60 protein-coding genes and 1 tRNA gene (1 of these 61 cut by a window edge) are annotated in these 84,750 nt (G+C 31.7%); 37 read left to right on the forward strand and 24 right to left on the reverse strand.

The window, feature by feature from the left end:
• The 3 genes from tamL to accD all read left to right on the forward strand — a co-directional run.
• Window positions 1–1,932 carry the 3' portion of a translocation and assembly module lipoprotein TamL gene (gene tamL, locus ABD766_RS03185; protein WP_344815333.1) on the forward strand. It extends 615 nt beyond the left edge of the window, so 1,932 of the gene's 2,547 nt are visible here — the last part of the coding sequence; the start codon falls outside the window, past its left edge; the stop codon is at window positions 1,930–1,932.
• A 50-nt stretch (window positions 1,933–1,982) separates the two neighbouring features.
• Complete coding sequence (gene fbaA / locus ABD766_RS03190) at window positions 1,983–3,050, forward strand: class II fructose-bisphosphate aldolase (protein WP_344815334.1); 1,068 nt, start codon at window positions 1,983–1,985, stop codon at window positions 3,048–3,050.
• A gap of 74 nt (window positions 3,051–3,124) precedes the next feature.
• Complete coding sequence (gene accD / locus ABD766_RS03195) at window positions 3,125–3,979, forward strand: acetyl-CoA carboxylase, carboxyltransferase subunit beta (protein ID WP_298302955.1); 855 nt, start codon at window positions 3,125–3,127, stop codon at window positions 3,977–3,979.
• A gap of 89 nt (window positions 3,980–4,068) precedes the next feature.
• Here the strand turns inward: accD and ABD766_RS03200 are convergent, their stop codons facing one another.
• The gene (locus tag ABD766_RS03200) at window positions 4,069–5,316 is read right to left on the reverse strand and encodes an ABC transporter permease (protein WP_344815336.1); all 1,248 of its coding nucleotides are present in this window, start codon (window positions 5,314–5,316) and stop codon (window positions 4,069–4,071) included.
• A 613-nt stretch (window positions 5,317–5,929) separates the two neighbouring features.
• On the opposite strand from ABD766_RS03200, the gene ABD766_RS03205 reads away from it, so the two are divergent.
• The 9 genes from ABD766_RS03205 (at window position 5,930) to rodA (ending at window position 16,884) form a co-directional block, all read left to right on the forward strand.
• Entirely contained in the window at window positions 5,930–7,003 is a 1,074-nt protein-coding gene (locus ABD766_RS03205) for an LPP20 family lipoprotein (protein ID WP_344815337.1), read from the forward strand.
• A gap of 107 nt (window positions 7,004–7,110) precedes the next feature.
• Complete coding sequence (locus ABD766_RS03210; protein ID WP_344815338.1) at window positions 7,111–8,256, forward strand: DUF6175 family protein; 1,146 nt, start codon at window positions 7,111–7,113, stop codon at window positions 8,254–8,256.
• A gap of 12 nt (window positions 8,257–8,268) precedes the next feature.
• Complete coding sequence (locus ABD766_RS03215; RefSeq protein WP_344815339.1) at window positions 8,269–9,303, forward strand: proline and serine-rich protein 1 family protein; 1,035 nt, start codon at window positions 8,269–8,271, stop codon at window positions 9,301–9,303.
• A 307-nt stretch (window positions 9,304–9,610) separates the two neighbouring features.
• Entirely contained in the window at window positions 9,611–11,137 is a 1,527-nt protein-coding gene (gene purH, locus ABD766_RS03220; RefSeq protein ID WP_344815340.1) for a bifunctional phosphoribosylaminoimidazolecarboxamide formyltransferase/IMP cyclohydrolase, read from the forward strand.
• A 57-nt stretch (window positions 11,138–11,194) separates the two neighbouring features.
• A complete protein-coding gene (locus tag ABD766_RS03225; RefSeq protein ID WP_298302974.1) occupies window positions 11,195–12,223 on the forward strand; it encodes a rod shape-determining protein in 1,029 nt (342 codons plus the stop codon).
• A gap of 89 nt (window positions 12,224–12,312) precedes the next feature.
• Complete coding sequence (gene mreC, locus ABD766_RS03230) at window positions 12,313–13,140, forward strand: rod shape-determining protein MreC (RefSeq protein WP_298302977.1); 828 nt, start codon at window positions 12,313–12,315, stop codon at window positions 13,138–13,140.
• Window positions 13,133–13,639: a rod shape-determining protein MreD gene (locus ABD766_RS03235; RefSeq protein ID WP_344815341.1), complete on the forward strand. Its 507-nt coding sequence runs from the start codon at window positions 13,133–13,135 to the stop codon at window positions 13,637–13,639. Before mreC ends, ABD766_RS03235 begins: the two co-directional genes overlap by 8 nt.
• Window positions 13,636–15,606, forward strand: coding sequence for a penicillin-binding protein 2 (gene mrdA / locus ABD766_RS03240; protein ID WP_344815342.1), 1,971 nt, complete (start codon window positions 13,636–13,638; stop codon window positions 15,604–15,606). The genes ABD766_RS03235 and mrdA overlap by 4 nt, the downstream gene beginning before the upstream one ends.
• Before the next feature lie 12 nt (window positions 15,607–15,618).
• Entirely contained in the window at window positions 15,619–16,884 is a 1,266-nt protein-coding gene (gene rodA / locus ABD766_RS03245; protein ID WP_344815343.1) for a rod shape-determining protein RodA, read from the forward strand.
• Window position 16,885: 1 nt separating this feature from the next.
• Here the strand turns inward: rodA and ABD766_RS03250 are convergent, their stop codons facing one another.
• Window positions 16,886–17,713 (reverse strand): DNA/RNA non-specific endonuclease, encoded by an 828-nt coding sequence (locus ABD766_RS03250; protein WP_344815344.1) that lies wholly within the window; start codon window positions 17,711–17,713, stop codon window positions 16,886–16,888.
• 75 nt (window positions 17,714–17,788) lie between these two features.
• On the opposite strand from ABD766_RS03250, the gene ABD766_RS03255 reads away from it, so the two are divergent.
• Window positions 17,789–18,331, forward strand: coding sequence for a hypothetical protein (locus tag ABD766_RS03255; RefSeq protein ID WP_344815345.1), 543 nt, complete (start codon window positions 17,789–17,791; stop codon window positions 18,329–18,331).
• Between the two features lie 48 nt (window positions 18,332–18,379).
• On the opposite strand, the gene ABD766_RS03260 is transcribed toward ABD766_RS03255, so the two are convergent.
• Window positions 18,380–20,653 carry a carboxy terminal-processing peptidase gene (locus ABD766_RS03260; protein ID WP_344815346.1) on the reverse strand — a complete coding sequence of 758 codons (2,274 nt, stop codon included), beginning with the start codon at window positions 20,651–20,653 and terminating at the stop codon, window positions 18,380–18,382.
• Between the two features lie 152 nt (window positions 20,654–20,805).
• Here ABD766_RS03260 and surE point away from each other — a divergent pair, with 152 nt between their 5' ends.
• The 5 genes from surE (at window position 20,806) to ABD766_RS03285 (ending at window position 25,671) form a co-directional block, all read left to right on the forward strand.
• Window positions 20,806–21,576, forward strand: coding sequence for a 5'/3'-nucleotidase SurE (gene surE, locus ABD766_RS03265; RefSeq protein ID WP_344815347.1), 771 nt, complete (start codon window positions 20,806–20,808; stop codon window positions 21,574–21,576).
• A 24-nt stretch (window positions 21,577–21,600) separates the two neighbouring features.
• The gene (locus tag ABD766_RS03270; protein WP_298302993.1) at window positions 21,601–21,873 is read left to right on the forward strand and encodes a hypothetical protein; all 273 of its coding nucleotides are present in this window, start codon (window positions 21,601–21,603) and stop codon (window positions 21,871–21,873) included.
• A 93-nt stretch (window positions 21,874–21,966) separates the two neighbouring features.
• A complete protein-coding gene (gene lpxB, locus ABD766_RS03275; RefSeq protein WP_344815348.1) occupies window positions 21,967–23,079 on the forward strand; it encodes a lipid-A-disaccharide synthase in 1,113 nt (370 codons plus the stop codon).
• 45 nt (window positions 23,080–23,124) lie between these two features.
• On the forward strand, window positions 23,125–23,592 hold the full coding sequence (locus ABD766_RS03280) for a C40 family peptidase (protein WP_344815349.1): 468 nt from the start codon (window positions 23,125–23,127) through the stop codon (window positions 23,590–23,592).
• A 45-nt stretch (window positions 23,593–23,637) separates the two neighbouring features.
• The gene (locus ABD766_RS03285) at window positions 23,638–25,671 is read left to right on the forward strand and encodes a ComEC/Rec2 family competence protein (RefSeq protein WP_344815350.1); all 2,034 of its coding nucleotides are present in this window, start codon (window positions 23,638–23,640) and stop codon (window positions 25,669–25,671) included.
• Here ABD766_RS03285 and ABD766_RS03290 read toward each other — a convergent pair whose 3' ends face one another.
• The 5 genes from ABD766_RS03290 to ABD766_RS03310 form a co-directional block, all read right to left on the reverse strand.
• Entirely contained in the window at window positions 25,672–26,214 is a 543-nt protein-coding gene (locus tag ABD766_RS03290) for a thioredoxin family protein (protein WP_344815351.1), read from the reverse strand.
• A 48-nt stretch (window positions 26,215–26,262) separates the two neighbouring features.
• A complete protein-coding gene (locus tag ABD766_RS03295) occupies window positions 26,263–27,774 on the reverse strand; it encodes a peptide MFS transporter (RefSeq protein WP_344815352.1) in 1,512 nt (503 codons plus the stop codon).
• A gap of 4 nt (window positions 27,775–27,778) precedes the next feature.
• Window positions 27,779–29,437 (reverse strand): peptide MFS transporter, encoded by a 1,659-nt coding sequence (locus tag ABD766_RS03300; RefSeq protein ID WP_344815353.1) that lies wholly within the window; start codon window positions 29,435–29,437, stop codon window positions 27,779–27,781.
• 75 nt (window positions 29,438–29,512) lie between these two features.
• Window positions 29,513–31,027: a peptide MFS transporter gene (locus ABD766_RS03305; protein WP_344815354.1), complete on the reverse strand. Its 1,515-nt coding sequence runs from the start codon at window positions 31,025–31,027 to the stop codon at window positions 29,513–29,515.
• Window positions 31,028–31,058: 31 nt separating this feature from the next.
• A complete protein-coding gene (locus ABD766_RS03310) occupies window positions 31,059–33,230 on the reverse strand; it encodes a S9 family peptidase (protein WP_344815355.1) in 2,172 nt (723 codons plus the stop codon).
• Window positions 33,231–33,398: 168 nt separating this feature from the next.
• Between ABD766_RS03310 and ABD766_RS03315 the strand changes: the two genes are divergently transcribed.
• Together ABD766_RS03315 and ABD766_RS03320 are read left to right on the forward strand one after the other, a co-directional pair.
• Window positions 33,399–34,715: a hydroxymethylglutaryl-CoA reductase, degradative gene (locus ABD766_RS03315; RefSeq protein WP_344815356.1), complete on the forward strand. Its 1,317-nt coding sequence runs from the start codon at window positions 33,399–33,401 to the stop codon at window positions 34,713–34,715.
• Window positions 34,716–34,719: 4 nt separating this feature from the next.
• Window positions 34,720–35,634 carry a GYDIA family GHMP kinase gene (locus tag ABD766_RS03320; RefSeq protein WP_344815357.1) on the forward strand — a complete coding sequence of 305 codons (915 nt, stop codon included), beginning with the start codon at window positions 34,720–34,722 and terminating at the stop codon, window positions 35,632–35,634.
• A 57-nt stretch (window positions 35,635–35,691) separates the two neighbouring features.
• Here ABD766_RS03320 and ABD766_RS03325 read toward each other — a convergent pair whose 3' ends face one another.
• The 7 genes from ABD766_RS03325 to ABD766_RS03355 all read right to left on the reverse strand — a co-directional run bounded on the left by ABD766_RS03325 (window position 35,692) and on the right by ABD766_RS03355 (window position 43,225).
• Window positions 35,692–37,797, reverse strand: a complete 2,106-nt coding sequence (locus ABD766_RS03325) for a peptidylprolyl isomerase (RefSeq protein ID WP_344815358.1) — start codon at window positions 37,795–37,797, stop codon at window positions 35,692–35,694.
• Between the two features lie 108 nt (window positions 37,798–37,905).
• A complete protein-coding gene (locus ABD766_RS03330; protein ID WP_344815359.1) occupies window positions 37,906–39,165 on the reverse strand; it encodes a hemolysin family protein in 1,260 nt (419 codons plus the stop codon).
• A complete protein-coding gene (locus tag ABD766_RS03335; RefSeq protein WP_298303020.1) occupies window positions 39,165–39,380 on the reverse strand; it encodes a hypothetical protein in 216 nt (71 codons plus the stop codon). The genes ABD766_RS03330 and ABD766_RS03335 overlap by 1 nt, the downstream gene beginning before the upstream one ends.
• Window positions 39,381–39,382: 2 nt before the next feature.
• Window positions 39,383–39,937 (reverse strand): LPS export ABC transporter periplasmic protein LptC, encoded by a 555-nt coding sequence (gene lptC, locus ABD766_RS03340; RefSeq protein ID WP_425556550.1) that lies wholly within the window; start codon window positions 39,935–39,937, stop codon window positions 39,383–39,385.
• A complete protein-coding gene (locus ABD766_RS03345; protein ID WP_344815361.1) occupies window positions 39,937–41,184 on the reverse strand; it encodes a hypothetical protein in 1,248 nt (415 codons plus the stop codon). Before ABD766_RS03345 ends, lptC begins: the two co-directional genes overlap by 1 nt.
• Before the next feature lie 18 nt (window positions 41,185–41,202).
• Complete coding sequence (gene bamG / locus ABD766_RS03350) at window positions 41,203–42,501, reverse strand: BamG family beta-barrel-assembly machinery protein (protein WP_344815362.1); 1,299 nt, start codon at window positions 42,499–42,501, stop codon at window positions 41,203–41,205.
• The gene (locus ABD766_RS03355; RefSeq protein ID WP_344815363.1) at window positions 42,494–43,225 is read right to left on the reverse strand and encodes a type III pantothenate kinase; all 732 of its coding nucleotides are present in this window, start codon (window positions 43,223–43,225) and stop codon (window positions 42,494–42,496) included. The genes bamG and ABD766_RS03355 overlap by 8 nt, the downstream gene beginning before the upstream one ends.
• 122 nt (window positions 43,226–43,347) lie before the next feature.
• On the opposite strand from ABD766_RS03355, the gene ABD766_RS03360 reads away from it, so the two are divergent.
• Window positions 43,348–43,420: transfer RNA gene (locus ABD766_RS03360), tRNA-Phe, on the forward strand.
• Window positions 43,421–43,510: 90 nt separating this feature from the next.
• Here ABD766_RS03360 and ABD766_RS03365 read toward each other — a convergent pair.
• The 5 genes from ABD766_RS03365 to ABD766_RS03385 all read right to left on the reverse strand — a co-directional run bounded on the left by ABD766_RS03365 (window position 43,511) and on the right by ABD766_RS03385 (window position 55,086).
• Window positions 43,511–46,246, reverse strand: coding sequence for an AsmA family protein (locus ABD766_RS03365; RefSeq protein ID WP_344815364.1), 2,736 nt, complete (start codon window positions 46,244–46,246; stop codon window positions 43,511–43,513).
• 103 nt (window positions 46,247–46,349) lie between these two features.
• The gene (locus ABD766_RS03370) at window positions 46,350–49,244 is read right to left on the reverse strand and encodes an alpha-amylase family glycosyl hydrolase (RefSeq protein ID WP_344815365.1); all 2,895 of its coding nucleotides are present in this window, start codon (window positions 49,242–49,244) and stop codon (window positions 46,350–46,352) included.
• Between the two features lie 72 nt (window positions 49,245–49,316).
• A complete protein-coding gene (locus tag ABD766_RS03375) occupies window positions 49,317–50,477 on the reverse strand; it encodes a SusE domain-containing protein (RefSeq protein ID WP_344815366.1) in 1,161 nt (386 codons plus the stop codon).
• A gap of 60 nt (window positions 50,478–50,537) precedes the next feature.
• Window positions 50,538–52,127: a RagB/SusD family nutrient uptake outer membrane protein gene (locus ABD766_RS03380; RefSeq protein WP_344815367.1), complete on the reverse strand. Its 1,590-nt coding sequence runs from the start codon at window positions 52,125–52,127 to the stop codon at window positions 50,538–50,540.
• Between the two features lie 10 nt (window positions 52,128–52,137).
• On the reverse strand, window positions 52,138–55,086 hold the full coding sequence (locus tag ABD766_RS03385) for a SusC/RagA family TonB-linked outer membrane protein (RefSeq protein WP_344815368.1): 2,949 nt from the start codon (window positions 55,084–55,086) through the stop codon (window positions 52,138–52,140).
• Window positions 55,087–55,312: 226 nt separating this feature from the next.
• On the opposite strand from ABD766_RS03385, the gene ABD766_RS03390 reads away from it, so the two are divergent.
• The 13 genes from ABD766_RS03390 to ABD766_RS03450 all read left to right on the forward strand — a co-directional run bounded on the left by ABD766_RS03390 (window position 55,313) and on the right by ABD766_RS03450 (window position 79,271).
• Complete coding sequence (locus ABD766_RS03390; RefSeq protein WP_344815369.1) at window positions 55,313–56,335, forward strand: LacI family DNA-binding transcriptional regulator; 1,023 nt, start codon at window positions 55,313–55,315, stop codon at window positions 56,333–56,335.
• A 190-nt stretch (window positions 56,336–56,525) separates the two neighbouring features.
• Window positions 56,526–57,932 carry an MFS transporter gene (locus ABD766_RS03395; RefSeq protein ID WP_344815370.1) on the forward strand — a complete coding sequence of 469 codons (1,407 nt, stop codon included), beginning with the start codon at window positions 56,526–56,528 and terminating at the stop codon, window positions 57,930–57,932.
• Window positions 57,933–57,942: 10 nt separating this feature from the next.
• Entirely contained in the window at window positions 57,943–58,599 is a 657-nt protein-coding gene (gene pgmB / locus ABD766_RS03400) for a beta-phosphoglucomutase (protein WP_344815371.1), read from the forward strand.
• Window positions 58,600–58,701: 102 nt separating this feature from the next.
• A complete protein-coding gene (locus ABD766_RS03405) occupies window positions 58,702–61,005 on the forward strand; it encodes a glycoside hydrolase family 65 protein (protein ID WP_344815372.1) in 2,304 nt (767 codons plus the stop codon).
• Window positions 61,006–61,070: 65 nt separating this feature from the next.
• Window positions 61,071–62,900 carry a glycoside hydrolase family 13 protein gene (locus ABD766_RS03410; RefSeq protein WP_344815373.1) on the forward strand — a complete coding sequence of 610 codons (1,830 nt, stop codon included), beginning with the start codon at window positions 61,071–61,073 and terminating at the stop codon, window positions 62,898–62,900.
• 1 nt (window position 62,901) lies between these two features.
• Complete coding sequence (locus ABD766_RS03415) at window positions 62,902–63,840, forward strand: alpha/beta hydrolase (protein WP_344815374.1); 939 nt, start codon at window positions 62,902–62,904, stop codon at window positions 63,838–63,840.
• A 9-nt stretch (window positions 63,841–63,849) separates the two neighbouring features.
• Complete coding sequence (locus ABD766_RS03420; RefSeq protein WP_344815375.1) at window positions 63,850–66,273, forward strand: glycoside hydrolase family 31 protein; 2,424 nt, start codon at window positions 63,850–63,852, stop codon at window positions 66,271–66,273.
• Window positions 66,274–67,929, forward strand: coding sequence for an alpha-amylase family glycosyl hydrolase (locus ABD766_RS03425; RefSeq protein WP_344815376.1), 1,656 nt, complete (start codon window positions 66,274–66,276; stop codon window positions 67,927–67,929).
• 154 nt (window positions 67,930–68,083) lie between these two features.
• Complete coding sequence (locus ABD766_RS03430) at window positions 68,084–68,947, forward strand: cupin-like domain-containing protein (protein ID WP_425556553.1); 864 nt, start codon at window positions 68,084–68,086, stop codon at window positions 68,945–68,947.
• Window positions 68,948–68,951: 4 nt separating this feature from the next.
• Window positions 68,952–69,611: a glycerophosphodiester phosphodiesterase gene (locus tag ABD766_RS03435; protein WP_344815377.1), complete on the forward strand. Its 660-nt coding sequence runs from the start codon at window positions 68,952–68,954 to the stop codon at window positions 69,609–69,611.
• A gap of 114 nt (window positions 69,612–69,725) precedes the next feature.
• Window positions 69,726–70,940, forward strand: a complete 1,215-nt coding sequence (locus ABD766_RS03440; protein ID WP_344815378.1) for a BaiN/RdsA family NAD(P)/FAD-dependent oxidoreductase — start codon at window positions 69,726–69,728, stop codon at window positions 70,938–70,940.
• A 122-nt stretch (window positions 70,941–71,062) separates the two neighbouring features.
• Window positions 71,063–74,728: a DUF7619 domain-containing protein gene (locus ABD766_RS03445; protein ID WP_344815379.1), complete on the forward strand. Its 3,666-nt coding sequence runs from the start codon at window positions 71,063–71,065 to the stop codon at window positions 74,726–74,728.
• A 190-nt stretch (window positions 74,729–74,918) separates the two neighbouring features.
• Window positions 74,919–79,271 carry a DUF7619 domain-containing protein gene (locus tag ABD766_RS03450; protein WP_344815380.1) on the forward strand — a complete coding sequence of 1,451 codons (4,353 nt, stop codon included), beginning with the start codon at window positions 74,919–74,921 and terminating at the stop codon, window positions 79,269–79,271.
• Between the two features lie 40 nt (window positions 79,272–79,311).
• Here the strand turns inward: ABD766_RS03450 and ABD766_RS03455 are convergent, their stop codons facing one another.
• Entirely contained in the window at window positions 79,312–79,785 is a 474-nt protein-coding gene (locus ABD766_RS03455) for a TspO/MBR family protein (RefSeq protein ID WP_344815381.1), read from the reverse strand.
• 84 nt (window positions 79,786–79,869) lie between these two features.
• Between ABD766_RS03455 and ABD766_RS03460 the strand changes: the two genes are divergently transcribed.
• Genes ABD766_RS03460 through ABD766_RS03470 form a run of 3 tightly spaced genes read left to right on the forward strand, consistent with a single transcriptional unit; the run spans window position 79,870 to window position 82,864 of the window.
• Window positions 79,870–80,973, forward strand: coding sequence for a diphosphomevalonate decarboxylase (locus tag ABD766_RS03460; protein WP_344815382.1), 1,104 nt, complete (start codon window positions 79,870–79,872; stop codon window positions 80,971–80,973).
• A gap of 24 nt (window positions 80,974–80,997) precedes the next feature.
• Window positions 80,998–81,936 (forward strand): mevalonate kinase family protein, encoded by a 939-nt coding sequence (locus ABD766_RS03465; protein WP_344815383.1) that lies wholly within the window; start codon window positions 80,998–81,000, stop codon window positions 81,934–81,936.
• Window positions 81,937–81,946: 10 nt separating this feature from the next.
• Window positions 81,947–82,864, forward strand: coding sequence for a geranylgeranylglycerol-phosphate geranylgeranyltransferase (locus tag ABD766_RS03470; protein WP_344815384.1), 918 nt, complete (start codon window positions 81,947–81,949; stop codon window positions 82,862–82,864).
• A gap of 117 nt (window positions 82,865–82,981) precedes the next feature.
• On the opposite strand, the gene ABD766_RS03475 is transcribed toward ABD766_RS03470, so the two are convergent.
• From ABD766_RS03475 to ABD766_RS03485, 3 genes are all read right to left on the reverse strand, one after another.
• Window positions 82,982–83,500, reverse strand: coding sequence for a gamma carbonic anhydrase family protein (locus ABD766_RS03475; RefSeq protein ID WP_344815385.1), 519 nt, complete (start codon window positions 83,498–83,500; stop codon window positions 82,982–82,984).
• A 53-nt stretch (window positions 83,501–83,553) separates the two neighbouring features.
• Entirely contained in the window at window positions 83,554–84,555 is a 1,002-nt protein-coding gene (locus tag ABD766_RS03480) for a PorP/SprF family type IX secretion system membrane protein (RefSeq protein ID WP_298303076.1), read from the reverse strand.
• Window positions 84,556–84,562: 7 nt separating this feature from the next.
• A partial coding sequence (locus ABD766_RS03485; RefSeq protein ID WP_344815386.1) for a T9SS type B sorting domain-containing protein occupies window positions 84,563–84,750 on the reverse strand: 188 nt, incomplete at its 5' end.

The raw sequence follows: 84,750 nt of genomic DNA on the forward strand, positions 1-84,750 counted from the left end.
AGCAATTCGATTATTAAATCAAATGTACAATACAATACAGAAGATTTCAATAATGAAAGAAATAGAATCACAACCCATTTTAGAAATAACGGCGCTTTCCTTTTTCAACAAAATTACATTACTTACAAGTTAGACACTATTGATACAAACAAAAAAGTAAATGTGAAATTACTCATAAAAGATTATTCTTACAGAGAAGATGATTCTTCTAAAACTGCTCCTTTTAAATTATATAAAATAAGTAAAGTTGCCATTTATACAGACCATACAACCAACAAAAACGATACAAAAATAAAAGACAGTCTAGAATATAAAGACTTTTTCTTGTACAGTGAAAACAAATTAAAATACCGTCCAAAAGCAATTACAGATGCTGTTTTCATTACCAAAGGAAGTTTGTATTCTGACAATTCTAATGTGCTTACCACTCGCTACTTGAGTAATCTAAAAGTATTTAACTATCCAACAATTCAATATAAAGTTGACCCTAAAGATGAAAATGCTTTGATTGCAAATATTTTCTTAACTCCAAGAAAGAAATATACTTTCGGTGCTTCAGTAGATTTCACGCATTCTAATATTCAAGATTTTGGTATTTCTGGAAACACTTCTATGGGAATTAGAAATGTATTTAACGGAGCAGAAACTTTTGAACTTGGATTTAGAGGAAACGTTGGCGCATCAAGAGATAATGCTAATCCGAACAATACTTTTTTTAATATTTCAGAAATTGGTATTGATGCCAAATTGAATTTTCCTAGAATTTTCTTCCCATTTAATACCGAAAAAATTATTGCAAAAAGTATGATTCCATCTACTTCTATAAGTGTGGGTTTTGCAAAACAAAGAAACATTGGATTAGACAAACAAAACTTTACAAGTAGCTTTACGTACAATTGGACACCTACAAGAGATACTGCCTTCCGATTTGATATTTTAAATATTCAATTTGTTAAAAATGTAAACATTGGAAATTATTTCAATATTTATCAATCTTCCTATAATGTTTTGAATCTTCTAGCAAACAATTATTCTAATAATCCAGACTATTTTGACAATAATAAATTAATTATTGGAACTGGAACAGATGGTTTTGTAAACGATGCTTTATTTGGTTCTTTATCAAGTTCTATAAGCGCAAGTGATTTAAAAACCATCAGAAGTATCGAAGAAAGAAGAAAAAGATTAACAGAAAACAACTTGATTTTTGCGACTAGTTTGAGCTATTCTAAAACAACTAGCAAAGGGTTAAACGACAATAGTTTCTATTCGTATAAAACCAAAATTGAATCAGCAGGAAACCTACTTTCACTTTTGGCAAGAGCTTCTAAACAGCTTGAAAATCAATCTGGCGCCAACACTTTTTTTGAAGTAGAATATTCTCAATACATAAAAGGAGAATTTGAATTTATTAAACACTGGAATTTTGGAGGCAAAAAGGTAGTAGCTATAAGAAGTTTTGCTGGTATCGCAGTTCCTTATGGTAATTCTAATAGTATTCCGTTTTCTCGAAGTTATTTTTCTGGAGGTTCAAATGATAACCGCTCTTGGCAACCCTACAGCTTAGGTCCAGGAAGTAGTGGTGCTATCAACGACTTTAATGAAGCCAATATGAAACTAGCTTTTAGTGCGGAACTTCGATATAACTTATTCGGAAAATTCAATAGTGCGATTTTTACTGATATCGGAAACATTTGGAATGTTTTTGACAACGTTACCGATGAAGCAAATAAATTCAAAGGATTTGAATCCATGAAAGAACTTGCTGTAGGAACTGGAGTAGGTTTACGATACGATCAAGGTCTGTTTGTAGTGCGATTTGACCTCGGATTTAAAACCTATAATCCCTCAAAAATTGAAAATGAAAGATGGTTTAGAGAATTGAATTTTTCTAAATCAGTATTAAATATTGGAATAAATTATCCTTTCTAATTTTAGAAATTATTACTTTTGTAAACTTAACTAAAAAACATAACTACAAGATGTCACACAATATCAAACCTGGAGTTGCCACTGGAGATGAAGTTCAAGCAATTTTTGCTTATGCAAAAGAAAAAGGATTCGCGCTTCCTGCGGTTAACGTAACTGGTTCAAGTACCATCAATGGTGTTTTAGAAACAGCAGCCAAATTAAATGCACCGGTAATCATTCAATTTTCAAATGGTGGAGCACAATTTAACGCTGGAAAAGGACTTTCTAACGCTGGCGAAAAATCGGCTATTGCTGGTGGAATTGCTGGAGCAAAACACGTTCATACTTTAGCAGAAGCTTATGGAGCAACTGTTATTCTTCATACAGATCACTGTGCAAAAAAATTATTACCTTGGATTGATGGTTTATTAGATGCTTCTGAAAAACATTTTGCAGAAACAGGAAAACCTTTGTATTCATCACACATGATTGACTTGTCTGAAGAACCAATTGAAGAAAACATCGAAATCTGTAAAACTTATTTAGCTCGTATGAGTAAAATTGGAATGACTTTAGAAATTGAATTAGGAATTACTGGTGGTGAAGAAGACGGAGTGGATAATTCTGATGTTGATAGTTCTAAATTATACACACAACCTTCAGAAGTTGCTTATGCTTATGAAGAACTTTTAAAAGTTAGCCCAAGATTCACAATCGCAGCTTCTTTCGGAAATGTTCATGGTGTTTACAAACCAGGAAATGTAAAATTAACTCCAAAAATCTTGAAAAACTCTCAAGAGTATGTTCAAGAAAAATTCAATACTGGAGCAAATCCTGTTGATTTTGTATTCCACGGTGGTTCAGGTTCTACATTAGAAGAAATTAGAGAAGCTATTTCTTATGGTGTAATCAAGATGAATATTGATACTGACTTACAATTTGCTTTCACAGAAGGAATTCGTGATTATATGGTAAACAATATTGAGTATTTAAAAACTCAAATCGGTAATCCAGAAGGTGCTGATTCACCAAATAAAAAACATTATGACCCAAGAAAATGGGTTCGTGAAGGAGAAGTTACTTTCAACAAAAGATTAGAGCAAGCATTTGCTGATTTAAACAACGTGAATACTTTATAATGTAAGATTAAGGATTTGGGATTAAGGATTTTAAAATCCTAATTCTCAGATTCCTAATTCCAAAATACAAAATTATGGCTTGGTTTAAAAGAAAAGAAAAAGGAATTACTACTGCAACTGAGGACAAAAAAGATGTTCCTAAAGGATTGTGGTACAAATCGCCAACAGGAAAAATTATTGATACTGACGAATTAGCTAGAAATCTTTGGGTAAGTCCAGAAGACGATTTTCATGTTAGAATCGGAAGTAAAGAATATTTCGAAATTTTGTTCGATAACAACGAATTCAAAGAGTTGGATGCTAAAATGACATCTAAAGATCCTTTAAACTTTACAGATACTAAAAAATATTCTGAACGATTGAAAGACGTTATGGACAAAACCAAATTGAAAGATGCGGTTAGAACAGGCGTTGGAAAATCTAAAGGTAAAGATTTAGTGGTTTGTTGTATGGATTTTGCCTTTATTGGTGGATCAATGGGAGCTGTTGTTGGAGAAAAAATTGCTCGTGGAATTGATTATTCTATCAAACACAACGTACCGTTTTTAATGATTTCAAAATCAGGTGGTGCTCGTATGATGGAAGCGGCTTTTTCATTGATGCAATTAGCTAAAACCTCAGCAAAATTAGCGCAATTAGCCGAAGCAAAAATTCCTTACATTTCATTATGTACAGACCCAACGACTGGCGGAACTACAGCATCTTACGCTATGTTAGGTGATATTAATATCGCTGAACCAGGAGCATTAATTGGATTTGCTGGGCCTAGAGTAGTTCGTGATACCACAGGTAAAGATTTACCAGAAGGTTTTCAAACATCAGAATTTTTGTTAGAACACGGTTTCTTAGATTTTATAACTCCAAGAAAGGAACTAAAAGACAAAATCAATCTATATATCGATTTAATTTTGAATCAAGAAATTAGATAGATTTTAAAAGATATTTAAAAACAAAAAACACAAAGTAATTGCTTTGTGTTTTTTTTATGATGTAAAGCCTAAAACCTAAAACCTATACATTACATTCCACTACGAATGGCTTCAACTGGATCAAGTTTTGAAGCTGAGATAGCCGGTAAAATTCCTGCAATTAATCCTATTATAATGGCTAAACCTGAGCCTAACATAATATTGCTTAAACTCAATACAAACTCAAAGTCGAGTAGTTTTGTTAAGGTAATTGCAATAATCCAAACAAGAAAAATTCCTATCAATCCTCCAATTAAACACAAGATTACAGCTTCAAATAAAAACTGAAATAAGATGAATCTATTTTTAGCACCGAGAGATTTCTGAATTCCGATTAAGTTGGTTCGTTCTTTTACAGAAACAAACATAATGTTGGCTACACCAAAACCTCCAACCAAAAGAGAAAATCCTGCAATAACCCATCCGCCAAGATTCATAAAACCAATTACGCCATCAATCAAATCTGTAAAACCTGAAAAAACGTTCACAAAAAAGTTATCAATTTCACCAGTTTTAACTCCACGAAACGTACGCAGTTTTTGCTTTAAATCGGCTTTGAAGGCTTCCATATCGATGCCTTTTTTGGGTTTGATAACAATTACTGGCGTCATCGAATCGTTATTATCGCCGTACATTCTTCTAATGAAATTCACAGGAATAAATGCTGAAGTATCATCGTCACCAAACATTCCGGCACCTTGTTTTTTCAACACGCCAATCACAGTAAAACGTTGTCCGTAAAGTCTGATTTCCTTTCCGATGGGATCTATATTTTCAAAAAGACTGTTGGCTAACTCGTGTCCAATAACAGTTACAGCAGCACCAGAATTTGATTCCGATTCGTTGTAAAATCGTCCATCGGTAAATTCTAAACCTTGAATATCAATAAACTCATAAGAAACCGGAACCACATTTACATTACTTACCGATTTCTCTTCATATTTTACGGTTTCCCAACTCAAGAAAATCTGAAAAGCTAATTCTTGTGCGTCTGGAAGTGATGTTTTAAGATACTCATATTCGGTGTAAGTCACATCTGGAAATTGCTCTCGCTTCCATCTTGGCACTTCAGAAGGACCAAAACTACCTTTGAATAAATAAATAGTATTTTTATCTAAACTGCTTAACTCCTTTTTGATTTTTTGATCTAAAGAATCTACTGCAGCTAAAACCGCAATGATGGAAAATATTCCAATCGTTACTCCAAGCAGCGAAAGAAGTGTACGCAACTTATTGTTTCGCAACGCATTCATTGCAAAACTGAAACTTTCACTCAATAATCGAAGGTAAACAAGCATATCGGTTTTATTTTCTAGGTCAAATTTAAGATATTAGTAAATAAAATGATGGAATTGTTACAGAAATTAAAGTGAAATTGTGATTTTAACATCTATTCTGTAGTAATTGATATCTATATCTAACAACTACCAGGCTTCATTTACTTCAGAAAAGTCATGATGAAATTGCAGAAGATTTTATAAAAAGTAAATTGTTAGAGCTAACATTATAAACCACTCAAAATTTTGCTTGCAATCTCTGGAAATAAATCGTAGTCAATCCTTATTAAAATCATGAGTAAAACCAGCTAATTTTACAATAGTATAATAATTGTAATCTTTGGTTGTGTGACAAGTCACCTTAATTTTTGTTTGATAGCGTTTGACTTAGTCCTAGACATTCTATCATTAATAAGTAAACGTTATTTATAGAGATTTAAAATCCCTCTTTTTGACTTTAATAGTCTTCAAACAGAATAAATTGTTGTTTAATTTATAAATTAATATCTTTGTACATTATGTTACTTTAAAATCTATTTTTGATTAAATGTACAATATAAAATATCAATTAAATCTGATAACTAATTAGTTATTCAAAATACTATAACCAATTTAAAAATTAAAAACTTAACATATGACCAAGAAATACTCCGTTATTGCAATAGCGCTTGTGTTTTCGTTCTTTTCTGCAATAGAATCGACTTATGCACAGACAAAATCTACTAAAAAAGCACAAAAAAGAGCAGCAAAAGCTTCAAAAAAAGCTCCAAAGAAAGAAGACGCTCTTGTTTTACAACAGGTTGAAGTTGTTCAACAACCACAAACTACCACTACCACTACCATTCCCTCTACTCCGGTTCCTTCTCTAGCTACAACTCCAATAAAAACAATCCAATATTCAGACATCGCTGCAAATAGTCAAGATCTAGTTATTACAAAACCTAATGGTAATGTAAATTGGACACAACAATATATTGAAGCCAATGGTCAATCGGTTATAGACAACGAACGCTTTAAAAACAGTGCTCAAGCTAAATTAATGGCTACAAGAGGCGCAGTAGTTGTCGCTCAGCGTAATTTACTAGAAATTGTAAAAGGTGTTCAAATTGTTGGCGAAACTACCGTTCAAGATATGATTACTACTAGTGATTATGTTTATTCTAGAGTTGAAGGTGTCGTTAAAGGTGCGCAACAAATTGGTGAGGCTAAAGAAAAAGATGGCTTTATTGAAGTGCGATTAAGAATGCCTATTTATGGTAAAGAAAGTTTGGCAGGAACTCTAGATGATCAATTGTTAGCAAGAGCCAGAAAAGAAAATGGATTTGAAAAATCACCATTACTTGACCAAGAAGGTTCAGATGGTAATGAAGGTATTGATGGATCTAATCCAATTGTATTTAATGTCGAAAACCAAGGTCAAATTGACCCATCCATGTATCCTATAGTTGTCGATGATAACGGAAAAGTCTTGTTTGATTTTTCGCAACATTTTAGACTAAAAGAAGGCAAGTTTCCGCAGTACTTGCAGATGGGAAAAGATATTCTTCAAGCTTTAGGAAACACAAAAGGTGTTGATATTATTAATATGATTCAAACAGGAAAAGGTCAATTTCAAATTCCACAAAAATCATCAAAAAAAGTTTTTTGGAATAAAGTAGCACGAATTGCACAAGATGTGGGCGCTGCACTATTTAAACTGGTTTTCTAAGAAATAGGTTGCAATTACAAATTCAATTATATTTTAAAACAAACGATAAATAAAAATGCATTTGTAAAGATGTGTTTTACTTTAATCAAAATTAGATTTTATAAAAAATGAACCGCAGAATTATACTAGTACTACTCTTTTTTATTACAACTATAAGCTTTTCTCAACAAGCAATTGAGTCTAAAGGAACTGGATTAAATAGAGCTGATGCCTTGCAAGATGCTCTAAGAAATGCTGTTTCTCAAGCTGTAGGTGTTAGCTTGCGCTCAGAAACACGAGTTGAAAATTATATGATTATTTCTGATGCCATTGCCTCTAATACATCAGGATATATTAAAAAATACAACATCTTGAAAGAAATTCCATTTCCAGATCGATTTGAAATTACCATTCAAGCCGAAGTTACGACCAACAGTTTAGAAGCCGATTTTAAATTATTAAGTAAAACTATCGGTGGCGTGAGATTTCTTGTAACAGTAGATCCATCAGTTCAAAATGAAAATGAGAAAAAAGAACTACAACTCGCTGTAGATAAAATTAATGGATTCTTAGCAGAACGCTCCTACCGCTATGTAGACCAATCTAGACTAAAAACATTGCAAAACGAAAGAAGTAATTTAATGCAAGATAGTAATGCGTCATTAAGCTATGCACAACAATTGGCAGTTTTATCTAACGCCCAGTTTATTATCTTGGTAAGTCAGCTAACAACATCAGAAGTTAAAGGAGCCTTTGATATTGTGCAAGGGAAAAAAGTAGGTTTTCAAGCGAGAGCATTTGATAATTGTACTGGTGAAGGTTTGGGCACCATAACATTGGAAAGTTTACCAAAAAGTGGTACAACAACAAATACTACACAAGCTATAAATCAAGCCGTAGATTTAAACTTTTCAAAACTTATAGGTATGTTTACAAGTTACATGGGCAATTGGGTTAATTCGGGTACACCTTACGAACTTCGATTTTATAATTCTGGAAGCTTTAGAGATTTAAGAACTTTAAGAACGAAACTAAAAGCAGATAAAAGTTTTGGCGGAGATCTTGAAATAGTATCAGCTAATAATTATACTAAACTAATTTGCACATACAAAGATAAAGCTGATGAACTTGCAGATAAAATATTAGATTACGCCGACGAAATTCCGACGCTTAAAAAACAACTTATTGATGTAAAAATGATTTATGGTCGTCAAATAAATTTTGCACCACAATCCTACATCATTCCAAATTTAGTGAAACCAATTCAACAATAAAAACAAAAACAGATGAAGACAAAATTACTACTTCTTTTTTTATTCACATCACAGTTAATTTTTGCACAAACCAGCTCAATAACAGTATTCTCGCAAGAAGGCGAACGTTTTTATGTAATTGTAAATGGAGTTAGACAAAATGACGCACCTACTACAAATGTAAAAGTTACCGATTTAGAAAAACCAAATTATCTAGTTAAAATCATTTTTGAAGATCAAAGTATTGCATCACTTAACCAAAATGTCAATTTGTTAGATTATGATGAAAAAAGAACTAATGTTACTTTCAATCTCAAAAGAGATAAAAAAGGAAAAATGAAAATGACAATAAATAGTTTTGATTATGATGTAAATTCATCCAAAGGAACCGATGTTGTAAAATATCATGAAGTAGAAAATCCAATTTCCATACCAACTAAAAACACTACATCAACACCAACTACAACTTCATCTACAACTAAAAACACATCTACAACTACAAATACAAATACAACACCAACAACAACTACTAAAACCGAAACAACGACCGTTGAAATGAATATGCTCGGTATTGGAGTGAATACAAAAATTGAAGAATCTGAAGACAATGTTAATGTAAACTTAAATATAGGTGGAATAAACACATCCGTTACCACCAAAACAGATACTCCTGTAAAACCTGGACGACCAAAAGTTTTGAAAGATGAAATAGTTACAGAAAAACCAATAGCCACTACTACTGTCGAAAATACTGCAAAAAACTGCACTACTAAGATGTCGACTGCCGATTTTCAAAGAGCAAAATCTTCTGTTGAAAAACAGTCTTTTGCCGAAACTAAAATGAAAGTTGCTAAGCAATTTACAACTTCCAATTGTTTGTCGACAGATCAAATTATAGAAATTGTAAATTTATTTTCATTTGAAGAAAACAAGTTAGATTACGCCAAATTTGCGTATTCAAAATGTGTTGACAAAAACAATTACTTTATGGTAAATGATGCTTTTAGCTTTTCATCTTCAACAGACGAATTAACCGAATACATTGAAAGTATTTCTAAAAATAAATAAAATTCTACTATGTTATTTCAATAAATAAACTGAACACTGTTTTAGCAAAACTAACTAATAACTTTGAAGCTTTTTTGTAGTAGAACAGTAGTTAGACCGATAAAAAAACCATAGCAATCTTAATTTTGTTATGGTTTTTTGTTTTATTAGAGATTAATTTTAATAGTTAATTTTCAAAGTGGTTGTCATAAAACTACAAAAGACAATTAGCTGACTTTTTTGAAACAAATTGTTAAATAAAACTACTTTTTTCTGAAAAAAAATAAGATTAATTATACTACTTTTGCGTGCTTAACAACACAACACAATGAACACTACAAAAACAATTCAATCTGCTCTCATTTCGGTATTTGATAAAACCGGATTAGAGCCTATTGTGAGACAACTTCACAAACAAAACGCAACCATTTATTCTACAGGAGGAACCGAAGAATTCATTAAAAATCTTGGTATTCCTGTAGTTCCTGTAGAAGATATTACTGCTTTTCCAGAGATTCTTGGTGGTAGAGTAAAAACATTACATCCTAAAATTTTTGGCGGTATTTTAAACCGTCAAGACAACCCAACCGATGTGGAACAAATGAAGCAGTTTGAGATTCCGCAAATCGACTTGGTTATTGTTGATTTATATCCTTTTGAAAAAACAGTGGCTTCAGGTGCAAATGAAACCGATGTTATTGAAAAAATTGACATTGGAGGAATTTCATTAATACGTGCTGCTGCAAAAAACTTTAAAGACACCGTAATTGTTCCCTCAGTTGCAGAATACGAATTGTTCTTAGGAATGATTACTGAAGGAAACGGCGCAACTACATTAGAACAAAGAAAATACTTGGCTACAAGAGCTTTTCACGTTTCATCAAATTACGACACCGCGATTTTCAATTATTTTAATACAGAAGACACGTATTACAAAGAAAGTATTGCTAATGGTCAAGTGTTGCGTTATGGAGAAAATCCACACCAAAAAGGATTCTTCTTTGGCGATTTTGAAGCTATGTTCACCAAATTGCACGGAAAAGAATTATCGTACAACAACTTGCTAGATGTTGACGCTGCTGTAAATTTGATTGAAGAATTTAAAAACAACGAACCGACTTTTGCTATTCTAAAACACAATAATGCATGCGGATTAGCAACAAGACCAACAATGAAAGAAGCTTATCTTGCTGCTTTGGCTTGTGATCCAACCTCTGCTTTTGGCGGAGTTTTAATGGCAAATGGTCATATTGATACTGACACTGCTAATGAAATCAATTCTTTATTTTGCGAAGTAGTAATTGCACCAAGTTATGATGACGAAGCGTTAAATATTCTACAAGAAAAAAAGAACCGAATTGTATTGACAATAAATGATGTACCTTTACCTCAACGCCAAGTAAGAACTTGTTTAAACGGATTGTTGGTACAAGATAAAAACAACGTTACAGATACTAAACAAGACTTAAAAAACGTTACTATAACAACACCTACAGAGCAAGAAGTAGAAGATTTATTGTTTGCGTCTAAAATATGTAAAAACACCAAGTCAAATACTATAGTTTTTGCCAAAAATAATACTTTGATTTCATCAGGAACTGGTCAAACTTCAAGAGTAGATGCTTTAAAACAAGCCATTGAAAAAGCAAACACTTTCGGATTTGATTTACATGGAGCTGTGATGGCAAGCGATGCTTTCTTCCCTTTTCCTGATTGTGTAGAGATTGCAAATCATGCAGGAATTACGGCTGTTATTCAACCTGGTGGTTCTATAAAAGACGAATTGAGCATCAATTATTGTAACGAAAATAAAGTTGCAATGGTATTTACAGGAACACGTCATTTTAAACATTAATTTTATTATTTTTGTAGGCTGATAAAAATTTAACAAACTAAACACCCTTTTTTGAATATGGGATTTTTTGATTTCATGACCGAGGATATAGCAATTGACCTTGGTACCGCTAATACACTAATCATTCACAACGACAAAGTTGTTATTGATAGTCCTTCTATTGTTGCAAGAGATAGAATCACTGGAAAAATCATCGCAGTTGGTAAAGAAGCCAACATGATGCAAGGTAAAACCCATGAAAACATCAAAACCATTCGACCATTAAAAGACGGAGTTATTGCCGATTTTGATGCATCAGAAAAGATGATTAGCATGTTTATCAAAAGTATTCCTGCTTTAAAGAAAAAAATGTTTACTCCTGCTTTGCGTATGGTGGTTTGTATTCCATCAGGAATTACTGAAGTAGAAATGCGTGCGGTAAAAGAATCGTGTGAGCGTGTAAACGGAAAAGAAGTTTACTTAATTCATGAGCCAATGGCTGCAGCAATCGGTATAGGTATCGATATTATGCAACCAAAAGGAAACATGATTGTTGATATTGGTGGTGGAACAACAGAAATTGCTGTAATTGCTCTTGGTGGAATTGTTTGTGACAAATCGGTAAAAATTGCCGGTGACGTTTTCACAAATGATATTATCTACTACATGAGAACACAACACAATTTATTTGTTGGAGAAACTACTGCAGAGAAAATCAAAATTCAAATCGGTGCCGCTACAGACACTTTAGATTCTCCACCAGATGATATGTCAGTTCAAGGTAGAGATTTACTTACTGGTAAACCAAAACAAGTAGAAGTTTCTTTTAGAGAAATTGCTAAAGCGCTAGACAAATCAATTCAACGTATTGAAGATGCTGTGATGGAGACTTTATCTCAAACTCCGCCAGAATTAGCTGCCGATATTTATAATACTGGTATTTATTTAGCTGGTGGTGGTTCGATGTTGAGAGGATTAGATAAACGTATTTCTCTTAAAACAGATTTACCAGTTTACATCGCTGAAGATCCTTTGAAAGCAGTTGTAAGAGGAACAGGTATGGCGTTGAAAAACATCCCAAAATTTAGAAGCATATTAATTAAATAAAATTCCAATTTTTTTAAATCCCAAATTCCAAATAGCGTTTTAAAATCTATATTGGAATTTGGAATTTGAAGTTTTATAACTTTTAAAAGATGCAGCAAATATTTAATTTCATATTTAAAAACAGCTATCGTATGCTGTTTTTGCTGCTTATGATAATAGCTGTTTCTTTAACCATTCAATCACATTCCTATCACAAAAGTAAAGTTATTAGTTCTGCCAATTTCTTCACTGGAGGTGTTTATGAAATGACTAGCAATGTAGAAGGTTATTTTAATTTAAAAGTACAAAACGAAGAACTTGCCAAAGAAAATGCTCGTTTGAAAGGATTACTTTTTAATATTAAAGACTCTACAAAAGTTCCGAATTTAGATTCTATCAAAGGTGTTAATAAAACCGACATCATTATTTCGAAAGTTATCAAAAACTCATATAGCAATCAGGTAAACTTCTTGACGCTGAACTCTGGTTCTAATCAAGGTGTTAAACCAGAAATGGGTGTAATCAATAGTTTAGGAATTGTAGGAGTTGTGGAAAATACCTCAGCAAATTACAGTACTGTATTGAGTATTTTAAATACTGAATCTCCTTTAAATGCTAAAGTTAAAAAATCTAATCATATTGGTTCATTAACTTGGAATGGTAAAAATACTGGTTTTGTTCAACTAACAGACGTTCCAAGATTGGCAACAGTTAGAAAAGGTGATACTATTGTTACTGGAGCGCAATCTACTATCTTTCCAGAAAACATCGGAATTGGAACCATTGAAAAAATTTACATCGATAATGAAACTAATTTGTACATGATAGACGTAAGACTTTTCAATGATATGACAAGTTTAGGTCACGTATACATCATCAGAAATAAAGATAGAGAAGAAATCATTAACTTAGAAAAGAAGACTCAAAAAAATGAATAGTGCTATGTTGTTCAATATGGCCCGTTTTATTTTACTGCTTGCGGTACAAGTTGTTATTTTTAATAACTTCAATTTCTTAGGTTATATCAATCCGTTTCCTTACATCCTTTTTATTATTCTTTATCCAGTTAATGGAAATAAATATGCTTTACTAATGTCAAGTTTTTTTCTAGGTATTACAATGGATTTATTTTGTAATTCTGGAGGAGTCCATGCTGCAGCTTGTCTACTATTAGCATTTGTAAGGCCATCTATTTTTAAATTTTCATTTGGTTTAAGTTATGAATATCAAACTGTTAGATTGAATGACACTTTAACGCCAGAGCGTTTTTCATTTATCCTATTAGCAGTAATAATACATCATTTAACACTTTTTGTTCTTGAAGTTTTTACTTTTGAATACCTTTGGGATATTGTTCTTAGAACTATTATTAGCACCATTTTTACTATTATAATTTGTATCTTAATTATTTACTTAATCAAGCCAAGTAAACGATGAGAAAAGCATTATTACCTTCTATAGTAATTATCACAGCATCTTTGTTGTTGATACGTATTTTTTATTTGCAAGTTATAGACGACTCTTTCAAACTAAAGTCCGAGAATAACGCCATTAAAATCAAATATGATTATCCGGAAAGAGGTTATGTATATGATAGAAATGGAAAATTATTAATTGCCAATCAACCATCCTATGATATTATGGTTGTGCCAAAAGATGTAAAAAACATAGATACTTTAGAGTTTTGTTCACTACTTGATATTAGCAAAGAATTTTTTATCAAAAAAATTAATAAAGCTAAAGTCTATAGTCCAATGCTTCCCTCTGTTTTTTTACCTCAATTAAACAAATTAGAATACGCTGCATTTCAGGAAAAAATTAGAAAATTTAGTGGTTTTTATATTCAAAAACGTTCGTTAAGAGATTATCAAGTTGATTATGGAGCCAATGTTTTTGGATTCATCACTCAAGTAAATGAAAATATCGTTAAAAAAAATCCATACTACATTGGAGGAGATTTAATTGGAAAACAAGGTATTGAGCAAAGCTACGAAGAATTTCTTAGAGGACAAAAAGGTGTAAAATACATTTTAAGAGACAAATTCAATAGAGAAATTGGTTCCTATAAAGAAGGAAAATACGATACGATTTCCAAACAAGGAAGTGATTTAACTTTAACTATTGATGGAGAACTTCAAAAATATGGTGAAGAATTAATGATTAATAAATGGGGTGGAATTGTGGCAATCGAACCAAAAACCGGTGAAATTTTAGCATTGGTTAGTGCTCCAAGTTATAATCCAGCTTTGTTAGTAGGTAGACAACGTTCAAAAAATTATACTTTACTTCATAATGATTCTATTGCAAAACCATTATATGATAGAGGTCTTTTGGCAGAATATACACCAGGTTCTCCTTTCAAAATCTTAACTGGATTAATTGCCTTACAAGAAGGAGTTGTCACTGATAGTACACGATTTTCATGTCATCGAGGCTTTAGTTATGCAAGAGGTCGATTTATGAAATGTCACTGTTCTGGTGGAGCTGTTGCTTTACATCGAGGAATTTATCAATCATGCAACACTTATTTTTCCAATTGTTATATCAAATTGATTAACAAATATAAAGACCACAGTTATGCAGTTGACAGATGGGCAGACCATTTAAAAAGTTTTGGCTTAGGCGCTTTTATGGGTTATGATTTGCCAATTGGAAAAAAAGGAAACATACCAACCTCTAAAACCTATAATAGAGTTTATAATGGTTGGAATTGGGATGGTAAAACCATTGTTTCAAATGCGATCGGTCAAGGAGAAGTGTTGATGACTCCTATTCAACTCGCCAATTTTATGGCTACTGTTGCTAATAGAGGTTATTATTATACACCTCACATTGTTAAGAGAATTAAAGGCAATATTATTGATAAAAAATACAGAACCAAACATACTACTACGATTGACAGAAAGTATTTTGAGCCTATAATCACAGGTATGAATGCAGTTTATGGTCCAGGCGGAACAGCTTCAGGGCTTGGAGTTGCAGGAATTGAAATCTGCGGAAAAACAGGTACAGCAGAGAATTATTTGAAAGTTAATGGTAAGCGCGTCAAACTTCAAGATCACTCGATATTTGTTGCTTTCGCTCCTAGAGACAATCCAAAAATTGCAATTGCAGTATTTGTTGAAAATGGATATTGGGGTAAACGTTGGGCTGGACCAATTACAACTTTAATGATTGAGAAATATTTAAACAAAAAAATCACTAAAGTTGATTTCGAAAAAAGAATGCTAACTGGAAGTTTGAAAGCACAATACGACAAGTTATATCCTAGAAAACATCAGGATAGTATTTCATTAATTAATAATAGAATTAAAGATAGTTTAGCAAAAATTAAAAGAACAAGAGATTCAATAAACGGAGTTTTGAAAAAGGAAATAAAAATTGATACTTTACAAAATCCCTAGTTTAAGTTAAAAATGAGAAACCAAAGTGTAACCAATAATATCGACTGGATTAGTATTGTCATTTACATTGCATTAGTTGTAATGGGATGGCTCAATATCTATTCGTCATCATTGTCTACCGTTTCAGAAGATGCTTCTATTTTTGATTTTACTCAAATTTATGGAAAGCAGTTTCTTTTTATCATTTTCTCTATTCCAATCATTTTTGTGGTTTTATCTGTAGAAGCTAAATTTTATGAAAAGTATTCTATAATTATTTTCGCCGTAGCTCTTTTATCATTAATTGGATTATTCCTTTTCGGAAAAACTATTGCTGGCCAGCGTTGTTGGTATGCCATAGGAAGTTTTACCTTACAACCTTCAGAGTTTGCAAAAGCTGCGACTTCACTAGCTTTGGCTAAATACTTAAGTGATGTTCAGGTTAACTTAAAAGACGTTAATAGGCAAATTCAAGTTTTAATTATCATTTTCCTTCCTGTAATGTTGATTCTTCCACAACCCGATCCTGGAAGTGCCTTAATTTACAGTGTATTCTTCATAGTACTTTACAGAGAAGGTTTGCCAGGTTGGTATTTACTTACTGGTTTTATAGCTATAATTTTATTCGTTTTAACTTTAGCAACCAACAACCCATACATTGTAATAGGAATTACTGCTTTAGTATTAATTATAAACTATTTTAGAAGTAGATTAGTTGACAGAAACATTATTGCAAGTGCTATTCTTTTGATTGTTATTACTGCTTTTTCATTTTCTGTAAATTTTGTTTTTAACAATGTGTTCAAACAACACCATAGAGATCGTTTCAATATTTTACTTGGTAAAGAAGTTGATATGAAAGGTGTTGGTTATAACACAAATCAATCTGAAATTGCTATTGGTTCGGGAGGATTTTTTGGGAAAGGTTACCTTGAAGGAACACAAACCAAAGGAGGTTTTGTACCAGAACAGCACACCGATTATATTTTTACAACCGTTGGTGAAGAATGGGGTTTCTTGGGTTCAATCTTTGTAATAGGTTTGTTTGTTGGATTAATACTAAGAGTGATTTATTTAGCCGAACGACAAAAAACAAAATTCAGTCGAGTCTATGGCTATTGCGTCGCCGGAATTCTTTTTATTCACTTTTTTGTAAATATAGCAATGGTTGTGGGTATTTTCCCAACGATTGGAGTTCCGTTACCTTTCTTTTCGTATGGAGGTTCCGGACTTTGGGGTTTCACAATATTGTTATTTATTTTCTTAAAAATGGATGCCAATAAAGTGAATGAATGGTAGTTTAATTGAAACTCCACGATTTATAATCGCTGCTTTTTTCCAAATTATTTTCAATTTTATCATTCAAACTCGGATAGAAATCAATTCCGGTCATTTTTTCTATTTCATCAACCGGAACGACAAACTCATAAAGCGGCTTATTACTATCAAATGCCGGAACCAAAAAGCCTATCATCTTATACTCACTTCTTGAAGTATCTAATAAAACTTTATAAAAATATTCAGGAACAGCAACATCTTCCTGTCCAATAGTTTTTAAATTTTCAGTCAAAACACCTCCTGTTACAACATAAATCCCATCATATTTTGATGCCCAATAGCGAACTTTTTGCTCTAAAGTATTCCAAATTCCATTATTGAAATCATTCTTTTGAGGCGAAATATTTGATGTTAAAAAAGTTTCATCATAAGCTTCTTTAGAAAATTTCATATCACCAGCTGGACATAAATGACCTTTATCATAACCAGAACGTTTGTAATTTCTCCAATCTGCAGAACCAGTTTTTACCTTTTCATCTTCAATAAAAAAAGGCCTATCATAATCATGGTATGATTTTATTCCTTTAAGTTCATACGCAACCCATTCTGCTTGCTCAAATGCTTCATTATAGGATAATGTATAATACTTATGCTTTACAACTTGATTAGTTGTTGAAGAAGGCAGAAAATCAAACTTTGTATTATCAGTTTGAATTGAAGTTTCATTTTTTTCTGTTGAACCAGTTGAAACTTTGGGTTCTAAACTAGAATCTAACTCTTTTCTACAAGAAACAGTTATTGTAGAAAATATTAGACATAAAATGATAGCAAGTACTAAAGAATTTTTCATAATTTTATAAATTGATTTAACTGTCCTATTTCAACATATAGGTAGTTGAAACTAAAAATTTAAAACTTAACAAATATGAAAATTAAATTTTTACTTACAGCCATTCTTCTTGTAAGTTTTCAAAACTTTTTTGCACAAGAAACGCCAGTTAAACAAGCTGTTGATTCTGTCAAACAAAATGTAATAGATGTAGAAAAACAAAGAGCTCTTGAAAAAGAACGTTTAGAAAAACAACTAAAAGAAGAAAAAAAAGCTTTAAAAGAAAAAGAAAAAGCTGAAGAGAAAGTTGAAAAAGCAGAAAAAGAAGCTAAGGATGCTGAAAAAAAAACCGAAAAACAACAAGACAAATTAGAAAAAGAACAAAAGAAGTTTGAAAAAGAGCAAAAGAAATTAGCAAACGCTGAGAAAGATGTTGAAAAAGCTCAAAGTAAAATTGAAAAAGAAAGAAAGAATCTTGAAAAAATGCAAGCCAAACATGAGAAAGCAATAGCTAAAGGAAAACTTTCTCCAGTTGAAATTGAAAAAGGAAATGTTGCTTTAACAAAACAACAACTTAAAATAAAAGAAGCTGAAGAAGATTTAGAAAAAGCTCAAAAGAAACTAAAAAAACTTAGATAAAAAAAACGCTCCTATATTTAGGAGCGTTTTTTTATTACTTAAATTCTATTAAGATTTAATAACTTTTTCTTTTTTCAATTTAGTTGTCAATGCTTTTTTAGTGTTTCCTGACTGTAAATCATCAAGAACATGAATTGCCTCTTCAATGTATATATCTTTAGAAAGACTTTCGTGCCATCTTTCGCGTTTTTCTTTTAGTGTTACATCGGTTTTCATCTGCTCTTCCTCATAAGGCAACGATTTAAACTTAAACGAATTTGTATAATCAGCAATAGACTTGTACTTTTTATTAGTTTCCTCTAATTGCTTTTGTTCTTGCTTAAATTTGTCAATTTGCAAACTATATACATTTTCTTCATTACGCGCTTGACGCCATCTAGCATTATCATCAATCAAATTCATTTGCGGATTACTTGCAATACGTTTCTTGCTATTTTGGATAGCCAAATCATAATTAGTAGCTTTATTCCAAAGCTTGTAATCAGCAGCTTCAATTTTATCCCAAGGCATTGCATTGTCTACATCTCGTTCACCCATTTTTAAATAAGCATAACTATCTGGCATCACAATATCACTACTTACACCTTCAAGTTGTGTAGAACCACCATTGATTCTGTAAAACTTCTGTGTAGTTGTTTTTAAAGCCCCTAGATCACCTAAATTGTTACCTCTTACAAATTGATTCAAATCGATAACATTTTGAACGGTTCCTTTACCATAAGTTTGCTTACTTCCTAAAATCACAGCACGTTTATAATCTTGCATTGCTGCAGCCAAAATCTCAGAAGCAGAAGCAGAAAATTCATTGGTCATAATAACTAATGGTCCGTCCCACTCTACTTTAGCATCTTTATCATAAAGAACTTCTCTTTTCCCTGCAGCTGATTTAATTTGTACAATTGGTCCTTGCTCAATAAACAATCCGCCAATATCAACTACAGTTTTTAAAGAACCTCCTCCATTATCTCTAACGTCAACAATAATTCCTTGAACACCTTCACTTTTCAATCTGGCAACTTCTTGAGCAACATCTTTTCCTGCATCTCTACTATCTTTATTTTCAAAATCGATGTAGAATTTTGGTAAATAGATAATTCCATACTTCACACCATTTTTCTCAACTACACTAGATTTTGCATAGGTTTCTTCAATTTCAACTTCATCTCTTATAATTGAAATTACTTTAAGCGAACCATCTGTTTTCTTAACAGTAAGACGAACTTCTGTTCCTTTTGGACCTTTTATTTTTTTTACCACGTCATCCAAACGCATTCCAACTACATCTACAGGATCGCTATCACCTTGAGCAACTTTTAGAACCACATCGCCTGCTTCTAATTCTTTTCCTCTCCAAGCTGGTCCTCCAGAAATTAATTCTGTGATTTCAGTGAAGTCATTTTTCTTTTGAAGACGTGCTCCAATTCCTTCCAATTTTCCACTCATACTTACATCAAAACGTTCTTTTTCATCTGGTGCAAAATAAGAGGTATGTGGGTCAAATCTAGAAGCGATAGCATTTACATAAACAGAAAACCAATCAGAACGATCTAACTCTTTACTAATAAAAGTGAAATTCTCATTCAATGATTTTAAAGTACTTTCTCTTGTTTCTTTTTCTAATTGCTCAAATGTTTTTGGAGCATCATTCTCGGTTTTAGCAATACTTTCTTGAAACTTTTTCTCCAATTCAGGAGTTAGCTTATCACCCATTTTTAAACGATATTCTTTCAAACGCTCTTCTGGAGATTTATTTTTATTCTTTTGAATGTCTTCTTGAATTTTTTGTTTTTCAACTAAAGAAGATAATGTTGAAAGTTTTACTTGTTTTCTCCAACGTTCTTTTAAATCAGAAACATTTTTAGAATAAGGTGCTTTCTCATAGTCTGTATCAATATCTTCATTAATAGAATAATCAATAGGATTTTCTAATGCAGCTTTATAGTAGCTTTCACTTTCTTTCATTCTTTTGATAAGACGTGTATAAGTCAAATCAAAAAAAGTAAGTTGTTTGTTGTTGATTTGATCATCAATCTGTGTTTCGTATTTAGAAAACTCATCTATATCTGATTGCAAAAAGAATCTTTTTGATGGATCTAAAGCCGTGATATAATCTTTGTAAACTCCTTTAGAAAAAGTATCATCTATTTGAGCCGGACTGTAATGTCCTTTTTCAATTACATACGTCAATAACTCAATAAGCAATTTATCTTTTTCTGGATCATTTTTATCTTTTGGGATAAAACTCCATAAACCAACGGAAAGCGCTAGCACTAAAAGTACTATTTTATAATGTCTTTTCATAAATTGAACTATTGTATTCATTAATTTTTATACTAAATTACATAAAAAACTATGCCATTAAATTGTGATATCGCATAATTTTTTGTTAAAACCATTGCTATGGCTCAAAGTTATAAAATTTGTAATGGAATAAGTCTTAAAATAATTACTTTTGTTACACAAATAAAATTCAAATGTCTAAAAAACCTTTAATACTAATAACCAACGACGATAGTATTTCTGCACCTGGAATTCGTACATTAATTGCTGTTATGTCTGAAATTGGTGAAGTTGTTGTAGTTGCACCTGATAGTCCGCAGAGTGCTATGGGACATGCTATTACTATCAACAACACCTTGCATTTGAATAAAATTTCTGCAGAAAATGCCGAAGTTTTAGAATACAGTTGTTCTGGAACTCCTGTAGATTGTGTGAAAATGGCTGTAAATGAAATCCTGAAAAGAAAACCTGATTTGTGTGTTTCTGGCATCAATCATGGTTCAAATTCATCCATCAATGTAATTTATTCAGGAACAATGAGTGCTGCTGTTGAAGCTGGCATTGAAGGAATTCCTGCCATTGGATTTTCACTTTTAGATTATAATTGGAATGCCGATTTTGAACAAATCAAACCTTTTGTAAAGAAAATTGCACTGCAAGTTTTAGAACATGGTTTACCTGATGGAACGGTTTTAAATGTCAATTTTCCTAAATTAAAAACAGAGGAAATTAAAGGAATTAAGATTTGTCGTCAAGCGAAAGCTATGTGGCAAGAAAAATTCGATAAACGAGTAACACCTTTTGGAAAAGAATATTATTGGTTAACTGGTGAATTCATTAATCAAGACAAAGGAGAAGATACTGACGAATTTGCTTTGGCAAACGGCTACATTTCTATTGTTCCAGTTCAATTTGATTTGACAGCGCATCATGCCATTCAAACATTAAATACTTGGGATTTATAATTTTAGATAAAAAATATTATTAAAATGAAGAAAACAGATTTACTTATCGGATTTTTTATTGGGCTGGTTGCTACATTTATAGGTTCTTATTTATTTTTAAAAACTCAAACCGAGTATGATTTAATAGAAGATTTTTCCATATTAAAAACTGAAGGATTACTTGGGAAAGTTGTTGCGCTTGGAGCTGTTTTAAACATAATAATTTTCTTCATTTTGTTAAAAAAGAATAAAGAATTTATGGCAAGAGGTGTTGTAATGGCAACAATAATTTTAGCGATAACAACAATGTTTTTATAATGAAATCGCCATTAACGAAACCTTTGCGTAAGCAAACACCAATAAATAAAAGGCGATAACATATATGACAGATAAAAAACTACTTTTACATATATGAAATATTATATCATTGCAGGAGAAGCATCAGGCGATTTACATGGTTCCAATTTGATAAAAGCATTGTATAAAGAAGATACAAATGCTGACATCCGATTTTGGGGTGGAGATTTGATGCAAAATGTTGGCGGAACTCTAGTAAAGCATTATCGTGAACTAGCTTTCATGGGATTTGCTGAAGTGGTTATGAATCTAAAAACCATTTTAAATAACATCAAAATCTGCAAATCGGATATTGAAAAATTCAATCCCGATGTGATAATTTTTATTGATTATCCTGGTTTTAATATGCGCATTGCAAAATGGGCAAAAGAACGAGGTATAAAAACACACTATTATATTTCACCACAAATTTGGGCATGGAAAGAAAGTAGAATCAAAGACATCAAACGTGATTTTGATAAACTTTATGTCATTCTTCCATTTGAAAAAGATTTTTATGAAGTAAAACATAATTTTCCGGTAGAATTTGTTGGTCATCCGTTAATCGATGCTATTCATAATCGAACTGTTATTGATTCTGAATCTTTTCGAAAAGAACATAAATTAGACAACAAACCGATTATAGCCATTTTACCAGGAAGTAGAAAACAAGAAATTTCTAAAATGCTTTCGGTAATGCTGAGCGTAGTTGATGATTTTCCAGAGTATCAATTTGTGATTGCTGGCGCTCCAAGTCAGGAATATTCTTTTTATGAAACCTTTTTAAACAATAAAAACATCAAGTTTATTTCAAATAAAACTTATGATTTATTAAGTAATTCTCATGCAGCTTTAGTTACCTCTGGAACGGCTACTTTAGAAACTGCATTGTTTAAAGTCCCAGAAGTGGTTTGCTACAAAGGCGGATGGATTTCTTATCAGATTGCAAAACGAATTATTACTTTAAAATATATTTCGTTGGTAAACTTAATTATGGATGAAGAAGTGGTAACAGAGTTGATTCAAGATGAATGCAATCCAAAAAGAATTAAATCTGAATTGACTAAAATTCTTGATGAATATCACAGAAAGCAGTTACTTAAAAAGTATGATGATTTAGAACAAAAACTGGGTGGAATTGGAGCAAGCGAAAAAACAGCTCATTTGATAGTTAGCGCGTTAAAATAATATTAGCCTCTTTTTATCGTTAGAAAATAATAAAGCCCTATTGTTTTGAAAAAAATCCTACTACTTTTCACACTACTCATTTTGGTTTCTTCTTGTAAAACAAGTTCGTCGACTACTAGTTCAAACAATAAATTAGCAGAAAAAATCATAGATGATGCTACAAGTAAAATTGGTTCACCTTATCGTTTTGGTGGAACTACAAATGCAGGATATGATTGTTCCGGATTAGTATTTACATCGTTTAAAAAATATGATTTATCACTTCCTAGAACTTCAAAAGAAATGGCTAAAGAAGGAAAAATTATTACTAAAAGTAACGCTCAAAAAGGCGATTTAATTTTCTTCAAAACTGGTGGTTCTAGTCAAATTAATCATGTTGGATTGATTATAGATGTTAATCGCGATGATATAAAATTTGTTCATTCGTCTACCAAAAAAGGTGTAATCATTTCTTCAATAACCGAAGATTATTACAGAAAATCCTTTGTCCAAATTAATCGAATTTTAGAATAATTATTTTTTTTGTAGGAATATACTTTTTTGCATACTTTTATAGAAATGAAAGTATTACAATTCCCATTAGTAAGAATAACGCTTTGTTTTGTGCTTGGAATAATTTTTTCTCAAATCACAAAACCTAATTTATTATTGCTTTTTATAGCTCTATTACTTTGCATTTTTTCTTTGATTTTTTTCTATTTCAAAAATAAAAACGACTTAATTCAAAAACCTTTATTTGGATTTGTAGCACTTTTTACTTCTTTCCTAATCGGAATGATTACTTTGAGTATTAGTAATCAAACGTTGAATAAGAATCATTATTTACATCAAGTAAAAGAAACAGAAAATGAAATTTCTACAGAACTAATTATCAAAGAAAAACTAAAAAACACTTTGAATAATGATCGTTATGTTACCGAAATGATTCAATTGAATGGTAAAAAAAGTTACGGTAAAATAATTTTAAATATCAGAAAAGATAGTGTGCTTCCCACTATAGAAATTGGTTCTCATTTAATGGTTAATGGTTCTTTCTACAAAAACAGAAAGCCAAACAATCCCAATCAATTTGACTATGGAAAGTACCTTGAAAATCAGCAAATTTATGCTCAGATTTATGCTGATGTGACCGATATCAAAATCAATCCAATTGTAGATAAAAGCATTTCTTATTATGCAAGTAAACTTCGAAATAGGATTATACAGAATCTAGAAAAAAATAATTTTAACAAAACCGAATTAAGTGTTGTTATCGCCTTAATTCTTGGTCAACAACAAGATATTTCTCAAGAAGTAATTCGTGATTATCAATATGCTGGAGCCGTTCATGTTTTATCAGTCTCAGGTTTGCATGTTGGTTGTATTCTATTATTCGTAACCTTTTTACTAACTCCAATTCCAAATACAAAAAGAGGATCAATTATTAAATTAGTTCTTGTCATTCTATCACTTTGGACTTTTGGAATATTAGCAGGACTTGCACCATCTGTTGTTCGTTCGGTAACAATGTTTTCTTTTGTTGCTGTTGGAATGTTTCTTAGACGAAGCATCAATATTTATAACACTTTACTGGTTTCTGCTTTGTTAATCTTATTAGTAAAACCTTCTTTTCTTTTTGATATAGGATTTCAATTGAGTTATGTTGCTTTATTTTTTATTGTTTGGCTTCAACCGCTACTAACTTCTATTTGGACGCCAGAAAACAAAATCGTCAAGTATTTTTGGGACATAATTACTGTTTCATTTGCCGCTCAAATAGGAACATTTCCTCTAAGTATTTACTATTTTCATCAATTTCCAGGATTATTTTTTATTACCAATATTGTAATTCTTCCAGGTCTGAGTGTAATTCTTGGCATTGGAGTTATTGTAATGATTCTTGCTGCATTCAATGTTGTATGGATTCCGATGATGAAATTGTTAGAATGGAGCATTTGGTTACTGAATAAGATTATTTCTTGGGTAGCATCTTTTGAAGATTTTATTTTTAAAGATTTATCGCTCAACTCCTACATGATGTGGTGTTGGTATTTAGTCATCATAGGAATAATTCTTTGGTTCAAAAAACCAACTTTCAAGAAATTGGCATTTAGTATGATTGCCATTATTGGATTACAGCTTGTTACAATTTATGCAAAATATGACAGTCAGAAGAACAGTGAATTTATTGTTTTTAGTAAAAAGAAAGTAACTATAATTACAGAAAAATTAGGAAATAAAGTTACACTTTATAGTAACGATAGCATATTAAAAACTACTGACGACAATCTTGCTTTAAAATCTTATTTAGTTGCCAATTTTTGTGAGATTGAAAAGAAAAAAACTTTATCAAACTTGTTTTATTTCAAAGACAAGAAAATTCTTTTAATAGATAGTAGTGCCGTTTTTATTGAAGAAGAAAAACCAGATATTTTATTACTTACAAATTCGCCAAAAGTAAATCTAGAGCGTATCTTTCAATCATGGAAACCTCAACAAGTTGTTGTCGATGCTACCAATTATAAAACCTATATCAAAGTGTGGCGAGAAACTTGTAGAAAAGAAAAAATCCCTTTTCATGATACATCAGAAAAGGGATTCTATAAATTATAACTAAGCTTTTTTCTTAGTTGATTTTTTCTTTTTGGTAGCTTTTTTTGCAGTTTTTTGTTCTTCTGCTGTGTAAGGAACAAACTTGGCAACCATTTTATTGGCTCCATCTAACCATACTGTTGGTCCACCAGCTACATAACCAGTTTCACCTAGAAGCTCAAAACTAGTTTTACCATCAACCGGTGCACCAGCTTTTGCAATTCTAACTGAAGGATATCCTCGTATTGCAAAAAATTGTTGCAATTGACTATTTTGAATTTTTAAAGCATCTGATTGTGGCGTTCTCCTCGGAAAATCAAGCTCAACTAAAACCACATTTTCTTTTGCCCACGCAATAAACTCAGGTGTTTTAAAAACCTCATTTTGCAAACGAATACACCATCCGCACCAGTCACTTCCTGTAAAAAACAAGAACAAAGGTTTGTTTTCAGTTTTTGAAACTGCAATGGCTTCATCGATATTAGTATGCCAAGTTAATTTTTCTTGGGCTTGAATTGTCATTGAGGAAACGACAAGTAATAATGTTATAAATAATTTCTTCATTTCTTTTTTTTACAAATATATTCAAAAATGGTACCAAAATAATATTGGCTACTTTACTTCTTGCATAAGTTTTTTAATTAATGGTGAAATTGCTATTAAAAGTATTCCTGCAACTAAAGCGTATATCGCTAATTGTTGATAACCATCGGCATAGGTATTTAACTTTTCTAAATTGGTTGCATCTTTGGAAGCTTCTGCAATATTTGCTCCAAGTAAACCTGCAAAATACTGTCCGTAAGCAGATGCTAAAAACCACATTCCCATAATTACTGCTTGAAGTTTTTGTGGTGATAATTTCGTCATAGCACTCATTCCAATTGGAGATAAACATAATTCACCAAAAGTGATGACAAACCAACCAAAAGTGAATAAATTTAGAGATGTTTTTCCATCAGCACCTGCAAAAAACTTTGTGTAATAAAACACCCAAAAACCACCTGCTAAGAATAGAAAACCTAATCCAAACTTAACAACAGTATTGGGTTCAATTTTTCTTTTTGCCATCCAAATCCATAAAACGCCAAGTAAAGCTGCAAAAACAATTACAAAAAATGCTCCTGATGAATTATTTACTCCATTTGGATCAAGTTCAATACCTAACAAATTAGTATTCAAATTATTTGCTGCAAATAAACTTAAAGAACCTCCACTTTGCTCGTAAAACGCCCAAAAGAAAATGGAAAAAATAATAAATACTAATGCTGCTATAAGTTTTTTGTTTTCAGCTATCGAAAAATTTCGCATTTCATAAAATAAATACAGAATAGAAACTGGTCCAATTATCATCATGAAATAATCTGTATAAACGGTGTTGGCAACCATTAATATTATGATTGGAATTAAAATTAACGACCCAATATAAGTTGCAATTTCATATATTTTTCTTTTAGAATTCTCAATATTTTTAAGTGGAGATAATCCTATTTCGCCCAAACTTTTTTGTGTCTGTGTAAAAGTTAATAAACTAATAACCATAACTATTGCTGCAAAACCAAAGGCGTAATTCCAACGCAGATTTTCGGGTACAAACCCATGCCAAAGTGTGCCGTTAGCAACTGCAATGCAAACATATCCGCCAAGTAATGCTCCTAAATTAATTCCGGCATAGAAAAGAGAAAAACCTGCATCACGTCTAATATCATTATCTTTATACAGTTGACCAACCATTGATGAAATATTTGGTTTGAAAAAACCTGTTCCAACAATTGTAAAACCAATTCCTGTAAAAAATAAATCTTTTGGGCTAAATGCTAATATTACGCTTCCAATAATCATCAAAATTCCACCCCAAAAAAGCGATTTTCTCAATCCAAGGATTTTATCGGCAAACAATCCACCAATAAAAGTAAAAGCATAAACCCATGCTTGAGTTGCTCCATACTGAAGATTAGCAGTGGTTTCATCCATTTTTAGTTGACTAACCATAAACACTGCTAACATTCCTCTCATTCCATAGAAACTAAAGCGTTCCCACATTTCAGAGAAAAACAAATACCATAATTGTTTAGGATATTTTCCTTTAAAGTCTTGAATTTGTTCTAAAGTTAGATTCTGTTCCATACTATTAATTAATTCCGTGGTCTTTCATTACTTTATTTAAGTTTTTCACTAGGGCAAACATCAATACGGTTGCAAACATCAACAATCCGAAGTTTACCCAAAAGAAATTGGCTTTATCGTCGTAAGTATCCCACATACTAGCTAAAACTCCAGATAATTTATTTCCTATTGAAGTTGCTAAAAACCATCCGCCCATCATTAATGCCGTAATATTTTTTGGAGATAATTTAGAAACAATCGATAATCCCATTGGACTAAGGAACAGTTCTCCAATAGTTATAATTCCGTAATTAGCAACCAACCACCAAACCGATACTTTTTCCATTCCGTTGTTTCCAATATGAACTGCAGCAACCATTACTAGAACAGATAAAGCTGAAATTAATAATCCGAAAGCGATTTTTGTTGGAGTTGATGGTTCTTTTTTTCTGCTTCTTAAAAAGGTAAAAAAGGCAACAACAAGCGGCGTTAATATAATAACCCAACCTGGATTTATAGACTGACTTAAATTGGTTGCCCAAATAGAAACTGTCGAACCTTCTTGAGGTAACTTGTTTTTTTCAACATTTCTAAAATAAACAGGGTAGTTTACTTCCTTTACTACTTTTCCATTTTCTTTTTGAAGTCGGAAACTTGCATCGTATAATTCAGTTGAATCCTTTTTGTATTCTATATCTTTTGCCAATTTTAAATTACTAAAAACAGCTTGAGTTGTTCCGCTTATTTCTCTATCGGTGTACCTATCTGCCCATGTTGTTAATGCCGAACCATTTAATTTGAAAACTGCCCAAAATAAAATCACAACTGCAAATATGGAAAGTAATGCTCCGATTGGTCGTTTTTCCTCCGGTTTTGCTTTGAAATATAAACTACCATAAAAGTAAACTACTGGAAGACAAGCAAAAATAAAGGCATCTGTACTATCAGAACCAAAAATCGAACTATCTAAATTTACATCCGACTGAACTCCTTTAATCAACCAACCAATAACTCCAAAAACCACTGACGGAACTAAAATGTATAATACAATTTTAGAAAATGGCATGTCTCCTTCTTGAATTCCTTTTTTATCGGTTTTATCGCCGTAATGTTTTGTTCCTAGAAGAAACACGATTACACCGATAAACATTCCTAAACCTGCCGCCATAAAGGCATATTGCCAACCCAATAAAATTTGCAAAGCAGCACCAAAAAAGTTACAAATAAAAGCACCAACATTGATTCCCATGTAGAAAATATTGTAACCTTCGTCTTTCTTTTCTTTGTATTGGTCTTCGTTGTAGAAATTACCTAATAATGTTGAGATATTTGGTTTAAAAAATCCATTTCCTACGATTACTAAAGTCATGGCTACGTAGAGCATTGGCAAACTATGAATTCCCATCATAAAATAACCTGCGCCCATCATAATTCCACCAATAACAATTGACTTTTTATAACCAAGATATCTGTCGGCAACTAAACCACCAATAAACGGTGTTAAAAACACCAAAGCAATAAAAGTTCCGTACAAATCGGACGCTTCTTTCTCTGTCATGGCGAAACCTGCTTCGACATCTTTAAGATACAAAGTAAAAATTCCAATCATTAAATAATAACCAAAACGTTCCCACATTTCAGATAAAAATAAGTAAGGCAATGCTTTAGGATGACTTTTCCACATAATAATTCAATTTAAAAAAACAAACCTACAAGGATTTCTTGTAGGTTTGAAAGATATAAAAATATTTTTAAATGATTATCTATCTAATTCAGGAATAACTTCAACATGATCGTTGTGCATTCTTTTTTCTAACCAAGAACTCAATACAAATAAAATTGCAGCGGCAACTCCTGACATGATTATGAATAATACAAAAAACTCATATAGATTTGTAATTTGAAAACCTAAGAAACTAGTTGCTCCACCAGTTCCATCTTCTCCACCAGGAATTAAGGCACTTAAAGTTCCAGCAAATTTATTTGCAGCAGCATTTGCTAAAAACCAAGTTCCCATCATTAAAGATGATAAACGTAAAGGCGCTAATTTTGAAACCATTGATAATCCAATTGGTGATAAACATAATTCGCCAATAGTGTGAATTACATATAAACCTATCAACCACCACATAGAAACTTTTTCACCCAATCCTAAACCTTTAACAGCTATAGCAATTACAACATATCCCATAGCTACTAGACCTAGTCCTATTGCCATTTTCTTTGGAGATGATGGTTCTAATTTTCTTGCATATAAAAATCCCCAAACCATTGTCATAATTGGTGCAAGTGAAATAACAGCTAATGGATTTACAGATTGAAAATAAGAAGCTGGCATTTCCCATCCAAAAAGTGATCTCTCAGTTTGTCTATCAGCAAATAATGTTAATGATGCACCAGCTTGTTCAAATGCACCCCAAAAGAAAATTACGAAGAAGGCAAGTATAAAAATCACTGTAATTCTTTGTGTTTCAATTTTAGACAAACTTTTATCACTAAAAATTAAAACTGGCATCGCAACCATAGCTCCATAAATAAAGTAGCTTATGATATCAATATCGCTTTTGAACATTTGTTTGAAATTCAACATGAAGAAAATAATTGCGATTGAACCAATTATCATTCCGATGCTTTTTGCATCTAATTTTTTAACAGGCAAACCAATATGTTTTCCATCCTCAGAAATAAGATATTTCTTTTGACCAAGAATAAAAGCTACAAGACCAATTAACATTCCGATTCCTGCTGCTAAAAATCCCCATTTGAAATCCATAGAACCACAAACTAATGGCGAAAAGAAAGCGCCAAGATTAATCCCCATGTAGAAAATGGTAAATGCGCTATCAATTCTTCTATCATTTGCAGGATATAACTGACCAACCATTGTAGAAATATTTGGTTTAAAAAAACCATTTCCGATAATAATTGCCGTTAGTCCCATCCACATTAATGAAACACCTCCATTTGCTCCTGCTGTAGCGCTAAAAAACATAAAAAATTGCCCAATCGCCATTAACAAACCTCCAATTACAATACTTCTTCTGTTACCTAAAAATTTATCACATAAGTAACCTCCTAAAAGTGGTGTTAAATAAACTAACCCTGTATAACTTCCATAAATTTCAGAGGCGTCTGCATCTTTCATTAATAATACTTTTGTCATAAATAGAATGAAAATTGCTCTCATTCCATAATAACTGAAACGTTCCCACATTTCTGTGAAAAATAGGAAGTAAAGTCCTTTTGGATGTCCTGTTTTTACCTGTTCACTCATTTTAATTTGTTTTTAGTTTGTATTTAGTTGATTATAGTTTCTCTTTTATGTAATTCGTCATTTTATTGTACAACTGAATTCTTGTTTTTCCACCAAATATTCCGTGGTTTTTGTCAGGGTAAATTGCCCAATCAAACTGCTTATTAGCTTGAACTAAAGCTTCAATCATTTGCATTGAATTTTGAACATGAACGTTATCATCCGCTGTTCCGTGAATTAGTAAAAAGTTACCTTTTAATTTACTCACATGATTGATTGGCGAATTGTCATCATATCCACTTGCGTTTTCTTGTGGTGTAGTCATGTATCTTTCGGTGTAAATACTATCATAAAATCTCCAATTAGTAACTGGAGCAACGGCAATTGCCATTTTGAAAACATCAGCACCTTTGAACAAACAATTGCTCGACATAAATCCGCCATAAGACCAGCCAAATATACCAATTCTAGATTTATCTACATAAGCATAGTTTCCTATTACTTTTGCAGCATCGATTTGATCTTCAACTTCAAATTTTCCTAACTCTTTTTGTGTACATTTCTTGAAAGCCGCGCCTTTATAACCTGTTCCACGACCGTCAACACAAGCAATGATATAACCTTGTTGCGACAACATCATGAACCACATATCGTTGGTATCTAACCAATTATTAGCTACTTCTTGCGAACCTGGTCCAGAATACTGATACATGAAAACTGGATATTTTTTAGTAGCATCAAAATCTTTTGGCTTAATCATCCAAGCATTTAGTTTGTGCCCTTTTTCAGTTGTAAGTTCAAAAAATTCTTTTGTTGGCAAATCATATTTTTTTAATTTTTCAACCAAAGCTGTGTTGTTTACAATTTCTTGAGCTTGTTTTCCGTCTTTAGAACTATTCAAAGTATAAGTTGGCGGAACAGTTGCACTAGAATAAGTATTAATAAAATAAGTGAAATCTGGACTGAAAGTCGCTGCATTTGTTCCAACTAGTGAAGATAATTTTACTTTCTTTTTTCCGTCAAGTGAAATTTTATAAACGTCTCTCAAAATAGAACCTTTTTCTACTGATTGGTAGAAAACAGTTTTAGTTTTTTCGTCAAAACCATAATAAGAAGTTACGTCCCAATTTCCTTTAGTAACTTGATTTTTTAATTTTCCGTTTTTATCATATAAATAAATATGATTGTAACCGTCTTTTTCTGATGTCCAAATAAAACTGTTGTCTTTCAAGAACGTTAAATTGTCTGTTACGTCAACATAAGCTTTATCTTTTTCATTCAAAACAACTTTTGCATTTGCTGCAGTTGCATCAACAAAAATCAAATCTAAATTGTCTTGATGACGATTAAGAACTTGAACCGAAACTAAATTAGCATCATTAGTCCATTTCATTCTTGCAATGTAGAAATCAGAATAGTTTCCTAAATTAATTGGTTGCGAAATATTCCCACTTAAATTATAAATATGCAATGAAACTAAGGCGTTTCTCTCACCTGCTTTTGGATATTTAAACGTTTCTGAAGTTGGATACAAGTCTTTTTTGTACATATCCATTGAAAATTGTGGTACTTCACTTTCGTCAAAACGAATGTAAGCTAGTTTTTTACTATCCGTACTCCAATCGAAAGCACGAACAAAGGCAAATTCTTCTTCGTAAACCCAATCAGTAATTCCGTTGATAACAGCATTTTTCACTCCGTCATTAGTAACTCGTGTTGTGTTTTTTGAAGCAATATCATAAATGTATAAATCATTAGTTTTTGCAAACGCAATTTTAGTTCCGTCAGGAGAAAAAGTTGGCTCTTGAACTTGCCCAAGAAATCCTGAAATTTTTTGAGATTTTGTATCATACAAAAAGTAATCTGCAGTAAATGAATGACGGAAAATTTGGTTAGAATTATTAGCAATTAAAATTTGCTTTTCATCATTACTAAACACATAACTATCAATTCCATCATCTGATAATTCTTTGAAGTTTTTAGTATCTATTAATGTCGACACTTTTTTTAATGTTGCAAAATCATAAAGATCGATTTGCTGGCTTTTTGTAGCTCTATCAGTATTTAAAACCGTGTACTGATTAGTATTTTTCATGGATTGTAAGGCATCCATTCCTTTGGCACGAAAAGCGCCAGTGTAGATTTCTTCAACCGAAATTTTTTGCTGTGCAACAACAGAAAAAGTTGTTAAAAGAAAGAGCGTAATAATTTTAGTAATTTTCATTTTCTTGATTGATTATAAAACGAGTTCAATTTTAGTGAAAAATTCCCAAATAATGGCATATTTTTATGTTAAATGCAGTTTTTAGTATTTTTAAATTCCTCCAAAACAAAATATAAGAATTAATTCTAAAGCGTATCTTTGCTAAAAATAAGATATAATCATTTGAACATGAATAACGCTGTTGCCGGATTTTCAAAACTATCAAAAGAAGATAAAATCAATTGGATTGCTACTGAATACTTTACCAATCCAACAGAAGCTATTACGACTATAAAACAATATTGGAACAACGATTCTAAATTGCAACAATTGCATGATGAATTTATTGAAAACACAATTACCAATTTCTATTTACCGATGGGAATTGCTCCAAATTTTCTAATCAATAACAACTATTATTCGGTTCCAATGGTGATTGAAGAGAGTTCAGTTGTTGCTGCAGCTGCAAAATCAGCTAAATATTGGAGTACTCGTGGCGGATTTAAAGCAACGGTTTTGAATTCAGAAAAAATTGGACAGGTACATTTTATTTATAAAGGTGATGTTCAAAAATTAGAAAATTTCTTTAAAGTAACAAAATCAAAATTGGTTGAAGAAACCGAAAACATCACCAAAAACATGCAAAAACGCGGTGGTGGAATTTTGGATATTGAACTAAGAAATAAAACCAATGAATTAGAAAACTACTTTCAACTGCATGCCACTTTTGAAACGAAAGATTCTATGGGAGCAAATTTTATAAATTCTTGTTTAGAGCAATTTGCAAAAACATTAAAAGTAGAAGCTCAAAATTATGATGGTTTTTCTGAAGAAGAAAAAAACATTCAAGTAGTGATGAGCATTCTTTCTAATTATGTTCCCAATTGTATTGTTCGTGCTGAAGTTTCATGTAGAATTGAAGATTTAGCCGAAAAGAAAATCGAGAATCCACAAGAATTTGCAGAGAAATTTGTTCAAGCGGTGAAGATTGCAGAAATAGAACCATTTAGAGCAGTAACGCACAACAAAGGAATCATGAACGGAATTGACTCAGTAATTCTTGCAACTGGAAATGATTTCCGAGCTGTTGAAGCTGGCATTCACGCTTATGCTTCTCGAAACGGAAAATATTCAAGTTTATCTCATGCTAAAATAGAAAATGGTGTCTTTACTTTTTGGATGGAAATTCCATTAGCTCTTGGAACTGTTGGCGGATTAACTTCATTGCATCCATTAGTAAAAATGGCTTTACAGATTTTAGGGAGACCATCAGCACATGAATTAATGCAGATTGTTGCAGTAACTGGATTGGCACAAAATTTTGCTGCGTTGCGTTCGTTAACCACAACCGGAATTCAAGAAGGACACATGAAAATGCACATTAATAATATTTTGAATCAGTTTCAAACTTCTGATGAAGAAAGAATAATGATTAAAAAGCACTTTGAAAACAACACTATTTCTCATGCTGCAGTTGTAGAATTTATTGAAAATTTAAGAAAATAATTTTGTGAAAAAAAAATTCTACAGCAACGGAAAATTATTAATCACAGGAGAATATGTGGTTCTTGATGGCGCAAAAGCGTTAGCGTTACCAACAAAATTTGGTCAGAATTTAATTATTGAATCTTCAGAAAATGAAGTTATTCAATGGAGAAGTCACGACCATGACGGAAGTATTTGGTTTGAAGATACAATTCCATTTTCGAGTATTATTGAAAAGAAAAATTATGATGAAATTCATAACATAAAAAATACATTAATTGAGATTTTGCACGAAGCATATCTAATGAATTCTGACTTTATTACAAATTCAAAAGGATATAAAATCACAACTGAACTCACCTTTCCTAAATTTTGGGGTTTGGGCACTTCTTCTACTCTAATTAACAATATTGCTCAATGGTTAGAAATTGATGCCTATGATTTACTTAAAAGAAGTTTTGGAGGAAGTGGATATGACTTGGCTTGTGCTCAAAATGATTCAGCAATTATCTACCAATTAGTCAATGAAAAACCAACAGTAGAAAAAATTACTTTCGAACCTGATTTTACTGATAAAATATATTTCGTTTATTTGAACAGAAAACAAAGTAGTAAATCGGCAATTGCTTCATACCTAGACAAGCAAGGAGATATTGGGAAAACTGTTAAAATAATTGATGCAATTACAAAGACAATTGTAGATGCAACAGGACCAAAAGAATTTGCATTAGCATTACATAAACATGAAATTGAAATGAGTAATGTTTTAGAACTTCAAACAGTTCAAGAAGCTTTGTTTGATGATTTTAGTGGAGTTATCAAAAGTCTTGGTGCTTGGGGTGGCGATTTTGTTTTAGCAATTTCTAAAGAAAACCCAATAGAGTATTTCAACAATAAAGGATACAAGGTAGTGATACCTTATAAAGATATGATATTATAAAACTAAAAAATCCCGAATTACTTCGGGATTTTTTATATAATTTTTAGAAAGAATCTACTAATAGAATTCTAATCTATTATCGTCAATTTTTGCATCATTTTTCAATGCTGGGAAAACTCTTCCTGAAGCTTGACCTGCATTAGCTTTCAATTTGTTTACATAATCGTCATACTTAGGCAATTTTGGTGCTTTAGCAACAGATTTTGTTTTGATAACATAAACTCCAGAATTTCCTTCGATTGGAGCAGATACTTTATTTGCTGGAGATCCAAAAGCAGTACCAACTACTTTAGCTTCTAATCCAACATTTGCTAAAACAGCATTATCAACAGATGCAGCTGGCGCATTTTGAACAGTAGTTGCATTAGCTTTAGCAATTGCTTCTAATGAAGAACCTTTCACTTTAGCCATAATTTTTTCAGCTTTCTTTTTGTTTTTGATAATACTTTCAACCATTGGTTTAGCTTCTTCAACAGTCATTAGACCTTTTTCGTTGATTTTTTTCAATCTAGCAATGATGTTTCCAACATTAACAACTTCAAATCTTTTTACGTCACCAACATTAGTATCATCACTGTAAGCCCATTTTATAACTTGTCTTTGATTACCAGCAGCACCAAAAGCTTCATCCATTGGTTTAGCTTTTATTGATGGATTTACAGTAAGTTTAGCCGCCTTTGCAACTGTAGTAAAATCTTTACCTGCTGCATCCATTTCAAACTGTGTAGCTTTTGTAAAAGCTTCGTTTGTTGTTTGCTCTGATGCTTCAATTTTTTGAGCAACAGTAGCTAAACGAATTGCGTCTTGCTTATCGGTAACATTAATAATATGGTAACCAAATTCTGTTTCTGCAATACCAATTTTTCCAACTGGATTATTAAAAACGAAATCTTTATATCCTTTAGCAAAACCAGTTTCTCTAGAGATGAATCCCATATCACCACCATTTTGTTGAACAGATGGGTCTTCAGAATTTGTTAATGCCATCATTTGGAACATTGAAGGATTTGCCAAAACTTGAGCTAACAATGCATCAGCTTTAACTTTAGCTTCTTCTTTAGTTCTTTTTTCTTTTGGAGCAGCTCTTTCAGCACCAACCCAACTAATTAAGATGTGACTAGATTTAACTTGATCACCAGCTTTTCTACCCATCACTTTAGAAATGCAGTAGTAGTTTCCGTTGATGTATGGCCCGTAGATTTCACCTGCTGGCAAAGCAAATAATTTATCAGCATGCTCTGCAGGCAAATTTTGTTTTGTTACATATGTAGAATCGTATGGTTTATCTGAATTTGCACCAACGAAATCAGCAACATTTGTAGCGTTTCTAAAACTTGGTAAAGTATCGTTTTTACCTGTTTCTTTATTATAAACAACGCTACCAGTTAAAAGTCCGTTGATTTTAGCTTTCATTTCTTCTTCATCTTTTGCAGATGGTTTATCTTCAATTAAAACGTATTCAATTTCACGAGTTTCCTCAGATTTGAAACGTTTTTCATTTTTCTTCATGTATTCTAAAATGTCAGCATCTGTAACTTTCACATCACTATCTTTAATTGTAGAATATAACACAGAAACATAATCAAAGTTCACTTTGTTAGCTTCCAATTCATATTTGAATTTTCCGTCAGCATTTGTAACATACATTCCAGCTTTGATCATTGAGCTGTAGATTTGGAATTTAGAGTTGATGTCAGCATCTTTTTCTCTATCTTTCATCATCTGAGCTTGTTCTGGATTATTTTTAAAATATTCTTTAAACTTAGCCAAGTCAAATTTTCCTAATTGATTTAAGAACATTGGATTTTGACCAATATTTGGATCTTTTTTGAAAAATTCAACAATATGATTATCACTAGTACGAATACCAGCTTTTTCAAATTGCTCATTTATTAAAGCAATTGCAACTTCTTGCTCCCAAACTTGATTAGCTGCTTGCGTTTGTGTTATAGGTTGTCCGTTTTGTCCGTTCTTTTCAGTATTTGCAACTTTAATTCTAAAGTCTTCAAAAGCAATGTCTTTTCCATTTACGCTTCCTACATCATGAGATTGACTTTTCATTCCATTTGAAAACAAATCTTGAATAACAAATGCTAACAAAGCAAGACCAATAACTAATAAAAGTAATCCCGAGCGCTTTCTAATTTTTTGTAAAACTGCCATTTTTATATATGTTAATTTTTTAATTCAGTTTGCGAAAATACAATTATCTATGAAATAATTATAGTTGATATGCTATAATTTACAATAAAATGTGATTTTTTTTTATTCTTAGTCGGAAATAGTCATTTTTACTACTTCAATTTTGGTGTTTGTTGCCTCTTCAATCACAAAATGAAAGTTGTCAATTGTAATTTGATTGCCTTTTTGCGGAATCTCTTTTGAAGTATTTACTATAAATCCACCAAGAGTTCCGTAGGAATCATTTTCAGGAATATTGAGTTTATATTCTTGATTAAGATATTCTACATCTAAACGAGCAGAAAAAAGATAGGAAGTTTCATCTAGTTGTTGTTCTACCAATTCTTCATCGCTATCGTGCTCATCTTCAATCTCTCCAAAAAGCTCTTCAATTATATCTTCCACAGTCATTATTCCTGCAGTTCCTCCATATTCATCCAGAATTACTGCAACACTTTTCCTTTTCTTGGTTAATAAATTTAAACCATCCTTTATAAAAATCGTTTCAGGCACATACTCAACTGGAATCATTACCGATTTAATACTTCGAGGTTTTTTAAATAATTCAAAAGAATGAACGTAACCTATAATATCATCTATTGAATTTTGATAAACTAATATTTTTGAATACCCTGTTTTGATAAACAATTCTCTCAACTCTACCACAGAATCATATATATCTACCGCAACTAGCTCTGTTCTTGGCGTCATAATATCTCTTGCTTTTACACCTGAAAACTCAAGTGCATTTTGAAATATCTGAATTTCAGAATCAACATCTTCATGGTCTTCAACAGAACTCATTTGTTCGTTTATATAGTTTCCTAATTCTACTTTACTAAAAAATGACGGCACATAATCGCCTTCTGTATTAAAGAATTTTTTTAAAATAAAATCAGAAATCCATATGACAAAGGTTGAAATATAATTGAATACTAAATAAAACACATAGGTAGGAAATGCAAAAAATTTCATCAAACTATTAGAATAAATCTGAAAAAATACTTTTGGCAAGAATTCTGAAGTCACTAAGATAATTAGCGTTGAAATGATTGTTTGAAGTAGAACATTTGAAAATTCAGACAATTGAAATCCGAACGAATTAATCCAATTCATTAACAAATCACCCATAAAAAAACCGTAAACTACAATTGCGATATTGTTACCAACAAGCATTGTTGCAATAAATTTGGATGGTTTTTCAGTAATTTTGGTTAAAATTTTTGAAAGAAATGTATCTTGTTTTTTTTCAATTTCAAGATAGATTTTGTTGGATGAAATATAAGCTATTTCCATCCCAGAGAAGAAAGCAGACAGTAATAAACATATTATGATTACTGTTATTTCCACTAAGTATTATTTTGATTACCTTGATTATTCTGATTTTTTCTATCTTCAAATTTCTTTGCAAAACGAGTTCTAAAGAAAAAAGTAAAAAAAGCTAATCCAGCAAGAACAACGCTCAACCATGGTTTTTCGGCATCATTCCATTTAGAAATTGCATCATAAACCATGATGAAACCGATTAGCAAATAAATATATTTTGTTATTTTAAGATAGTTCATGTTTAATTATTGTTTTCAACTTCTCCAGTTACACTCTGAGAGTTTATTATTTTAAAATCTTTACTAAAATCTACACCTTCTCCAAAAGAAACTCCTTTTGGATCTGTAAATTTATATCTTTTTTCGGTATAAAACCATTCGTTTTTTTGATCAAAATACAATTGTTCTGTTTCAAATAATTGTCCTGTTTCATTTGTGATTTTCACACTTCCTTGCAAATCAATTAAATCGGTGTTTTTGAAAGTCACAGCGTATTTTGAAGTTACAAAGGTTCGCTTTCCGTTTTCATCATACAAAGTTACATTTACACCTTTTGGAAATTCTGTAAAAGGAAATTCAACTGTAGCATAATCTAACATCTTATCGCTAATAAGAATAGATTTAATTCTACCAGAATCTGTGTATTTAATATTTATAGAATCAGCCTCACCACTTGGAGTAAACTCTGCAAAAGTAGATTTTTGAACTTCTTTAAAATTACTTTCGCAAGCAAATAGTATAAAAACCACTATTGTAGTAAATGAAAAAAGTAGTGATTTTTTAAACATTAATTGCATTACAAAATTACTGTTTGATTAATCCAACATCCGATTTTTACAGATTTTGTATTTGCTTTAGTAGTAATTATTTTCTGCAAATAAGATTTAGACAATTCTTCTGAAGTACCTTTTAATCTTGGCTCAACTAAAATTGCTTTTAAAACTGTATCGGAAGCCAATTTGTAAATGGCATTTTTTTCTATATCATTTGTACCACATTCTGAAATAGCATTTGCGTATAAATTACCTAAAAAGATAAAGTATCTACCATTAGTTGGATTGTTTTCTATTGCAGTAAGTACCATTTCTTTTGATTTTTCTTTATCTGTTGTAGAAAGTATTGATGCAATTGTGTAAGCCGTAGTTGCTTTAGTCATTTTATCACTTTCTAATTTAACTGACTCCGAAAAGAACTCTATAGCTTTATCTTGTTTGGCTGTATTTAAATTGTAGGTTGCAAGATAATAAGCCGATTTAGCAGAAGGTTTTCTAGTATGTAATTCTGTGGCAATCGATTCAAATATTGGAGCGTTTTTACAAGAAACTGAGAGCATTTTTGCTAAAGATTGCAACCAATAAACATCGTTAGTTTTATTTTGGAAATTGTTTTTAGCATGAGTAACAATGTTTTCACAAACCAAAAAATCTTTCATAAGAGATTTCATAGAAACAAGAACTCTATCATAAATTTCTTGGTTAGCAGGAACAGTTTCCTTATTCATTTCTATTAATGAAATTACATCTGTGTATTTGCTTAACAATTTATCGCTAGTAATTGTTGATTTTTCAGCTTTATACTTTTCTACATACAATTGAAGATAAACAAAAATTGCTTCTGGATCTTGAAATGTTTTTTTCTGTAACTCAAATGCTTGATCTAATAAGCTATAGATTTCGTTGTTTGTTCCAACTTTGTTTAGGTACAAAGCCATTGCGCTTTTCTCAAAGTTCCCATTACTATTGTTTGGAAATGTTTTATCGTATAATTTAAATAGACCTAAAATTTCGCGAACTTCTTTTTCTTTATCTTCTCTTGAAGCAATCTCGATGTTATATTGTTGTAATTGTAATCCAAGTTGAAAAGACTTTTCGCTTGAAGTAAGACAAGTCATTTTTATGTCATTCCAAACTTCTTTTGCTTTGATATAATCATTTTCTGACAAATACTTTGCAAGTTTACTTTCTTTATCAGCACAATTCGTTTCTTGAGCAGTTCCAAATTGGAAAGCAAAAATCATTAATAGAATAATTAATTTACGTTTCATGCTAATTGAGATTTAAAATTAGTTGTATTTTCTTTTAATAAACCATCTATCGTTAAGAGATAATCCAATGCTAAAGTTCATGTAATGTTCTCTGACTAATCCTCTATTTTGAGTTCCTCTATTTCCTAGTTCGAAACCTACATTTACATTTGAGAAAGCTCCTCTTAGTGGCAAACCTAATCCAAGTGTTACTGCTGCATCTTCTATAGGTTGGTTGTTAATTACCAAACCAGTGTTTTCAAATCTAAAACCACCACGATAAACTATTCTTTCAAAGTAGTTTGTAAATGACTTATAATCTGGAATATAATAACCTCCTACTGTAAATCTAGTAGCGTTTTCATAAGATACGTTGTCGATATCATTAAATCTATTCCCGAAATTACTTGTCCCTTGAAAAGTTAGTTCTGTACCAACAATCCATTTTTTTGTATCACCAATACCTAATCCGAAAGAAAATTTAGAAGGCATTTTTAATTTCGTATCTGCTACTTGAATCTCTACTTCATCATCAACTGTATCTAAAATACCATTAGCCGATTGAACAATTGCAATAAATCTTTCATTATTTAAAGTAATTGTTGCTTCTGGCGAATAAGTTAAACTAGAAAATAGAGAAATATTTTTATATAATTTAGTGTTGTAAGACAACCCTGCATTAAAATTCACTCCACTAGCAGACGACGAATTAGTTTCTCTAGTACTGTATTGCACTTGCTCATATATATTTGACGAATTTAAGGTAAACTGTGTCGATAAGCTTCTAGTGTCTATTTTTCCAAAATTGTATTGTACATCTGCACCAATACTGAAGTTTTTAGCTAATTGATATCCAAAACCAAAGAAAACCTTGTTTAAACCCCCAGAACCTTTATAAAAGTTATCGGTTCTATTATTGTTGACAATTCCATTTTCATTTGAAAATACAGAATTTCTAATATTGTATCCAACAGATGAATAGGGAATAAGACCGAATCCGAGACCTAATTTTTTTAAAGGTATACCAACTGCAAGATAATCAAGAGTGGTACGTTGTGCTTTTTCTTCTTTCTGATTTGTTTTCAATTGATTTGCTGAAAAAGTACCTCCAACAGTAAAAGAAGTATATTTCAAACTAGAATACATTGCAGGATTCTGAAGATTGATGTGAATACTATCTGGAACTATAGCTAAACCTGCCATAGAACGATTTTCTATTGTACCTCTATATCTAACATCGCCAATTCCGTAGAATGAATAGGGAGAAGATGTTCCTTCTTGAGCAAATGAAACTAGCGAAAAAAGTAAACAAACGCTTACTATAATTTTTTTAATCATTGTTATTATATTGAAAAGTTTGGTTCAAACTTTCTAAAAGAAAATTTGGATTGGCAAATATGGTATTTTTTAATCGTTCAGCCAAAAAAACTGCGTCTCCACCAGTTAAAATTATGATAAAGTTATCATTTTTATCTAAAACAGAGTTAATAAAACCTTCAATTTCAAAAGAAACACCATTAATAACACCAGAATGAATGGATTGTGTTGTCGAATTTCCAACAATATCGATGGGTTTTTCTTTCTTTAATAACGGTAATTTAGCAGTGTAATTGTGCAAAGATTCGTATCTCAATCTTATTCCAGGCGATATAGCTCCGCCTAAATAATTATCATTTGAATCAATAAAGTCATAGGTAATACAAGTTCCAGCATCAATAACCAATCTGTTTTTTTTCGGAAATTGGAGAACGGCGCCTGATGCAAGAATCATTCTGTCGATACCTAAGGTTGATGGAGAAGCATAAAGATTATTAAACGGAAACTTACTTTCTTTAGTAATGAAATAAACATTTAGTCCTGAATCTAATGTCAAAAAATCACTTTTTTCTAGTTTTCCAACCGATGCTACTACTAAAATACTGATTTCTGAAAAATTTTTTATTACTTTTTTCAATGAGATTTGCCAGTCTTCATAGGCTATTATTTCTTTTTTCAAAAGCGTATTCTGTTCAAAAACAGCCGCTTTGATTTGTGTATTTCCCACATCGATGACTAAAATCATATTTTTAAGTTTAGAGTTGCAAAGTTACAAATAGATTTTTTTTAAAAATTGTTTTGGATAAATTAAAAATCGTTCTATATTTGCACCCGCAATCAAGTAGCAGTAATGCTTTAAATTGTAAAGGTACCTTAGCTCAGATGGTAGAGCAATGGACTGAAAATCCATGTGTCCCTGGTTCGATCCCTGGAGGTACCACGAAACCCGAATAGGAATATTCGGGTTTTTTGTTTTAAAAAATCTGATAAATAAAAAAAGCATCAATTAATGACTTGATGCTTTTTTTATTTAAGGCTTTACTATTTCAGGATTTGTATCATCATATTCTGTTTCTTCAATATCCTCTCCTTTTCTTCCAAGTTTTACTTTTGGATTTTCTTGAGTACCTGTAACTGTTAATGGAATCCCGATGATTCCTAATGGTGGTAATCCAAGGCGCATTTTAATATTCAATTTTCCGTCAAAACTTGTTGTTCCTTCAATCCTTGGTCGATATCCTGCTACTTTAAATTTGAATCTTTGGATTGTAATTATATTGTTTTTTACAGTTGTTTTAATATCAACTTTGGACAAATCAGGATTTTTTATGGCATCTTTACCTGTTTTCTTACTTACAGCTCCAAACATTTTAAACCCTTTCATCTTTACATTTTTCACAGAAATAGTTCCGCCACCTTTTAATGAAGGATAAATGGGTTGCATTGCATTATTCAATTTTCCACCAACTTTGTATTTTAATGAAACAATTCCCTCTGCACTTTCTGCAGCTGAGGCCATTTCTCTGAACATTTTCACTTCGTTGTAAGCACGTTTTACATCAAAATCTTTAGCTAGTACTTCAAACTCGAAAAAAGCTTTTTCTGGTGATTCACTTCCGTAAATAACATCCATATTTACATTGGAACCAATAATATCAAAACCAGATTTTTTTAATTGCAGTTTTCCGTTGTTGATTCTTACATTTCCTTTTAGATTTTGCATTTTCAATTCATCAAAATCCACTTTTTGAGCTAAACAATTGAATTGCAAATCAAGATTCGGTGGAATGATTACAACTCCAGTCGCAACTGTTGTTGGATTGTTCTCAGCTTGATTTTTTGCTGAATTAGACATGAATTCATCTACATTAATATAGTTAGCGTTGATGTTGAAATTCCCTTTTAAAACACCTTTTTCTGAAAGAACAAAATCAATAACATTCTGCATGTATCCGTCCATTTTAAAATCGGATTGACCATAAACAACAGAGAAGTTATTGAAATTCATTTTGTCTTGATTGAAAACAAATTCACCTTCTTTTATAACAAATTGTTTTGGCAAATATTCAGAACTAGCTTTTATGTTTCTTAAAAGTAGTGTTCCTTTATTATTCAACCTATTGTAATTTCCAGCTACCGCATCAGCTTGAGTTCCTTTGAAAGCCACATCTGCTTTTATGTAACCTTGTAAGTTAAGGCCTTTTTGTGAAAATACTTTATAAATTTTGGCTAAATCCAATTCGCCTTTTGCGACTATATCATATTTGACATTTTCTAGATTTTCTAGATTTGCATTTACATATACTGGTTTTCCTTCAAAATTGAAAGAGGCTGGTTTTATAGCAACTTTTAAATCTTTTAACGAACCTGTATTGTCTGAAACATCAGCTAAAACATTAATATTTGTTATTGGATTTGGATAAAAATCAGTTTTGATATAGCCATTTTTAAATAAAACTTTTCCTTTTGTTATTGGAACAATTTTGTTTTCTGAATCATAAATACCTTTAGAATTGACATCTAAATTTAATTGCCCTTTCAAATCCATATTTTGGATCCCAATAGCTTTATCTAATTTGGCTAAATCTATTGCTGTTTTTATTCTAGCATCTATTTTAGGACTTGATAAACCTTCTGATTTTATAATCGCTTTTACATAATCTTTTCCAACATTAAAAAAAACAGAATCGATGTTGACCTTCAATCTTTCTGTATCTAATGAAGGTAGTTTTGTGTCAAAATTCAAAAATATATTTGAAGCTGGAAGAGGTGTTTCTTTATGATTAATCTCACCTTCTCTAATTTTCATATTGAAAGCTAAATCTGGTTTTTCATTTGTAGAAGCTATATACTTTCCTTTTAGAGTCAATAGTAAATCTGTACTTCCTTTAACTTTTGTTTTCTCTAACCATGTAACATAAGCTGGTGGCAATGCTGTAAAAAAGTCATTCAATTTACTATTTTGTGATTTGACATTAAAATCTAAATCATAACCATTTTTCAGGAAATCTAACTTTCCTATAAACTCAATTGGAAGTTTATTTACTTTTAAATTATTTTCTTCAAAAATAAAGGAAAGCGAATTGGTATTGATTTTAGTAATCAAATCAGCATTTACTTTTTTATTTTTAAGATATTGATCTTCTCCAAAAGTGAAATTAAAATCATCGATTTTAGCTTCGGTTTTTAAGTCAAATACAGCTTTATCTAAATCACCTTTCCCATGATAATTAAATCCTTTAGCATTGATTAAAATTTTTGTTGATTTATCATCATAAACTAAATGACTATTTTTTATAGAAATTTTATCCAATCGAATAGCTGTAGATGCTGTGTCTTTAGAAACTTTTTTGTTTTCAGAGACGTATACATTGTAGTTTGCTTCTCCTTTTTCATTAACTTTTACGTTCATAAAAGCATCAGAAAGATATATTTCATCAATAGTTACTTTTCCGTCAAAGATTAAATCTTTAAGGTTAATCCCGAAAGCAATTTCGTTTGCAGAAACTAATGTGTCTTTTTTGAATGGTTCGGAACCTTTTAAACTAAATTTTTCAAGAGATAAAGTTAATGATGGGAAATGATTGAAAAATGAAAGATTTGCTTCTTTAAAATTTAGTTCACCTTTTAGATTTTCATTTGCAAAACTTTTAATTTCTTTTTCAATTTTATCTGGAAAGATTATTGGAAACAGAAACATTCCTAACAATAAAATTGCGATTGAAATTCCTAAAATTTTTAAAGATTTTACTACTATTTTCTTCATTTAACAATTGAAATATAACTTTGCAAAGTTATAGTATAAAAAAGACCCTTCAAAATTATGAAGGGCCTTTTAGAAAATTCTATTTTAAACTAACTCAACAAAATTATTCTTTTATTAATCTCAAAGTTTTTTCACGATTATTTGCATCAGAAACTTTAACGATATAAACACCTTTCGTTAAATCTTCAATTGAAAAACTATCGTTTATTGAAGTGCTTGAGAACGATTTCACTAATTGCCCTGTGATAGAATAGACTTGAACTTTCTCTACCAAAGTATTAATTGTGAAATAAGTTGAAGCTGGATTTGGAGACAACGCTACAAAATCTAAAGCATCAAATGTATCATTATTAAGAAGAGCTCTGTTTCCAAAAACTCTGTATCCACCTGGCTCAATACTAATATTCATATTAACATCTGTAACATTAAAAGTGGTATTATCCATTAGATTTGCCCAAGTTCCAGTGAACGGAAATCCTCCAACAACATTGTAAGTATTATCAGAAAAATTAGTCAAAACAAAAACATAACTTAAAGCAGAGGTTTGAGTTTGGCTTGTCCAAACATCTAATCTAGGACGCCCTGTGTTTCCAATATTCCAAGCATAAGTTCCATTTTCAAAAACATTTTCAGTTTTTTTCATGTCTATCATTTTTGCCCAACTATTGTAAATAGCACTTCTATTTGTATCTGTTAACCAGTTTCCAGTCCATTGAGGTTGTGGTTTGGTGTCTAATTTGCAACCATCATTAAACTGAACAGAACCATTGCTGCATGTAAATAATGAATATTCCCATCCAAGATCTCCAAAATGCCAGATCATTTTTGGTCCAGGAACAAGAAAAAGAACTGAACCCATTGCTTGAAGTCTTTGATGCACTTTGTTAAGATTGCCAAAAGTTTGTCCAGCTTCATTTAAAGCTTTATAAGCAACTCTTTCTTCATCATGGCTTTCTGCATAACCTATAAATCGGTCTGTCGCATCTGCTATTCCTGAAATATCTGCAAAATTACCTTTCAACAAATTAGCATACGGATCTGTCATTTTTCTCCACTGCATAATACCTTTTGTATCACCTGAACGAAGATAATTCGCCCATTCTACTTCTTCTGTGTATGATCCACCATTTCCTAAGTGTTCAAAAATCACAAGAAAATTAGGATCAACTTCCCATTGTTTGTCGGCATACCATTTCATTTTTGCTACTCTATCTGAACGATATCCATTAGTACAAGCTTCTTGTCCACCAGCTACGTTTGATGGGCACTGTTGTGTAAAACCTTTGGTTAAATCCCATCTGTAACCATCAATTTTAAACTCTTGAATCCAATATTTTATTGTTGCAACTGAATACGCATTTGTTAAATTATCTGGTTCTCTAAAATGATTTAAATCACTACCAACACTATAAGAGTGCATAGCATCTTGGTTTATATAAGGATTTTCAGACGATACTCTTGATCCAGTAGAATTTGCCCATCCATCATTATCAGAATCTAACATCCACATTCTTTCAAGAGGAGAACGACCAAAAACGTGATTTAATGCTAAATCTAAAATAACAGCTATTCCATTTTGATGGCACAAATCAATAAACTCTTTAAGTTTTGTAGGAGGCCCATAACGTTTGTCTAAAGCCATATGAAAAACGGTATTGTAACCCCAGCTCATATTTCCTTCAAACTCCATTACAGGCATTATTTTGATTGCATTGATTTTAAGATTTCTAAAATAATCTATTTTATTAATTAAATCTTGATAAGTTCTATTTGCATCAAAATCACGAACTAATACCTCATAAAAAACTAAATCTTTCTTTTTTGGCTTAACAAAATTTGTAGTAGCACTACTCCAATTATAAGTAAATAAAGTATTAGATCCTGTCTGAAGAACAGTTACTTCTCTCTCTTGACCTGGTGCAATTGTTGCATATACAGGAAGTCCAGGAAAAGCACCAAGAGATATAATTTCTGGATCATCAAAAGGAGACAATACTAATTTAGAATATGGATCTGCAGTTTTAACAATTGCTGGAGAATTTGCAGGTCTGTTTGTATTATCACATACCCAATATTGATAAGCATATACTTGATTTGGAGTTAATCCTGTAAGTTCTAACCAAAATTTACCTGTTGTCGGATCTTTTTTCATAGCATATGCAGTTGTAGGAGACCAGTTATTGAAACTACCTGCCACATATACAAAATCTTTAAATGGCGCATTTAAAACTAACGTTGCTTTGGTTGCATCAGATGAATCATAGTTTATACCATCAACTAAGCCAGCTGTTAATGGCTCACTTATTATTCCTGGATTAACAATAACAGTAAACCTTTTAGTCACAGTTGTAGTTCCTAATGTAGCTGAAACAACATATACTTTAGTTGTAGTCACATTTGTGTCACCACAAGTAAAAAATGATGTTGCTGCAGTTGGACATGTAATTGGAACACCATTAGCCGTTACAGAATAAGTAGCATTGCCACCTGTGTTTGAGGCTACAATACTTACATTAGCTCCTGAATTGATAATAGTATTGCTGTTCTCTAGAGGAGAGATTAAAGACATTTGAAAAGCGCCGACTTCTGAAGTGATATCTTGAGATTTTTTATCCCCACTTCCATCTTTTGCTTTAATTAAAAATCCTATTTTACCAATACCAGTTCTGTTGTAAAAAGTATTTGGCACAAAAGTTATAGTATAAGTATCATTACCAGAATTATAGGTAAGTCTATTAGTTTCACTAGAACTTGTCCATGTACCATTAGTTGGGCAATCCTGAATATTAGCGTCACTAGCGTCAAAGCTCCAAGCCCAAAGATAAAGTGCATTATTAGATACACCCCAAGTAGATTCATTAATACTACTTCCATTAAAAGTAATAGTAATTGATTGATTTTCTTCAAAAACTGCAGGTGCAATTGTATAAGTTACTGTTTGTTGTTGTGCAAAAACAATAACTGGAAATAGTAAGCATAATAGTAAAAATCTTTTCATAGCGTAGGTTTGATTTAAAAAAACACATTCTCGACTACTTTCATAAATCGAGAATGTGTTATTATTTATGTATTATATTGGCATTAATCTCAAGTTGTAGTTAGCAGAATTTCTGATATCTAAAACAACTTTATAATTACCTGCTGTAGGAACTTTCATGTTTCCTCCATTCAATTTTATTTTGTATTGACCACCTGTAGTAGTATTTTCAGTATTACCTGATAATGTTCCCATTTTCACAGACCAATCATCTTTTAAACGAATTAAAAACTCATCATTAGTCAATGCTAAATCTAAAGTATACATTTGATAATATGGAGATGAAGGATTTTCATCAAAAGTTAAATACGTAGGTGAACCCCAACCATTTGGTGTAGCTTGACCAATAATTGCAACTTGTCTTTTGCCAATTGAATAAGTATTAGCATTCCAATTCACTGTCAAGAAGTAAGTTCCAGCACCTTCAGTTGGCTTGATGTCTTTTCCTCCAGATTGAACTAAAGTTGTAAAAGTATTTGGGTTTTCAGCAATATCTCCTTTATCTCCAGACCATGCTGGAACTGGACAAAATTTAAATGCTGGGTTTGAGACATCCATCCATACAAAGCCTTCATATTTTCCATCATTTCCAGCAGAAAATAACTTAGCTACATTTACATTATCTGGAGACCAATCATTTCCATAACCACTAGCACTTTGATATCCTCCTGGCACATATAATCTTTCAAATTCATCAAAAGTATCATAAGGAGTAGCTGTGATAGTAACTTCATTAGAAACAGCGCTAACACCATTAGTTGAGCTTGATAGTTGAGTTGATGGTTTCCCTATAATTCTTAATTTAAAACTACCTGATGTTCCTATTGAACCTCCTGCGCTCAATAACAAGTTATTCAAAATTCTTTCTGTAACTGCTTTTTCATTTACGTCTGCATCAGAGCTGTAAGTTCCTAAAACAATTGCTTGTGAAGAATTTGAAAAACTTTCTGTACTCTTAACTGCTTGCAATGAATAAGTTACAGATGCAGAAAAACCAAAGTTGGCTGAAGACCATTTTGAAGTAAATGCTGTATTTCCTGCTGTTGAACCAGTTAAATTAAAACTTCCTCCTGCAGGTGAAGTCATGTTTATTGAACTTGACGAGGCCTGAGGGTCTAAATTTTCATCACTACAAGAAACAATTGATGTAATTGTTCCTGCTAATAAAATTAAACTTAAAAATATTTTTTTCATAATTTTCTATTTTAAATTCCTCGGAAGTGGCTTACCATTTCCGAGGATATTTTGTTATAATTAATAACCAGGATTTTGTTGTAAAGTTGGGTTAGAACCAATTGCAGTAGCTGGTATTGGGAAAATTTTGAATTTATCATCAATACTTGTTCCTGCTTGAACTCCACCTTTCCATTGCCAATTATAATTACTTCCAGTATATTTACCGAAACGAATTAAATCTTGTCTTCTATGTCCTTCCCAATATAATTCACGACCTCTTTCATCAAGCACAAAATCTAGAGTAATATCACCTGCAGTAATAGTTGCAGAACCTCCAGCTCTTGTTCTTAATGTATTTACATAAGTAGCTGCTTGTGAAGCACTTCCTTGTCCTCTAGCTGCCAACTCAGCATACATTAAATAAGCATCCGCTAATCTAAATACAGGAAAATCAATATCTACAAAGTTTCCAGAAACATCAGAACCTTGACCACCTGTTGATTTAATATTTTTATATTTTTCAACTGCGTATCCATCACCAAAGTTACCAATATTACCTATAGATAAAGTCTGTCCCGATGTGTAGAACATCCCTCTTGGATCACCTGCAAATTTAGCTACAAATTCTTGTCGTGTTCTTAAACCAAACCAACCTCCGTTAACACCAAAGTTAGCAGGATTCATTGATCCTCCAATTGCAGCGTGAGTAATAAAAGTTGTTCCTCCATAAGTTTGAGTATTCAATCCGCTATATCTGATAGGAAAAATCATCTCACTTTGAGAACCATTACTATCATTGTCTGCCATAAATACTTTACCATAGCTTGAACTTGTGTTGATTGAATATGTAGAACTCAATACAGGAGCTAAAGCAGCAGAAGCTTCTGCAAATTTATTTTGATTGATGTAAACTTGAGCATTCAAATAAACTTTTGCCAATAGCATTTTACCTGCAATTTTATCAACTCTACCGAATTCATTTGAACCTGATGCTAATAAATCTGCATCAATTGAATTTAATTCACTTACAACAAAGTCAAATATAAAAGCTCTGCTTTTTTGTTGTGGGAAACTGAAACCAACAGCATCATTTTCTGTTGTAAATGGAACGTTCCCAAACATATCCATTAAATGCCAGTAAGAAAAAGCTCTTAAGAAACGAGCTTCTGCTCTGAAATTAACAATTTGAGCACGAGTAGCAGCAGATACATTTCTTGAGTTCAATTTGTCTGCAGTTGTTTGTCTCAAGAACTCATTACATAAAGATACTTGATACATACAACGTGAAAACATTGCATAAATAAACTCATTATTTGACGCCCATGTATGATTGTTTAATGAAGGTAAGTTACCATCAGCCCAAGCAATAATTGCTTCGTCAGTAGTAATCTCATTCATTACCCAATAAGCTCTCAAATACTGTCCAAATCCTTCATCAATTCCTGCAATATCAGAATTACCTGCAGGACCTTGTTGTCCCGAAACAGCTAAACCAGCATAAAGTTTTGCAAGAAACTGCTTGTAAGAAGCTTCATCTTGATAAAATACTTCTGATGAATAGATGTCTTCATCAATTTCGATTTTATCTAATTCTTTAGTACATGACGTCATTGATAAAATGGTCACCACTGAAAGAACTAACATTTTAATAATTCTACTTTTTTTCATAACTTTTTATTTAAAAATTTACATTACATCCAAAAACAAACATTCTTGCTCTTGGGTAAATTGTTTGATCAATACCAGATAAAATTTCAGGATCTAAACCTTTGTATTTACTAATGATAAGTGCGTTTTGTACACCAAAACTTAGTCTAGCTGTAGTTGCATTACCAAATGGCTCTGCAATGCTGTATCCAAAACTAATATTATCTAACTTAATAAATGAGGCGTCTTTAATATAATGGTCTGAGAAATATCTATTATTTCCTTCATTAACAAATCCTGTTTCAAAGAAAGATGGATTGATATTATTTAATGGTGTAATTTGATTGATTGAGTTGTCTAAATAACCATAAGACGAACCATTGTTATCATAGATATAATTTCCTAAACTAGCTCTCCATGACATAGACATATCCCATTTTTTATAACTAAATGAAGACATTAAACCAAATGTAAAATCTGCATAAGGTTGTTTGTATTGGTACATATCTTTTGGTGTGATTAAACCATCACCATTTCTATCAACATAAACACCCTCTAAAGGTCTACCATCTGTTCCATAAACTTGCTCATATACATAAAATGCACCTGGAGCAAAACCTGTTGAATTAATTTGAATTGTGTTTCCAACTCCTCCTCTAATTCCTCCTGTAAAGAAACCTGGAGACTCTGTACCATCTAGTGCTGTAGCAGTAATTTTTCTATCTTGGTAATTAGCATTAAAATTAATATTCCAATTCAAATTATCATTCTTTAAAACATCAAAATTTAAACCAAGTTCAACACCTTTAACTTCTAAGTTACCAAAGTTTCTTGGTCCAAAATTAGTTAAATTTGCTCCATCAGGATAAGCAACAAATGCTAATAAGTCTTTAGATTCTTTTTGGTAAACATCTAAAGTACCTTTTACTTTTCTGAACAACTCAAAGTCTAAACCTGCATTGTAAGTAGTCGTTTCTTCCCATTTAACAGTATTAGAATAAAATGAAGGTCTAACAGTTGTTACAAATGTGTTTCCGAATTGATATTGTGCTTGTGGATTTCCAGCAACATATTGAGGTATGTATGAGAAACTAGTTGATAATTCTTGTTGACCTGTAACTCCCCATCCTAATCTTAATTTTAAGTTAGTTAGAGATTTACTGTCTTTTAAGAAGTTTTCATTAGACATATTCCAAGCAAATGCAGCTCCTGGGAAAATTCCAGATCTTACATCTTTAAAGAAGTTGTTGGTGATATCGTTTCTTAAGTTTAATGTTAAAAGGTATTTATTATCAAAACCTACATTAGCTTTTCCGAAGTAAGATTCTAATTTACTAACTGGGCTTGTAAATGTATTTAAAGAATTTATAACATTAGCAGGATTTCTTAATTCACCTGAACCATAACCAACATTATTTCTTTCATAATAAGTATGACCAGCTGTAACATCTACATTTAATTTTCCAAAAGCTTTAGTATAATTCACGTAAGCATCAAGTGCTGTATTGGTTCTATTATTCCAGAATTCGCTATATCTTCCTAAATTATTAGAACCATTAAAAAATCCATTAATACTTTGTGTACTTAATTCATTTCTACCTTCTGATTGTTCTCTATCGATACCTGCTAAAACAGTAAATTTTAACTCAGGTAAGAAATGTAATTTATAATCTAATTGTACATTACCATAGTAACGGTATCTTTTTGTTTGATTATTTCTTTGTTGAAGTGCTGCAACTGGGTTATCTGTTGCTAAGAAATTTGGGTTATTAGAACCATCTAACCATTCAAAATATCCGCCAAATTGTTGGCTATTTACATTAACTGGTTGAGTTGGATCAAAATTAATAGCACTACTAATTGCTCCTTCATCTGCAAATCTTTCTTTAACAACTGAGAAGTTACCATTAATTGCAATTTTTAAATGATCTTTAAATAAAGAAGGATTTAATCTAAGCGAAGCAGTAGTTCTGTCAAACTTAGATGTTTCTAAAATACCTGGTATGTATGTATGACCATAAGTAAACGATGTTGGCAATTTACCAAACAAAGCTCCTCTCAAACCTACAGTATTATCAATAGAAACAGAATTTGAAAAAATCTCTTCTTGCCAATCTGTATTAGAATTACCTAATCTAGCCAATCTAGAAGGCGCAATGTTGTATTGAGCAATGTTAGCTGGATTAGTCATAAAACTTCTAAAATCAGCAGCTGAAGTAGTGTTAATTTTTTCAGCTAAAGTATTAACTGTAAATGTAGTTCCAACAGAAACCTTTAAAGCTCCTTTTGCACCTTTTTTAGTAGTAACTAAAATAACACCATTAGATCCTCTGTTACCATATATAGCAGTAGCAGATGCATCTTTTAAGATAGATATGTTTTCAATATCATTTGGATTAATTGTTTGTAAATTACCATCAATTGGTAATCCATCCAATACAATTAAAGGATCGTTAGAAGCTTGAAGTGAAGCTCCACCACGAATTCTAATAGCAGCACCATCTCCAGGACGACCTCCTTGTGTTACAACAACACCGGCAACACGACCATTTAATAAAGATTCGGTGTTTGAATTAAATCCTTTGTTGAAATCTTTTGTTGTTAATAAATCTACAGCACCTGTAGCATCTTTTTTCTTAACAGCTCCATAACCAACTTGTACTACAACTTCTTGTAATACGTTAGCCTCTTCTGTCATAGAAACAGTAAGCGATTTTTGACCATCGAAAGCAATGGTTTCGTTTTTATAACCAATAAAAGAAAACACTAATTTGTCTCCATTTTTAAGTTTGGTTAATTTAAACTTTCCATCAAAATCAGTTGATGTACCCATTTGGGTACCTTGAATAATTACATTTACTCCAGGAATCGGTTGGTTTGATTTTGAATCAACAACAACTCCTTCCACAGTGGTTTGAGCCAAAACACTTAATGGGAGCATTAGCAATAAAAATAACAACTTTTTATAAATTGTTTTCATACATTTTGTTTAGGTTAATAAATTTGTTTTTTGCTTATACTTTAACTTCGAATGTTAAATTTAAGATAAATTTTCAGATAAAAAAATGACACCTTAATTATATGCCACCGAAAACGTTTTCGTGTTGAAAACTTTCTGAATATTTCACATTTTTTGTTACAAAATTGATAGTATAAAAAAATAAATATACCTTTATTGAAAATTAAACATTTATCAAAATCGCATAATGAGAAGAAAAGTCACTTTAAAGCAAATTGCCAAGGAATTAGATGTATCAATTTCAACAGTTTCGAAATCATTGAGAGACAGCTCAGAAATCAGTGAAGATACAAGACAAAAAGTGCAAGCTTTTGCCAAATTATACAACTATAAACCCAACAATATTGCTTTAAGTTTAAAGAATAGAAAATCTAAAACTATCTGCATAATAATCCCTGAAATTATTCATCATTTTTTTGCTACTGTAATTAGCGGTGTTGAACATGTTGCCAATGAAAACGGATACAATGTAATTGTTTGTCTTTCTGACGAATCATTTGATAAAGAGGTAATTAACATGGAAATGTTAGCCAATGGAAGTATTGACGGTTTCATCATGTCATTATCAAAAGAAACCCAACAAAAAAGAGATTTTCATCATATTACAGAAGTAATTAGTCAAGGAATGCCAGTAGTAATGTTTGATAGAATTACTAATGATATTTTGTGCGATAAAGTAATTATTGACGACAACTTAGCAGCTTTCAACGCAACTCAATTTCTAATCAATAAAGGATTTAAAAAAATTGCTTTGTTAACAACCGTAGACTATGTTAGTGTCGGAAAATTAAGAACTGAAGGTTACATAAAAGCTTTAAAAACTAATGATCTTAAAGTGGATGAAAATTTAATTGTCAAAATAGAAGATACCGACAACTTTGAAGATCAAATCGAAAACTTACTATTGAACAATGATTTAGATGCAATTTTCGCAGTAAACGAAATTTTTGCAGTAACTGCAATTAAAGTTGCTACACGATTAGGGAAGTCAGTTCCTAATGATATTTCTGTAATTGGTTTTACTGATGGAATCATCTCTAAATATTCTTCACCTTCCATTACTACGGTTAGTCAAAATGGTGTGAAAATGGGAGAAAAGGCTGCAAGAATGCTTCTTGAGAAACTTGAAATCGAAGAAGAAGATTACGAAGAACAATACAAAACAGAAGTGATTGAAACCGAGCTGGTTGAGAGAGAATCTACAAAATAACTTCAAAAATTTTATCAACAAAAAAACGTTTTCGTAAATCATTTCTGCAAAAATCTGAAATCTGAAATCTGAAATCTGAAATTTTTAAATATCTTTACCGAATCAAAGCTTATACTTTTTACTTCGAAAACAAAAAATAAGTTTTGATAAGCATCGCGCTTATCGTATTTCTAATCAATAAATTACGATAATGGAAAAGCGTAAGTTAAGTTTCTGGCAAATTTGGAACATGAGTTTCGGATTTCTAGGGATACAATTTGGATTTGCCCTTCAAGGTGGATTCATGTCTAGAATTTTTCAAACTCTTGGAGCTGAAGTTGACGACATTCCTGGTTTATGGATTGCAGCTCCTTTAACAGGGCTTTTAGTTCAACCAATAATAGGATACTTGTCAGATAACACTTGGAGTCCAAAATTTGGTAGAAGAAAACCATTTTTTCTTATTGGAGCAATTTTAGCATCTATCACTTTATTTTTCATGCCTCATTCACCTGCTCTTTGGATTGCAGCTGGCTTGTTATGGGTTTTAGATTCTTCAATAAACATTAGTATGGAACCTTTTCGTGCTCTTGTTGCTGACAAATTACCTGAATCACAACGATCAAATGGCTTTGTAATTCAAACACTAATTATCGGAATTGGAACTTGGATTGCTAGTAATTTACCTTGGTTAGTTAATAAATTAGGAGTTTCTAACGAAGCTGATGCTGGAGTCATTCCGCAATCGGTTGTAGTAGCTTTTTCAATAGGTGCATTTGTATTTTTTACAAGTATTTTATACACCATATTTACAACAAAAGAAGATCCTCCTGTAGATTTAGAAAAATTTAAATCAGAAAAAAAAGAATCTCGTTTTATTACAGATTTATTTCAAAGTTTAAAAGAAATGCCATCAACAATGAAAAAACTTGGATTAATTCAATTTTTTAGTTGGTTTGCATTTTTTACAATGTGGAGTCTTTCAACTCCAGCTTTGACAGAGCATGTTTTCAATTCGCCAAAACCTGATGTGAAAGAATATGCTCAACTCGATAATGAAGGAAAAGAATTAAAAGATTCTAATAAAAAAGTGCTCTTTTTAAACGATGTCAAAGAACAAGAATACAAAGCAAAAGATAAAGTTTATAATAATGCAGCCGATTTAGTAGGTTCTGCAACTGGAGTTTATGGATTATCTTCCATGGCTTTTGCTTTATTGCTTACATTTTACACTATGAAAAACAAAATAAATAGAAAATACATCCACATGGCTTCATTGATTCTTGGTGGATTAGGTTTTGTTTATATGTTTTATGCTACGCCATCAACGTTAATGTATAGTTTTATATTGATAGGTTTCGCATGGGGAAGTATTCTATCTATGCCTTATGCAATGTTATCAAGTTCAGTGAACCCAAATAAAATGGGAATGATGATGGGATTATTTAATATGTTTATTGTAATTCCTCAAATTATCGCTGCTCTTGGTGGAATCAATTATTTATACAAATTAATTGGGGAAGCACACATTAATGCTATGCTTTTAGCAGGATTATCACTAATTATTGCTGGATTGTGTAATTTCTTTATAACGGATAAAAACGCAATTTCAGGTTAAAAAAACTATAATGAATAACAAAAAAGCATTTATATTCGATCTTGACGGAGTAATTGTTGACACGGCAAAATATCATTTTTTGGCGTGGCAAAAATTAGCTCAAGAACTAGGAATCGAATTTACACCCGAACACAACGAAGAGTTAAAAGGAGTTAGCCGCGTTCGTTCTCTTGATATTATTTTAGAACTTGGAGGAATTCAAGCTTCTCAAGAAGATAAAAACAAATGGCTTATTCAAAAAAATGAAGATTATTTATCCTATTTGGTAGATATTGATGAAAGTGAAATTTTACCAGGTGTACTTCCTGTATTGCACTATTTAAAAGATAAAAATCAACTAATTGCATTAGGTTCTGCAAGTAAAAACGCAAGACCAATTTTAGAAAAAACAGGAATTCTAAATCTATTTGATGCAATCGTTGATGGAAATGATGTTTCCAACGCAAAACCTGATCCGGAAGTATTTCTTCAAGCTGCAAAAAAACTAGGTGCAACAAACGAAAATTCAATAGTTTTTGAAGATTCTGTTGCAGGAGTTCAAGCCGCTAATATTGCAAATATGACCAGCATTGGAATTGGAGAAGCAACAACATTACACGAAGCAAAATATATATTTAAAGATTTTACATTTATTGATGTTTCTTTTATTGAATCGTTGATAAATTAGAGAATAGAAAATAGAATAAAGAAAAAAGAGTATAGATATTTTTAAAGTTTAAGATTCAACTTTTAAACTTCTAAACTCCTAAACTTTTAAACTTAAAATAAAATGAACCAAGATTATATCAAAGCAGACAATTGGTCCATCATTGAAGAAGGATTTGATGCAGAAAGAGTAAAATCGTCTGAAAGTTTATTCAGTATCGGAAACGGTGCTATGGGACAACGTGCCAATTTTGAAGAATACTATTCAGGCAAAACATTCCAAGGAAGCTATATTGCTGGAATTTATTATCCAGATAAAACTAAAGTGGGTTGGTGGAAAAATGGCTACCCTGAATATTTTGCAAAAGTATTAAATGCTCCAAATTGGATTGGAATTGACATTGAAATAAACAATGAAGTTTTTGATTTGGCTAAATGCAAAACTGTTGCCAATTTTAAACGTGAGTTGAATATGAAAGAAGGTATTTATTATCGTTCTTTCTCTGCTACACTGCAAAACGGATTGGAAATTTCGGTTAAAGTAACTCGTTTTCTGTCATTAGATATTGACGAACTAGGTGTGATTAATTTTGAGATTACTCCATTAAATGGTGATGCCAAAATTGTTTACAAACCATATATTGATGCCGGAGTTCACAACGAAGATGCTAACTGGGAAGAAAAATTCTGGGAACCGTTGAACGTTCAACACTCTAATAATGAAGCATTTGTTACTGCTAGAACTTTTAAAACGCATTTCACTGCAACAACTTTTATGCAAAATACAATTTTGTTGAACGGTTCCAACGTAAATGCTTCGCCTATTAATATTGAAAAAAACAACGAAAAAGTTCAATTTTCGTATGAAATAAATGTAGCTAAAGAACAAACTGCTACCATTCAAAAATTAGGTGGTTATACGGTTTCATTAAATCATGAAAACACACAAGTTGCTGCTCAAAATGTTATTGCTGAAGGTTTGAAAATTGGTTATACAAATTTGAAAGAAAATCAGATTCAAGCTTGGGCAAAAATTTGGGAAATGAGCGACATTACTATTAATGGTGATGTAAAAGCACAACAAGGAATTCGTTTCAACATTTTCCAATTAAACCAAACCTATTTAGGAAAAGATTCTCGTTTAAATATTGGTCCAAAAGGATTTACAGGTGAAAAATATGGCGGTTCAACTTATTGGGATACCGAAGCGTATTGCATTCCATTCTATATGGCAACCAAAGACCAACAAGTAGCAAGAAATTTATTGACCTACCGATACAATCAATTAGATAAAGCGATTGAAAATGCAGGTAAATTAGGTTTCAAAAACGGAGCTGCTTTGTATCCAATGGTTACCATGAATGGCGAAGAATGTCACAACGAATGGGAAATCACTTTTGAAGAAATTCATAGAAACGGTGCGATTGCTTTTGCGATATTTAATTATCACAGATTCACAGGAGATTACTCATACATTCCTGAAAAAGGATTAGAAGTTCTTATCGGAATTGCACGTTTTTGGCATCAAAGAGCAACCTATTCTACTTACAGAAATCAATATGTGATTCTTGGAGTAACTGGTCCAAATGAATATGAAAATAACGTTAATAACAATTTCTACACTAATTATTTGGCCAAATGGTGTATCGATTATGCCGTTGAACAAATCAATAAAGTAGAAAAAGAATATACTTCAGATTATTCTCGAATAATGAGTAAAGTGAATTTGGATAATGCAGAAATCGCACATTGGAAAGCGGTTGCTGATAATATGTATTTTCCATATTCAAAAGAACATGATGTTTACTTACAACAAGATGGCTTCTTAGATAAAGAATTAGTGAAAGTTCATGATTTAGACAAGAGTCAACGTCCAATTAACCAAAAATGGTCTTGGGATAGAATATTGCGTTCGCCATACATAAAACAAGCCGATACTTTACAAGGTTTCTATTTCTTTGAAGATCATTTTACCAAAGAACAATTAGAAAAACATTTCGATTTTTACGAACCATTTACCGTTCATGAAAGTTCGCTTTCGCCTTGTGTTCACTCTATACAAGCTGCAACTCTTGATAGAATGGAACAAGCATACACTTTCTACTTAAGAACTTCTCGTTTAGATTTAGATGATTACAACAAAGAAGTTGAAGAAGGTTGTCACATCACCTCAATGGCTGGAACTTGGATGAGTATTGTAGAAGGTTTTGGTGGAATGAGAGTTAAAAATGACACTTTACATTTTGAACCAAAAATTCCTTCACAATGGCAAGGTTATTCGTTCAAAATAAACTTCAGAAATCAAATTTTAAAAGTTGAAGTACAACAAAATGAAACGAAATTTTCATTAGAAGGAAATAAAGAAATTACTGTTTTCGTCAACGGAAAAGAAGTATTAGTTGAGCCGAATAGTTTAGTAACGGTTTAGAATAAAAAAATTAATTTAACCCTTTCAGAGTTTTGGATTCTGAAAGGGTTTTTAAATAAAAAAATATGAAAAAATTCTTCCTTCTTTTTCTAGTAACTTCATTATCATTCGCTCAAGTTGACCGAGTTGAACCTCCTTTTTGGTGGAATGACATGGAACATTCTGATGTTCAAATAATGTTCTACGGGAAAAATATCGCAGAAAATCAAGTTTCCGTTTCAAATGGAATTATCATTAAAGGTATTCAAAAAACCGAAAATCCTAACTACGTTTTCGTAACCATCGACACAAAAAATACAACGGCTCAAGATTTGGTTTTCACTTTCAAAAACAAAAACAAGTCTTTTACTCAAAACTATTCTTTAAAATCGAGAAAGGAAAATTCTAAATTCAGAAAGAGCTTCGATAGTTCTGATATGATTTATCTATTAATGCCTGATAGATTTGCAAATGGAAACCCAAACAATGACAGCCATCCATCGGTAATTGAAAAAGCTGATAGAACAAAAATTGATGGACGTTATGGTGGCGATATTGATGGGATGATTAAAAATTTAGATTACATAAAAGACTTGGGAGCAACAACTCTTTGGCCAACACCACTTTGTGAAGACAATGACGAAAGAGGCTCATATCACACTTATGGTCAATCAGATGTTTATAAAATTGATCCACGATTTGGTACAAATGAAGACTATGTAAAATTAAGTAATGAACTTCATAATCGCGACATGAAATTAATCATGGATTATGTAACTAATCACTGGAGCTATAACCATTGGATGATGAAAGACATGCCAACATACGATTGGTTTCATCAATTTCCAGGATTCAAGCAGACCAATTTTAAAACCACAACACATTCTGATACAAATGCCTCTGAAACTGATAAAAACTTAGCAACAAGTGGTTGGTTTGTAAAATCAATGCCCGATTTGAATCAGAAAAATCCTTTAGTGCTTAACTATTTAATTCAAAATGCCATTTGGTGGATTGAATATGCAAATCTTGATGGTTTTAGAGTTGACACTTATCCTTATACTGATAAAGAATCAATTGCACTTTGGACAAAAGCTGTAACTGATGAATATCCAAATTTCAATATTGCAGCAGAAGCATGGTTATATTCTCATGCACAAATTTCTTATTGGCAAAAAGACAGTAAAATTGCAGCTATTCAAAGCTATAATTCTTATTGCCCAACAGTAATGGATTTTATGTTGCAAACCATTTTAGAAAAAGGTGTTTTGAAAGAAGAAAAGCAAAATTGGAATGAAGGTGTAACCAAATTTTATGACACCTTTTCAAATGATTTCTTATATCCAAACATCAACAATATGTTTGTTTTTGCAGAAAATCATGATACACAACGTATCAATTTTGTCTATCCAAAATTTGATGATTACAAAATTACAATGGCTTTAATAGCTACTATTCGAGGCATTCCTCAGTTGTATTATGGTTCAGAAATTGGTATGACTGGAAGTAAAAATGTAGGTGATGGTGATATTCGTAGAGAATTTCCTGGCGGATGGTCTGACCATAAACAAAACGCGTTTACAAAAGAAGGAAGAACTGCTGAACAAGAAAAATATCATGCAGTAACTAAGAAACTTTTTAATTGGAGGAAAAACAAAGAAGTAATTCATTCTGGAAAAACAACTCACTATATTCCAGAAAACAATGTTTATGTTTATTTTAGATATAATGAAAAGGAAAGTGTAATGGTCATAATGAATAATAGTGTTGAAAAACAAAAAATGAACATTAATCACTTTAAAGAAAGTATCAAGAACAATACTTCAGGAAAAGATGTCCTTACTGATAAATCATTTGATTTAAAAAATGATATTGAAATTGAAGGAAAATCAGTTTTAATTTTAGAATTGAAATAAAATGAAAAAACTACTTTTAATCTTATTAACCGCTACATTTTCATTTGCTCAAAGCAAAATTGAAAGCCATCAAATCATTGACAAAGAAAAAATTGAAGGAATTATCAATCGAATTGATAGTTTTCCAACAAAATTTATTGTTCCGAGAACCGTTGATGTTTGGTTACCATCCAATTATTCTAAAGATAAAAAATATAGCGTTTTGTATATGCACGACGGACAAATGCTCTTTGATGCTTCGTCAACTTGGAACAAACAAGAATGGATGGTTGATGAAGTAGTTTCAAAATTGAATTCTGAAAATAAAATTCAAGATATTATTGTTGTTGCCATTTGGAACATTCCAAACTTGCGTCATATGGATTTATATCCAAACAAACCTTATCAATTACTATCAAAAGAAATTCAAGAACAAATTCAAACAGAAGTAAAAAAAGCAAAATTCCCATTTGATGACAAAAAGATAAATTCCGACAACTATCTTCAATTTATTGTCACGGAATTAAAACCTTATATAGATCAAAATTATTCTGTCTACACTGATGCTGAACATACCGGAATTATGGGTTCAAGTATGGGTGGATTGATTTCGATGTACGCCATTTGTGAATATCCTAATGTATTTGGAAAAGCGAGTTGTCTATCAACGCATTGGGTTGGATTTCGTGATTTTGAAAACAATCCTATTCCAGAAAGTTTTTTTACTTATATGCAGCAAAATTTACCCGATTCAAAAAATCATAAAATCTATTTCGATTACGGAACTGAAACACTTGACGCTAGTTATTTAAAGTATGAATATCGTGTTGATGAAGTGTTACAATCAAAAGGATATACAACAGAAAATTATAAAAGTCTTAAATTTGAAGGAGAAAACCATTCGGAAGCTTCTTGGCAAAAACGAATCAATATTCCGATAGAATTTATGTTTGAAAAATAAACAATGAAAATGAAAAAACTATTTGCACTACTATTTATATCAACAATTTCATTTGCTCAAAATGCAGATAGAAAATTCCTTAAAATTGAAAAACTTTCTAGTGGATTTTCGGTTAGAGTTTCAGATGGAAATTATTTAATAAATTTTCTAAACGATAAAATTATTGAAACTTCATTTACACCAAAAGGAGAAAAAAATAGCAATCCATCAGATGCAGTTGTATTAAAAAATAAATTGAAAAACATTTCTTTCAAAGAGAATAAAAACTCAGTTGAATGTAGTTCCAAATCAAGTACTTTAAAAATAGTAATACAAAAATCTCCATTCAAAATATCTTATTTAAATAATAACCAAGAAATTATTTCTGAAAAATCAGGTTATTTAAAACGCAAACATATTCCTTTAGATAATGTAAAAGGAAATATTACTGCCGATTCTACAGAAGTTTTACAATTAAATATTTCTTCAGATGAAGTACTTTATGGTGGTGGCGCAAGAGCTTTAGGAATGAATCGTCGAGGCAACAGACTAGCACTTTACAACAGAGCGCAATATGGTTATGAAACTCGTGCCGAATTAATGAATTTCTGTATTCCATTGGTTTTATCTTCCAAATTATATGCAGTTCATTTTGATAACGAAGCCATTGGATATTTAGATTTAGATTCTAAAAAAGATAACACCTTAGAATATGAAACTATTTCTGGTAGAAAAACCTATCAAGTAATTGTTGGGAATTCTTGGGAAGATTTAGTAAAAAACTACACCGATTTAACCGGAAAACAACCTTTGCCACCACGTTGGGCTTTCGGAAATTTCTCTTCTCGTTTTGGCTACCATACACAAGAAGAAGTTGAAAAAACCATCCGTAAATTTGAAGAAAGTAAAATTCCTGTTGATGCAATAATTCTAGATTTATATTGGTTCGGAAAAACCGTTCAAGGCACAATGGGAAATCTAGAATGGGATAAAGATAACTTTCCAAATCCTGATAAAATGATTTCCGATTTGAATGCAAAAGGCGTAAAAACAGTTTTAATAACAGAACCTTTTATCCTTACAACCTCATCTAAATGGCAAGAAACCGTTGATAAAAAAGTCTTAGCAACCTTAAAAGATGGAAGACCTGCCACTTGGGATTTCTATTTTGGAAACACAGGAATTGTTGACGTATTCAAACCCGAAGGAAAAGAATGGTTTTGGAATGTTTATAGACGATTAATCAATCAAGGAGTTGGCGGACTTTGGGGTGATTTGGGCGAGCCTGAAGTTTTCCCATCTTATGCCAATACATTCGCAGGAACAGCCGATGAAGTTCATAATGTTTACGGTCACAATTGGGCAAAGTTAATTGCTGATGGTTACAAAAAAGATTTTTCCAATCAACGTCCATTTATTTTAATGCGTTCTGGGTATTCTGGAAGTCAACGTTTTGGGATGATTCCTTGGAGTGGTGATGTTTCTAGAAGTTGGGGCGGATTGCAAAGTCAGATGGAAATTGCACTTCAAATGGGAATGCAAGGAATGGCTTATATGCACAGTGATTTAGGTGGTTTTGCCGGAGATTATTTTGATAACGAATTGTATTTGCGTTGGTTACAATATGGTGTTTTCAACCCAATTTTTCGTCCACACGCTCAGGAAGATGTAGCTTCAGAAGTGGCTTATAAAGATGTGGATACCAAAGAAATTGCTAAAAAAGCTGTCGAATTACGCTATCAATTATTGCCTTATAATTATCAATTGGCTTTTGAAAATGCTACAGAAGGAACACCTTTAATGCGACCATTGTTTTTTAACGAACCAAATAACAAAGAATTACTTTCAAAATCTGACGGTTATCTTTGGGGAAATGATTTTTTAGTTTATCCAATTATAGAAAAAGGTCAAACTCAAAAGGAAGTTTATTTTCCAAAAAATTCAAATTGGTATGATTTCTACACTGGAAAAAAATACGATGCTGGAACAACTCAAAAAGTTGAATTAAATAAAAATAATATTCCAACATTTGTTCGTGGCGGAAGTTTTATTCCGATGAGCAAAGTGCAACAAAACACACAGAATTATATTTTAAATGATTTTGATGTGCATTTTTATTTTGATAAAGAAACAAAAAAATCGGAACTAGAATTGTTTAATGATGATGGATTATCAACTACTTCCATTGAAAAATCGGTTTATGAAGAATTTGATTTTGAAAGTGCTATTGATAATAACTCACTTTTTTTAGATGTTGAATTTGACAAAACCTATTCTACCACAACCTCCAAAACAATAAATATAATTATTCACGGATTTGACAAAAATCCGACAACCATTCTTCTGAATAATATGACTTTAAACAATAACCAATACAAATTTGAAAATAATCTAATCTACATTTCTTTACAATGTGAATTAGATAAAAATCAAAAAATTGAAATAAAACTATAGATGAAAAAAACAGCCTTACTCCTACTACTTGCTATTACTTTTTCAAGTTGTAACTCAACCAAAGAGGTTACTTACACTCAAAAAACCAAAACACCTTTCGTTTGGGAAAGTGCCAATGTATATTTTTTACTAACCGATAGGTTTTTGGATGGAAATCCAAATAACAATTCTATAATTAAAAGAGATAAACCAACAGCAAAATTACGAGGTTTTGAAGGTGGCGATATTCGTGGTGTGATTCAAAAATTAGACGAAGGGTACTTTACCGATTTAGGAATCAATGCCATTTGGATGACGCCTGTTGTAGAACAAATTCACGGCTCAGTTGATGAAGGAACTGGAAACACTTATGGTTTTCATGGTTATTGGGCTAAAGACTGGACAGCATTAGATCCAAGTTATGGAACACGCGAAGATTTGAAAGAATTGGTTGATAAAGCACATGCAAAAGGAATTAGAATTATGCTTGATGCGGTTATAAATCACACTGGTCACGCCACAGAATTAGACGAAAAATATCCTGATGATTGGGTTCGTTCTACTCCAAATTGCAAATACAATTCTTATGACACCAATATAAATTGTACTTTAGTCACTGGACTTTTTGACGTTAAAACCGAAAGCAAAGAAAACGTCGAATTACCTCCTTTTTTAATTGCAAAATGGAAAAAAGAAGGTCGTTATGAAGAAGAAGTAGCCGAATTGGATGCTTTTTTCAAAAAAACAGGTTATCCAAGAGCGCCAAGATACTACATCATGAAATGGTTGGCCGATTATATTTTGGATTTCGGAATTGACGCTTATCGTGTGGATACTGTAAAACATACTATGGAAGATGTTTGGTATGATTTTGGAAAAGTTTGCGAAATGTCATTTGCAGAATTTAAAGCTAAAAATCCTTCAAAAATTTTAGACAATAATGCATTTTTTACTGTTGGAGAAGTTTATGGTTACAACATTGGAAGCAAAAGATTATACGATTATGGAGATAAAAAAGTAGATTATTATGCGAACGGATTTACTAGTTTAATCAATTTTGATTTTAGAAATGAAGCCAAAATGAATTATGAAGAGTTGTTTTCTAAATATTCCAATATTCTTCAAAATGATTTGAAAGGAAAAACCGTTATGAACTATGTTTCGTCTCATGATGATGGTTGGCCGTTTGACAAAAAACGTGAAAAAACATTTGAATCTGGAACCAAATTATTGCTTACTCCTGGAATTTCTCAAGTGTATTATGGAGATGAAACTGCTCGTTCTTTAGATATTGAAGGAACAAATGGTGATGCAACATTACGTTCAATGATGAATTGGGATGATTTGAAAACCAATAAAATGACTTTCAAACTATTAAATCATTGGCAAAAATTAGGACAATTTAGAAAAAATCATCCATCGGTTGGAGCAGGAATTCACAAGCAAATTACAAGTTCTCCTTATGTATTTAGTCGTGATTATTCTAACGGAAATTATTCTGATAAAGTTGTTGTCGCATTGGATTTACCTATCGGAAAAAAAGAAATATCTGTTGGAACTATTTTTGAAAATGGAACAAAAGTAAAAGATGCTTATTCTGGAAAAACGACGGAAGTAATAAATGGTAAAATTATTTTAGACACTGATGAATCAATACTTTTAATCGAAACAGAATAAGTTTAAATATTCTAACTATTGAAAAAAGTTGTCTTTTCTAGACAACTTTTTTGTTGTAAAAAAATGTTAATTTGAACTTATCTTTATCTCAATTTTGTAATTTTAATTTTTAATTATCAAATTTAATTGATTATTAATTTTTTAATAACACTTTATAATGTTTGATTACATCGAAATTGAAAGAGTAGAAAAATTAACTAAAGAAGAGTTTATAAAAAACTACTACAAACCTCAAAAACCTGTAGTGATCACCAATCAAATTGAAGATTGGCCAGCATTTACTAAATGGAATTTAGAATATATTAGAGAAGTTGCAGGTGATAAAATCGTGCCACTTTACGATAGTAGAAAAACAGACTACACCAAAAAAGTAAACGAGCCAGATTCTCAAATGAGCATGTCTGATTATATTGATTTGCTCAAAAAAGGGCCAACAGATCTTCGCATTTTTTTATATAATTTAATGAAAGATGTACCATCATTGAAATCTGATATGAGATGGCCAAAATTAGGAATCCGATTAATAAAAAGTTTACCTTTAGTTTTCTTCGGTGGTGAAGATGCAAAAGTTTTTATGCATTACGATATAGATTTATCAAATATTTTTCACATTCATTTTGATGGAAAAAAACAATGCGTTTTAGTTGACCCAAAAGACACGAAATACATGTATCGACTGCCATATTCTTGGATTTGTAATGAAGACATAGATTTTGACAATCCCGATTTTGAAAGGTTTCCGGCATTGAAAAAAATACGACCTTACATTACAAATCTTCAACACGGTGAAATGTTATATATGCCAGAAGGTTGGTGGCATTACATGAAATACTTAACCCCAGGATTCTCATTAAGTCTGCGTGCTTTGGCAGGAAATCCAAAAAATCTATTTCAAGGATTTAAAAATATGTTTTTCATTCGCAATTATGATAATTGGATGAGAAAAAGGAAAGGACAAGCATGGTTAGATTACAAAGATGAAGAAGCATTTAAGAGAACAAATGCCTTATTAAAATAATTATATGCTAAAAATTGGTCATCGTGGAGCAAAAGGATATATTGTCGAAAATACGTTAGCTTCCTTTCAAAAAGCAATCGAGTTGGGTGTTAATGGCATCGAATTGGATGTACACCTTTCTTCTGATGGAAAAATAATGGTAATTCATGATGAAACAATTGATAGAACAACTTCTGGAAAAGGTTTTGTAAAAGATTTTACTGCATCACAACTAAAAAAATATGGAATTCCAAGATTAGAAGAAGTTTTTGACTTTATAAACAAAAGTTGTTTTATAAATATTGAAATTAAAGATTTTAAAGCTACTTCATCTGTTTTAAAATTATTACAAAATTATATTTTAGAAAAAAATTGGAGTACACATTTATTTCAAATTTCGAGTTTTAATTGGAACGTATTAGAATCTTGTTCTCTTAAAAGCAATCATATTCAACTGGGAGTTTTAACTGAAGATTCTATTGAAAATGCTTTAACTTTCGCCAAAAAAATAAATGCCTACTCAATAAATCCATATTTTAAGTTACTTAATGTAGAAAATGTTAAAGAAATTCATAGTTATGGATTTAAAATCTTTCCTTGGACAGTAAATTCAGAAGAAGACCTTACCTTTGTAAAATCATTACAAGTTGATGGTATAATTTCAGATTTTCCTGATAGGATTTAAACATCACTTTGTCATTTCGACTAAGGAGAAATCGCATCAAATTATCAAGCTTGTATGATTTCTCTCTTCGAAATTACAAAAGAATATATTTACTTTAGGTCTTAATAAACAAAAATGAATTCAAAATACGACATACTAATTGTTGGTGGTGGCGCCGCAGGTTTTTTTACGGCAATTAACATTGTTGAGCGAAATTCCAAATTAAAAGTCGCTATTTTAGAACGTGGAAAAGAAGTTCTTTCAAAGGTTAGAATTTCTGGTGGCGGACGTTGCAATGTTACACACGCGTGTTTTGTTCCGAATGATTTAGTCAAATTTTATCCTCGTGGCGAAAAAGAACTTCGCGGACCTTTTCATCAATTTTGTTCTGGTGATACCATTGAGTGGTTTGAAAAACATGGCGTTGAATTAAAAATCGAAGACGATGGTAGAATGTTTCCAACTTCCGATTCTTCTCAAACTATTATTGATTGTTTTTTTAATGCTGCTCAAAAATTAAAAATTGATATTTTAACCAATCAAAGTGTACAATCACTTTTCAAAGGAGAAGATTACTGGAAAGTAGAAACTAATGTCGAAACATTTTCTTGTCAAAAATTAGTGATGACTACTGGAAGTAATCCAAAAATTTGGGAAATGCTTACTGAACTTGGTCATTCAATTGTTTCGGCTGTTCCATCATTGTTCACCTTTAATATAAAAGACAAACGAATTAAAGATTTAATGGGCTTGTCGGCTTTTGCAAATGTAAAAGTTAAAAACACCAAACTAGAAGCTTCAGGACCATTATTAATAACCCATTGGGGAATGTCTGGACCAGGAATATTAAGACTTTCCGCTTGGGGTGCACGAATTCTGGCAGATAAAAATTATCAGTTTGTTTTGCAAGTTAATTGGTTAAACGACCTAACATTTGAAGAAACACTTGAAAAACTTAAGGAACTAAAATTAGAACATTCTAAAAAAGCCGTTTCAAAGAAATGTCCATTTGAATTTCCAAACAGACTTTGGGAAAGTTTGGTTTTAGCTTCTGGTATTTCAGAAGATACTAAATGGGCGGATTTATCTAAAAATCAACTAACCAATTTAGCCAATCAATTAACAAATGGCGAATTTCAGGTAAACGGCAAAAGTACTTTCAAAGAAGAATTTGTAACTGCTGGCGGAATCGATTTAAAAGAAATCAATTTCAAAACTATGGAAAGTAAATTACATCAAAATTTATATTTCGCTGGAGAGATTTTAAATATTGATGCAATAACTGGCGGATTCAATTTTCAAAATGCTTGGACAGGCGGTTTTATAATTGCTCAAACAATTGTTAATTAATTTAAAATTTCGCATCCCTTGATATCATTGAAACTGAGTATTTTTCAATAAAATAAAACTATATTTTGTTTGTAAGTGTTTAAAAATCAACTTATATTTGATTTACCAAAAAACAAACAAATATGAAAAAACAATTACTTTTAAGTTTTTTTGCACTCTTTTTAGGAACATTTTTAACTCTTGCACAAACTACTCCTGTTTGTGGAGGAACTTTTACTGATCCTGCTGGTGCAACTGCAAATTATGCAAATAATTCTAACGTAACAACAACTATTTGTCCGTCTAATCCAGGAGAATTTGTTACTGTTTCTTTTACATCATTTGCATTAGAAAACAATTTTGATAGGTTAAAAATCTATAACGGAACTTCTGCAAGTGCAACTTTAATTGCAGATTTAACAGGAAGTACAATTCCACCTGCATACACATCAAGTGATATAAGTGGATGTTTAACATTCGTTTTTACATCTGATTCTTCAATAAATCAGGCAGGTTGGGTTGCAAACATTACTTGTGGATCAACTCCAACATGTTTAGCGCCTATTTCCGTAAATGCAACTCCAACAACCAATACTACTGCAGTACTGAATTGGTTAGATCCTAATCAAGGAACTGGTCCATGGGAAATCTTGTTAACTGCAAATGGCACTGCAATTTCGCAACCAATTATAGCACAATCAAAACCATTTGACTTAACTGGATTAACACCTGGTGTAATTTATACAGCTTCTGTAAGATCGATTTGTGCAAATACTCCAAGCAATTGGTCATCTCCGATAACTTTTACAACAGCAACAACAGCAACATGTCTTGAACCAACTAACATAGCTGTTTCTGGTATAACATCAACTACAGCTAATTTAAATTGGGCCATTTCTTCTAACAATTCACAATGGGAAGTTTTTATTGCGCCATGTGGAACACCAAATCCTACACCAAATAATACCGGAGTATTGGTTACTACAAATACCTATCAAGCTGTTGGATTGAATCCAAATACTTGCTATTCTGTTTTTATTAGATCGATCTGTTCTACTACATCAACTAGTTCTTGGTCGCAAGCCTATACATTCACTACATTAGCAAATACAACAAACCCATTTACATGTGGAGGTATTTTTACAGATCCTGCAGGTGCTAATGCAAATTACTCAAATAATACTAATTCAACTGTTACAATTTGTCCAACCAATACAGGCGATCAAGTTACTGTTACTTTCACTTCATTCTCTCTTGAATCAAATTTTGATGGGTTGTATGTTTATAATGGAAATTCAATTACATCACCTCAAATAGCAAGTACAAATGGAGCGGCAAACGTTCCTGGAGGTCTTGCCGGAGCTTATTGGGGAACAACACTACCTGGTCCATTTACTTCAACACATTCTAGTGGATGTTTAACTTTTGTTTTTAGAAGTGATGGCTCAGTTGTACAATCTGGTTGGATAGCAAATATTACATGCGGTGTAGCGCCAACTTGTCCAAAGCCAACAAACTTAGTTGTTACTGGAATTACTACAACTTCAGCAACTTTAGGATGGGTTAACAATAGCTCAGCAACAAGTTGGGAAGTAATTGCTTTACCATGCGGAACTGCTCCGACTGCAACATCAGTAGGTATAGTAACAACTGTTAATACTTATACATTTACAAACTTAACTCCAAATAGTTGCTACCAATTGTATGTTAGAGCAATTTGTTCTCCTTCAGATATGAGCGAATGGTCTATTGGCGCAACTCTTAATACACCTGCAACATGTCCAAAACCAACTGCATTGGTTACATCTGCAATTACATCACAATCTGCTTCGGTAGCTTGGACAAATAATAGTACTGCTACTTCATGGGAAGTTGTTGCTCTTCCTTGCAACACAGTTCCTAATAGCTCAACAACAGGCACAATTACAACAACTAATCCATTTATTTTAAATGGACTAACAGCAAACACTTGCTATAGTATTTTTGTAAGAGCAATTTGTTCAGCAAGTGATTCAAGTGATTGGTCAAACGGAATTAGTATTAATACAACACCGGCTCCACCTGCATGCGGAGGTATATTTGTTGACAATGGTGGTTCAAACGCTAATTATACCAATAACGCTGACAATACTTATACTATATGCCCTACAAATCCTGGAGAGGTAGTGACAGTAACATTTACACAATTTGATACTGAAACAAATTGGGATGGATTATATGTTTTTGATGGCAACTCAATTACTTCTCCGCAAATCGCTAGTACAAATGGAGCTGCACAAGTTCCTGGTGGTTTAGCTGGTTCTTTCTGGGGTACAACTATTCCAGGGCCATTTACATCTTCAGATCCTAGTGGCTGTCTTACCTTCAGATTTAGAAGTGATTCTTCTGTTGTAAGAGCTGGGTGGTCTGCAAATATTACTTGTGGTCCAGATTTAGATAAAATTATTCTTGTTGCCTTCAATGACCAAAATAATAATGGTATTAAAGATTCAGGTGAAACCTACTTTACTAATGGTTCATTTGATTATCAGCAAAATAATACTGGACCAGTTACAAATGCCTTTTCATCAACTGGAAGACATACAATTTACGATTCAAATCCTGTAAACACTTATGACTTCTCATATAGTATCCAAACAGAATATCTTCCTTATTATAGTGCTGGAACAACTTCATTCAATGATGTAAATATTCCAGTAGGAAGTGGAACTCAAATCCTTTACTTCCCTATTGTTCTAACTCAAGCTTATAATGATGTTACTATTTCTATTGTTCCAATGGGCTCACCAAGACCTGGCTTAACATATACAAATAAGATTGTATATAAAAACTTAGGAGTAGCCGCAACAGACGGAACAATAACTTTTGTAAAACCATCTCAAGTAACAATAACCAATATAAGCCAAACTGGTACGACGGCAAATACTACAGGTTTCACTTATAACTTTACGAATCTTCTCCCTAATGAAACAAGAGTGTTTTATGTTACAATGAGTGTGCCAGCAAGTCCAGTGGTGAACTTAGGTGATTTACTTACTGCAACAGCTACAATTTCTGCACCGGCAAATGATGTTAATTTATTAAACAATTCAAGTTCAATAACACAAATTGTAGTAAATTCTTATGATCCAAATGATAAAATGGAGTCGCATGGAGAAGAAATTCTTTTTAGTCAATTTAACCAAAATGAAGATTTAATTTACACAATTAGATTCCAAAATTACGGAACAGCTAACGCAATTGATGTTAGAATTGAAGATGTTTTAGACTCACAAATTGATCCTGAAAGTATTAGAATGATTAGTTCAAGTCACAATTATGTTATGACAAGAGTTAATAACAATATTGTTTGGAATTTCAATAACATACAGCTAGTCCCTATATCAGTAAATGAAGAATTAAGTATGGGATATGTGCAATTTAGAGTTAAGTTAAACCCAGGTTTTGCTGTGGGTTCAATAATACCAAATACAGCAAATATCTATTTTGATACCAATCCTGCAATTGTAACAAATACTTTTACAACTGAGTTCACTGCAGCATTAAACAATCAAGCATTTGATAGTACTAATTTTACATTATATCCAAATCCAGCAAGTCAATTTATAAATATCAGTTTAAATAATACTTCTGAAATTGTTGATAATGTGATTATTTATGATGTTTTAGGCAAAATCATTAAAGAAGTAAAATCTATAGCTTCAAATACAACTAAAATTGACACTTCAAGTTTATCTAAAGGTGTTTATTTATTAGAAATAACTACTGAAAATGGTTTAAAACAAAACAAAAAACTTGTGATAAAATAATTTTCAAAAAGTTAATCAAAATCTTAATTCCCAATTATTAAAATAATAGTTGGGAATTTTTTTTTTGAGAATAAATTTGATTAGATATTGGTTTTATTGAGTTAGCAGAATTTTAGAAAAAAAACTTTAGATTTTAAACATAAGTTATTAAAAATCAATGTATATTTGATTTGCTATAAATCAATCAAACATGAAAAAACAATTACTTTTAACCCTATTCTCAATGTTTTTTGTGGGTACTTTTGTAGGTATTGCTCAAACTTCAGGATGTAGTCAACTCTTTTATGACAATGGTGGACAAACCGGAAATTATTCAGATTCTGCCAACGACACAACTACTTTTTGTCCAAACACACCTAACGAAACATTACTGATTAGTTTTAATTCTATTTCTTTAGAAACGAATGATGTGCTGTATGTTTATGAAGGTTCAAGTCCAAATGGAACTTTACTCACAATTATAGACAGTAATAGTCCTACACAAATGACTTTAAGCACTAATATTCCTGGTGCTTGTGTAACATTTGTATTTGAATCTGATGCTTCAGGAAATAGTGCTGGTTGGGACGCAATGATTGATTGTATAACAACTAATTTCCCTTGTTTAGCACCTGTTTCATTAAACACAACTCAAGTTGATAGCAATACGGTTACTCTATCTTGGGTAGATATTAATCAATCTAGTAATCTTTGGGAAATAGTAGTTACTCCAGCATTAGGAGGAAGTTCGCTTATAGCTGGTTCTAGTCCTTTTCAATTAACTGGGTTAACTCCTGATGTCACTTATATGGTTACCATAAGAGCTATCTGTAATGGTATGCCTGGAGATTGGTCAACACCGCATACCTTTAGCACTACACAAGTAGTAACATGTTTAGAACCAACTATTCAATCTGTTACTGGAATTACAAACAATAGTGGTGTAGTAAATTGGACTTTGACAAGCAGTACTAATAATTGGGAAGTATTAGTTTTACCATGTACTGCAACAAATCCAACACCTAATAATGCTGGATTGTCAGTTACCACGAACACATATCTTGCACCTGGATTAAATGCTAGCACTTGTTATAAAGTCTTTGTTAGAACAGTTTGTTCTACTGCACTTACTAGTCCATGGTCACAGCCTATGACATTTACAACTTTAGCAAATCCAGTTCCAGCTCCAATATGTGGTGGACAGTTTATAGATAATGGTGGTTTAACTGCTAATTATGCGAATAACTCTGATAATACTTATACAATCTGCCCTACTAATCCTGGCGAACAAGTTGTTGTAACATTTACAGCATTTAATACAGAAGCTAACTGGGATGGATTATATGTTTTCAACGGACCAACAATTTCATCTCCACAAATTTCAAGTGGAAATCCAGCTGGAAGTGTTCCTGGAGGATTAGTTGGATCATTTTGGGGAACCACAATTCCTGGTCCATTTGTTTCCTCTGATGCAAGTGGTTGTTTAACTTTTAGATTTAGAAGTGATAGTTCTGTAAACAGAGCCGGTTGGGAAGCCAATGTTGAATGTTTACCACAAGCAACTTGTTTACAACCAACAATTTTAGCAGCTACAAATATTACAGGCACTACAGCAACTATTAATTGGACCGAAAATGGTACAGCAACACAATGGGAAGTCTTGGTAGTACCTTCAACAGCTCCTGCTCCAACTCAATCTTCAGTTGGAACAATAACTAGTTCAAACCCTTTCCAAGTTACTGGATTAAATTATGCTACAATTTACAATGCTTATGTAAGATCAATTTGCTCGGCAACAGATTCTAGCTATTGGTCTTTTGCAAGAACGTTTACTACACTTTCTAACACTTGTAGCGTACCAACGAATGTTGTAGCAAACAGCATCACAACAACAAGTGCCAATTTAAGTTGGACTCAATCTGGTACTGTTTCACAATGGGAAGTTTTGGTTTTACCATCTGGCTCTCCAGCTCCAACAGCTGCCTCAACTGGAACGCTTATTTCCACAAACCCTTATCAAGTAACTGGTTTGAATTTAGGAACATCTTATGTTTTTTATATTAGAGCAGTTTGTTCGTCAACAGCAATAAGTAATTGGACATCTAGAGCATTTACAACACTTCAAACCAATTGTATTGCACCATCAAATGTTGTTGTAAATAGTACTACACCAACAAGTGCAAATTTAAGCTGGACTCAATCTGGTTCTGTTTCACAATGGGAAGTATTGATTTTGCCATTAGGCTCTCCAGTACCTACAATGGCGTCTACAGGAATATTAACACCTTCAAACTCCTATTTTGCAACTGGATTAACTACAGGAACAACTTATACTTTTTATGTTAGAGCAGTCTGTTCAACTACTGAAGTAAGTAGTTGGACATCTAGATCATTTACACCAAATATTACCTTACCACCATTAACAACTAGCACTAGTCAATATACAGTTGATCAACTAGTGACAAATGTTTTAATAAACAATCCATGTTTGACCGTTTCAAACATTACTTCTAGTACAGGAACTAATTTTGGTTCTGTAAACGGAATTGGTTCGTTTACGAATACTAATCCATTATTTCCAATTTCATCAGGAATTGTACTATCATCAGGAAACGCAATGAGTGCACCTGGTCCGAATACTTCAATATTAAGTGAAGGAAGTTCTGCTTGGACAGGAGATGCCCAATTAGAAGGAATAATTTCAAATGCCATTGGTGTACCGATGGTTTCTAAAAATGCTACTAAATTAGAATTTGATTTTACTAGTTTAAATTCTTACATGAGTTTTAATTTCTTATTAGCATCAGATGAGTATGGGACTTTCCAGTGTGATTATGCTGACGCATTTGCTTTCTTATTGACTGATTTAGACACTGGAATCACAACTAATCTTGCAGTTATTCCTGGAACAACTATTCCAGTTTCCGTTGTAACTATTAGAAATAATTTACATAACAATTCTTGTGCTTCTGCTAATCCATTATTTTTTGATTCTTATTACGCAAATAATCAAACAGCATCAGCTACAAACTATAATGGTCAAACAGTTAAAATGACAGCATCGGCTAACATTATTCCAAATCGTAATTATCATATTAAGTTGGTAATTGCCGATAGAAGTGATACTGCATATGATTCGTCTGTATTTATTGAAGCTGGAACTTTTGCTTCTGGTCCACCTCAATGTTCTGACAAAATTGAACTTGTAGCATTCATAGATGAGAATGGAAATGGAATTAAAGATACTAACGAAGTAAACTTTACTTATGGTTCGTTCACTTCATTACAAAATAATGCAGGAAATGTTACCAATATTTCATCTCCATCTGGAACATACACAATGTATGATGCAAATCCTTCAAACGTTTATGACTTTGGATACCAAATTAATACTGAATACGCTCCATACTATACATTAGGTACTGTAAATTATAATGATATCAATATTCCGTTAAATAGTGGAACACAAACATTGTATTTCCCAATTACATTAACTCAAGGATTTAATGATGTTTCAGTAACTATTGTACCTGTTGGTGCTCCTGTTCCTGGATTTAGTTATGTAAATAAAATCGTTTACAAAAACTTAGGTGTTGTTGCTACTGACGGAACTTTGACTTTTAATAAATATGCGAATGTTTCTATAACAAATGTTTCTCAAGCTGGGACTATTGCAAATGCTACAGGTTTTACTTATAACTTCACAAATCTAGCTCCTTATGAAACGAGATATATTTTTGTAACAATGAGTGTTCCTGCAATTCCTACAGTTAATCTTGGCGATTTATTAACTAATACAGCAAGTATTGTTGCTACTGCAAATGACGTTAACTTGACTAATAATAATCATTCGAATACACAAGTAGTTGTAGGTTCTTACGATCCAAATGATAAAATGGAAGCTCATGGCGAACAAATTCCATTCAATCAGTTTAGTCAAAATGACTATTTGTACTATACTATTCGTTTCCAAAATGAAGGAACAGCTAATGCCATTAATATTAGAATTGAAGATTTCTTAGATGCTCAATTGAATGAAGCAAGTATAAGAGTTGTTGATGCAAGTCACAATTACATCATGGAGCGTGTTGGCAATCACATTATCTGGAAATTTGATTATATTCAATTACCAAGTTATTTAGAAAATGTAGATTTAAGTAAAGGTTATGTAACATTTAAAATCAAAATGAAACCAGGATTTGCAGTAGGAGATATTGTTCCAAACACAGCTTCTATTTACTTTGATACTAATCCTGCGATTGTTACTAATACTTTTACAACTGAATTTACAGCTGCTTTAGCCAATGCAAATTTTGGATTAGAAAACTTTGTTTTATATCCGAATCCAACAAATTCATTTATTCAAGTTAATTTACAAAATACTACTGAGTTACTTGAAAATGTAATTATTTACGATGTTTTAGGTAAAACTGTTAAGAACCTATCAGCAAATAATTCAAACGAAATGAAAGTTGATGTTTCTAACTTATCCAAAGGTGTTTATCTAGTTGAAATTACAACACAATCGGATTTAAAAATCACTAAGAAATTAATAATTCAATAGTTAAAAAAACCGATTCGTAAATGAATCGGTTTTTTTTATGTTAGTTTAAATACCAAATACTAATTGTCAAAATAGTGGCAAAACTTACCCAAGCTAAATAAGGAATCAAAAGTAGTCCTGCTATTTTATCAATTTTCTTGAACTGAGTATAAGTTTCAAAAATCATCAGAAGCAACAATACCACTTCAATTGATGCGAGAAGTAAGTTGTGTAATTTGAAAAAAATCAACGACCAAAGCGCATTTAAAGCTAATTGAATTATAAAAAACAAAAAAGCTTTTTTTACAAGTGCTTCGTTACCATCCAGCTTGTTCCATACCAATCCACCTGCGACTCCCATCATAATATATAAAGAAGTCCAAACTGGAGCAAAAATCCAATTTGGCGGATTAAAAACAGGCTTTATTAAAGTTGGATACCATGTAGTTATACTTTCTCTTGTAACCATTCCAGACAAATAACCTATTACCAAACAGGTCATTACTACTAATGCTATTCTTAAAACTTTTTGCATCTTGTTTAAAATTTTCACAAATATAGTAAACAAAAACGTGTGGTTTTCGTAAAATAAGTATCTTTGTACTAAAATTAAGATAATATGATTTCCGAAAAGGATTTTATTTCTACATCACATTCAAACACTATTGAAAAAGGAACATATGAATGGAGTGCTCCAAGTAATATTGCATTAGTGAAATATTGGGGTAAAAAAGACCATCAAATTCCGGCAAACCCTTCAATAAGTTTTACTTTAAATCATTGTAAAACAATTACAAAATTATCTTTTGAGAAAAAATCGACTTCAATTGATATCAATGAAACAGGTAATAGTTTCTCATTTGATTTATTATTTGAAGGAAAACCAAAAGAGGATTTCAAACCAAAAATTCAGAAATTTTTCGAACGTATTGAAGTTTATTGTCCTTATTTAAAAGAATATCATTTTACAATTGACACTCAAAATACTTTTCCTCACAGTTCAGGAATTGCATCATCGGCATCGGGAATGGCGGCTTTGGCAATGAATATAATGAATTTAGAAAAAGCGTTAAATCCTACAATAACAGATGATTATTTTCACCAAAAAGCTTCTTTCTTAGCAAGATTAGGATCTGGAAGTGCTTGCAGAAGCATAAAAGGAAATATCGTTGTTTGGGGAAAACATAAAGAAATTGAAGGTAGTTCCGATTTATTTGGAATTGAATTTTCATCAATACTTCACTCAAATTTCGAGAACTATCAAGACACTATCTTGCTTGTTGACAAAGGCGAAAAACAAGTTTCGAGTACTGTTGGACATGATTTAATGCACAATCATCCGTTTGCAGAACAAAGATTTTTACAAGCTCATCACAATTTATCAGCAATAAAGTCCGTTTTAGAAAATGGAAATTTAGAAGAGTTTATTAAAATTGTTGAAAGTGAAGCTTTAACACTTCATTCAATGATGATGACCTCAATGCCTTATTTTATTTTAATGAAATCCAATACATTAGAAATCATTAATAAAATTTGGAAGTTTAGAAACGAAACCAAAATTCCAGTATGTTTCACATTAGACGCTGGTGCAAACGTTCATGTTTTGTATCCCGAAAACGTTAGAGTTGAAACTTTGCAATTTATTAAGGACGAATTAGTTGGCTATTGTCAAAATGGTCAGTATATTTGTGATGAAATTGGTTTTGGAGCACAAAAGTTATAATTTAACATTACCTCAAATCAGAATATGAAAGGACCACTATTTTATTCAAAAATATTACTCTTCGGAGAATACGGAATCATTAAAGATTCTAAAGGTTTATCTATTCCTTATAATTTCTACAACGGCGCTTTAAAAGTGGATGAAAATCCAACTCAAGAAGCTATCAAGTCTAATGAAAGTTTACGAAAATTCGTAGTTTATTTAGATGAACTACAAAACGAACAACCAGAGTTGGTAACGTTTAACATAGAGCTTTTAAAAGCTGACGTTGCTAGAGGAATGTATTTTGATTCAAGTATCCCACAAGGATATGGCGTAGGAAGTAGTGGTGCATTAGTTGCTGCCATTTATGACAAATATGCAAACGACAAAATCACAGTTTTAGAAAATTTAACTCGTGAAAAATTACTGCAACTAAAGACCATTTTCTCTCAAATGGAATCTTTTTTCCACGGAAAAAGTTCTGGTCTTGACCCTTTAAATAGTTATCTAAGTATTCCAATACTTATCAATTCTAAAGATAATATTGAAGCAACTGGCATACCTTCTCAAAGTTCTGAAGGTAAAGGCGCAGTCTTCTTGTTAGATTCTGGAATTGTAGGTGAAACTGCTCCAATGGTAAATATTTTCATGGAAAACTTAAAAGATCAAGGTTTCCGTGCTATGTTGAAAAACCAATTTGTAAAATACACCGATTTATGTGTAGAAAACTTTCTTGGTGGCGATAAAAAATCATTGTTTTCTAATACCAAAAAACTTTCAGCAGTAGTTTTAAATAACTTTAAACCAATGATTCCTGAACAATTTCATGGAATTTGGCAAAAAGGAATTGACACCAATGACTACTACTTAAAACTTTGTGGTTCTGGCGGTGGTGGTTACATTCTGGGTTTCACAGAAGATTTAGAAAAAGCTAAAAAATCACTAAAAGATTATAAGTTAGAAGTTGTTTATCAATTTTAACTTATAAATCATGCTAAGCAGACAAACCAAACTCACCATACTGAAAATACTCAGCATGTTCTCTGTGGTTCGTGGTTACAATATTCCTATTATTGCTTTAGCACAATATCTATCAGCAATTTTTATCATGGCTCCAGAGAAAAGGGCCTTATCAGTGATTTTAGATTTTAATCTTTTTATAATAGTATTAGCATCAAGTTTAACAATTGCTTCTGGTTACATAATAAACAATTTTTACGATAGCAAAAAAGACTTAATAAATAGACCTAATAAATCCAAAATTGATCGATTAGTAAGCCAGAGAACAAAACTTCAAGTCTATTTTACAATTAATTTTGTCATTGTTCTTTTAGCGCTTTTAGTCTCTTTTAGAGCCGTTTTGTTTTTCTCTGTTTATATATTTTTAATTTGGTTTTACTCACACAAACTAAAAAAATACCCAATTATTGGTAATCTCACAGCTGCTTTTCTTGCTGTGCTTCCTTTCTTTGCTGTGCTATTATACTACAAAAACTTGTATCCACAGATTTTTGCTCATGCATCATTTTTGTGCCTTCTAATATTAATTAGAGAAATGATAAAAGATTTAGAAAACATAAAAGGAGATATTGCAAATGATTACAAGACAATTCCTGTAAAATTTGGTGAAGAGTTTACCAAAAAAATCATCACAGGATTAACCGTACTAACTATTTTTCCGGTTTACTTATTGGTAGAAATATACGATGTAGGATATATGGATATATATTTTTACGTAAGTTTAATTATCCTAATATTCTTTTTACTTCTTTTATGGAAAGCAGAGAACAAAACACAATATTTACAATTGCATATTATTTTGAAATTTTTGATTGTATCAGGCGTTTTTTGTATTGTACTAATAGATCCTCAAGTACTGATTCACGGCAAGACTTTGCTTAAAATTTAGAAGCTAATCAGTAGTAATTCTTGCAATCCTTTTTCCTGCTGTCCACACTACATGGTAGTTGCTCCCATCAGAGGGCTAGTTAGTAATCGATTTGAATAGAATCAAAGTTTCAAAAACCTATTCATCTTCTTTAAACCAACTCGAATACATTACGTAATTATTAGAAATACGCTCAATTTCACCAGCAAAATCTGAAGCATTAATATCTTTAACTTTTTTAGCAGGAACTCCAGCATAAATCGTCCCAGATTCTACTATAGTATTTTGAGTAACAACAGCTCCAGCTGCGACAATCGCATAGCTTTCCACAACACAATTATCCATAACAATTGCTCCCATTCCAATCAATACATTATCATGCAAAGTACAACCATGAACAATGGCATTGTGTCCAATTGAAACATTATTACCAATATTTGTAGGATGTTTTAAATAAGTAGCATGTATAACAGCTCCATCCTGAATATTCACTTTATTACCAATCTTAATATAATGAACATCACCACGGATGACAGCATTAAACCATACGCTACATTGAGAGCCAAACTCAACATCACCAACAATGGTAGCATTTTCAGCTACGTAACAATCTTCAGGAATCTTTGGTGATTTCCCATTTACTGATTTTATTATCATAGTACACTAAAAAAGAATCCTGATATTTTACATCAGGATTACTTATTATATTATTAATTAATTGCAGGACAATTACAGTGGTATTTTTCTGGTTTACAGAACAAATTAATACCTAAAGTAAGTTGGTGAAAACCGCCTGTATCAAATTTTATATCGCCCAATAATTGTGAATAAGTATAAGAAAACATATAGTTTTTATAATTAATACCTAATATAGGAGTGATATATTGTAGTTTTTGATTTGCAATTGCAACACCATCTAAATATTCAGCACCATCCAAACTTCTTCTGTAAGACAATCCACCCCAAACTCTTCCAAATTCAAGATTTTTATATGCTTTGATATTTAAATCTACCGTTGACTCTTTAGTTAAGAAAGTATGTTGAAACATTACTGATGGCTCCAACAATATTCTATCTGCGTCACCAAAAGTATATCCCATATTGTATATAAGTCTTCTTAAATTTACTGGTTCTCTTACCGAATAAATTCTTCTTTCGCTAGCTAATGCATTTTTAACAGTAAAATGTGCGTAGAAATCTAAGAAATTATAAGATGCTCCAATATCAACATTAAAGTAATTAGCCTTTTGAACTATTGTACCATCAATATTAGGATCAAATGCAGGATTATTATCTCTGAAATCGGTTTCATCTAATAAGCTTTGTGCAAATCCAACATTAACTCCAAAAGATAATTGATTCAAGTCTACATTGTCTCTTGAAAACATAATATGATGCGCATAGGCCACTCTGAATCCCTTTTGTGAATGATATCCATTTTTATCATTTATCAAGATGATACCCATTCCGTCTTTCTCGGTAATGCTTCCATTAAAACTTAAAGTTTGTAACGCAGGCGCATCTTCTTGACCAAACCATTGTTGTCTTCCTGTTAAACGAACTTTTGCGCAATTTGCAGCACCTGCCATAGATGGATGCAACAAGAAATAATTATCTGATAAATAATCTGAATATACAGGTAAAATTTCTTGTGAATAAGATTGCTTAGTAATTAATACCACTAATGCAAGTAAAAAATGTTTAATCTTCATTGTTTTTTTATCTTTTTAATGAGAAATGGGCTTTAAATTGTTTCATCGCACCAGCTTCTGGATAGTCAACTGTAAACCAGTAATCCGTTGATGGCATTAGGTTTCCGTTGTAGGTTCCATCCCATCCTTTGCTTGCTGGACTGATTTGTTTGATCAATTTTCCTTGGCGGTCAAATATATAAATTTTTGCGTTTA

The sequence above is a fragment of the Flavobacterium cheonanense genome, from assembly GCF_039539185.1.
Lineage (GTDB): Bacteria > Bacteroidota > Bacteroidia > Flavobacteriales > Flavobacteriaceae > Flavobacterium > Flavobacterium cheonanense.

Bases quoted from the DNA above. Each gene is read 5' to 3' on its own strand.
- ABD766_RS03445 (WP_344815379.1), top strand. From the start codon at position 71,063: ATGAAAAAACAATTACTTTTAAGTTTTTTTGCACTCTTTTTAGGAACA.
- ABD766_RS03410 (WP_344815373.1), top strand. From the start codon at position 61,071: ATGAAAAAATTCTTCCTTCTTTTTCTAGTAACTTCATTATCATTCGCT.
- ABD766_RS03460 (WP_344815382.1), top strand. From the start codon at position 79,870: ATGATTTCCGAAAAGGATTTTATTTCTACATCACATTCAAACACTATT.
- ABD766_RS03415 (WP_344815374.1), top strand. From the start codon at position 62,902: ATGAAAAAACTACTTTTAATCTTATTAACCGCTACATTTTCATTTGCT.
- ABD766_RS03480 (WP_298303076.1), bottom strand. From the start codon at position 84,555: ATGAAGATTAAACATTTTTTACTTGCATTAGTGGTATTAATTACTAAG.
- ABD766_RS03385 (WP_344815368.1), bottom strand. From the start codon at position 55,086: ATGAAAACAATTTATAAAAAGTTGTTATTTTTATTGCTAATGCTCCCA.
- ABD766_RS03435 (WP_344815377.1), top strand. From the start codon at position 68,952: ATGCTAAAAATTGGTCATCGTGGAGCAAAAGGATATATTGTCGAAAAT.
- ABD766_RS03260 (WP_344815346.1), bottom strand. From the start codon at position 20,653: ATGAATACAATAGTTCAATTTATGAAAAGACATTATAAAATAGTACTT.
- ABD766_RS03315 (WP_344815356.1), top strand. From the start codon at position 33,399: ATGAATAACGCTGTTGCCGGATTTTCAAAACTATCAAAAGAAGATAAA.
- ABD766_RS03380 (WP_344815367.1), bottom strand. From the start codon at position 52,127: ATGAAAAAAAGTAGAATTATTAAAATGTTAGTTCTTTCAGTGGTGACC.
- bamG (WP_344815362.1), bottom strand. From the start codon at position 42,501: ATGATTAAAAAAATTATAGTAAGCGTTTGTTTACTTTTTTCGCTAGTT.
- accD (WP_298302955.1), top strand. From the start codon at position 3,125: ATGGCTTGGTTTAAAAGAAAAGAAAAAGGAATTACTACTGCAACTGAG.
- ABD766_RS03365 (WP_344815364.1), bottom strand. From the start codon at position 46,246: ATGAAGAAAATAGTAGTAAAATCTTTAAAAATTTTAGGAATTTCAATC.
- ABD766_RS03210 (WP_344815338.1), top strand. From the start codon at position 7,111: ATGAACCGCAGAATTATACTAGTACTACTCTTTTTTATTACAACTATA.
- ABD766_RS03440 (WP_344815378.1), top strand. From the start codon at position 69,726: ATGAATTCAAAATACGACATACTAATTGTTGGTGGTGGCGCCGCAGGT.
- mrdA (WP_344815342.1), top strand. From the start codon at position 13,636: ATGAGAAAAGCATTATTACCTTCTATAGTAATTATCACAGCATCTTTG.
- ABD766_RS03290 (WP_344815351.1), bottom strand. From the start codon at position 26,214: ATGAAGAAATTATTTATAACATTATTACTTGTCGTTTCCTCAATGACA.
- ABD766_RS03310 (WP_344815355.1), bottom strand. From the start codon at position 33,230: ATGAAAATTACTAAAATTATTACGCTCTTTCTTTTAACAACTTTTTCT.
- ABD766_RS03345 (WP_344815361.1), bottom strand. From the start codon at position 41,184: ATGAAACGTAAATTAATTATTCTATTAATGATTTTTGCTTTCCAATTT.
- ABD766_RS03395 (WP_344815370.1), top strand. From the start codon at position 56,526: ATGGAAAAGCGTAAGTTAAGTTTCTGGCAAATTTGGAACATGAGTTTC.
- ABD766_RS03255 (WP_344815345.1), top strand. From the start codon at position 17,789: ATGAAAATTAAATTTTTACTTACAGCCATTCTTCTTGTAAGTTTTCAA.
- ABD766_RS03405 (WP_344815372.1), top strand. From the start codon at position 58,702: ATGAACCAAGATTATATCAAAGCAGACAATTGGTCCATCATTGAAGAA.
- ABD766_RS03295 (WP_344815352.1), bottom strand. From the start codon at position 27,774: ATGGAACAGAATCTAACTTTAGAACAAATTCAAGACTTTAAAGGAAAA.
- ABD766_RS03235 (WP_344815341.1), top strand. From the start codon at position 13,133: ATGAATAGTGCTATGTTGTTCAATATGGCCCGTTTTATTTTACTGCTT.
- surE (WP_344815347.1), top strand. From the start codon at position 20,806: ATGTCTAAAAAACCTTTAATACTAATAACCAACGACGATAGTATTTCT.
- ABD766_RS03420 (WP_344815375.1), top strand. From the start codon at position 63,850: ATGAAAAAACTATTTGCACTACTATTTATATCAACAATTTCATTTGCT.
- ABD766_RS03370 (WP_344815365.1), bottom strand. From the start codon at position 49,244: ATGAAAAGATTTTTACTATTATGCTTACTATTTCCAGTTATTGTTTTT.
- purH (WP_344815340.1), top strand. From the start codon at position 9,611: ATGAACACTACAAAAACAATTCAATCTGCTCTCATTTCGGTATTTGAT.
- ABD766_RS03450 (WP_344815380.1), top strand. From the start codon at position 74,919: ATGAAAAAACAATTACTTTTAACCCTATTCTCAATGTTTTTTGTGGGT.
- ABD766_RS03205 (WP_344815337.1), top strand. From the start codon at position 5,930: ATGACCAAGAAATACTCCGTTATTGCAATAGCGCTTGTGTTTTCGTTC.
- ABD766_RS03225 (WP_298302974.1), top strand. From the start codon at position 11,195: ATGGGATTTTTTGATTTCATGACCGAGGATATAGCAATTGACCTTGGT.
- ABD766_RS03425 (WP_344815376.1), top strand. From the start codon at position 66,274: ATGAAAAAAACAGCCTTACTCCTACTACTTGCTATTACTTTTTCAAGT.
- rodA (WP_344815343.1), top strand. From the start codon at position 15,619: ATGAGAAACCAAAGTGTAACCAATAATATCGACTGGATTAGTATTGTC.
- ABD766_RS03390 (WP_344815369.1), top strand. From the start codon at position 55,313: ATGAGAAGAAAAGTCACTTTAAAGCAAATTGCCAAGGAATTAGATGTA.
- ABD766_RS03465 (WP_344815383.1), top strand. From the start codon at position 80,998: ATGAAAGGACCACTATTTTATTCAAAAATATTACTCTTCGGAGAATAC.
- lpxB (WP_344815348.1), top strand. From the start codon at position 21,967: ATGAAATATTATATCATTGCAGGAGAAGCATCAGGCGATTTACATGGT.
- ABD766_RS03200 (WP_344815336.1), bottom strand. From the start codon at position 5,316: ATGCTTGTTTACCTTCGATTATTGAGTGAAAGTTTCAGTTTTGCAATG.
- ABD766_RS03300 (WP_344815353.1), bottom strand. From the start codon at position 29,437: ATGTGGAAAAGTCATCCTAAAGCATTGCCTTACTTATTTTTATCTGAA.
- lptC (WP_425556550.1), bottom strand. From the start codon at position 39,937: ATGCAATTAATGTTTAAAAAATCACTACTTTTTTCATTTACTACAATA.
- ABD766_RS03455 (WP_344815381.1), bottom strand. From the start codon at position 79,785: ATGCAAAAAGTTTTAAGAATAGCATTAGTAGTAATGACCTGTTTGGTA.
- ABD766_RS03335 (WP_298303020.1), bottom strand. From the start codon at position 39,380: ATGAACTATCTTAAAATAACAAAATATATTTATTTGCTAATCGGTTTC.
- ABD766_RS03250 (WP_344815344.1), bottom strand. From the start codon at position 17,713: ATGAAAAATTCTTTAGTACTTGCTATCATTTTATGTCTAATATTTTCT.
- ABD766_RS03305 (WP_344815354.1), bottom strand. From the start codon at position 31,027: ATGAGTGAACAGGTAAAAACAGGACATCCAAAAGGACTTTACTTCCTA.
- ABD766_RS03325 (WP_344815358.1), bottom strand. From the start codon at position 37,797: ATGGCAGTTTTACAAAAAATTAGAAAGCGCTCGGGATTACTTTTATTA.
- fbaA (WP_344815334.1), top strand. From the start codon at position 1,983: ATGTCACACAATATCAAACCTGGAGTTGCCACTGGAGATGAAGTTCAA.
- ABD766_RS03375 (WP_344815366.1), bottom strand. From the start codon at position 50,477: ATGAAAAAAATATTTTTAAGTTTAATTTTATTAGCAGGAACAATTACA.
- ABD766_RS03355 (WP_344815363.1), bottom strand. From the start codon at position 43,225: ATGATTTTAGTCATCGATGTGGGAAATACACAAATCAAAGCGGCTGTT.
- ABD766_RS03215 (WP_344815339.1), top strand. From the start codon at position 8,269: ATGAAGACAAAATTACTACTTCTTTTTTTATTCACATCACAGTTAATT.
- ABD766_RS03470 (WP_344815384.1), top strand. From the start codon at position 81,947: ATGCTAAGCAGACAAACCAAACTCACCATACTGAAAATACTCAGCATG.
- ABD766_RS03285 (WP_344815350.1), top strand. From the start codon at position 23,638: ATGAAAGTATTACAATTCCCATTAGTAAGAATAACGCTTTGTTTTGTG.
- ABD766_RS03270 (WP_298302993.1), top strand. From the start codon at position 21,601: ATGAAGAAAACAGATTTACTTATCGGATTTTTTATTGGGCTGGTTGCT.
- mreC (WP_298302977.1), top strand. From the start codon at position 12,313: ATGCAGCAAATATTTAATTTCATATTTAAAAACAGCTATCGTATGCTG.
- pgmB (WP_344815371.1), top strand. From the start codon at position 57,943: ATGAATAACAAAAAAGCATTTATATTCGATCTTGACGGAGTAATTGTT.
- ABD766_RS03475 (WP_344815385.1), bottom strand. From the start codon at position 83,500: ATGATAATAAAATCAGTAAATGGGAAATCACCAAAGATTCCTGAAGAT.